Source organism: Lactococcus taiwanensis (genome assembly GCF_014905395.1).
Lineage (GTDB): Bacteria > Bacillota > Bacilli > Lactobacillales > Streptococcaceae > Lactococcus > Lactococcus taiwanensis.
In genome coordinates this window covers 115,343-230,685 of the sequence record NZ_BNDT01000004.1, presented here as the reverse complement: position 1 = coordinate 230,685, position 115,343 = coordinate 115,343, and the positions used below count along the sequence as shown (strand labels likewise).

At 39.4% G+C, this 115,343-nt stretch carries 107 protein-coding genes, 1 riboswitch and 1 other annotated feature (1 of these 109 cut by a window edge); of the genes, 91 read left to right on the top strand and 16 right to left on the bottom strand.

The window, feature by feature from the left end:
* From JKP71_RS06730 to JKP71_RS06720, 3 genes are all read left to right on the top strand, one after another.
* On the top strand, positions 1 to 376 hold the final stretch of the coding sequence (locus tag JKP71_RS06730) for a DUF4097 family beta strand repeat-containing protein (RefSeq protein WP_200407476.1). It extends 728 nt beyond the left edge of the window; 376 of the gene's 1,104 nt are visible here — the last part of the coding sequence; its start codon lies off the left edge, out of view; it ends in the stop codon at positions 374 to 376.
* Positions 377 to 439: 63 nt separating this feature from the next.
* Positions 440 to 643 carry a PspC domain-containing protein gene (locus JKP71_RS06725; RefSeq protein ID WP_200407475.1) on the top strand — a complete coding sequence of 68 codons (204 nt, stop codon included), beginning with the start codon at positions 440 to 442 and terminating at the stop codon, positions 641 to 643.
* 22 nt (positions 644 to 665) lie between these two features.
* Entirely contained in the window at positions 666 to 1,133 is a 468-nt protein-coding gene (locus JKP71_RS06720; protein ID WP_075525345.1) for a PspC domain-containing protein, read from the top strand.
* Between the two features lie 140 nt (positions 1,134 to 1,273).
* On the opposite strand, the gene JKP71_RS06715 is transcribed toward JKP71_RS06720, so the two are convergent.
* Positions 1,274 to 2,029, bottom strand: a complete 756-nt coding sequence (locus tag JKP71_RS06715) for a biotin--[acetyl-CoA-carboxylase] ligase (RefSeq protein WP_200407474.1) — start codon at positions 2,027 to 2,029, stop codon at positions 1,274 to 1,276.
* 169 nt (positions 2,030 to 2,198) lie between these two features.
* On the opposite strand from JKP71_RS06715, the gene JKP71_RS06710 reads away from it, so the two are divergent.
* From JKP71_RS06710 to JKP71_RS06655, 12 genes are all read left to right on the top strand, one after another.
* A complete protein-coding gene (locus JKP71_RS06710; RefSeq protein ID WP_075525343.1) occupies positions 2,199 to 3,392 on the top strand; it encodes an SAM-dependent methyltransferase in 1,194 nt (397 codons plus the stop codon).
* 144 nt (positions 3,393 to 3,536) lie between these two features.
* Positions 3,537 to 3,660: riboswitch (SMK box riboswitch) on the top strand.
* Positions 3,658 to 4,857 (top strand): methionine adenosyltransferase, encoded by a 1,200-nt coding sequence (gene metK, locus JKP71_RS06705; RefSeq protein ID WP_075525342.1) that lies wholly within the window; start codon positions 3,658 to 3,660, stop codon positions 4,855 to 4,857. It overlaps the preceding riboswitch by 3 nt.
* A gap of 95 nt (positions 4,858 to 4,952) precedes the next feature.
* Positions 4,953 to 5,666, top strand: a complete 714-nt coding sequence (locus JKP71_RS06700) for a glucosamine-6-phosphate deaminase (RefSeq protein WP_200407473.1) — start codon at positions 4,953 to 4,955, stop codon at positions 5,664 to 5,666.
* A 194-nt stretch (positions 5,667 to 5,860) separates the two neighbouring features.
* Positions 5,861 to 7,456 (top strand): ribonuclease Y, encoded by a 1,596-nt coding sequence (gene rny / locus JKP71_RS06695; protein WP_200407472.1) that lies wholly within the window; start codon positions 5,861 to 5,863, stop codon positions 7,454 to 7,456.
* A gap of 153 nt (positions 7,457 to 7,609) precedes the next feature.
* The gene (gmk, locus tag JKP71_RS06690) at positions 7,610 to 8,227 is read left to right on the top strand and encodes a guanylate kinase (protein ID WP_075525339.1); all 618 of its coding nucleotides are present in this window, start codon (positions 7,610 to 7,612) and stop codon (positions 8,225 to 8,227) included.
* Positions 8,228 to 8,314: 87 nt separating this feature from the next.
* Positions 8,315 to 8,674, top strand: coding sequence for a DNA-directed RNA polymerase subunit omega (gene rpoZ / locus JKP71_RS06685; protein ID WP_075525338.1), 360 nt, complete (start codon positions 8,315 to 8,317; stop codon positions 8,672 to 8,674).
* Positions 8,675 to 8,907: 233 nt separating this feature from the next.
* Positions 8,908 to 11,247 carry a primosomal protein N' gene (locus tag JKP71_RS06680; RefSeq protein ID WP_200407471.1) on the top strand — a complete coding sequence of 780 codons (2,340 nt, stop codon included), beginning with the start codon at positions 8,908 to 8,910 and terminating at the stop codon, positions 11,245 to 11,247.
* A 58-nt stretch (positions 11,248 to 11,305) separates the two neighbouring features.
* Complete coding sequence (locus JKP71_RS06675) at positions 11,306 to 11,680, top strand: nuclear transport factor 2 family protein (protein ID WP_200407470.1); 375 nt, start codon at positions 11,306 to 11,308, stop codon at positions 11,678 to 11,680.
* A gap of 282 nt (positions 11,681 to 11,962) precedes the next feature.
* Complete coding sequence (locus tag JKP71_RS06670; protein WP_200407469.1) at positions 11,963 to 12,427, top strand: VOC family protein; 465 nt, start codon at positions 11,963 to 11,965, stop codon at positions 12,425 to 12,427.
* The gene (fmt, locus tag JKP71_RS06665) at positions 12,424 to 13,395 is read left to right on the top strand and encodes a methionyl-tRNA formyltransferase (protein ID WP_200407468.1); all 972 of its coding nucleotides are present in this window, start codon (positions 12,424 to 12,426) and stop codon (positions 13,393 to 13,395) included. The genes JKP71_RS06670 and fmt overlap by 4 nt, the downstream gene beginning before the upstream one ends.
* A 139-nt stretch (positions 13,396 to 13,534) precedes the next feature.
* The gene (locus JKP71_RS06660; RefSeq protein WP_075525333.1) at positions 13,535 to 13,777 is read left to right on the top strand and encodes a GlsB/YeaQ/YmgE family stress response membrane protein; all 243 of its coding nucleotides are present in this window, start codon (positions 13,535 to 13,537) and stop codon (positions 13,775 to 13,777) included.
* Positions 13,778 to 13,844: 67 nt separating this feature from the next.
* Positions 13,845 to 14,354 carry an Asp23/Gls24 family envelope stress response protein gene (locus JKP71_RS06655; protein ID WP_200407467.1) on the top strand — a complete coding sequence of 170 codons (510 nt, stop codon included), beginning with the start codon at positions 13,845 to 13,847 and terminating at the stop codon, positions 14,352 to 14,354.
* A 28-nt stretch (positions 14,355 to 14,382) separates the two neighbouring features.
* Here the strand turns inward: JKP71_RS06655 and JKP71_RS06650 are convergent, their stop codons facing one another.
* Positions 14,383 to 14,949: a GNAT family N-acetyltransferase gene (locus JKP71_RS06650; RefSeq protein WP_200407466.1), complete on the bottom strand. Its 567-nt coding sequence runs from the start codon at positions 14,947 to 14,949 to the stop codon at positions 14,383 to 14,385.
* A gap of 209 nt (positions 14,950 to 15,158) precedes the next feature.
* Between JKP71_RS06650 and rsmB the strand changes: the two genes are divergently transcribed.
* The 4 genes from rsmB (at position 15,159) to rpsO (ending at position 19,831) form a co-directional block, all read left to right on the top strand.
* Complete coding sequence (gene rsmB / locus JKP71_RS06645; protein WP_075525355.1) at positions 15,159 to 16,430, top strand: 16S rRNA (cytosine(967)-C(5))-methyltransferase RsmB; 1,272 nt, start codon at positions 15,159 to 15,161, stop codon at positions 16,428 to 16,430.
* A gap of 91 nt (positions 16,431 to 16,521) precedes the next feature.
* Positions 16,522 to 17,292: a Stp1/IreP family PP2C-type Ser/Thr phosphatase gene (locus JKP71_RS06640; protein ID WP_075525330.1), complete on the top strand. Its 771-nt coding sequence runs from the start codon at positions 16,522 to 16,524 to the stop codon at positions 17,290 to 17,292.
* Positions 17,292 to 19,406: a Stk1 family PASTA domain-containing Ser/Thr kinase gene (pknB, locus tag JKP71_RS06635; protein WP_200407465.1), complete on the top strand. Its 2,115-nt coding sequence runs from the start codon at positions 17,292 to 17,294 to the stop codon at positions 19,404 to 19,406. The genes JKP71_RS06640 and pknB overlap by 1 nt, the downstream gene beginning before the upstream one ends.
* 155 nt (positions 19,407 to 19,561) lie before the next feature.
* Positions 19,562 to 19,831, top strand: coding sequence for a 30S ribosomal protein S15 (gene rpsO, locus JKP71_RS06630; protein WP_075525328.1), 270 nt, complete (start codon positions 19,562 to 19,564; stop codon positions 19,829 to 19,831).
* Between the two features lie 132 nt (positions 19,832 to 19,963).
* On the opposite strand, the gene proC is transcribed toward rpsO, so the two are convergent.
* Positions 19,964 to 20,752: a pyrroline-5-carboxylate reductase gene (gene proC / locus JKP71_RS06625; RefSeq protein WP_200407464.1), complete on the bottom strand. Its 789-nt coding sequence runs from the start codon at positions 20,750 to 20,752 to the stop codon at positions 19,964 to 19,966.
* Positions 20,753 to 20,957: 205 nt separating this feature from the next.
* On the opposite strand from proC, the gene glmU reads away from it, so the two are divergent.
* From glmU to ileS, 19 genes are all read left to right on the top strand, one after another.
* Positions 20,958 to 22,334, top strand: a complete 1,377-nt coding sequence (gene glmU, locus JKP71_RS06620; protein ID WP_200407463.1) for a bifunctional UDP-N-acetylglucosamine diphosphorylase/glucosamine-1-phosphate N-acetyltransferase GlmU — start codon at positions 20,958 to 20,960, stop codon at positions 22,332 to 22,334.
* Positions 22,335 to 22,436: 102 nt separating this feature from the next.
* Positions 22,437 to 23,021 carry an NUDIX hydrolase gene (locus tag JKP71_RS06615; protein WP_075525354.1) on the top strand — a complete coding sequence of 195 codons (585 nt, stop codon included), beginning with the start codon at positions 22,437 to 22,439 and terminating at the stop codon, positions 23,019 to 23,021.
* The gene (macP, locus tag JKP71_RS06610; RefSeq protein ID WP_075525325.1) at positions 23,014 to 23,292 is read left to right on the top strand and encodes a cell wall synthase accessory phosphoprotein MacP; all 279 of its coding nucleotides are present in this window, start codon (positions 23,014 to 23,016) and stop codon (positions 23,290 to 23,292) included. Before JKP71_RS06615 ends, macP begins: the two co-directional genes overlap by 8 nt.
* 74 nt (positions 23,293 to 23,366) lie before the next feature.
* Positions 23,367 to 24,047 (top strand): 5'-methylthioadenosine/adenosylhomocysteine nucleosidase, encoded by a 681-nt coding sequence (locus tag JKP71_RS06605; protein ID WP_075525324.1) that lies wholly within the window; start codon positions 23,367 to 23,369, stop codon positions 24,045 to 24,047.
* Positions 24,048 to 24,083: 36 nt separating this feature from the next.
* Positions 24,084 to 24,404, top strand: coding sequence for a YbjQ family protein (locus tag JKP71_RS06600; RefSeq protein WP_200407462.1), 321 nt, complete (start codon positions 24,084 to 24,086; stop codon positions 24,402 to 24,404).
* 52 nt (positions 24,405 to 24,456) lie between these two features.
* Positions 24,457 to 25,095 (top strand): HD domain-containing protein, encoded by a 639-nt coding sequence (locus JKP71_RS06595; protein WP_234446113.1) that lies wholly within the window; start codon positions 24,457 to 24,459, stop codon positions 25,093 to 25,095.
* A gap of 114 nt (positions 25,096 to 25,209) precedes the next feature.
* Positions 25,210 to 26,520 carry an aminopeptidase C gene (pepC, locus tag JKP71_RS06590; protein ID WP_075525321.1) on the top strand — a complete coding sequence of 437 codons (1,311 nt, stop codon included), beginning with the start codon at positions 25,210 to 25,212 and terminating at the stop codon, positions 26,518 to 26,520.
* A gap of 89 nt (positions 26,521 to 26,609) precedes the next feature.
* Positions 26,610 to 27,002: a MerR family transcriptional regulator gene (locus JKP71_RS06585; RefSeq protein ID WP_075525320.1), complete on the top strand. Its 393-nt coding sequence runs from the start codon at positions 26,610 to 26,612 to the stop codon at positions 27,000 to 27,002.
* 147 nt (positions 27,003 to 27,149) lie between these two features.
* On the top strand, positions 27,150 to 28,256 hold the full coding sequence (locus JKP71_RS06580; RefSeq protein WP_200407461.1) for an NAD(P)/FAD-dependent oxidoreductase: 1,107 nt from the start codon (positions 27,150 to 27,152) through the stop codon (positions 28,254 to 28,256).
* Between the two features lie 162 nt (positions 28,257 to 28,418).
* Positions 28,419 to 29,147, top strand: coding sequence for a 23S rRNA (guanosine(2251)-2'-O)-methyltransferase RlmB (rlmB, locus tag JKP71_RS06575; protein ID WP_200407460.1), 729 nt, complete (start codon positions 28,419 to 28,421; stop codon positions 29,145 to 29,147).
* Positions 29,148 to 29,219: 72 nt separating this feature from the next.
* Positions 29,220 to 30,089 carry a DegV family protein gene (locus tag JKP71_RS06570; RefSeq protein WP_200407459.1) on the top strand — a complete coding sequence of 290 codons (870 nt, stop codon included), beginning with the start codon at positions 29,220 to 29,222 and terminating at the stop codon, positions 30,087 to 30,089.
* Between the two features lie 159 nt (positions 30,090 to 30,248).
* The gene (gene ftsA / locus JKP71_RS06565) at positions 30,249 to 31,622 is read left to right on the top strand and encodes a cell division protein FtsA (RefSeq protein ID WP_200407458.1); all 1,374 of its coding nucleotides are present in this window, start codon (positions 30,249 to 30,251) and stop codon (positions 31,620 to 31,622) included.
* Between the two features lie 119 nt (positions 31,623 to 31,741).
* Positions 31,742 to 32,989, top strand: coding sequence for a cell division protein FtsZ (ftsZ, locus tag JKP71_RS06560; protein WP_075525315.1), 1,248 nt, complete (start codon positions 31,742 to 31,744; stop codon positions 32,987 to 32,989).
* Between the two features lie 3 nt (positions 32,990 to 32,992).
* Positions 32,993 to 33,670 carry a YggS family pyridoxal phosphate-dependent enzyme gene (locus JKP71_RS06555; RefSeq protein WP_075525314.1) on the top strand — a complete coding sequence of 226 codons (678 nt, stop codon included), beginning with the start codon at positions 32,993 to 32,995 and terminating at the stop codon, positions 33,668 to 33,670.
* Positions 33,671 to 33,700: 30 nt separating this feature from the next.
* Positions 33,701 to 34,285 (top strand): cell division protein SepF, encoded by a 585-nt coding sequence (locus JKP71_RS06550; protein ID WP_200407457.1) that lies wholly within the window; start codon positions 33,701 to 33,703, stop codon positions 34,283 to 34,285.
* On the top strand, positions 34,285 to 34,560 hold the full coding sequence (locus JKP71_RS06545) for a YggT family protein (protein ID WP_200407456.1): 276 nt from the start codon (positions 34,285 to 34,287) through the stop codon (positions 34,558 to 34,560). Before JKP71_RS06550 ends, JKP71_RS06545 begins: the two co-directional genes overlap by 1 nt.
* Entirely contained in the window at positions 34,554 to 35,345 is a 792-nt protein-coding gene (locus JKP71_RS06540) for a YlmH family RNA-binding protein (RefSeq protein WP_075525311.1), read from the top strand. Before JKP71_RS06545 ends, JKP71_RS06540 begins: the two co-directional genes overlap by 7 nt.
* A gap of 63 nt (positions 35,346 to 35,408) precedes the next feature.
* Positions 35,409 to 36,392, top strand: coding sequence for a DivIVA domain-containing protein (locus JKP71_RS06535; protein ID WP_200407455.1), 984 nt, complete (start codon positions 35,409 to 35,411; stop codon positions 36,390 to 36,392).
* 314 nt (positions 36,393 to 36,706) lie between these two features.
* On the top strand, positions 36,707 to 39,505 hold the full coding sequence (gene ileS, locus JKP71_RS06530; protein WP_200407454.1) for an isoleucine--tRNA ligase: 2,799 nt from the start codon (positions 36,707 to 36,709) through the stop codon (positions 39,503 to 39,505).
* A gap of 65 nt (positions 39,506 to 39,570) precedes the next feature.
* Here ileS and JKP71_RS06525 read toward each other — a convergent pair whose 3' ends face one another.
* On the bottom strand, positions 39,571 to 39,687 hold the full coding sequence (locus tag JKP71_RS06525) for a DUF4044 domain-containing protein (RefSeq protein ID WP_082272304.1): 117 nt from the start codon (positions 39,685 to 39,687) through the stop codon (positions 39,571 to 39,573).
* 55 nt (positions 39,688 to 39,742) lie between these two features.
* A complete protein-coding gene (locus JKP71_RS06520; RefSeq protein ID WP_075525308.1) occupies positions 39,743 to 39,931 on the bottom strand; it encodes an SPJ_0845 family protein in 189 nt (62 codons plus the stop codon).
* A 249-nt stretch (positions 39,932 to 40,180) separates the two neighbouring features.
* Here JKP71_RS06520 and tuf point away from each other — a divergent pair, with 249 nt between their 5' ends.
* Positions 40,181 to 41,368 carry an elongation factor Tu gene (gene tuf / locus JKP71_RS06515; protein WP_075525307.1) on the top strand — a complete coding sequence of 396 codons (1,188 nt, stop codon included), beginning with the start codon at positions 40,181 to 40,183 and terminating at the stop codon, positions 41,366 to 41,368.
* A gap of 84 nt (positions 41,369 to 41,452) precedes the next feature.
* Here tuf and JKP71_RS06510 read toward each other — a convergent pair whose 3' ends face one another.
* From JKP71_RS06510 to JKP71_RS06500, 3 genes are all read right to left on the bottom strand, one after another.
* Complete coding sequence (locus tag JKP71_RS06510; protein ID WP_200407453.1) at positions 41,453 to 41,797, bottom strand: DUF1831 domain-containing protein; 345 nt, start codon at positions 41,795 to 41,797, stop codon at positions 41,453 to 41,455.
* A 9-nt stretch (positions 41,798 to 41,806) separates the two neighbouring features.
* A complete protein-coding gene (locus tag JKP71_RS06505) occupies positions 41,807 to 42,940 on the bottom strand; it encodes a cysteine desulfurase family protein (protein WP_200407482.1) in 1,134 nt (377 codons plus the stop codon).
* A gap of 220 nt (positions 42,941 to 43,160) precedes the next feature.
* Positions 43,161 to 44,126 (bottom strand): ribose-phosphate diphosphokinase, encoded by a 966-nt coding sequence (locus tag JKP71_RS06500; protein ID WP_075525304.1) that lies wholly within the window; start codon positions 44,124 to 44,126, stop codon positions 43,161 to 43,163.
* Positions 44,127 to 44,500: 374 nt separating this feature from the next.
* Between JKP71_RS06500 and JKP71_RS06495 the strand changes: the two genes are divergently transcribed.
* From JKP71_RS06495 to JKP71_RS06450, 10 genes are all read left to right on the top strand, one after another.
* Positions 44,501 to 45,655, top strand: a complete 1,155-nt coding sequence (locus JKP71_RS06495; protein ID WP_200407452.1) for a hypothetical protein — start codon at positions 44,501 to 44,503, stop codon at positions 45,653 to 45,655.
* A 308-nt stretch (positions 45,656 to 45,963) separates the two neighbouring features.
* Entirely contained in the window at positions 45,964 to 48,291 is a 2,328-nt protein-coding gene (gene pnp / locus JKP71_RS06490; RefSeq protein WP_200407451.1) for a polyribonucleotide nucleotidyltransferase, read from the top strand.
* A gap of 66 nt (positions 48,292 to 48,357) precedes the next feature.
* On the top strand, positions 48,358 to 49,125 hold the full coding sequence (locus JKP71_RS06485; RefSeq protein WP_200407450.1) for a hypothetical protein: 768 nt from the start codon (positions 48,358 to 48,360) through the stop codon (positions 49,123 to 49,125).
* Between the two features lie 96 nt (positions 49,126 to 49,221).
* Positions 49,222 to 49,833, top strand: coding sequence for a serine O-acetyltransferase (gene cysE / locus JKP71_RS06480; protein ID WP_075525300.1), 612 nt, complete (start codon positions 49,222 to 49,224; stop codon positions 49,831 to 49,833).
* A 109-nt stretch (positions 49,834 to 49,942) separates the two neighbouring features.
* Positions 49,943 to 51,301 (top strand): cysteine--tRNA ligase, encoded by a 1,359-nt coding sequence (gene cysS / locus JKP71_RS06475; RefSeq protein WP_200407449.1) that lies wholly within the window; start codon positions 49,943 to 49,945, stop codon positions 51,299 to 51,301.
* The gene (locus tag JKP71_RS06470) at positions 51,294 to 51,704 is read left to right on the top strand and encodes a Mini-ribonuclease 3 (RefSeq protein WP_200407448.1); all 411 of its coding nucleotides are present in this window, start codon (positions 51,294 to 51,296) and stop codon (positions 51,702 to 51,704) included. Before cysS ends, JKP71_RS06470 begins: the two co-directional genes overlap by 8 nt.
* A 207-nt stretch (positions 51,705 to 51,911) precedes the next feature.
* Positions 51,912 to 52,280 (top strand): DUF1033 family protein, encoded by a 369-nt coding sequence (locus JKP71_RS06465; protein ID WP_075525353.1) that lies wholly within the window; start codon positions 51,912 to 51,914, stop codon positions 52,278 to 52,280.
* Positions 52,281 to 52,394: 114 nt separating this feature from the next.
* Positions 52,395 to 52,943: a DUF6287 domain-containing protein gene (locus JKP71_RS06460; protein WP_200407447.1), complete on the top strand. Its 549-nt coding sequence runs from the start codon at positions 52,395 to 52,397 to the stop codon at positions 52,941 to 52,943.
* A gap of 299 nt (positions 52,944 to 53,242) precedes the next feature.
* Positions 53,243 to 55,120: a tRNA uridine-5-carboxymethylaminomethyl(34) synthesis enzyme MnmG gene (gene mnmG, locus JKP71_RS06455; protein ID WP_200407446.1), complete on the top strand. Its 1,878-nt coding sequence runs from the start codon at positions 53,243 to 53,245 to the stop codon at positions 55,118 to 55,120.
* Between the two features lie 103 nt (positions 55,121 to 55,223).
* A complete protein-coding gene (locus tag JKP71_RS06450) occupies positions 55,224 to 55,913 on the top strand; it encodes an HAD family hydrolase (RefSeq protein ID WP_200407445.1) in 690 nt (229 codons plus the stop codon).
* Positions 55,914 to 55,945: 32 nt separating this feature from the next.
* Here the strand turns inward: JKP71_RS06450 and JKP71_RS06445 are convergent, their stop codons facing one another.
* On the bottom strand, positions 55,946 to 56,494 hold the full coding sequence (locus JKP71_RS06445; RefSeq protein ID WP_200407444.1) for a hypothetical protein: 549 nt from the start codon (positions 56,492 to 56,494) through the stop codon (positions 55,946 to 55,948).
* Positions 56,495 to 56,892: 398 nt separating this feature from the next.
* Here JKP71_RS06445 and JKP71_RS06440 point away from each other — a divergent pair, with 398 nt between their 5' ends.
* From JKP71_RS06440 to JKP71_RS06415, 6 genes are all read left to right on the top strand, one after another.
* Positions 56,893 to 58,230 (top strand): FAD-dependent oxidoreductase, encoded by a 1,338-nt coding sequence (locus JKP71_RS06440; protein WP_200407443.1) that lies wholly within the window; start codon positions 56,893 to 56,895, stop codon positions 58,228 to 58,230.
* 27 nt (positions 58,231 to 58,257) lie between these two features.
* Positions 58,258 to 58,893, top strand: coding sequence for a hypothetical protein (locus tag JKP71_RS06435; protein WP_200407442.1), 636 nt, complete (start codon positions 58,258 to 58,260; stop codon positions 58,891 to 58,893).
* A 21-nt stretch (positions 58,894 to 58,914) separates the two neighbouring features.
* Positions 58,915 to 59,040: a sequence feature (ribosomal protein L20 leader region), on the top strand.
* A 54-nt stretch (positions 59,041 to 59,094) separates the two neighbouring features.
* Positions 59,095 to 59,589 (top strand): translation initiation factor IF-3, encoded by a 495-nt coding sequence (gene infC / locus JKP71_RS06430; protein WP_075525291.1) that lies wholly within the window; start codon positions 59,095 to 59,097, stop codon positions 59,587 to 59,589.
* A 126-nt stretch (positions 59,590 to 59,715) separates the two neighbouring features.
* A complete protein-coding gene (gene rpmI, locus JKP71_RS06425) occupies positions 59,716 to 59,916 on the top strand; it encodes a 50S ribosomal protein L35 (protein ID WP_075525290.1) in 201 nt (66 codons plus the stop codon).
* A 221-nt stretch (positions 59,917 to 60,137) separates the two neighbouring features.
* The gene (gene rplT, locus JKP71_RS06420; RefSeq protein WP_075525289.1) at positions 60,138 to 60,497 is read left to right on the top strand and encodes a 50S ribosomal protein L20; all 360 of its coding nucleotides are present in this window, start codon (positions 60,138 to 60,140) and stop codon (positions 60,495 to 60,497) included.
* 201 nt (positions 60,498 to 60,698) lie between these two features.
* On the top strand, positions 60,699 to 61,445 hold the full coding sequence (locus JKP71_RS06415) for a tyrosine-protein phosphatase (RefSeq protein WP_200407441.1): 747 nt from the start codon (positions 60,699 to 60,701) through the stop codon (positions 61,443 to 61,445).
* Between the two features lie 40 nt (positions 61,446 to 61,485).
* Here JKP71_RS06415 and JKP71_RS06410 read toward each other — a convergent pair whose 3' ends face one another.
* Entirely contained in the window at positions 61,486 to 61,923 is a 438-nt protein-coding gene (locus JKP71_RS06410) for a universal stress protein (RefSeq protein ID WP_075525282.1), read from the bottom strand.
* Between the two features lie 258 nt (positions 61,924 to 62,181).
* Here JKP71_RS06410 and JKP71_RS06405 point away from each other — a divergent pair, with 258 nt between their 5' ends.
* The 10 genes from JKP71_RS06405 (at position 62,182) to JKP71_RS06360 (ending at position 73,765) form a co-directional block, all read left to right on the top strand.
* Positions 62,182 to 64,584 carry a helicase C-terminal domain-containing protein gene (locus JKP71_RS06405; RefSeq protein ID WP_200407440.1) on the top strand — a complete coding sequence of 801 codons (2,403 nt, stop codon included), beginning with the start codon at positions 62,182 to 62,184 and terminating at the stop codon, positions 64,582 to 64,584.
* An 82-nt stretch (positions 64,585 to 64,666) separates the two neighbouring features.
* Positions 64,667 to 65,110, top strand: a complete 444-nt coding sequence (locus JKP71_RS06400; RefSeq protein WP_075525280.1) for a cell wall elongation regulator TseB-like domain-containing protein — start codon at positions 64,667 to 64,669, stop codon at positions 65,108 to 65,110.
* A complete protein-coding gene (locus JKP71_RS06395) occupies positions 65,107 to 66,291 on the top strand; it encodes a pyridoxal phosphate-dependent aminotransferase (protein WP_200407439.1) in 1,185 nt (394 codons plus the stop codon). Before JKP71_RS06400 ends, JKP71_RS06395 begins: the two co-directional genes overlap by 4 nt.
* Positions 66,284 to 66,610: a GIY-YIG nuclease family protein gene (locus tag JKP71_RS06390; protein WP_075525278.1), complete on the top strand. Its 327-nt coding sequence runs from the start codon at positions 66,284 to 66,286 to the stop codon at positions 66,608 to 66,610. Before JKP71_RS06395 ends, JKP71_RS06390 begins: the two co-directional genes overlap by 8 nt.
* A 182-nt stretch (positions 66,611 to 66,792) precedes the next feature.
* Positions 66,793 to 68,136: an asparagine--tRNA ligase gene (gene asnS / locus JKP71_RS06385; protein ID WP_200407438.1), complete on the top strand. Its 1,344-nt coding sequence runs from the start codon at positions 66,793 to 66,795 to the stop codon at positions 68,134 to 68,136.
* A gap of 83 nt (positions 68,137 to 68,219) precedes the next feature.
* Positions 68,220 to 68,642: a hypothetical protein gene (locus tag JKP71_RS06380; RefSeq protein WP_200407437.1), complete on the top strand. Its 423-nt coding sequence runs from the start codon at positions 68,220 to 68,222 to the stop codon at positions 68,640 to 68,642.
* A 22-nt stretch (positions 68,643 to 68,664) separates the two neighbouring features.
* Positions 68,665 to 69,300: a thiamine diphosphokinase gene (locus JKP71_RS06375; protein WP_200407436.1), complete on the top strand. Its 636-nt coding sequence runs from the start codon at positions 68,665 to 68,667 to the stop codon at positions 69,298 to 69,300.
* Positions 69,301 to 69,399: 99 nt separating this feature from the next.
* Entirely contained in the window at positions 69,400 to 70,338 is a 939-nt protein-coding gene (locus JKP71_RS06370) for a Gfo/Idh/MocA family protein (protein ID WP_200407435.1), read from the top strand.
* Positions 70,339 to 70,776: 438 nt separating this feature from the next.
* Positions 70,777 to 72,114 (top strand): amino acid permease, encoded by a 1,338-nt coding sequence (locus JKP71_RS06365; protein WP_200407434.1) that lies wholly within the window; start codon positions 70,777 to 70,779, stop codon positions 72,112 to 72,114.
* Between the two features lie 379 nt (positions 72,115 to 72,493).
* Positions 72,494 to 73,765: an amino acid permease gene (locus JKP71_RS06360; RefSeq protein WP_200407481.1), complete on the top strand. Its 1,272-nt coding sequence runs from the start codon at positions 72,494 to 72,496 to the stop codon at positions 73,763 to 73,765.
* 73 nt (positions 73,766 to 73,838) lie between these two features.
* Here JKP71_RS06360 and JKP71_RS06355 read toward each other — a convergent pair whose 3' ends face one another.
* Positions 73,839 to 74,138, bottom strand: coding sequence for a GIY-YIG nuclease family protein (locus JKP71_RS06355; protein ID WP_200407433.1), 300 nt, complete (start codon positions 74,136 to 74,138; stop codon positions 73,839 to 73,841).
* A 285-nt stretch (positions 74,139 to 74,423) separates the two neighbouring features.
* Between JKP71_RS06355 and uvrA the strand changes: the two genes are divergently transcribed.
* Entirely contained in the window at positions 74,424 to 77,246 is a 2,823-nt protein-coding gene (uvrA, locus tag JKP71_RS06350; RefSeq protein WP_200407432.1) for an excinuclease ABC subunit UvrA, read from the top strand.
* Between the two features lie 69 nt (positions 77,247 to 77,315).
* On the top strand, positions 77,316 to 77,900 hold the full coding sequence (locus tag JKP71_RS06345; RefSeq protein WP_200407431.1) for a uracil-DNA glycosylase family protein: 585 nt from the start codon (positions 77,316 to 77,318) through the stop codon (positions 77,898 to 77,900).
* 721 nt (positions 77,901 to 78,621) lie between these two features.
* Here the strand turns inward: JKP71_RS06345 and JKP71_RS06340 are convergent.
* The gene (locus JKP71_RS06340; protein ID WP_200407430.1) at positions 78,622 to 79,161 is read right to left on the bottom strand and encodes a YagU family protein; all 540 of its coding nucleotides are present in this window, start codon (positions 79,159 to 79,161) and stop codon (positions 78,622 to 78,624) included.
* Between the two features lie 52 nt (positions 79,162 to 79,213).
* On the bottom strand, positions 79,214 to 79,663 hold the full coding sequence (locus tag JKP71_RS06335) for a GNAT family N-acetyltransferase (RefSeq protein ID WP_200407429.1): 450 nt from the start codon (positions 79,661 to 79,663) through the stop codon (positions 79,214 to 79,216).
* Positions 79,664 to 79,851: 188 nt separating this feature from the next.
* Between JKP71_RS06335 and JKP71_RS06330 the strand changes: the two genes are divergently transcribed.
* The 11 genes from JKP71_RS06330 to JKP71_RS06285 all read left to right on the top strand — a co-directional run bounded on the left by JKP71_RS06330 (position 79,852) and on the right by JKP71_RS06285 (position 92,574).
* Positions 79,852 to 80,967 (top strand): AI-2E family transporter, encoded by a 1,116-nt coding sequence (locus tag JKP71_RS06330; RefSeq protein WP_075525266.1) that lies wholly within the window; start codon positions 79,852 to 79,854, stop codon positions 80,965 to 80,967.
* A gap of 194 nt (positions 80,968 to 81,161) precedes the next feature.
* A complete protein-coding gene (locus JKP71_RS06325; RefSeq protein ID WP_075525265.1) occupies positions 81,162 to 82,511 on the top strand; it encodes a hemolysin family protein in 1,350 nt (449 codons plus the stop codon).
* Positions 82,512 to 82,684: 173 nt separating this feature from the next.
* A complete protein-coding gene (gene pflA / locus JKP71_RS06320; RefSeq protein WP_200407428.1) occupies positions 82,685 to 83,476 on the top strand; it encodes a pyruvate formate-lyase-activating protein in 792 nt (263 codons plus the stop codon).
* A gap of 142 nt (positions 83,477 to 83,618) precedes the next feature.
* Entirely contained in the window at positions 83,619 to 83,750 is a 132-nt protein-coding gene (locus tag JKP71_RS09615; RefSeq protein WP_267905517.1) for a hypothetical protein, read from the top strand.
* 199 nt (positions 83,751 to 83,949) lie between these two features.
* A complete protein-coding gene (locus JKP71_RS06315) occupies positions 83,950 to 84,894 on the top strand; it encodes a manganese-dependent inorganic pyrophosphatase (protein ID WP_200407427.1) in 945 nt (314 codons plus the stop codon).
* Positions 84,894 to 85,691 (top strand): DUF1803 domain-containing protein, encoded by a 798-nt coding sequence (locus tag JKP71_RS06310; RefSeq protein WP_200407426.1) that lies wholly within the window; start codon positions 84,894 to 84,896, stop codon positions 85,689 to 85,691. The genes JKP71_RS06315 and JKP71_RS06310 overlap by 1 nt, the downstream gene beginning before the upstream one ends.
* Positions 85,692 to 85,719: 28 nt before the next feature.
* The gene (gene pepT / locus JKP71_RS06305; RefSeq protein ID WP_075525260.1) at positions 85,720 to 86,961 is read left to right on the top strand and encodes a peptidase T; all 1,242 of its coding nucleotides are present in this window, start codon (positions 85,720 to 85,722) and stop codon (positions 86,959 to 86,961) included.
* A gap of 316 nt (positions 86,962 to 87,277) precedes the next feature.
* Complete coding sequence (gene yjeM / locus JKP71_RS06300) at positions 87,278 to 88,804, top strand: glutamate/gamma-aminobutyrate family transporter YjeM (protein ID WP_075525259.1); 1,527 nt, start codon at positions 87,278 to 87,280, stop codon at positions 88,802 to 88,804.
* A 119-nt stretch (positions 88,805 to 88,923) separates the two neighbouring features.
* Positions 88,924 to 89,706 carry a MurR/RpiR family transcriptional regulator gene (locus JKP71_RS06295; RefSeq protein ID WP_200407425.1) on the top strand — a complete coding sequence of 261 codons (783 nt, stop codon included), beginning with the start codon at positions 88,924 to 88,926 and terminating at the stop codon, positions 89,704 to 89,706.
* 102 nt (positions 89,707 to 89,808) lie between these two features.
* Positions 89,809 to 91,095 (top strand): PTS cellobiose transporter subunit IIC, encoded by a 1,287-nt coding sequence (gene celB / locus JKP71_RS06290; RefSeq protein ID WP_200407424.1) that lies wholly within the window; start codon positions 89,809 to 89,811, stop codon positions 91,093 to 91,095.
* A 63-nt stretch (positions 91,096 to 91,158) separates the two neighbouring features.
* Positions 91,159 to 92,574 carry a glycoside hydrolase family 1 protein gene (locus tag JKP71_RS06285; RefSeq protein WP_200407423.1) on the top strand — a complete coding sequence of 472 codons (1,416 nt, stop codon included), beginning with the start codon at positions 91,159 to 91,161 and terminating at the stop codon, positions 92,572 to 92,574.
* Positions 92,575 to 92,609: 35 nt separating this feature from the next.
* Here JKP71_RS06285 and recQ read toward each other — a convergent pair whose 3' ends face one another.
* Positions 92,610 to 94,391, bottom strand: coding sequence for a DNA helicase RecQ (gene recQ / locus JKP71_RS06280; RefSeq protein ID WP_200407422.1), 1,782 nt, complete (start codon positions 94,389 to 94,391; stop codon positions 92,610 to 92,612).
* A gap of 165 nt (positions 94,392 to 94,556) precedes the next feature.
* Here recQ and adhP point away from each other — a divergent pair, with 165 nt between their 5' ends.
* Both adhP and JKP71_RS06270 read left to right on the top strand, forming a co-directional pair.
* The gene (adhP, locus tag JKP71_RS06275) at positions 94,557 to 95,579 is read left to right on the top strand and encodes an alcohol dehydrogenase AdhP (protein WP_200407421.1); all 1,023 of its coding nucleotides are present in this window, start codon (positions 94,557 to 94,559) and stop codon (positions 95,577 to 95,579) included.
* Between the two features lie 25 nt (positions 95,580 to 95,604).
* A complete protein-coding gene (locus tag JKP71_RS06270; RefSeq protein ID WP_200407420.1) occupies positions 95,605 to 95,868 on the top strand; it encodes a hypothetical protein in 264 nt (87 codons plus the stop codon).
* A gap of 105 nt (positions 95,869 to 95,973) precedes the next feature.
* Here JKP71_RS06270 and JKP71_RS06265 read toward each other — a convergent pair whose 3' ends face one another.
* Complete coding sequence (locus JKP71_RS06265; RefSeq protein ID WP_200407419.1) at positions 95,974 to 97,425, bottom strand: UDP-N-acetylmuramoyl-L-alanyl-D-glutamate--L-lysine ligase; 1,452 nt, start codon at positions 97,423 to 97,425, stop codon at positions 95,974 to 95,976.
* 229 nt (positions 97,426 to 97,654) lie between these two features.
* Here JKP71_RS06265 and JKP71_RS06260 point away from each other — a divergent pair, with 229 nt between their 5' ends.
* Positions 97,655 to 99,328 (top strand): putative polysaccharide biosynthesis protein, encoded by a 1,674-nt coding sequence (locus JKP71_RS06260; protein WP_200407418.1) that lies wholly within the window; start codon positions 97,655 to 97,657, stop codon positions 99,326 to 99,328.
* A gap of 123 nt (positions 99,329 to 99,451) precedes the next feature.
* Positions 99,452 to 101,335: an endopeptidase PepO gene (gene pepO, locus JKP71_RS06255; protein ID WP_200407417.1), complete on the top strand. Its 1,884-nt coding sequence runs from the start codon at positions 99,452 to 99,454 to the stop codon at positions 101,333 to 101,335.
* A 71-nt stretch (positions 101,336 to 101,406) separates the two neighbouring features.
* Here the strand turns inward: pepO and JKP71_RS06250 are convergent, their stop codons facing one another.
* Positions 101,407 to 102,069 (bottom strand): helix-turn-helix domain-containing protein, encoded by a 663-nt coding sequence (locus tag JKP71_RS06250; protein ID WP_075525249.1) that lies wholly within the window; start codon positions 102,067 to 102,069, stop codon positions 101,407 to 101,409.
* A gap of 237 nt (positions 102,070 to 102,306) precedes the next feature.
* On the opposite strand from JKP71_RS06250, the gene JKP71_RS06245 reads away from it, so the two are divergent.
* The 9 genes from JKP71_RS06245 (at position 102,307) to JKP71_RS06205 (ending at position 115,343) form a co-directional block, all read left to right on the top strand.
* Positions 102,307 to 102,909, top strand: a complete 603-nt coding sequence (locus JKP71_RS06245) for a GAF domain-containing protein (RefSeq protein ID WP_200407416.1) — start codon at positions 102,307 to 102,309, stop codon at positions 102,907 to 102,909.
* A 293-nt stretch (positions 102,910 to 103,202) separates the two neighbouring features.
* On the top strand, positions 103,203 to 106,793 hold the full coding sequence (gene rpoB / locus JKP71_RS06240) for a DNA-directed RNA polymerase subunit beta (protein WP_075525248.1): 3,591 nt from the start codon (positions 103,203 to 103,205) through the stop codon (positions 106,791 to 106,793).
* Positions 106,783 to 106,986: a hypothetical protein gene (locus tag JKP71_RS06235; protein WP_200407415.1), complete on the top strand. Its 204-nt coding sequence runs from the start codon at positions 106,783 to 106,785 to the stop codon at positions 106,984 to 106,986. The genes rpoB and JKP71_RS06235 overlap by 11 nt, the downstream gene beginning before the upstream one ends.
* Positions 106,970 to 110,593: a DNA-directed RNA polymerase subunit beta' gene (rpoC, locus tag JKP71_RS06230; RefSeq protein WP_200407414.1), complete on the top strand. Its 3,624-nt coding sequence runs from the start codon at positions 106,970 to 106,972 to the stop codon at positions 110,591 to 110,593. Before JKP71_RS06235 ends, rpoC begins: the two co-directional genes overlap by 17 nt.
* Before the next feature lie 114 nt (positions 110,594 to 110,707).
* Positions 110,708 to 111,631, top strand: a complete 924-nt coding sequence (locus tag JKP71_RS06225) for a diacylglycerol/lipid kinase family protein (RefSeq protein WP_200407413.1) — start codon at positions 110,708 to 110,710, stop codon at positions 111,629 to 111,631.
* Between the two features lie 133 nt (positions 111,632 to 111,764).
* Positions 111,765 to 112,451: an amino acid ABC transporter permease gene (locus JKP71_RS06220; RefSeq protein WP_200407412.1), complete on the top strand. Its 687-nt coding sequence runs from the start codon at positions 111,765 to 111,767 to the stop codon at positions 112,449 to 112,451.
* Positions 112,451 to 113,185, top strand: a complete 735-nt coding sequence (locus JKP71_RS06215) for an amino acid ABC transporter ATP-binding protein (RefSeq protein WP_200407411.1) — start codon at positions 112,451 to 112,453, stop codon at positions 113,183 to 113,185. Before JKP71_RS06220 ends, JKP71_RS06215 begins: the two co-directional genes overlap by 1 nt.
* A gap of 134 nt (positions 113,186 to 113,319) precedes the next feature.
* The gene (locus tag JKP71_RS06210) at positions 113,320 to 114,021 is read left to right on the top strand and encodes an adaptor protein MecA (protein ID WP_075525243.1); all 702 of its coding nucleotides are present in this window, start codon (positions 113,320 to 113,322) and stop codon (positions 114,019 to 114,021) included.
* A gap of 2 nt (positions 114,022 to 114,023) precedes the next feature.
* Positions 114,024 to 115,343 carry an MraY family glycosyltransferase gene (locus tag JKP71_RS06205; RefSeq protein ID WP_200407410.1) on the top strand — a complete coding sequence of 440 codons (1,320 nt, stop codon included), beginning with the start codon at positions 114,024 to 114,026 and terminating at the stop codon, positions 115,341 to 115,343.

Here is a 115,343-nt window from a genome sequence, read left to right as displayed (position 1 = left end):
AGAAGGTCAAACTGATCGTCTTGACCTGAATGGGGTGAACGGTAATATCCGTATTACTACAGCCTTTAACTCAGCCGATGTCTCACTGGTTAATGGAAATATTTTACTGACAGAAAAAGCTGGTACAGCTCGTCAATTAAACATGAAAAATGTTAATGGAGACATTAAGGTTTCTGTACCAGAAAAATTAGGGCTCGTCGGTCACGTAAGAACAATCTTTGGTGGTTATAAGACACGGTTGAACTTGGATACTCCTTTTGAAGCTGGACGTAATGGAGCAGCATTGGTACGCCAAGGTGAAGATACACTGACGTTTGAATTTGAAACAAAATCAGGAACAATCTGGTTGAAAGATACCACTCAAGAAGAAAATTAAGCACTTACGGTGCGGTCAGTAAATGACCAAGCTGTCAGTTCATAAGTTAATAAATGGTGAGAAATGAAGAAGAAAAGACTGAAAAGATCAGACACAAATCGAGTTATTGCAGGAACGGTTGGGGGACTTGGTGAGTACTTTGACTTGAGTCGCAGGATGATTACCATCATTCGCGTGTTACTTGTGATTGGAACTTTCGGTAGTTGGGGATCATTGCTCATTGTTTATGTGATTGTGAGTCTGTTAATGACGCAATCGCAAAAGTAAGTTTATGAAGAAAGGATAAAAAATGTCACAAAGACAATTAACAAAATCAACAACGAACCGTAGAGTAAGTGGCGTTATCGCTGGTATTTGTGAATACTTCGGCTTGGGTCGTGATGTGGTAACTATTCTACGTATTCTGTTTGTTGTGCTTGCTTTTGGAAGCTGGGGTGGTTTGATTCCACTTTACTTTGTAGCAAGTTGGATTATGCCTAGTGCTCGAAATAACCGTTATTACGACGATCAAGGGGACACTTATCAAGCAAACTGGGATCGGAAAGCACAAAATTTTGATGAAAAAATGGACGGTTGGTCGCAACGTTATTCTGATAAGATGAATAGCTGGTCACAACGTTATGAAGATAAATTTAATCAAAACAAAGGGCAAGCGAACAATTGGGGAAATCCATGGGACGAACCTGATCCAAAACAAAAACGGAAAATGAAAGAAGCAGAGCCCGTAGAAAAAGAAGATGATTGGTCTGACTTTTAAAATAGGCTGCTTACAGGGTAAAAAATACTGTGCTCTTTACTGACAGAGCTGTCAGTAAACTTTCCATGAAACATCTGGTCCGCTATGACCTAAAACTGGTCTCCTATATAATAATTACTCCCAATAGAAAATGGACTTTATTAAGTCCATTTTTTTAATGAAATTTCTCCGCTGGATAAAATCTTTTTTTCGCCGTTTTCAAGTTGAACTATCAATTCACCTCTGGGAGTAAGATCAAGTGCTTGTCCACTATAAGTTGTGCCATTTTGAATAAATTCAACTTCTTTGCCCAGAATGAAGGAGTGGGCTTTGTAAAAGTCAAAAAAAGTACGCGTCTTATACAAACGATGAAATTCGGACCAGATTTCGGCAATCAATGCAGAGCGGCTTACCGTTGGTGTTTCCTCTTGAAAAAGCGAGGCTGCGCGATGGGCAATCTCTTCAGGAAATTCAGAGATATTAAAGTTAATCCCTACTCCGATTACTACTTGATTAGCCCTTTCAGTATTGATCACAGCCTCAGCTAAAATTCCTGCGATTTTATATTGTCCCAGATAGATATCATTAACCCATTTAATCTGTGGACTTTTATCTGTTAATCTCTCGATAGCGGAGACCACAGCGGCACCAGTTAATAAGGTGTAATCGGGCCAATTCTCAGGTGCTGATTCTGGAAAAAGAGAAAGGCTCATATAAATCCCCCCCTCTTTAGCTGAAAAATAATGACGTCCAAAGCGGCCGTAGGTAGCTGTCTGCTGCTCTGTTAGATATAAACAGTTGGCTTGGGCATCAAGCTTAGCGTCTTTTTGAGTGGATTCAGATTCGGCTACGATTTTCACATCAGAAAGCCACTTATTTTTTAATAAAATTCCTGTTTTTTCTAGTTTGTCGCTCATTTTTTTATTATATCAGAAAATGTGCTTTTAGCAGTACAACTTTATCCAAAAGTGAAAGAAAAAAACAAAAGAAAGAATTTTCAGATTTTCTAACAGTAGTAACTATTTGACTTTCAAAAAAGCTCGGAGTATAGTTTTAATATAGTAAAGTTAGGAAAGGAAAATTAACTTGGTATTTGAAAAAACAGTTTTGAACAAAGCACTTGCCTCAGCCTTTGATATTCCAATCGAGGTTACTTATTGGGATGGAAAAACAGAAAAGTATGGGGAGGGCGACACGCAAGTTCGCATCACTTTTAATAAAAAGTTCTCTTTTAGTGATTTATCATCAATGCCAACTTTGGTCCTAGCCGAAGCCTATATGCATGAAGACATTGAGATTGAAGGTAGTATCCAAGAACTTGTAGCATCAGCTTATCGAAAAGCTGATAGTTTTTTGACAGATCAATCAGGTTTTGGAAAGTCAATGATGAAACTTTTGGGGAATCATTCCCAAAAGCAATCTAAAGAAGACATCCACAGCCACTATGATATTGGGAATGATTTTTATAATAAATGGTTAGATAAAACAATGACTTATTCTTGTGCTTATTTTGAAAATGATCAAATGACACTTGAAGAAGCACAAATTGCTAAAGTTCACCATATTTTAGATAAATTAGACAGCAAAGCAGGTGGTCGCTTGCTTGATATCGGTTGCGGATGGGGGACTCTGATCTTTACTGCTGCACAAGAGTACGGTTTGCAAGCAGTCGGCGTGACATTGTCTGAAGAGCAGTATGACTATGTGGTAAATAAAGCCAAAGAGTTAGGTTTAGAAGATCAAGTTAAAGTTTATCTGATTGACTATCGTGACCTCAAAGATAAAGACTTTGATTATGTTACTTCAGTAGGTATGTTTGAGCACGTAGGAAAAGAAAACTTGGAAATGTATTTCCAAAAAGTATACGATTATTTGAAACCAAATGGACGTGCACTTATCCATGGAATTACAGGACAACACCGTGGTGCTGGAGTAGATCCCTTTATTGAAAAATATATTTTCCCAGGCGGCTATATTCCAAATATCGCAGAAAATGTTGAACATATCATGACTGCAAAATTACAATTGGATGATTTAGAACCTTTACGCCGTCATTATCAAAAAACGCTTGAAATTTGGAATGAAAATTACTTGGCTGTTTTTGATGAAGTTGAAAAAGAAATGGGTCGTCCGTTTGCTCGGATGTGGACACTCTATCTCCAAGCCTGTGCAGCAAGTTTTGAAGCAGGAAATATTGATGTTGTCCAATATCTTTTGACTAAAGGTGCTTCAGGTCAAGGCTTGCCAATGACTCGCGAATACATGTTTAAAAAACATTAAACAAAGGATGCTTGGCTAGCCGCTAATGACGGGATAAAAGTTAAGTCAGGAATGAAAAAATTTACTGACAGACGCGTCAGTAAAATGATGTGCGAATTTTTGTAAAAAGAAGAGTGCAATTTTCATAAAAAAAAGGTAAAATAGAAGAGTTACGAGTCCCGAAAGGATTTGATAGGACTGTAAGTTTACTGACCAGTTGGTCAGTAAAACGGCATGTCCTTCAAAGACGCCTTGTAACCATAATTTAGATTGGGGGACATTTTTAATGTCAGAAAAACATTTATTTACATCAGAATCCGTATCAGAAGGCCATCCAGATAAGGTTGCAGACCAAATCTCAGATGCCATTCTTGATGCCATTCTTGCACAAGACCCACATGCACACGTTGCTTGTGAAACAGTCGTATATACAGGGACAGTCAATGTCTTTGGTGAAATCTCAACATCAGCTTACGTTGATATTGCGCATGTCGTTCGTGAAACCATCAAAAAAATTGGATACACGGACTCTGAAAATGGTTTTGATTATAAATCAGTCGGCGTTCACGTCTCACTTGTTGAACAGTCTGCGGATATTGCTCAAGGTGTTAATGAAGCGGAAGAAGTACGGGATAAAGATGGAAATGCCATTGACCCACTTGACTTGATTGGTGCTGGTGACCAAGGAATGATGTTCGGTTTTGCAACTAACGAAACTGCCGAATATATGCCACTTGCCATCTCTCTTTCACATAAATTAGTTAAAAAATTAGCTGATTTACGTAAGTCAGGTGAAATTTCATACCTGCGTCCTGATGCAAAATCACAAGTCACTGTAGAATATGATGATAATGGCAAAGCAAAACGCATTGATACAGTCGTTATTTCTACTCAACATGCTGCGTCAGCAACAAACGAAGAAATTCACGATGATGTGATTAACAAAGTCATCAAGGCAGTTATTCCAGCTGAACTTTTAGATGATGAAACGAAATACTTCATCAATCCAACAGGACGTTTTGTTATTGGTGGTCCTCAAGGGGATTCAGGCTTGACTGGACGTAAAATTATTGTTGATACTTATGGTGGCTATGCTCCCCACGGTGGTGGTGCTTTCTCAGGTAAGGATGCAACAAAAGTTGACCGTTCAGCCTCTTATGCAGCGCGTTATGTTGCTAAGAACATTGTAGCTGCTGGACTTGCTGATAAAGCGCAAATCCAATTGTCTTATGCCATCGGTGTAGCGACGCCAACCTCTATCAACGTTGATACTTTTGGTACAGGTAAAGTCTCAGACGATGAACTTTTGGCAGCAGTACGTAAAGTCTTTGATCTCCGCCCAGCCGGTATTATCAAAATGCTTGATCTCTTGCGCCCAATTTATGGTCAAACTGCAGCTTACGGACATTTTGGTCGCGTCGACGTAGATTTACCTTGGGAACACACAGATAAAGCAGCAGAACTTAAAGCTTACTTTAATAAATAAAAAGCGGATTTCCGCTTTTTTATTTTCCATGAGTGAAATCGCTTTAAATCGGTTCCCTATTCCTGTAAAATGGAGTTAAGAGGAAGGAGTTGAAGATGAAAAAAATTATAGCAAAAGACTATGGGACAATGAGTGAGCTTGCTGCGGCGATTGTGCTTGAAAAAATGATGGAATCTAAGCGCGTTAATCTTTCCTTGACAGCGGGAAATACACCCCTTGGTATGTATGAAATTTTGATTGATAAATTGCAACGAATGGATTTTGATCGTTCGAGTATACATTATTACAATTTTGATGAGGTGCCTCTGGTTGGAGAGCGTTATGGATTGACAATGCGTGCCTTAAAAACAGCCTTTTATGACCGTGTACATATTGATGATGGCAATTTGCATGAGCTCACTTCGCAAAATAATCAAGCCTATGATCAAAAAATCTTGCAGGATGGAGGATTGGATTTGATAGTCATGGGGATAGGGACTGATGGTCATTTTTGTGCTAATATGCCTGGTTATACAAGCTTTGATCGTGAAACCTATGCGGTCTCTTTTGAAGAGGGAGATGAGATTTATAATAATCTTTTGACTCTAACAGATAAAGAGCCCGTCTCTCCTTACGTTACGTTTGGACCTCGTACTGTTCTTGCTGGTAAACAACTTCTAGTTTTAGCAGAAGGGAAGACTAAAGCGGAGATCATGAAAGCCGTCCTAGAAGGTCCAATCACAGAAGAGGTACCTGCCTCCATTTTGCGAACTCATCGCAATGTTACTTTTATTTTAGACGAAGCAGCAGCTTCTCAGTTAAGCGAATAAGGTGCCTCTAAAAGGTACCTTTTATTCATCTTCTTTTCTCCATTTGTTTTTTGAAAGCGTTACGCAATATTTCGTTGAATAATGAAGCTTAAAATGGTATAATAGTTAAGTATTTTATTAGATGAAATACATTAATATATAATCAAGCTGCTAGTAAGATTGAACCGCAGTAATACTAGCTTTAGAGGAGACTAATGAACATTATTTCTATCGTTCTGTTACTCTTATTGATTGTATTGGTTGTCGCATTTATTTTTTATGCTCAAAACATTAAGAAAAATAAGCAAGATGCTGAATCACTCTTTAATGAAGCGGAAAATAAAGCAAATGAGGTGATGGCGCGTGCTAAACGTGAGGCGGAGTCTGTAAAGTTGGAGGCTGAAGCCTTCAAAAAAGAAGCCCGTTACACCCTTCGTGAAGAAGAACAAAAGCAACGTCGTGAAATCGAAAATGAATTTAAGCAAGAACGTCAGGAGTTAAAGGAGACTGAAAAACGCCTAAAACAACGTGAAGAAATCTTGGATCGTAAGGATGATACCTTGACGAAAAAAGAAGAAAACTTAGATTCTAAAGAGGAAAACCTCGTTAGAAAAACTGATACACTCAGTAAGCGTGAAGAACAATTAACCCATATTGAAGAAAAGAAACGTCTTGAATTGGAGCGCATCTCTAATTTGAGCGTGGAAGACGCACGTGATATCATCTTGAACGAAACACGAGATGGTTTGACTAAAGAAATGGCTCAAATCATCCGTCAAAGTGAAGAAAAAGCTCAAGCCGAAGCGGATAAACGAGCTAAGAATATTATTTCACTTGCTATTCAACGTGTTTCATCTGATTCGGTCGCTGAGCAAACAGTCTCAGTGGTCAATTTGCCAGATGATGGGATGAAGGGGCGGATCATTGGTCGTGAAGGTCGAAATATCCGTACTTTTGAAGCATTAACTGGGATTGATGTCATCATTGATGATACGCCAGAAGCCGTGGTACTTTCAGGATTTGACCCAATACGTCGTGAAATTGCTCGTATGACGCTTGAACAATTGGTTCAAGATGGTCGCATTCATCCAGCGCGAATTGAAGAGTTGGTTGAGAAAAACCGTAAAGCACTTGATCACAAAATGCGTGAATATGGTGAACAAGCAGCCTTTGAAGTTGGGGCGCATAACTTGCATCCTGACTTGATGAAGATTATGGGACGTTTGCATTTCCGTACGTCATATGGTCAAAATGTATTGGATCACTCGGTGGAAGTCGCTCATATTGCTGGTAATTTGGCTGGCGAAATGGGAGAAAACGTGGCACTTGCTAAACGTGCTGGTTTCTTGCATGATATTGGTAAAGCACTTGACCATGAAGTTGAGGGAAGCCACGTTGAGATTGGTACAGAACTTGCCCGTAAGTACAAGGAAAATCCAGTGGTCATTAATGCGATTGCGAGTCACCATGGCGATACTGATCCGATGAGCAATATCGCAGTACTTGTGGCAGCGGCTGATGCCTTATCTGCTGCACGTCCTGGAGCACGCCGCGAATCTGTGGAAAATTACATCAAACGCTTGAAGGATTTGGAAGCAATTTCTACTAGCTTTGCTGGGGTGGATACAGCTTTCGCCTTACAAGCTGGTCGCGAAATCCGCGTGATGGTAAAACCTGATAAATTGTCCGATGATAAGATGACTGTCCTTGCACGGGACATCAAAAACCGGATTGAAAATGAAATGGATTATCCAGGAAACATCAAAATAACAGTGATACGTGAAACACGTGCCATTGATTATGCAAAATAAGAATCTGCCCTAGGGCAGATTTTTTATATAAGTTACAAAAATAAAACGATAAATTTCAATTTGAAGACAAAAACTGGTATTTTTAGCAAAGCTTTGTTAGAATAGAACTAATCGTTGATTAAGAAAATTTGAAAACATAAATCGGAGGAAAAGATGCGTGAGCGTGGATTATTAATTGTTTTTTCTGGCCCTTCTGGGGTGGGCAAAGGAACAGTTCGTGCGAAAATTTTTGAGAGTGAAAATAATTTTGAGTATTCGGTCTCAATGACAACACGAAAGCAACGTCCAGGAGAGGTGGATGGAAAGGATTACTACTTCCGGACACGTGAGGAATTTGAAGAAATGATCCGTAATGGCCAAATGTTGGAATATGCGGAATATGTGGGAAATTATTATGGTACCCCTTTGACTTATGTTAATCAGACATTGGACGAAGGAAAAGATGTTTTTCTGGAAATTGAAGTTCAAGGCGCCCTTCAAGTGAAGGAAAAAGTACCAGATGGTGTCTTCGTCTTCTTAACACCGCCAGATTTGGAAGAATTACGTGGTCGTCTGGTTGGGCGTGGCACGGATTCAGCAGAAGTCATTGCTTCACGGCTAGAGAAAGCCAAAGAAGAAATTCGCCTGATGAGCGAATACGATTATGCGGTGGTCAATGATGAAGTGGAGCTTGCTGCAGAGCGTGTGAAGAAAATCATTGAGGCGGAGCATTACCGCGTTGATCGCGTGATCGAGCGTTATATTCATATGATTGATGATGTAAAAATGTAATCCAAAGCTCTTGAATGAAATTAAAACTTACTGACAGAGCTGTCAGTAAACATAGAATGAAAAGTTTAGAAAATGAGGTAGTGAATTATGATGTTGGAACCTTCTATTGACAAGTTATTGGATCAAGTGGACTCAAAATATTCTTTAGTAGTATTAGAAGCAAAGCGCGCGCATGAATTGCGCGATGGCGAACGCCCTACGAAAGAATTTAAAGCAGTTAAACGTACATTGCAAGCTTTGGAAGAAATTGCAGATGGTACGGTCAAGATTCACCCAGCACCAGAATTAAAGCGTGAAACTTTAGTTGAAAAACGCGAATTGGAACGTTTGCAAGCGAAGATGAAAGAACAGCTCATCAAAGAACAAATTGCAAAAGAAGAAGCTGAAGAAGAAGCAAAACAAAAAACAAGTCGCGCAGCAAAAGCTGCCGCAGCTGCTGCAGAATAATATCTTAAGAGCGCCTTGGGCGCTTTTTTATGTGTAGTTAAAGGTTTAAAATTTCTAAAAAGTGCGTAGGGGTTCACAGCGTTTAAGGTGCTTTTTTGATATAATAAAATATACGATGTTATGATTTGTCGGACAAAAAGTAGAAAAGTGTCAAGCTGCTTTTACGGCGTCTATGAGTTGTGCTATGTACGACAATCTGCATTTTTAGAGAACAAGAGAAAGTTGGGGCTTATATGAAAATTGCTAAAGTTATTGTTGATGTGCCACTGATGCAGACAGATAAGCCCTTTTCTTACGTCATCCCTAGCGAAATGGAAGAGCTGATCGATCGTGGCATGCGGGTTCATGTTCCTTTTGGAAGTGGAAACCGGCTTGTTCAAGGAATCGTCATTGGATTTGAAGATGAAGCACTTGATTCGTCAGTAAACTTGAAAGGAATTTCTGAATTACTCGACGTTGAGCCAGTCCTAACGGATGAACAGCTTTGGTTGGCAGATGAAATGCGTCATTCCGTATTTTCTTATAAAATTTCATGTCTAAAAGCGATGTTACCTAATCTTTTGAATTCTAATTATGACAAGCTCCTAAAAGCTGCTGACGGAACTTCTGTCAAATGGTCACAGCTAACAGAAGCAGAAAAAATCTCATCAGCAAAGGCTGTGCGTTTGGGTCAGCTGTCAGTAGAATATTTAGCAAAATCTAAAGAAAATAGAAAAACAGAAAAATTCTTATCTATTCCAGATATTGAAAAACTAGCTGAATTTGAAATTGAAAAGAGAGCCAAAAAACGCTTAGAGTTGAAATATTTTCTATTAAGACTTCAAGAAGAAAAAATTGCTGTCAAATCATTAAATTTTTCTTCACAAATCATTAAATTTTTCGTTGAGCATGACCTAGTCAAAATTGAAGAGGTTGAAATTTCGAGGACGAAAGAAAAATTTGAAGATGTGGAAAATGACAGTGCTAAAATTCTCAACTCCGAACAAAATGCAGCTTACGAAAAAATAATTGCATCTTCTGACAAACCATTTTTGTTGGAAGGAATTACTGGTTCAGGTAAAACAGAAGTTTACTTACAGACCATTGACCATTTTCTCAAACTCGGTAAGACAGCAATTATGCTTGTGCCAGAAATTTCACTGACGCCACAGATTACTAATCGATTTATTGCTCGTTTTGGAGATAAAGTGGCGATTATGCACTCTGGCTTGTCTGATGGTGAAAAATATGATGAATGGCGAAAAATTAAATCTGGCAAAGCTCAGGTAGTTGTCGGTGCACGTTCAGCTATTTTTGCACCTGTTGAAAATTTGGGAATTATCATCATTGATGAAGAACATGAAACTTCATATAAGCAAGATTCAAGTCCCCGTTATCATGCAAGAGATATTGCGCTTTTGCGTGCAAAATGGCATGGTGCAAGACTTGTTTTAGGCTCTGCAACGCCAAGTTTAGAAACGCGAGCACGTGCCATGCGCGGAGTTTATGAACTTTTATTACTGACAAAAAGGGCAAATGAAGCAGCAATCCTGCCAGAAATAAAAATCATTGATATGCGCAGTGAAATTTCTGACCAATCTGCTAATTTCTCACACTCTTTACTGACAAAAATAAAAGAAAAAATTGACAAAGATGAACAAGTCATTTTGATGTTGAATCGAAGGGGTTATTCTTCATTTGTCATGTGTCGCGAATGTGGTTTTGTTGTTGATTGTCCCAATTGCGATATTTCCTTGACCCTTCACATGGATACCCGAACTTTGAATTGTCATTATTGTGGTCATGTCGAAGGAATTCCGCAAACTTGTCCTAATTGTCATTCACGAAAAATTCGTTATTATGGTTCAGGAACGCAAAAAGTCGAAGAAGAACTTCAAGAAATTATGCCTGAAGCACGAGTTTTGCGAATGGATGTCGATACGACTCGGACAAAAAATGCTCACGAAAAAATTCTTGAAAAGTTTGGTAATCATGAAGCTGATATCCTCTTAGGAACTCAGATGATTGCCAAAGGTTTAGATTTTCCAAACGTAACCTTAGTGGGGGTCATTAACGCAGATACTGGCCTCAATCTACCTGATTTTAGAGCGAGTGAGCGTTCCTTTGAATTGTTAATGCAGGTGGCTGGACGAGCTGGGCGAGCAGATAAAAAAGGTGAAGTCTTCATTCAAACTTTCAATCCACATCATTACGCCATTGAAATGACCAAGGCTCAAGATTACGAAAAATTTTATGAAATGGAAATGAGATTTCGTCGTGAACTTTCCTATCCACCTTATTATTTCACCGTTCAAGTGCTTGTTTCTCATCAAGATGAAGAAGTTGCCATTCAAAAATCTTATGAAATTGCTCAGTTACTCAAGCAAAATTTGACAGAAAAAGCTAAAATTTTAGGGCCAACCGCTAGACCAATTGCCAGAACACATAACCTTTATCATTATCAAATCTTAGTTAAATATCGTTTTGAAGAAGAATTAGAATCAGCTTTAAATCAAGTGCTTGAATTAACCCAACTTCGGGATAACAAAAATTTACGCGTGTTGATTGATAGCGAGCCACAAAATTTTGTATAAAAATTTCCACAGGTGGAAAAGTTAAGAATTTGAAAACAAACGAAAGTTGGTGTGGAAAATGCAGAAAATAGAACTTTTTCAACAAACAATTGACGCATGGCTGACCAAAGACGTCAAAAAGTTACTGACAGCCCTGTCAGAAGACATTAGCTACACCGAATGCTATGGGGCGCAATACCAAGGAAAAGCGGAAATTGAAAAATGGTTTCGTCAGTGGAATCATCCTGTGGAAAACAAAGTGAAGTCATGGACTGTGGATAAGTCTTATGTAGATAAGGAAACTGGGTTTTTCACATGGACTTTCCACTATGTTTATAAAGGGGAAGAAAATATTTTTGACGGTCTTTCTCTTGTTAAATTTTCTGGAAATAAAATTTGTGAAATTCAGGAATTTGAACAAAAACATGAAAAATTTCGGCCGTTTTTGAAATGAAATGAAAAGAAAAACCTGAGGCGTTTTGGATTTATGAAAATGACCGTCGAGTCGTCACACACCACGTTTTTAACCTTTTTGATGTAAAATTAAATAGTGTAGCCAAAAAATTACCACAATTTGTTGCTGACGGAAAAAATGATTCTGACAGAGCAGTTTGGAAGTTACTGACAGAATTGTCAGTAGAAAATTCATCTCCCCTTGTCCTAAAATTAATTGCTGAAATCAATAATTATCCCCATGTGGACAAAGCTGAAATTTACAGAGATTGGAAGGTCAACTATGGAAGCAAAAATTATCCCAAGCCTTTGGTTTGATAACAACGCCAAAGAAGCGATGAATTATTATGTCTCAGTCTTTCCAAATTCAAAAATCAAAAACATCGAATATTATCCGGATGAAAAGCTAGATGAGCATTTTGTAGGCATGTCTGGAAAAGTATTAAATGGTGAATTTAGTCTGAATGGCCTTGACTTTACCTGCCTTGATGGCGGGCCAATTTTCAAATTTAATGAAGCAGTGAGTTTTACTGTGACTTGTAAAAATCAAGCCGAAATTGATGATTATTGGTCAAAACTTTCTCATGTTAAAGAAGCCGAGCAGTGCGGTTGGTGCAAAGATAAATTTGGTATTTCTTGGCAAATTATTCCAGAAAATCTTGGACAGCTCATGGCAAAAGGCGATAAGGCTGTTCAAGTATTAATGAAACAAAAGAAAATTATTATCGAGGAGTTTGAAAACTTATGACAAAAACAAAAATTATCTTTATGGGGACACCACAATTTGCTGCGACCGTTTTAAAAGGTTTGATTGATTCTAATCAATATGAAATTCTAGCAGTAGTGACTCAACCAGACCGTAAGGTTGGTCGGAAACAGGAATTAAGAATGACACCAGTTAAAGAACTTGCTTTAACGGTTAACTTGCCTGTTCTTCAACCAGAAAAACTTTCTGGATCAGTAGAAATGACTCAAATCATGGCTCTGCTTGAATCAGGAGAAGTTGGAATTGTGACTGCCGCCTTTGGACAATTTTTGCCAGGTAAATTATTGGATGCTGCTCAATTTGCAGTCAATACGCATGCTTCTTTACTACCAAAATATCGCGGTGGAGCACCTATTCACTATGCCATTATGAATGGCGAAAAAGAAGCGGGTGTAACCATCATGGAGATGATTCGTAAAATGGATGCCGGTGACATGATTGCTCAAGCTTCTACTCCAATTCTTGAGGATGATAATGTTGGCACTATGTTTGAAAAGTTAGCTCTTGTTGGACGTGATTTGTTACTTGAAACATTGCCAAAATATCTGACTGGCCAATTAAAAGCTCAAGCTCAAAACGAAGATGAAGTAACTTTTAGTCCTAATATTTCACCAGAAGAAGAAAAAATCGACTGGAATCAATCTGCACGTGAAATTTTCAATAAAGTTCGCGGTATGAATCCATTCCCAGTTGCTCATACCACATGGAATGGCGAGCGTTTCAAGATTTATGAAACAAAAGTATCAGAAAATATTACTGACAGCTCTGTCAGTGACTTACAGCCGGGACAAGTGGTTGAAAAAACCAAAAAAGTACTTAAAGTTGCCACAGGTAAGGGCGTTCTTGAGCTTCGTTTGGTTCAGCCTGCTGGTAAACCAAAAATGGATGTGGTAAGTTTCCTCAATGGACTTGGACAAAAACTGCAAGTTGGGGATAAATTTGGAGAATAAGTGAAACAAAGTCATCTGTGAACAGGTGATTTTTTTATTGATTCGAAGCATTAAAAAAGCGAAACCGTTTGCTTTTTATAGAATACATTTTTTGGTATAGTTAAAATGTACAAGATAATGTACTAGAAAGAGGTGCTTTATGATTTGGTCCTTAATTGTTGGAGCCTTGATTGGTGTGATTGCAGGAGCAATTACAAATAAAGGAAAGTCAATGGGATGGATTGCCAATATTCTTGCTGGACTGATTGGTTCTGCAGTAGGGCAAGCTCTTCTAGGAACATGGGGGCCAAGCCTAGCAGGAATGGCTTTAATCCCTTCAATTGTTGGTGCTATTATTGTGGTTGCTGTCGTCTCTTTCTTTTTGAGCAAAGCAAACCGTTAGAAATCTATTTAAGCGTTGATTTCCTTTTTCTTCGAAATCAGGAGTTTATAGTAAAGGAGTTTTTAAGATGAAACAAGAATTTACAACAGAATCCCCTAATAAAGTGAGTGGAGAATTAGCCTATGATGACAAAGTTATTCAGAAAATTGTTGGTTTAGCCCTTGAATCAGTAGATGGACTTTTAGCTGTAGACGGCGGATTTTTTTCAAATCTCACAGGAAAACTTGTGAATAATGATGATGTTACAACAGGCGTTGGTGTTGAAGTGGGCAAAGAACAAGTCGCCGTTGATTTAAAGGTTGTTATAGAATATCAACGCCATGTGCCAGATATTTATGAAAAGATCAAGTCAGTGATTCGTAAAGAAGTCGCCGCAATGACAGACTTAGATGTGGTGGAAGTAAACGTGGACGTGGTAGATATCAAAACGAAATCTCAGCAAAAAGAAGCTGAGGTAAGTTTACAAGATCGAGTTGTCGATGTGGCACAAACCACAAGCCAATTTACTTCCAAACAAGTGGACAAGGTGAAAGACAAAGTGGGAGATCGTAAGTCCCAAGAACCCCGTGTTCATTAAGAAAAAGCTGGATTGATTCCAGCTTTTTTTATGTAATTTGCTTTTGTCTGAAATATTCTTCAGCGCTTAGTGCCCAATAATCTGCGGTACGTGCTTTTTCAAATTTAGGGAACCAAACAAAAACGTGACCCATGTTTCGCATTCCAATCTTTTCCATCACTCGTCCGGATTTTTGATTTTCACTCAGATGTTTTGCTTGGACAACATCTAATGCTAAATCTTCAAAGCAAAGTTGCAATAAAGGGATAGCAGCTTCAGCCATGTAGCCCTTCCCCCAATAATTTCGATGTAACATCCAGCCGAATTCTGCAAGGTGCGGATGATGAAGTGAAAGGCTAATGACTCCAATTAATGTGTGACTTTTTTTCTCCACAATCCCCCAGTGGTGCAGCTGATTGGGGAGAAAGAGATTAGCTATTATACGTTGGGTCTCCTCCAGAGATTCATGAGGGAGCCAGCTTGTATAACGCGCAACCTCAGGATCAGAAGTAAAGGCATTCATCTCTGTGGCGTCTTCTAATTTCAACTTTCGTAAGAACAGATGTTCAGTCAAAAAAGTGTTATGTTGAGCTAAAATAAGATTGGTTGTACTCATCAGTTTACCTCCTAATTTCAGACAAGAGAAAATTCTAGTCATAAAAGTTTAGAATAATCATACGCTTTCATCTCGAAGTTTGCAAGCTTTTATTGATAGTAAGAGCGTATTTGGATAAATCTTCTCTTTTTGTTTAAAAGAAGGCCAAAGTCAGACAAAAATAAAAAATGGCAGTAGCGATTATGCTAGGGGTATGCTATACTAGCTCTATGAAAAAAAATGCAAGACAAACTGCTTTAGACATTCTTAACGATATTTTTGGTAATGATGCCTATGCGAATATTTCCCTCGATCGAAATTTGAGGGATTCTGAACTCTCTCAAGTTGATAAGGGATTTGTGACCGCATTGGTTTATGGCGTCGTTTCAAAAAGAACGCTTTTGGATTGGTATATTGCACCCTTTCTCAAAAAACAACCAAAGCCTTGGGCAAGAACCCTTCTTCACTTGACGGCTTACCAGATTTTGTTTATGGATAAAGTCCCGACTTCTGCAGCAGTAGATGAAGCGGTCAAAATTGCTAAACGGCATGATGGACAAGCGACAGCCAATTTTATCAATGCAGTATTGCGTAACTTTATGCGCTCTGATCGTCGACAAGAAGAACCGAAAGATTGGGAAACTAAATACTCGATGCCGAAGCTGTTACTGGACAAAATGGTTCGGCAATTTGGGGGTAAGCGTACAGGCGAAATTCTTGAGAGTCTGGAAAAACCGAGCCATGTTAGTTTGCGTAAGATTGATCCTGATGTCGAGCTAGCGAACACTCGCCCTTCCGTTTTGGTTGAGTCAGGTTTGGTAGCAGACAGCGGAAATTTTGCAAGCAGTGAAGCTTTCTTGACAGGAAAGATTACCATACAAGATGAAAGCAGTCAGCTTGTTGCACCACAGCTTGAACTTAAAGGAGAGGAAGAAGTTCTTGATGCTTGTGCTGCTCCTGGAGGCAAGAGCACGCATATGGCTCAGTACCTGACAACAGGTCATATCACAGCTTTGGATCTGTATGACCATAAGCTGGAGTTGATTCAACAAAATGCACAGCGCCAGCACGTTTCAGACAGAATAATAACTCAAAAAGGAGATGCAACAAAGGTCTTCGAAACTTTCGGCGCCGAGCGTTTTGACCGTATCTTAGTTGATGCACCTTGTTCTGGGATTGGACTGATTCGTCGTAAACCTGACATTCGTTACCGCAAAGAAAACTCAGACTTTGAAGCTTTACAACGAATTCAGCTGGAAATCCTCGACAGTACCTCGAAAAGCTTGAAAAAAAGTGGTATAATGGTGTACAGTACTTGTACAATTTTCAATGAAGAAAACTTTGATGTTGTTCATCAGTTTCTTGAGTCACATCCAGATTTTGAACAAGTCGAGATTTCGCATGAAAAAACGGACCTTATTACAGACGGTTGTATTTTCATTACTCCCGAGATGTATCACACGGACGGTTTCTTTGTAGCGAAATTTAAGAAAAAAGGTTAAGAACGAAGTGAGTGTTAGGGAGAAGTTCGCTACCACTCTATCATTACTTTTTTAACTCACAATAAAAACTTTGTTCTTTCAAGGAGAAAAAGTGGAATATAGTATTTTATCAGATATCGGCTCAAAACGTAGTACCAATCAGGACTATGCCGATAGTTATATCAACCGCGCAGGCTATCGACTCTTTTTGTTAGCTGATGGAATGGGTGGACACAAAGCAGGTAATGTAGCCAGTAAGCTTACTGTTGAAGATCTCGGCAAACTTTGGTCAGAGACATTTTTTGATGTGGACACACCAGAAACTACGCTCGAAGTTTGGTTGAGAAATCAAATTCGTAATGAAAATGATAATATTGCAAGTCTGGGTAAGCTAGACGAATATCAAGGAATGGGGACAACGCTTGAAGCGGTCATGATCAAAGGAGATGTAGCTATCTCTGCCCATGTTGGCGATAGTCGCACTTACCTTGTGCGAGATGGTCTTTTAACCAAAATCACAACTGACCACTCTTTAGTTCAAGAATTAGTTGATGCAGGACAAATTACTGAGGAAGAAGCCGAAGTTCATCCTAATAAAAACATCATCACGCGCTCTTTAGGCCAAACAAATGAAGTTCAGGCCGATATCCAGAGTTTACTTCTTCACTCTGGTGATATTATTTTGATGAACTCAGATGGGCTGACAAATATGGTTTCAGCCGCTGAGATCCAAGAAATTTTAGATAGAGAAGATTTAACATTAGATAATAAATCAGAAGCCTTGATTCGCTTAGCGAATGAACACGGAGGGCTTGATAATGTTACTGTCATCTTAGTGGCTTTTGATGGCGTGGCCGAGTCACAAGCACAGGAGGTCGACTGATGATTCAAATCGGTAAAATCTTTGCTGATCGTTACCGGATTATCAAAGAGATTGGCCGTGGAGGAATGGCGAACGTCTATCAAGGCGAGGACACTTTCCTTGGGAATCGTCAAGTAGCCATTAAAGTTTTACGCTCTAATTTTGAAAATGACGATATTGCAATTGCTCGTTTTCAAAGAGAAGCTTTTGCTATGGCTGAACTTTCCCATCCAAACATCGTCGGTATTTCTGATGTGGGCGAATTTGAAAATCAACAATACATTGTCATGGAATATGTTGATGGAATGACGCTTAAGCAATACATCATTCAAAAAGCACCGCTTTCGAATGATGAAGCTATAGAAATCACTACCGAAATTTTATCTGCGATGGACATGGCCCACTCTCACGGTATTATTCACCGAGACTTAAAACCGCAAAATGTTTTAGTAGCTCAAAGTGGAACGGTTAAAGTAACGGATTTCGGAATTGCAAAAGCGCTCTCGGAGACGTCATTAACTCAGACAAATACGATGTTTGGCTCGGTACATTACCTCTCACCTGAACAAGCGCGTGGCTCTAATGCCACGGTTCAATCAGATATCTATGCTATTGGGATTATCTTATTTGAATTGCTGACGGGACAAATTCCCTTTGATGGCGACTCTGCAGTAGCCATTGCTTTGAAGCATTTTCAAGAAAATATCCCCAGCATTATTAATCTTAATCCGGATGTTCCACAGTCACTTGAGAATGTGGTCATACGTGCGACGGCAAAAGATATTAAAAACCGTTACGCAGATGTTGAAGAAATGATGACTGATCTGGCTACATCGACGAGTTTAGATCGTAAAGGTGAGGAAAAACTCGTCTTTACCAAAGATCAAGACGAGACGAAGATCATGCCAGCAAATTTGATCAACCCCTATGATACCAAGCCGCTTATTGATAAGTCCTCAACCTCTGAACGAACGGTATATGTCGCTGATGAGGGGAAGGCAGAAGTTTATTGGTATGATAAAAATAACATGCCATCGACCACAGTCTGGGATAAAGTAGTGACCATGACTGAGCAAGAAGCTTTAGCAGCTGGTAAACATCATGCGAATGTTGAAAAAATACCTGAGTCCACTGAAGTGGCACAAAGAGCTGCTGGGACGGCTCAAAGAAAGCCTAAAAAATCAAAGAAAAAATTGATTTTAGCTCTAGTTCTTGCCTTTATACTTATTGGGGGCGGTGTGGCCGCCTGGATGGCTTCAACGCCTAATAATGTGAAGGTTCCAAATTTAACTAATTTAACGGAAAATCAAGCAAAAACAAAGCTTGAAGCTGCTAAGTTAGGACTTGGTACGGTATATCACGAAACAAGTAAAGAAGTTGCCAAAAATAAAGTCACCCGTTCAAATCCTAAATCTGGAAGTTCAGTACGTTCAGGAAGCAAAGTCAATATCTATTTGTCTGAAGGTGGTAATTCCTTTAAGATGAAGAATTACGTAGGAAAAGATTACCAGGATGTTAAAGATGATCTGATGATTGAGCATGATGTTGCTGAAAATCAGATTGTATCTAAAACGGTGGAAAGTTCTCAACCTGCAGGGACTGTTGTTAGCCAAACACCTAAATCAGGGGATTATTTTGATTTAGATGGGGATGCTCAAATTATATTGGAAGTCTCTGAAGGCGAACAGGGTACAATGCCTGAGTTCAAAAATCGGACCTATAAGCAAGTCAAGGCAGATTTGATTTCAATGGGCGTTCCTGAGGAGAATATCATTTTGGATGAGCAACCTAATACGAATTATCCAAATGGAGAAAACTACGTTTATGACTCGAACGTTGCTGCGGGAGATACTTTCAATATCGCTACACAGCAAATTACTTTAACTTATTTGGGGGCTTACCAACCTGCTTCGACATCAACGACGACGCCAGAGTCTACGACGACACAGAGTACGCCAGAAAGTACAACAAGTACTACCTCAACAACAGAAAGTAGCACACCAGAGTCTACAACAACGCAAAGTAGTACCTCTGAAAGTGAAAGCAGTGCAAAAGCTGAGACTACACATTCCTCAAAAGAGGAAACCAAAGACTCGTCAGGAGATACAACAACTTCTACAAGTTCGAGTGAATAAAAAGGAAAATCTTACCTTTGGGTAAGCTTTTCTTTACTTGAAATAAAAAGGAAAAAAGTGTATGATGAGAGAGTAGTTTTTTACAACCCATTCTTGGTTTCATGCTCGCCAAGCTGTCACTCGGACTGGGCAATATAAAAAAAGGAGAAAAACTCATGGCAATTTCAAAAGAAAAAAAACAAGAAATCATCGCTCAATACGCTCGTAAAGAAGGCGATACTGGTTCACCTGAAGTACAAATCGCTGTATTGACTTGGGAAATCAACCATCTTAACGACCACATTAAATCTCACAAGAAAGACCACGCTACATACCGTGGTTTGATGAAAAAAATCGGTCACCGTCGTAACCTCCTTGGTTACCTCCGTGAAAAAGACGTTCAACGTTACCGCGAACTCATCTCTTCATTGGGACTTCGTCGTTAAGAAAACCTTGGCATTATCGTCGGATAAAGCAAAGTAATAAAAATGCCAGAAGGCATTTTTTATTTTGGAAAAAATCGGATAACGAGGAACTAAAATAAGAAAAAGAACTTACAGCGTTGTAAGTTCTTTTTCTTATTTTAAATTTTTTTCTTTCTCAACTGTAGCGGTGATAGCATCAATAACTGTCCCGATAAAATGATTTTGTTCAAGACTAACTACTCCAGCAACAGTGGTCCCTCCTGGACTTGAAACTTTGTCTACCAAACTCCAAGGATTTTCCCCACTTTGCAAGATCATTTCGGCGGAAGCTTGTACAGTTTCCGCAACAATTTTTGTGGCTTTGTCTTTAGGTAGCCCATGTAAAACACCCGCACGGGCTAACGCATCAATAAACATATAGATAAAGGCGGGACTTGAGCCCGCGATTGCAGCAAAAGTTGAAAAATCTTTTTCTGCAATCTCGTGGACTGACCCCACAGCTTGAAAAATTTCTTGGGTCGCCTGATACGCTTGATCAGTGACGAAATCATTTTTAACGATAGCAGAAGTAGACTGACCGATTTGAGCGTTGATATTGGGCATTACTCGGATAATAGGTTGATGGGCTGTTTGAGTAAGCTCCGTCAAATCAGCTAATGTTAAGCCAGCGGCTATGGAGACAAGGGTCTTGTCAGAAGTTAAATCTACTGACAGCTCTGTCAGAACTTTTGGGAGGACTTGGGGTTTGACCGCCAAGACGATTAAGTCTGATTTTGTCACAAGTTCACGCTGTGTAACAGCTTGTGCTGAAAGTTCTTGGGCTTGTTTTTGTGTTTTACTAAAATCCCGACCAGAGATGAGAATTTCAAATCTTGTAGGATCGAGACCAGCGATAATCGCTGTAGCCATCTTACCAATACCAATAAAACCAATCTTTTGCATAATGGAAAACCTTTCTGATCCCTCACAAGCACAGGTTCAACTGTGTTGAGATGAACTTACAAAGCTTTAAATTTGCAAGGTTCAATGAGGATTACTGGTATCTATTTTAACATAAAAATGAAGAACGATTATAAAAATCTTTTTTTAATATGATATAATTGGTTAAAGATTTATATTTTGCTTAGTGACATTAAAGGAGATTCACATGAATAAATTTGCGATTATTTTAGCTGCTGGGAAAGGGACTCGAATGAAGTCAGCTTTACCTAAAGTACTACATAAGGTAGCTGGTAAGTCCATGTTAGCGCATGTACTGACAAGTGTGTCAGAAGTTGATATGACAAAAAATGTCGTGATTGTTGGGCACGAAGCAGACCGTGTCATTGCGACCCTCCCGCGCGGTACTCAATTTGTAAAACAAGCTGAACAGTTGGGTACAGGTCATGCGGTTAAGATTGCAGCTGATTTGTTGGCAAATGAAGAGGGAGCAACGCTTGTTATTGCTGGGGATACTCCATTGATTACTGGTCAAACTATAGATGAGCTTTTTAACTATCATTTTGCGCAAAATGCGACAGCAACGATTTTAACGGCAATTGCTCCTAATCCAACAGGTTATGGACGAATCGTGCGTGGAGCAGATGAAACAGTTGAAAAAATTGTTGAGCAAAAAGATGCGAATGATTTTGAAAAAGCCATTACAGAGATTAATACAGGAACTTATGTTTTTGATAATAAAGCCCTCTTCAAAGCTTTGGGTGAGTTGACGACAGATAATGCTCAAGGCGAATACTACTTGACCGATGTGATTGAAATATTTAAAAAAGCAGGGCAAACCGTCGCAGCTCATGTGCTGGATGACTTCGAAGAAAGCTTAGGTGTCAATGATCGTGTGGCACTGGCTCAAGCTGAGGTGACCATGCGTAAACGTATTAATCATGGTCATATGGTCAATGGCGTGACGCTAATTGATCCCGCTACAATCTATATTGAGAGTGACGTAACCATTGAGGAAGAAACGATTATTGAACCAAATGTTACGATTAAAGGAAATACCTTTATTGGTAAAAATGTCCTCATCACCAATGGAAGCCGGATTGAGAACTCTGAGATTCATTCTAACTGTGAGGTACGTAATTCAACTGTAGAAGGCAGTAAAATGAGTGTCGGTAGCAACTGCGGTCCTTATGCGCATCTTCGTCCAGGAACAGTTCTTAGTGAAGAAGTTCATGTCGGAAACTTCGTTGAAATCAAAGGCTCAACACTTGGCAAAGGCACTAAAGCGGGACATTTGACTTATATTGGAAATGCTACGATTGGCGAAAAGGTAAACTTTGGTGCGGGTACTATCACAGCTAACTATGATGGACAAAATAAATTTAATACGGAGATAGATGATTTTGCTTTCATTGGTTCTAACTCTACAATTATCGCACCAGTACATATCGGAAAAAATGCTTTGACTGCAGCGGGATCGATTGTAACTGAAGATGTTCCAGAAGATGCTGTTGAAATTGGACGGGGCAAGCAAGTCAATAAGCTAGGACGTGCCAAAAAAATGCCACACTACCGTGGTCAATAATAATTTACCTAGGACAAAGAGTTTCTCATGAAGCTCTTTCGTTCGATTTTAGGTGAGAAAAGTTTGAGGCTGAAAACGCAAAACTTTTCAAGGAAGGAAAAAATGCTAACGTTTGACGATAAAAAATTTGAAGAAAAAACCTTATCTCGGGAAGAAATTTTTCATGGGAAGATTTTTCATGTCGTACGAGATATTGTAAGTTTGCCGGATGACCAGACGAGTTTTCGTGAACTTGTTTTTCATAATGGAGGAACAGCAATCGCCCCGGTTCATGAAGGGAAAATGGTTTTAGTAGGACAGTATCGTAAAGCTTTAGAGAAGTTTATTTTTGAGATTCCTGCTGGAAAGTTAGAAGAGGGTGAGGAAAAAGATCCACAAGCAGCAGCTTTACGTGAATTAGAAGAAGAAACGGGTTATCTTGCGGCTGATTTAGTCGAAATCAGCGCTTTTTATGGAACACCTGGTTTTTCATCCGAAAAAACTTATGTCTATTTCTCTTCTAATTTAACAAAAGTTGAACATCCCCGCGCAGCTGATGATGGAGAGTTTTTAGAGCAGATAGAAGTGACTCTTGCCGAAGCTAAAGCAATGATCGAAACTGAACAAATTGCGGACGCTAAGACAATTATGGCGATTTGGTATTGGGAAATGCAACAATTAAAATCGGAGGTTGAGCGTCATGCCTAGACCACTTTTAACAGATGATATTATAGAGAAGGCAAAGCAAGATAAAAAAGCTTTGGAGCGGCGTCTTCAAGAAGAACTTGAGCGCGATGAGGAAATCGCTCAAAAATATGATAACATTGAAAAGGAACTTAGCAAAAACTCGGTCTATAAAAGTCGACGAATAGAAAATGCAAAGGCTCAAAAACGTGGTAAAACCATTAATAAGTGGTTGATGATTGTGGTTGGGATCGTTTTAGTGTTAGCCTTGGCTTTCTTCTTATATTATTTTTAAATAGAAAAAAGAAAACATGATCAGCCCCATCTTTTATTAGAAAAGATGGAAAAATAGAAAGAAGTTTATTAACGATGAAAATTGGTATTATTTGTGCAATGGATGAAGAAATCCGTGTTCTTGTTGAAAATTTGGAAAATGCAGGCAAACAAACGCGGCACGGACTTGTCTTTCACACAGGTTCGATTGGCCGCCATGAAGTGGTTTTGGTGCAATCTGGTATTGGTAAGGTGATGTCTGCACTTGCTGTTGGATTTTTGGTAGATATCTTTGATGTTGATGCTATTATTAACACGGGTTCAGCAGGAGCAGTTGCGCAAGGATTAGCTATTGGGGATGTTGTAGTGGCTGATAAACTTGCTTATCATGATGTTGATGTTACTGCTTTTGGTTATGCTTATGGTCAAATGGCTCAACAACCTTTGTATTTTGAATCAAGCAAATATTTTGTTTCTGAGTTGAAAAAAGTGCTTGAAAATGTTCATGTTGGCTTGATTACAAGCTCTGACAGCTTCATCAGTAGCCCTAGCAAGATTGTAGAGATTAAAAATCATTTTCCAGAAGTTTTGGCAGTGGAAATGGAAGGGGCCTCAATCGCCCAAGCTGCAACAGCTTTAGGGAAACCTTTTGTCATTATTCGCGCCATGTCAGATACAGCTGATCACAATGCCAACGTTAACTTCGATGAATTTATCATTGAAGCGGGTCAAAAATCAGCCCAAGGACTGATTCGTCTGCTTCAAGAAATGGTATAATAAAGAAAAACGTTACAAGAAGTGAAGGAGTAGGCGATGATCGTTACGACAACAAACAGCATTGAGGGTGTTGAAATCAAGGGGTACAAAGGAATCGTCTTTGGCGAAGTAGTAGCTGGGGTTGATTTTATCAAAGATTTTAAAGCGAGTTTTACTAATATTTTGGGGGGACGCTCTAAATCTTATGAAAATGAATTGATTCAAGCGCGACAAGAAGCCTTGGAAGAATTGGAACAACGTGCAGCTGCGCTAGGTGCAAGTGCGGTTGTTGGCGTGAAGGTAGATTACGAAACCGTTGGTAACGGTGGGAGTAATATGATGATGATCATTGCTTCAGGTACTGCTGTCGATATTTAAAACTAATAAAAATCTACTTTCGGGTAGCTTTTTTCTTATCTGATAGGGGGGAGTGAAGATCAAAAAGGAAGTTTTAATAGAAGAAACACGCAGTTTTCTTAAGCGACCACTGCTCTTTGAACATAGCTTGGCTGTCGCTGAGATGGCTGAGCAGCTCGCTGACGATTGTTTAAATCAACGCTTAAATATTCGGCTTAGTTCAAAAGAGGCAAATAAGAAGTTTACTGACGGTTCTGTCAGTAAATCTCAAGCATTTGTCGGTGGACTGCTTCACGATATTGGGGGTGTTTACCCTTCATGCCAACGGATAAGTCAGGCTGAGAAATGGGGGCTTAAACTTTTGCCTCAAGAAAAAGAATTTCCTTTAATTATTCATCAAAAACTTTCTAAATATTTAGCACGGGAGTATTTTGAAGTAAATGATGAACAAGTGCTTGCAGCGATTGAATGTCATACAACGCTACGTAAAAATTTTTCAGATTTAGATTTGATTATTTTTTTGGCAGACAAGATTCGTTGGGATGGTGGAGATGATGCTCCTTTTAAAGAAGGTTTACTGACAGAGCTGTCAGTAAGTTTAGAAAGTGCGGCACTTTATTATATCGATTTCATCCTTGCAGAGGGATTGAAAGTTGCTCATCCGTGGTTACTTGAAGCACGGAAAGATTTACGCCGTCATCTTCAAAGCTGATTTTTTTGACAATTTAGATTATAATAAAAGAATATAAAAAATAATAAAAGCTCTTTACCGAAAACGGGAGGGCAAGTGCGCGTACTTATAGCCGTCGCACGACTGGGAGGGATTATGACAGTAACATCAGATTTTACACAAAAACTCTATGAAAATTTTGCTGAAAATACAAAATTAAGAGCCTTGGAAAACGCCGTAACAAGCAACGGTTTACTTGCTTCTCTTGAAGTACGTGGCTCGCACGCTGCTAATTTGCCTGAGTTTTCCATTGATTTGACAAAAGATCCTGTGACAAACCAAAAACAATCAGGTCGTTGCTGGATGTTTGCAGCTTTAAATACATTTCGTCATAAATTCATCAATGATTTTAAAACAGAAGATTTTGAGTTTTCACAAGCTTACACTTTCTTTTGGGATAAATATGAAAAATCAAACTGGTTTATGGAACAAATCATCGGGGATGTTAATATGGATGATCGTCGCCTGAAATTCTTGCTCCAAACACCACAACAAGATGGTGGACAGTGGGATATGATGGTTGCGATTTTTGATAAATATGGGATTGTGCCCAAGGCTGTCTATCCAGAATCAAAAGCATCTAGCAACTCACGTGAACTTAACCAATACTTGAATAAATTGCTTCGACAAGATGCTGAAATTTTACGTTATACCCTCGAGCAAGGAGGCGATGTTCAAGCAGTTAAAGAAGAATTGCTCCAAGAAATTTTCAATTTCCTTGCTGTAACTTTAGGTTTACCACCACAAAATTTCGAATTTGCTTTCCGAAATAAAGACAATGAATACAAAAAATTTGTAGGTACACCGCAAGACTTCTATAAAGAATATGTGGATATTGATTTGAATAATTATGTTTCTGTTATCAATGCGCCTACGCAAGACAAACCCTATAATAAGAGCTACACGGTAGAATTTTTAGGAAATGTTGTCGGAGGTAAGGAAGTCAAACATCTGAATGTTGATATGGATCGCTTTAAAAAATTGGCTATTGCACAAATGCAAGCTGGAGAAACGGTCTGGTTTGGATGTGACGTAGGTCAAGAATCAAATCGTACAGCAGGTTTATTAACAATGGATGCCTATGATTTCAAATCTTCATTAGATATTGAATTCACACAGACTAAAGCGGGTCGGCTCGATTACGGCGAATCACTCATGACACATGCCATGGTTTTAGCGGGTGTTGATTTGGATGCAGATGGAAACTCAGTGAAATGGAAAGTTGAAAATTCTTGGGGGAAAGATGCGGGTAATCAGGGCTACTTTGTCGCTTCTGATGCATGGATGGACGAGTATACCTACCAAATTGTCGTGCGTAAAGACTTGCTGAGTCAAGAAGAACGCGCAGCTTATGAAGCTAAACCACAAGTTTTACTTCCTTGGGATCCAATGGGAGCTTTAGCTTAAACATTGAAAACATCTTGCTGATAGCGAGGTGTTTTTTTTAAAAGAACTTTTCTTGACTTGAAGCTAGGGTTAAATGTTAAAATAAAAGAATGAATATCAAAAAAGCAGCAGAACGTTCCGGGATAAAAGCGGATAATATCAGATATTATGAAAAAATTGGGCTCATTCCTCATATCAAACGTACGGAGTCGGGACTTCGTAATTTTAGTGAGCAAGACATTAAGACGTTAAAATTTGTTAAACATATGCGTGATGCAGGTGTTCAGGTAGAGCCGCTTACGCGGTATATGGCACTTGTTGCTCAAGGAAATCCAGAAACAAAAGGGGAACGGATCGCCATTTTAGAAGCACAAGTTGAGCAGCTGCGTTGCGAAATTGAAGAAAAGCAGTCGGCCTTAGACTATTTGACCTACAAGATTGAACATTATGATGAGGTGATGACACCTAGTGAAACGGCCCTTCTAACGGAGGATAAAAGGTAACTTAGCAGCATAGCGTTATATAAATCAGCACTTTTCTATGTGAGGCTAAAGCATTCTAAGAAACAAAAGCAACAAGTCTAAAGCAGCAAGAAAATAAAAATCAGGTTTTATACCATGATTTTTTCTTTGTAAAAGAGAGGAAAAGAAATGAAAAAAATAGCGGTTATTGGTGGGGGGATTATTGGACTGACCTTAGTAAATTATTTAGACCCGAAACAATTTGAAATTTATCTTTTTGATGATCCGAGACAGCAAGCTACAAGAGCCAGTGCGGGGATTATTTCGCCTTGGCTATCAAAAAGAAGAAATAAAAAATGGTATCAATTAGCAAAAGATGGGGCAGCATTTTTTGAAAAAGTGGTTCAGGATTTTGAGCTTGGTCCAGAAATCTATGAAAAATGTGGTACGCTCTTTGTGAGAGAACCCCAATCACTGAATGAATTAGCAGAGCTCGCTAAAGAACGACGACGGGAGGCCCCCGAACTTGGTGAAATTAATCGCCTTACCCCAGAAGAAACTAACCGCTTACTGCCCCTACTTAAACCAATGGAAAGTTTATATATCACAGGAGGTGCTCGTTTAGATGGAAAAGCTTATCTTACCCATCTTAAAAAACGAGCCCTCTCAAGAGGAGTGAAGTGGATAGAAGCACATGCAAGTGTGGAAAAGCTAGCAGTAGGATGGAAGGTACAAACGGATGAATATGCCATGACTGTGGACGAACTGGTGCTTTGCCCTGGGCCCGCTTTAAAACATATCTTGGCACCATTGGGTTATGATGCAGAAGTGTCACCACAAAAGGGGCAACTTATAGCCTTTCAAACGCCTTATGCGTCACAAAACTGGCCCGTGGCCTTCTTGGAAGGTGCGGCAGATTTGATCCCCTTTCAAAATGGTCAGATTCTTTTAGGAGCTACGCATGAAAATGAGGCTAAATGGGACCTGACACCAACTCAAAGCGCTTTTGATGAGCTTACGCAAACGTCTGAGAAATATTTCGAGGCAGAGCAATTAACAACCTACCCGTATGAATATCGTGTAGGCACACGCGCTTACACCCCTGATTTTGCACCATTTTTTGGCCCGCTTCCTCTTGAACCAACTCTGGCGGTCGCCAGTGGCTTGGGTTCTTCCGGTCTTACCACCGGCCCACTCGTCGCTTATTTGCTTGCATCGTATTTTAATTCACCTTTAAGAAAATGGGAAACCTCTAAGTATCAAAAAGAACTAAGTGACTATATTAGGGTTAAATAAGCATTTAGAAGAAAGTTCAAATTATAATTTTCTTAACTTAATTATGTAAAACCGATAAAAAAGTCAATTGTGCTTTTTACATAATTTTTTGATACTCTTACATAACAAAAAGCCCGACGAATGGAGTCAGGTTTTTTTGCGTAAAAATGATATAATGATTTCATGGAAAATACAGATTTAATCTACGGATTACATGCGGTAGTAGAGGCTTTGAATGGTGGGCTCGTCAATAAGCTTTACATTCAAGAGGACCTGCGTGGAAAAAATGTTGAAAAAGTAAAAGAGCTTGCGCGCACAAAAAAAGTCAATATTTCATGGACGCCTAAAACTGAATTAAACAAACTTACGGAAAATGGAGTTCATCAAGGTTTCATGGCCCGAGTGTCAGAGTTTGCTTACGCTGAGTTGACAACCATTTTGGATGGGCTGACAGACCGGTCAGAAGCTACGATATTGCTTTTAGATGAATTAACTGATCCTCATAATCTGGGTTCAATTGCACGGACTGCGGATGCTACAGGTGTTGATGCCATTATCATCCCTAAACATCGTGCTGTTGGGATTACGCCAACAGCCGTAAAAGCTTCTACAGGTGCACTCCAACACGTTCCTGTAGTACGTGTAACCAACCTGTCACAAGCGTTAGATAAGCTCAAAGCAGCTGGATTTTGGATTTTTGGGACGGATATGGACGGCACGCCCTATAACCAATGGAATACTTCTGGCAAGGTAGCTCTCATCATTGGTAATGAAGGACATGGGATTGGTCAAAATCTCAAAAAGCAAGTAGATGAGATGGTCACAATACCAATGACTGGGCATGTGCAAAGTCTGAATGCTTCTGTAGCAGCCGGTATTTTGATGTATGAGATATTTAAAAATCGAAAATAAAAAATAAGGAATTGGAAAAGTTACTGACAGCTTTGTCAGTAAACGGATTAAACTGAAAAAGGAAAAAATTTTATGACTTTTCAAATTATGACAGACTCTACCGCCGATTTAAGTCAGTCTTATCTTGACGAACACGATATCACAACCCTTGGTATGACGGTAACCATCGGCGATAAGACTTATGAAACTGTGGGAGAGCATCCGCTGGATAATAGCACCTTGCTAGCCGCTTTAAAAAAAGGAGAGGCTGTTCATACCTCACAAATTAATTCGGGCCAGTTTTTAGAGGTTTTCAAAACCTTTGCTGCCACTAAAGAAGAACTTTTATACCTCGCATTTTCATCGGGGCTTTCAGGTACCTATCAGTCGGCTGTCATTGCTCGAGAAATGCTTTTAGAAGAAGACCCAGAAGCAAAGATAACGATTGTTGACACATTGGCTGCAGCTTCTGGAGAAGGTTTTTTGGTTGAAGAAGCCGTTAAGTTACGAGATGCTGGCAAGAGCTTAGATGAAACAGTTGCTGCTTTAGCGGTGATGATTAAACGGTTGCAAAGCCGATTCATGGTGGACGACCTAAATCACTTGGCGCGTGGGGGAAGGATACCTAAAGCGCTTGCCCTTGTGGGAACAATGGCTAGTATCAAGCCGCTCTTGGATGTAGATCCAGAAGGGAAACTCCGTCAAGTCACAAAGGTCAGAGGGAAGAAAAAAGCGCTTCATCAAATGGTTGAAAAGACTTTAGAAGGGATGGACATGAACTATCCCCGACTCATTATTTCTTATTCTGGCACTGATGAAGTCGCTCAAGAAATCAAATCAGAAATTATGAAAAACAGTGACATTCAAGACATAAAAATTCGCCCCCTTAGTTCAACGATTGTAACCCATACGGGAGAGGGAACCATCTCGATTTTCTCAATGTCAAGAGAAGATCGTCTCTAATTTAATAAAAAACTCAAAAAATCACAGCTAAACTCTTGTTTTACTGTGATTTTATGTTAAAATAATTAGTGAGTGTAATTGCATACAAAATTGTCTATACACTCTCCAATTTATTAAAAAAATATGAATCGTGATGTGTGAGGGAAAGGAGTCGCTTTTATGGCCAAAAGTGGACTTTATACAGGCGTAGATATCGGCACAAACACAATTAAAGTGCTTGTTGCAGAGTACGTCTCAGGTGAAATGAATATAATAGGCGTCGGAAATGCAAAATCTGACGGATTGAAAAATGGGATCATTGTAGATATTGAGAAGGTGGCACAAGCTTTACGTAAAGCCGTAAATGCTGCTGAAGAACGTGCAGGAATCACGATTGATCGAATCAATGTGAGTATCCCAGCAAACTCCCTCGAAATGGAACCTTGCCAAGGAATGGTTCCAATTGTTAGTGAAACAAAAGAAATTACAGATAATGATGTGATTCAGGTCGTTCAAAACGCCTTAATGCGTGGCATCGTCCCTGAACGTGAAATAATAGCACTGGAAACAAAAGAGTTTACAGTTGACGGGTTTACAGGAATATCTGATCCCCGCGGCATGTTTGGTGTTCGCTTAGAAATTCGTGGTGTTGTTTACACAGGCCCTAAAACTTTAGTACATAACGTGCGAAAAGTTGTGGAACGTGCAGGACTGATCGTGGATAATATTGTGATTGCCCCACTTGCCATGGCTCAGTATGTTCTGACTGAAGGTGAACGTGAATTTGGTACCATTATGGTTGACCTTGGAGCTGGACAAACAACGGTAAGTGCTGTTAAAGAACAAGCTTTAAGATTTACCCATACTAGCCCTGAGGGTGGTGATTATGTTACCAAAGATATTTCAACTGTCTTGAACACTTCACTCTCAGCTGCAGAAGATTTAAAAGTCAATTATGGTGAAGCAAGTACAGAGCGTGCGAGTCAAGATGAGTATTTCTTGGTTGATGTTGTAGGTAAAGATGAACCTGAACAAGTGACAGAGTATTATTTATCACAAATCATCGAAGCGAGAATGACACAAATTTTTGACCGTGTTCGCCAAGATTTAGACCATGGGCATACTTTTGAAACTCCTGGTGGTTTGATTCTTGTTGGTGGAACGGCTGCAATGCCTGGAGTAGTCGATTTAGCAACAAAAGCTCTGGGTATGAATGCGCGATTGTTTGTTCCGGGGGAAATGGGATTACGTAATCCTGCTTTTGCGCAAGTAATCAGTGTTGTAAGTTATGTAGGTAATCGTAGTGATATTGATGTTTTAGTATCCCAAGCATTTTCAGGTGATTATGCTTATACTGCGGCAGAGGAAGCTTATGTTGCTCCTGTAACAACAGTTCCAACTCAAACGACAACAGTGCCAGCGAATGTAGAAAATGACTTCTACGTTGAACCTCAAGCTCGCCCAGTTGCTACTCAAAAGGCAACTGAACCTGAAGAAGATAAGGAAGGTCTTATGGATCGTGCCAAAAACTTCTTTGGCAATCTTTTTGACTAATTATTAAGAAAACAATCCGTCTTTGAAAAGGATGATGTAAGGGTTATGGACTCAGAGCATCCGGTGTTTTCTAAGCGGATTATTTCAATTCTGAAAGTAAAAACGGAGAAATATAAATCATGGAATTTTCATTTGATACAGACTTGACTACTGGTGCTGTGATTAAAGTCATCGGTGTTGGAGGCGGTGGTGGTAATGCCATCAACCGCATGATTGAAGAAGGTGTTTCTGGTGTAGAATTTATCGCAGCAAACACTGATGTACAAGCTTTACGTAGCTCTAAGGCAGACACAGTCATTCAACTTGGGCCTAAATTAACACGTGGTTTAGGTGCTGGAGCACAACCTGAAGTTGGGAAACGTGCGGCTGAAGAATCAGCTGAAACAGTTTCACAAGCGCTTGAAGGCTCAGATATGATCTTCATCACTGCTGGTATGGGTGGTGGAACTGGTACAGGTGCTGCACCAGTTATTGCACAAATTGCAAAAGAACTTGGCGCTTTGACTGTGGGTGTTGTTACTCGTCCCTTTGGTTTTGAAGGTTCAAAACGTTCATACTTTGCTACTGAAGGTATTGAAGCCCTTCGTGCCAATGTTGATACCCTTCTCATTATTTCAAATAATAACTTGCTTGAAATTGTTGATAAGAAAACACCATTGACCGAAGCATTGCGTGAAGCGGATAATGTTTTACGTCAAGGTGTTCAAGGGGTTACAGATTTGATTACCAACCCAGGAATGATTAACCTTGACTTTGCCGATGTTAAGACCGTCATGGAAAACAAAGGTGATGCCCTTATGGGAATCGGTGTGGCTTCTGGAGAAGATCGCGTTATCGAAGCAACTCGTAAAGCTATCTATTCACCTTTACTCGAAACAACTATTGAGGGAGCTGAAAATGTGCTCTTGAACGTTACCGGTGGTATGGACATGAGCTTGATTGAAGCACAAGACGCTTCTGAGATTGTTATTCAAGCAGCAGGTAATGATGTCAATATCATGTTGGGTACTGCTATAGATCCTAATTTGAAAGACGAAATTCGTGTTACTGTTGTCGCAACAGGCGTTGCTAAAGAAGATGCTGATGAGGCATTGGGCTTGCAACCAGAATCACGACGTCAACCTAATTTGACACATAACTCCAACATGCAAGTTAATCATCGCCCAGTTCAACAACAACAGCAACAATCAACTGCACAAACCCAAAACCAACCTTCTGCCTTTGGAGATTGGGATATCCGTCGCGAAAGCTCACCACGCCAAAATGTAAATAACAATCGTGATACAGCTTCTGTAACAAGTTTTGGTGGCATTCCAACTTCAACTGATGAAGATCTTGATACTCCACCATTTTTCCGTAATAAATAATCAATGACAATTGAAGAAAATGTTAAAAAAATAATGAGTAATGTGGATGCGGCGAAAGCTGCGTCTTCTTATTCTAATCAGTCAGTTTCAGTAATTGCCGTGACAAAGTATGTAGGTGTCAAGGAAGCGAAAGAAGTGGTCGATCAGGGTATTTCTCATCTTGCCGAAAATCGAGTAGAGCTTTTTCTCGAAAAGTACGAAGCACTTAAAGAGAGAGAACTCACTTGGCATCTTATTGGTAATCTGCAACGACGTAAGGTCAAGAACGTTATCAATTTTGTTGATTATTTCCATGCACTAGATTCTGTTAAGTTGGCGCAAGAAATTAGTAAACGCGCTGAACATCCTATCAAATGTTTTGCTGAGGTAAACATCTCGGGTGAGGCAAGCAAGCATGGGTTTTCGAAAGCAGAACTCCTGTCAGCTCTGACAGAATTGTCAGAACTTGCACATCTTGAAATCGTTGGTTTGATGACTATGGCTCCGTTTGAAGCGACTGAAGAAGAATGTCATAACATTTTCGGGCAACTGAAAAAATTACAAGTTGAAATATCTGAAATGAATCTTCCAAAAATTCCTTGTACTGAATTGAGCATGGGGATGAGCCGGGACTACGAGATTGCAATCCAAGAAGGAGCAACCTTTGTACGAATTGGCACAGAAATTTTTAAAGACTTGTGAACCTAGATAAAGTAAACAACGGAGGAAAATATGGCATTTAAAGATTGGATGAATAATCTGCGCGATTATTTTGTAGAGGATGAGGAAGAGTTCGATGAACCTGTTCGTCCTGTGCAAGAATCTAAGCCAACTGTAGCACCTGCAGCGCAACAAAAGGTCGAAGAGCGTAAGGTACACAATGACTATCAACGTCGTACTGTACCTCCTCAAAAATCTCAAACTCAAACAGCAGCACCTAAACGTCCTGCTTCAACTTTCACAAAACCTATGTCTGAAAAAATCGTACAACAATCTACTGCGTCGCAATCACAATCACTTGCAGCGACGGTTTCAACTATTGCAATTAAAGAGCCACGTGCCTACGCGGACATCATGGAATCTGCACGTATCGTCAAAAATGGCGAATGTGTGTTGGTTAATTTCAAATTTATGGGTGACGCCCAAGCACGTCGCTCGATTGATTTCATGACGGGCGTGGTCTTTACACTTGATGGTGATATTCAAAATGTTGGGGGACAAATCTTCTTGATGACTCCTGCGAATATCACAGTCGATGCAGCTAAAGAAATGTCTATCTTAGCTGGTCAAAATTTTGAAAGTTATGATTTATACTAATGTTTATTACGCTTACTCTTGTTAAATGGCTCTTTTGGTTATTAGATGCTTATTCACTTGTCTTAGTGATTTATGCTTTGATGAGCTGGATTCCAAATTTATACAATACATGGTTTGGACGAGTGATTGTAAAAATCTCCCGCCCCTACCTGAGTCTCTTTGAAAATTTACCTTTGCGTATTGCTGGGTTAGATTTTACAATTCTTGTGGCACTTATCGTGCTTCAATTTATTCAACGATTCATTGTTATTGTACTGCGTGGGATTCTATTTTGACAGAACAAATTTTTCAGCATTATAAAGCAGAAGAACGTCGCTTTATTGAGCGATGTTTGGATTGGATAAGTCGAGTTGAAGAAACCTACAGTGTGATTACCACACCTTTTCTAAATCCACGGGAAGCTGAAATCTTATCAGCCCTTTCAAATCGGCGTGCCCTTTGTCTTTACTCAAGTCGAAGCCTTGCCGAAACAGAGACGGTCAAGATAATTATGGCTCCTGAATTTTATGTTTTAGATCCTGATGATTTTGATCTTGCACTTCTGGAAGTCACTTATGCCTCTAAGTTTATCCAACTTACACACGCCCAAGTCTTAGGTACGTTTTTGGGACAAACTGGCATCAAAAGACAAGAGTTAGGTGATATCATTGTCACTGAAGAAAAAATACAAGTTTTTGTCAGTAAACATTTGGTTGAACTATTTAAAGCTATCGAAAAAATTGGAAGAGCAGCGGTAAAAATCAAGGAAATTTCGCTCGCAGCGCTTGCAAAACCTACTGACAGAGCGGTCAGTGAAGTTGTTCTTGTGGATAACTTACGGCTTGATAAATTAATTGCAGTCGCTTTCAAAATTTCTCGCAATCTCGCTTCAAATATGTTAGAATCAAATAAGGTTAAGATAAATTACCTAGAAATAGATAAGAAAGATTTCTCTGTAAGTACTGATGACCTGATCAGTGTCCGAGGTTATGGACGTTTTAAGGTTGGCCCAGTTTTAGGGCAAACTAAAAAAGGCAAACAGAGAGTTGAATTAGAAATTACTAAAAATAATAAGAAGTAAATTCGAAGCACTTGAAAATCTCATTTAAATAAAAGATTTTCTCAAGATAAAAAGGAGTGATCGATGACATTAAACAGTCTGGACGTTCAAAACAAAACCTTTAACCCACAATTTCGTGGCTTCAGTAAACATGAAGTTGATGAATTTTTGGATATCGTAGTTCGAGATTATGACGAATTTGCACAAAAAATAAAAGATCAAGAACGGGAATTAAAAGCTTTGCGCGAACGCGTGAAATATTTCGATGATATGAAAGATTCATTGAATAAGTCTATCGTTGTCGCTCAAGATGCAGCGGATAACCTCCGTGAACAAGCTAAGAGCGAAGCAGATACGATGAAAATTAATTCTGAGAAAGAAGCAACCGAAGTGGTGGCTAAAGCCGGTCAAAAGAGTGCACTAATTATTGAAGCCGCTAAAAAAGAAGCTGGTTTCATCTTAAATGCTGCCTCAGATGATGCACGTAAACTTGTCCGCGATACGGATGATTTGAAACGCAAGATGCGTCTTTATCATCAACGCATGACTTCAATTATTGAAAATCAATTGGCCTCAATTCAATCAGATGATTGGTCAGAAATATTCAAACCTACCCAAGATTATGTCATTAATCCTGAGGAAAAACTTCAAGAAATTATTGAAGAACATTTGGAAAATGCGGAAACTACTTTAGCTAAAACCCAAGCCATTACTCCTCTTACTGAAGAACAAATGGCTGGGAATTCAACGGATGAAAACTCATCTGATGATACTTCTGCAGAAGATGAAAGCAAAATAGAAGCGACTGAGCAAGAAAATGTTCCTGTTGAATCAGAAAAAGAAGTGACAGATGTTACTGACGAAGCGGTCAGCACTGATAAACAAGCTGACACAGCCGAACAGGCTGAACTTCCAACAGAAACACCATCAGAATCTTCTCCAAAGGCTGATGATGAAACTTCAGCCAGTGAAGATGCAGAACTTTTTCCAGAATTAGAAGCTTCACCAGAAAAGACAGATCCGCTCGATAATCAAGAAACAATTGATTTAAGCGAATTAAAAAATTAAAAATCAGACCAAGATAAGAAAAAATATAATTCAAGCAAGCGAGTGACGATGGAAGACTCGTATTCCCTATTTTTCTTATTATCAGCTGATTGGACTTCTAAAGTGACTGCCAGAATTTATTTTCTCAAAGAAGCTTTAGAAAAATCTTGGACTGAACTAAAAGTAAGCTCAAGCGTCTTGCACGTTACGCAAAAGAGTTTCTGTCAGTAAATTTTACTGACAGAAAAAATGAAGGTGGTACCACGGTTTTTCGTCCTTTGCGAAAAATCGTTTTTTTTATTCAATAAAAACAAAATCGAAAGAAAGAAGAAAATATGAAAATCAAAGATACTTTGAATTTGGGGAAAACAGCTTTCCCAATGCGTGCAGGCTTGCCAAATAAAGAACCAAACTGGCAAAAAGACTGGGCAGATGCGACACTCTATGAGAAACGTCAAGAATTAAATGAAGGAAAACCCTCATTTATGCTTCATGATGGGCCTCCTTATGCGAACGGAAATATTCACCTCGGACACTCTTTGAACAAAATTTCAAAAGATATTATTGTTCGTTATAAATCAATGGCAGGTTTCCGTGCTCCTTATGTTCCAGGTTGGGATACTCATGGTTTGCCAATTGAGCAACAACTTGCTAAAGCAGGCATGAAGCGTAAAGAAATGGATTTGCTTGATTATCTTGAGGAATGTCGTAAATACGCGATGAAACAAGTAGATATGCAACGTTCAGATTTCAAATCCCTTGGTGTTCTTGCTGATTGGGACCGTCCATATTTGACACTATTGCCAGAATATGAGGCAGCTCAAATTCGCGTTTTTGGTAAAATGGCTGAAAAAGGATATATCTATAAAGGACAAAAACCAATTTATTGGTCACCTTCATCAGAAAGTTCACTGGCTGAAGCTGAAATCGAATATCAAGATGTTCGTTCAGCATCAATTTTTGTGGCATTTAAAGCTAAAGATACTAAAGGTAAATTACCAGAAGATGTAGAATTTGTAATCTGGACAACAACACCATGGACAATTCCATCAAATTTGGGAATCTTTGCTCATCCTGACTATGATTATTCAGTTGTAGCAGTTAATGGTCGTAAATTTGTGATTGCCTCAGAAATGCTTGAAGCTGTTGCTGAAAAATTAGAATGGGAAAATCCAGAAGTCCTTCAAACGATTAAAGGTTCTGAATTAGAATATATGGTTGCAAAACATCCATTCTATGACCGTGAAACTCTCATCATGAATGCGGATTATGTTACGCTTGATTCTGGTACTGGCCTTGTACACGTTGCCCCAGGACATGGTGAAGATGACTACTTCGCAAGTCGTAAGTATAAATTGCCTGTTTTATCACCAATTGATAATCGTGGTTATTATACTGATGAAGCCCCTGGACTTGAAGGACTTTTCTACGATGAAGGAAATAAAGTTGTCAGTAAATGGCTTGAAGAAAAAGATGCTTTATTGAAACTCGAATTCTTCACTCACTCGTACCCACATGACTGGCGTACTAAAAAACCGGTCATTTTCCGTGCGACACCACAATGGTTTGCTTCAATCGATGACTTCCGTCAAAATATTTTAGATGAAGTTGAGAAAGTAGATTGGGTAATTCCATGGGGGAAAACTCGTTTATTCAATATGGTTCGTGACCGCGGAGATTGGGTCATCTCACGTCAACGTGCTTGGGGAGTTCCTTTGCCAATTTTCTATGGTGAAAATGGTGAGCCAATCATCACACCTGAAACTATTGACCATGTTGCGAATCTTTTTGCTGAATTTGGTTCAAAAGTTTGGTTTGAACGTGAAGCAAAAGACCTTTTACCAGAAGGATTCACTCATCCAGCTTCACCAAATGGTGAATTCACAAAAGAAAAAGATATCATGGACGTTTGGTTTGACTCAGGTTCTTCTTGGAATGGTGTTCTTAACGAACGTGACTACCTGAGCTTTCCTGCAGATCTTTACCTTGAAGGTTCAGACCAATACCGTGGTTGGTTTAATTCATCAATTACAACCTCAGTTGCGGTTAATGGCGTTGCACCATATAAAGCAGTTCTTTCACAAGGCTTTGTTTTAGACGGTAAAGGACGCAAGATGTCTAAATCAATTGGAAATACAATCGTGCCAAAAGATGTCACTAAGAAATTTGGTGCTGACATTCTCCGTCTTTGGGTGGCCTCAATTGATACTGAATCAGATGTTCGTGTGTCAATGGATATTCTCAGTCAAGTTTCTGAAGTTTACCGTAAAATCCGGAATACATTGCGCTTCTTAATCGCCAATACATCGGACTTTAATCCAAAAGAAGATGCAATTGATTTTGCAGAACTTCGTCCAGTAGACAAATATATGCTTGTGAAATTTAATGAACTTGTAAAACAAATTCGTACAGCTTATGATAACTATAGCTTTATGACTGTTTACAAATCAATCATTAATTTCATCACGAATGATTTATCAGCATTCTATCTTGATTTTGCTAAAGATGTTGTTTATATCGAAGAAGCTAATTCGAAAGCACGCCGTTCTATGCAGACTGTGATGTATGTTGTTCTGAAAGATTTGGTAAAACTTTTAGTTCCGATTTTGCCACATACTGCTGAAGAAACGTGGTCTTACCTCACACACGAAGCAGAAGAATTTGCTTATCTTTCAGAAATGCCTGAAGCTGCCGATATCGCTGGCAGTCAAGAATTGTTGGCCAATTGGCAAGAATTCTTGGACTTCCGTGATAAAGTCTTAAAAGCTTTGGAAAATGCCAGAGAAGCCAAAGAGATTGGTAAGTCTTTAGAAGCTACTGTTACTGTTTATCCAAATGAAGTTGTTCGTACTTTACTTACTGTTATTGATGATAACATCGCCCAACTTTTAATTGTGTCAAACTTTAATATCGCTGACGGATCTGTCAGTGCTGCACCAGAAAATGCAATGGTCTTTGAAGATGTTGCGATTGTGGTTGAGCACGCTGCAGGAGAAGTATGTGAACGTTGCCGTCGAACAGACGAAACCGTCGGAAAAAATGAACATGAACAATTGCATATGCTTTGTGAAAATTGTGCGCAAATTGTGACTACAGAATTTCCCGAAGTTTTAGAAGAAGGGTTCGAAATTTAAACTAAAAAAGTTACTGACCGCTCGGTCAGTAACTTTTTTAATATTTAAGTACTAGTAATTTTTGTTTAAAGTACAGTCAACACGGAAGCGAGCACGCTAAAAAGTGTTAAAATTACCATAATTATCACAACGACCATGGTAACTTTTTGAAAAGTACTTTTTTCTGGTTTTTTATATGCCATAGACCCCTCAGTAAAATTTATTTTAAATTAATTGTAACAAGAAATAGCTGACTTTTCAATGCTTATCTTTAAGTTCATCTGTATCTTTTTGTACTTGAGGGGTTAAAAATTTGGCGAAAGGATCAACTTTCTTCTCTTCATCAGCTGACGTTTTTTCATTGTCATCTACCAAGTCTACAGTTGATACACCTAAATCATCCATCATTTTATCAAAATCATCACGTTTTCTAAATGTAAGTCCCATCGTTTTATCCCCTTAAAAGTAGTAGTTATTTGAAGCACGCTCAAAAAGAGGAGTGATTCTTAACCTTATTTTACTACTTAACAAGAAAAAAATCTAGGTATATAAAAAACTTAGGGAAAAAACGAGAAGAATGGGACTGATGAGGCTTGCATTTCTAGCTTATTTTGAGTATAATGTTAAGGAACGGTAGATTGTGATTATGCAGCCTGCCTATTATAAAACAATTTTCTCAAAGGAGACATTTTTAAAATGGCTAAAGAAGTTTACGACCGTAGCAAACCACACGTAAATATCGGTACTATCGGACACGTTGACCATGGTAAAACTACCCTCTCAGCTGCAATCTCTAAAGTATTGTCAGACAAAGGTTACTCAAAAGCAACTGACTTCGCATCTATCGATGCTGCACCTGAAGAACGCGAACGTGGTATCACTATCAACACTGCTCACATCGAGTACGAAACTGAAAAACGTCACTACGCTCACATCGACGCTCCAGGTCACGCGGACTACGTTAAAAACATGATCACTGGTGCTGCCCAAATGGACGGTGCGATCCTCGTTGTTGCTGCAACTGATGGACCAATGCCACAAACTCGTGAACACATCTTGCTTTCACGTCAAGTTGGTGTTAAATACCTTATCGTTTTCCTTAACAAAGCAGACCTTGTTGATGATGACGAATTGATGGAACTCGTTGAAATGGAAGTCCGTGACCTCCTTTCAGAATACGACTTCCCAGGTGATGATATCCCTGTAATCGCTGGTTCAGCACTTGGTGCTTTGAACGGTGAACCACAATGGGTTGCTAAAGTTGAAGAATTGATGGATATCGTTGACGAATACATCCCAACTCCAGAACGCGACACTGACAAACCACTCCTTCTTCCAGTCGAAGACGTATTCTCTATCACTGGTCGTGGTACAGTTGCTTCAGGACGTATCGAACGTGGTACTGTTAAAGTTGGTGACGAAATCGAAATCGTTGGTATCAAAGAAGAAACTAAAAAAGCTGTTGTTACTGGTATCGAAATGTTCCGTAAAACACTTACTGAAGGACTTGCTGGTGATAACGTCGGTGCCCTTCTCCGTGGTATCCAACGTGACGAAATCGAACGTGGTCAAGTTATCGCTAAACCAGGTTCAATCACACCTCACACAACATTCGAAGGTGAAGTTTATGTATTGAGCAAAGAAGAAGGCGGACGTCACACTCCATTCTTCGACAACTACCGTCCTCAATTCTACTTCCACACAACTGACGTTACTGGTTCAGTTAAACTTCCTGAAGGAACTGAAATGGTAATGCCTGGTGACAACGTGCATATCGACGTTGAATTGATCCACCCAGTTGCGATCGAACAAGGTACTACTTTCTCTATCCGTGAAGGTGGACGTACTGTTGGTTCAGGTATCGTTGCTGAAATCAAAGCTTAATCATACTTTTACGTATATTAAAAACTGTCATTCATGACAGTTTTTTTAGTTCTTATTAGAAAAACTTCCTGGCTTAGGAAGTTTTTAGATTTCTTGCTTGTTGAATATTCCACGATCCACGAAGGTATCCATCTGGAAGTAAAACTTATCTTGAATAATTTTATTGGCATGTTGAAAGATATTAACATTTCTTAAACCAGATTTATCAGTGAGAGAGAGTTTAAAACCATTTAATTCTTTATTAACAATGATTTTGAGTAAAAAACCTTCGTTTGAATTTGGTACTTCCTCAAGCATCCGTTTAAATTCGTAATTTCCAAGTTTTGTTTCCGAAAAAGTCATATCTTTGAGTGTAAATTTCTTGAGTGTAGGTGCAAGACTGTAGATGTATTTGCAGCCTTCTGGTTGTTTTTCAGTGACAAAAGCCATATTTTCTCCTTACTTCTTTAAAATTAATTTAAGATGTTCAGCAAACTTTTTAATTTCATCAATTGTATTCAGCTCCGAAAAAGATATTCGTATATTTTCTTTTAGTTTTTCAGATCCGCTACCATAGATAGCTTCTAAAACATGCGAAGGTTCAATGGTTCCTGCTGTACATGCAGAGCCTGTAGAAATAGCAAAACCAGCCAAATCCAATTTTGTTAAGAGGAGGTCGTGATTTTCATGAGGAAAAGCAATGTTGAGGACATGGGGCATGCTCTTACCAAACTGATTCTTATAAAAAGTGAGGGGTGCTGCGTCAGAATCGAGTTCTTCTAAAAGTGTTTTATGGAGGAGTTCTACTTTTTTATAGTTTTCATCCATATGTTCAATGGCAAATTCTAATGCCGTTGCCATCCCAACGAGTGAATGGATATTTTCTGTACCAGCTCGTCGTTTTTCCTCTTGTTCTCCCCCATGGATTAAGGCGTCAAAACGTAATTTTTCATTAAAGTAAAGTAAACCTACCCCTTTGGGTCCATGAAATTTGTGAGCAGAGGCTGAAAGAAAATCTGCTCCAACTTCCTCGGGATGGACAGGTATTTTCCCAAGCACCTGTGTGGCATCTACGTGGTAGGCAGCCTGATGATTGACTAAAAGCTTCCCTACCTCAGTAACGGGGAGGAGTTGACCTGTTTCGTTATTAGCCCACATCATGCTGACTAAAATTGTGTCAGCACGTAAATTTTCTTCGATAAGTGAAGCTGGGAAACTCCCATCTGCTTTTGGTTTTACAAAGGTAACATCAAAACCGTAACGGTCATGAAGGTATTGTACAGTATTTAAGACAGAAGGATGCTCAATAGCTGTGGTAATAATATGGTTCCCTTTAGCTTTATTGGCTAGAGCGTAGCCAATCAACGCTTGGTTGTTGGCCTCACTGGCACCAGAAGTAAAAAGAATATTGCGGCTATTGACAGCCAAAGCCCGTGCGACTGTTTCCCGAACTTGACGTACAACGTGGCTTGCTTGACGTCCCAGTCCGTGGATGCTTGATGGATTTCCAAAAGTTAAAGTTAAGCTGTCACTCATTGAGGTCACAACTTCCGGAAGAAGTGGTGTGGTTGCAGCATTATCAAGATATATTATAGTATTATTCTCTCTTTCTAAGTTAGGTTGAAAGCGGAAAAATGCAGGCTTTCAAAATACTATTTTTTATTAAATTAAGTGGACATTATCTTACTAGTATAGCCTTTGGGCTGTCATCCGTCAAGAAAGTAAGATAAGTTTTTAGGAGGAATTAAGTTGTGAGATGAGAAAAGATATTGCTGTAACAACAATATCTTTTTTGAAGATTAGAAATCGTTAATTAGTCCTGAGGTTTCTCATGCTCAAAAAGAGGAGAGACAGGGCGTCCTTCATGAATACGTAAGATTGCACTAGCAAGATACTCAGCAGCACTCAGGTATTTAACATTCAGAGGTTTCCGATGTTCAGTAACTACAGAATCAGTCACCAGGATTTCTTTAATATCAGCTTTTTCCAGTGCTTCCGCAGCATTCGTGGTAAAGAGGCCGTGGCTTGCTACAGCATAGATTTCACTCGCTCCTGCTTCACGCACGACTTGTGCAGCATTAGCAAAAGTATTACCTGTATTGAGAATATCATCAATAAGAATAACTTTTTTACCCTCAACATTCCCAATAACATAGCCATTTTCTCGATTAGTATCATCATCTTCATAATCGACAATGGCGATAGCAGATTCAAGATATTCAGCTAGAGATCGAGCACGTTTAATCCCAGAATTTTTTGGAGCAACGACGATTACATCATCGCCATAAAGCCCGCTCTTGCGATAGTAGTCCGCAAAAAGCGGAACAGTGAAGAGATTATCGACAGGTATATCAAAGAAGCCTTGGACTTGAACGGCATGTATGTCAAGTGTAAGGAGTCGATCAGCTCCTGCTTTAACAATCATATCAGCTACAAGCTTAGCCGTGATTGGCTCACGTGAAGTTGCTGTACGATCTTGACGGGCATAGCCAAAATAAGGAATTACGACGTTGATGGTATTAGCAGAAGCGCGTTTGCAGGCATCAATCATAATCAAAAGTTCCCAAAGATGATCATTAACAGGGCAACTCGTAGATTGAACAATAAAAACGTCTTGGCTACGTACGCTTTCTTCCATGTTAATCATGATTTCACCATCGGAAAATTGTTTTGAAGATAATTTTCCTAGAGGGACACCTGTGAATTGGCTAATTTTCTCAGCAAGACCAGGATTTGAGTTTAAGGCGAACAGCTTTAAGTGTGAGTCAGAGTAAACCACGATTTCTCTCCATTTTCTATCTATTGAAATACTTATAGGACTATTTTATCAAAAATATGAGAATTTTCATAGTCTGTTTTGCAAGAAACTTAGTCAAAATATTCAATGCTGAGTTTAAAAAAGTATAAAAAGAAGATGAAGATTCAAATGTTAGAAAATTCAGATTTCACAAACTTAGTATTCTAAAAAATAAATAAAAGAACTTTAAATATTGATAATAAAGGCATTGAAAACATTTTCATGAAAAACGATGTGAAGTTTGTGAAATTTACGGCAAAGTCTTGCATTTGAATTTTCTAAATGATATAATAATCCTGTAAGGTTCGTTAAAGGAAACGGTTACGAACAAAATATCCATTTTAGGGGAAAATAAAATGAAAAAAACTAAAGTCATTTCATTGCTTGCAGTATCAGTACTTTCTGTATCTTTGCTTGCTGCTTGTGGGAATAACAACTCAAGCTCAAGTTCTGATAATAAAACAGAACAATCTTCAAAAGCTGAAGTCTTTGCTGGAGCAACTCAAGGGACAGATAGCTTTGCCGATCTTCAAAAAGGTTTTGCTAAAAATGGAGCTTGGTTGAACGCAACTAAAGGCGATATGGATGCTTCTGGAAAAACTTTGACTGTTGAAGGTCTTTTCTTAGGAGATGGACAAGTCGCTCGTAAATTGGCCATCTATAATCAAGATGATAACCATAAAATCACTGATCGTTATACCTTGACTGTCGATAAAATTGAAGTGAAATCACCAGGCTTCTATATTTCAAATGGTACTGTCAAAGGTAACGTTGATGTCTTCGCTCCTGGATTCCACGCTCAAAATGGTACGGTTGCGGGTTCTGTAGCAGGTGAAGCAACAATTGATGGTAACTTGACCTTTGCTAGTCAAGACCTCTTGGATGCTTATAACAAACTTCCAGATGCTCAAAAAGTTAAAGTAACTGGAACAACCTCAGTAGTTAAAGGAGATGTTGTTTCATTTGAAGCTGGTGGAATTACTGCTGGTTCACATGGTAATGTAACTTATTCATTCAAAGGAAATGGTACGGATACTGAAACAGGCGCAACAACTGGTACAAAAGATGTTTCAGTATTAACAAAAGCGCTTGGTAAAGATGGTGCTTGGCTTGTTTCCGCTAATGGTGATGTGGATGCTTCTGGTAAAGATATTACTGTAGACGGTACATTCCTCAATGAAGATGCAACGGTTCAACGTACACTTGCGATGATTGATCAAAATGATTCACACCAAGTTACTAAATCACATACTTTGACGGTTGACCGTTTGATTATTAAATCACCAGGATTTGATCTCGAAGGTGGTAATATCAAAGGTGATGTTTACGTCGCTGAAAATGCATCAATCAAAGCACGTGACATGAAAGATACTGACGGAAAATCTATCCAATCAGAAATCGATGGTAACCTCTATTTCGCAACTCAAGATCAACTTGATACTTATAAAGCACTTGATGCTGCAAATCAATTTAAAGTAAGTGGCACCGTTGGTGTAAAAACAGCTAAATAAAAGATGTCATAGATAATAGGAAAAGGCTCTGAATGAGCCTTTTTTTCTTTGACAAATTATTGTATAATGAGACATGCGTGTAGTTCTATACAAAGATGAGTAGGTCAACGTTAAGCTTATCAAAATAAGCTATAGTAAGGCGCAATAATGAAAGATATTTTTGAATGCATTTACTGACAGTGCTGTCAGTGTTGATGGACTGATTTTTGTTTAGTAACACATGGAGTTAAAGCTTAAATAATAAAATATGCAGTAAACTGAATCTACAAAACACCTTTTGGTAGATTCAGATTGAGGAGAAATAAAATTTGGCAAAAGAAACATTTTCAATCGAATTTGCAGGGCGAACGCTAACTGTTGAAACAGGGCAAGTCGCTAAGCAAGCAAATGGAGCCGTTGTTGTACGTTATGGGGATACAACTGTCTTAACAGCCGCTACAATGGGTAAGATGTCCTCTGGCGATTTCTTTCCACTTCAAGTGAACTATGAAGAAAAAATGTATGCGGCGGGTAAATTCCCAGGGGGGTTCAACAAACGTGAAGCACGTCCGTCGACTGATGCGACATTGACTGCGCGTTTAATTGACCGCCCTATTCGTCCTATGTTTGCTGAAGGTTTTCGTAATGAAGTTCAAGTCATTAATACTGTTCTTTCTTACGATGAAAATGCTTCTGGTCGCGTGGCAGCTATGTTTGGTTCTTCTTTAGCGCTTGCAATTTCTGATATTCCATTTGATGGACCAATTGCAGGTGTTGAAGTTGCTTATATTGATGGAGAATATATCATCAATCCAACTGTTGCGGAAAAAGAGGCATCAAGTTTGGAGCTCTCTGTTGCGGGAAATATCAACGCAATCAATATGGTTGAATCTGGAGCCAAGGAACTTTCAGAAGAAGTAATGCTTGGTGCACTTTTGGCAGGACATAATGCTGTTAAAGAATTAATTGAATTTCAAAATGAAATTGTTGCAAAAGTTGGAAAAGAAAAAGCTGAAGTTGAACTTTTGCATGTTGATGAAGATTTAAAAGCCGAAGTGATTGCAGCTTACAATTCAGATTTGCAAAAAGCAGTTCAAATTGAAGAAAAATTGGCGCGTGAATCTGCGACAAAAGCAGTTAAAGAGGCGATAATTTCTGTTTACAGTGCAAAATATGAAAATGATGAAAATCTTGCTATCATTTTACGCGATGTTGCTGAAATACTTGAAGAGATGGAACATGCAGAAGTTCGTCGCTTGATTACTGAAGATAAAATCCGTCCTGATGGTCGTAAGATTGATGAAATTCGTCCGCTTGATGCTGAAATTGACTTTACCCCACGTAATATTACACATGGGACAGGTTTATTTACTCGTGGTCAAACCCAAGCATTATCCACATTGACTTTGGCACCAATGAGTGAGGCACAAATCATTGATGGCTTGAATGATGAATATAAAAAACGTTTTATGCATCATTATAATTTCCCGCAGTATTCTGTTGGGGAAACAGGACGTTACGGGGCTCCTGGTCGTCGTGAAATTGGTCACGGAGCGCTCGGTGAACGTGCTTTGGAACAAGTATTGCCTTCTCTAGAGGAATTCCCTTATGCCATTCGTTTGGTCGCTGAAGTTTTAGAATCAAATGGTTCGTCATCACAAGCTTCAATCTGTGCAGGAACACTTGCGCTGATGGCTGGTGGTGTGCCAATCAAAGCACCAGTTGCTGGGATTGCGATGGGCTTGATTTCTGATGGAACAAATTATACTGTTTTGACAGATATTCAAGGGCTTGAAGACCATTTTGGTGATATGGACTTTAAGGTTGCAGGAACGCGTGCTGGGATTACTGCGCTGCAAATGGATATTAAAATTTCAGGAATTACACCAGAAATTCTTGCCGAAGCTCTTGCACAAGCAAAAACTGCACGTTTCCAAATTCTTGATGTAATTGAAGCAACAATTGCACAACCTCGGAAAGAGTTGGCACCGTCAGCACCTAAAATTGATACAATTACAATTCCTGTCGATAAAATTAAAGTTGTTATCGGTAAAGGTGGCGAGCAAATCGATAAAATTATTGCTGAAACGGGCGTAAAAATTGATATTGATGAGGAAGGACTTTGTTCAATCTTTTCATCTGATCAAGCAGCAATTGATCAAGCAAAAGCGTTGATTACTGAACTTGTTCGTGAAGCAAAAGTTGGTGAAATTTATGATGCAAAAGTAGTTCGTATCGAAAGTTTTGGTGCTTTTGTAAATCTATTTGGTAAGCAAGATGCAATGGTGCATATTTCTGAAATGGCTTGGGCGCATACGGATAAAGTGGAAGATTTGTTAAAAGTAGGCGATAGTGTCAAAGTCAAGATCTTAAAGATTGATGACAAGGGACGGGTAGATGCCTCTATGCGTGCTTTAGTTGAAAAACCAGAGGACTATGTTGAGCCAGAGCGTAAGCCGCGGGAGAAACGGGAAAATTCTTCCTACCGCAAGGGAAATAACCGTCATCATAATTTTGAACGCCGTGAGCGTACTCAATATGCTGATAAGGAAGAAGTCAAGACTGATAAGACCTATCCACACCAATTTGAGCGTCGCGAACGTCATCATCAACTAGATCAGGACTTCCCAGAACTTTCAAATCAAAAACCTGAATAAACGGAAAAGCTGTAAAATGGGGTGATCAGAGTACAAAAGTTACTGACAGCCCTGTCAGCAAAAAATATGGCTAAATATACTATTAATCCAGAACTTGATGAGCGCTTGCGTTTATCTCTTGACAACCCAGGGTCATTCATGGAAGACTTATCATTGGTCTATGCATTTCATCAATTCCCCGTTTTAGTTCCTAAAGAAGTATTCTTCGTACCTTTAGAAGACCATAAAGCAATCCCTGTTTTTACGACAGAAAAAGAACTGGAGGTTTTCTTATCGGAATTAGAGGATTTCGAGACAGAGTGGGAATTACACTCTTTAGTCGATCTCTTGGATCAACTCATGCCTACAGATATAGATGTGGTGGCGATTAACCCCAAATTGCCTCAAGATGAGGATCGGGGGAATACTGTCTACTTTGGGAAGTCTGAATTCATACAATTTTTGGTTCATTATACAGAGATTTTGAATAAAGCGTTCAGTCCAGAAAACCTTCAGGCTCCGCAAGCAGATAAGTACTATTTTGTCCCTGCTTTTGTGACGCTGAACAATAAACGGCATTTTCCAAATCTAATGAGTGAAACGAACCAAGAATATCTTCCTCTTTTTGATAACTTGGATAGTCTCTCAAAGTGGTATGGTGAAGCTTATTTTAGTAAAGAATTTAAGGAAAATAATGGTCAGGTTTTGTTCATGAAGTTGCCAGAGTTGCTTCATCCAACAGATGATGCGGACAATGATTTTGGCAAAACGGTTGGGATCACAGTTAATCCTTTAGATTATTCACAAGAAGATGTCAAAAATTCAATGATTACATGGGAAGAACTAGGCTTGTAATTGTATTGGACGGGTCTAGGTCATCCTTGGTCTGAGAAATGAGATGAATACTTATGGTATAATCACTATAAGTATTTTTTAACGAAGTAGGAAATAATGAGCGAAAAAAAGAAAGGTTTCTGGCGAGAAGCCATTCGGGTAACCAAAGAAAATGATCCCGCAGCGCGGACAGCCTTGGAAGTCTTATTGACTTATCCAGGAGTTAAAGCTTTAGCGGCACATCGGCTTTCTCATTTTCTGTGGCGACACCATTTTAAACTTTTGGCGAGGATGCATTCTCAATTTTGGCGTTTTTGGACACAGATAGAGATTCATCCTGGGGCACAGATTGATTATGGCGTCTTTATTGATCATGGCTCTGGTTTAGTTATAGGAGAAACGGCTGTTGTTGAACATGATGTGAAACTTTATCACGGCGTCACCCTTGGTGGGACTGGAAAAGATAAAGGAAAAAGGCATCCTACTGTAAGACATGGTGCTTTGATTTCAGCACATGCTCAACTGCTCGGACCTATTGAGGTGGGGGCAAATGCTAAAGTTGGCGCAAGTGCAGTGGTTGTAAGTGATGTTCCTGAGCGGGTAACGGTTGTAGGTATCCCTGCACGTGTGGTCAGGGTAGATGGCAAGAAAGATATAAAGAAAATCACGACCCTAGAAGAGCGCCGTGAAGCAAGTTACCATTCCTCTCATCACCCCTCAGACCAATAAAGAGCTAGAATAAGAAAAACAGATAGAATTTTTTGAGGAAGGCCTTAACGCTTCTTTTTTGAAAGAGAACAGGAGCTGACAGCTCCATCAGTTAGGGAAATGGAAAAATATGCTGAAAATTTATAATACGATGAGTCGACATCTAGAGGAATTTCAACCACTTGAACCGGGAAAAGTGAAAATGTATGTTTGTGGTCCAACGGTCTACAATTATATCCACGTGGGTAATGCAAGAAGTGTCGTTGCGTTTGATGTGATCAGAAAATATCTGGAGTATCGTGGTTTCACTGTGGACTATGTCTCTAATTTTACAGATGTGGATGATAAGATTATCAAGGTAGCGCACAATGAGTCTACAACGCCTCAGGAAGTCTCAGAGCGCTATATTAGAGCTTTCTATGAGGATACTGCAGCATTAAGCGTGAAAAAGGCAACGCACAATCCCAAAGCGACTGAATATATTTCAGATATGGTCGTCTTTATTCAAGATTTGATTGATAAAAAATTTGCTTATGTCGTCGATGGCGATGTATACTTCCGAGTAGCAAAAGCTAAAGATTATGCCAAATTAGCAAACAAGAATCTTGCAGAGCTTTTAGAGGGAGCTTCAGGACGCTTGGATGAGGAAGCTGCGCGTAAAGAATCGGCTGCTGATTTTGCCTTATGGAAGGCAGAAAAAACAGGAGAAATCTCTTGGGATGCTCCTTGGGGTGCGGGTAGACCAGGTTGGCATATTGAATGTTCAGTGATGAGTACGTCACTTTTAGGAGATACAATTGATATCCATGGTGGGGGCGCCGATTTGGAATTCCCACATCATACGAATGAAATTGCCCAATCAGAAGCAAAGACAGGACAAAAGTTTGCGAATTACTGGATGCACAATGGATTTGTAAATGTGGATGGTGAAAAAATGTCCAAATCACTGGGAAATTTTACCACTGTACATGAGCTTTTACAGGCTATTGAGCCACGTGTTCTTCGATTTTTCCTAGCAACGACGCATTATCGTCGCCCAGTTAATTTTACTGAAGAAGGGCTACAAGATGCGGAAAATAACGTTAAAAAGCTTGAAAATGCTTATCGTAACCTTGACGCCTCTGCTGTATTATCTGAAACGGAGCTGATAGAGCTGTCAGTATTTCAAACTAGTTTTAAAGAGGCGATGGACGATGATTTCAACATTGCAAATGGACTTACAGTCTTTTACGACTTTATCAGCTGGGTTAACAAAGGTCATGGCGGAATGCTAACACTGGAGTTCTTTGATCAAGTGCTTGAAATCTTAGGCATTCATTTCGAAAAAGCAGAACGACTCGCAAGTGAGATTGAAGCAATGATAGAGGCGCGCCAAGTAGCGCGTGAAGTGCGTGATTTTGCTAAAGCTGACGAAATCCGTGATCAACTTAAAGCTGAGGGAATCGTTTTGGAGGATACGAAAGAAGGGGTGCGTTGGCATCGTGAATAAACAACAAGCAGCATTACTAAATGGAATCGCATTGGCCTACATAGGAGATGGAGTCTATGAGGTCTTTGTCAGAGACTATCTCTTGAGCAAAGGCTTGACCAAACCAGCTCAACTCCAAAAACATGCGACACAGTTTGTTTCTGCCAAAGCACAGGCAAAAATATTTGCAGCTATGGAAGCGGTGGGTTTTCTCACTGAAGAAGAGTTGAATTATTTTAAGCGCGGGCGCAATGCTCATTCGAAAACTACAGCTAAAAATACGGATGTAGTCACTTATCGAATCTCTACAGGATTCGAAGCGGTCATTGGGATTTTACATTTGACCCACCAAGAAGAACGTCTCCAAGAATTATGGAAATTTTGTGTTAAAGTTATTGAAAATCCAACACCTGAAGAAAAATAAAGTTATTTTTAGAATACGTTTTATTCAACTAGTGGAATCATAAAATTACTAGAGCATCAAAGGTATGAAAAGCTTGCAAAGCCACAAGCCATCAGCCTTTTGACCACCTTTATTTAGGAAAAATGAAAGTATTAAGCAAATTATTTTCAAAAAGAAAAATAATCCGCTAGAATAGGTATGCGTATAAAACAGCGGAAAGAAGAAGAAATGTATAGAGTAGTAACGATGTACGGCACCGACGAGCCATGGTGGTTCTTCGATGGCTGGAAAGAAGATATTGTTTCAGTTGATGAATTTGATGATTTTTATAAAGCTTTAAAATGCTATAAAAAAGAATGGTTAAAAATGGCCAGCAAGTTTAAAGAATACACAAGCAAGGAAGGTTTACAAACCGCCTTTTGGCAATCTGGTGATGAGGAGTGGTGTGAAGAATGTGTTGGATATCTCCAACGCTATCATAGCATTGCGCTCCTTGAGGATTGGCATGCGATACCGCTTGAGAAGAAACGATCTGGCTACAGTAAAAAGTCAGCCGAACTTCCAGGTCGATTTTGTGCCCTGCGTGGTGAAGCCTAAGAAAAAAGTTGCTCTTCTGGAGGGACTTTTTTCTATCTAAGCATTTTACTAGCCATTTACTAAGAAAAGTATTATAATAATTTTATAATAAATTTCTTAGTAAAGGAGGGCGAGATGAAAAGAACATTAATTATATTAGACGGTTTATTGCTCTCTTTAATTGTGATTCTTGGCATTGCCCTTTTTTTCAGCGTACAAAATCAGCGCGATGAGCGTTCCATCACGACGACCCAACGTACTTCTAGTCAAAGTTCTGAACGTGCTTTGAGAATTGTTGCCGATGAGCTAGTGGAAGGGAAATTTGATTCTTTAGCTGGCTTGTGGAAAAATGAGCATCTGGAAGCAAATTCTGCACAAGAAGTGGTAATCACAGGTCCATTACTGACGCGTGATGGTGCTTCTGATGAGCTCGTTTTTCGGGAAAAAAATAGTGATACTGGATTGATCCGGCTAGGGCTTAAAGAAAAGGAAGAAGTAATTATCGCCATTTATCCACGTGGCAGTGCTATCCCCGTAAGGACAGCCCAAGGTGAAGTGGATTATACAGGCGAAAGTGATCCTACGGATATGGAGCAAGATCGGCTGATTGTCGGGCAAGGTTACTTGAATGCTCAACAAACTGAACAAAAGGTTTTCTATCGTCAGATGGAAGAAACAATCTAAAATAAAAATAGTATGGGAAAGAAAGTTCTTTTTTGAGAAAATCCTCTTGAAATATAATCTGAAATAGGGTAAAATATCAATATCTTAGTAAGAACTCGATGGTCAAAGCTCGGGAAAATATGCGAAAGTCACTGGAAGTCACTGACCGCTCGGTCAGTAATTTTCGGAGTGAGTTTTTGTCGTATTTTTCACAGCTTTGGCTTTTTTGTTTGAAAAAAATAAAGCACAAAGAATTGTTTAGTTATGATTAGAAAAATCTAAAAGAAAAGGACGAATTTTGTAAAATTCGAAGCAAAAAAATGGACGTTCAAGAAAATTATGATGTCATTGTTGTAGGAGCCGGGCATGCGGGTGTAGAAGCTAGTCTTGCTGCAGCGCGAATGGGCTGTAAAACCTTACTTTTGACCATCAACTTAGATATGGTTGCTTTTATGCCTTGCAACCCTTCTATTGGTGGTTCAGCCAAGGGAATCGTCGTACGAGAAATTGATGCCTTAGGTGGTGAAATGGGTCGCAATATTGACAAGACCTATATCCAAATGAAAATGCTCAACACAGGTAAGGGACCAGCGGTTCGAGCCTTAAGAGCTCAAGCGGATAAAAATGAATATGCGTTATCAATGAAAAATACCGTTTCTGACCAAGAAAATTTAACCCTTCGTCAGGGAATGGTAGAAGAACTGTTGGTAAATGAAGCGCAAAACGAAGTGGTAGGTGTAAAGACTGCGACTGGGACACGTTATGGGGCTAAAACAGTCGTGATCACGACCGGGACGGCGCTACGTGGAGAAATCATCATTGGAGAGTTGAAATATGCCTCAGGTCCCAATAATTCGCTCTCTTCAATCGGCTTGGCAGATCATTTGCGCCAACTTGGTTTTGAAATTGGGCGTTTTAAAACGGGTACACCTCCACGTGTGTTGGCCAGCTCGATTGATTACGATAAAACGGAGATTCAACCTGGCGACACTGCACCCAATCATTTCAGCTTTATGAGCCGTGATGAAGATTACCTCAAAGATCAAATTCCTTGTTGGTTGACTTATACAACAGAAAATAGTCACACCATCTTGCGAGAAAACCTCCATCGTGCACCGCTCTTTTCAGGAATGGTCAAAGGTGTTGGCCCTCGTTATTGTCCATCTATTGAAGATAAAATTACCCGCTTTGCTGATAAACCACGGCACCAATTGTTCCTTGAACCAGAAGGACGCAACACCGAAGAAGTTTATATTGGTGGACTTTCAACATCAATGCCAGAAGATGTCCAATTTGATCTGGTACGCTCTATCCCAGGGCTTGAAAATGCACAAATGATGCGGACCGGTTATGCGATAGAATATGATGTCGTCATGCCTCATCAACTTCGCCCAACTTTAGAAACTAAACTCATCGCTGGCCTCTTTACTGCGGGACAAACCAATGGGACGTCAGGTTATGAAGAAGCTGCTGGTCAAGGCTTGGTAGCGGGAATCAATGCTGCGCTTAAAGTTCAAGGAAAACCTGAGTTTATTTTAAAACGGAGTGAAGCATATATTGGCGTAATGATCGATGACTTGGTCACTAAAGGGACGCTTGAGCCTTACCGCTTGCTGACATCGCGTGCAGAATACCGCCTGATTCTCCGTCACGACAATGCGGATCGCCGTTTGACAAAAATGGGGCGAGAAGTTGGTTTGGTATCCGATCAACAATGGGAAATTTATGAACAAAAGATGGCTCAATTTGATCGAGAAATGAAACGGTTATCAGCTGAAAAATTAAAACCATTACCTGAAACGCAAGAAAAGTTAGGTGCGATGGGATTTGGTCCAATTAAGGATGCTCTAACAGGAGCAGAATTTTTGAAACGTCCTGAGGTTCATTATGATGATGTCATTAATTTCATTGGCGCAGCCCCAGAAAAAATTGACCGCACGGTCATTGAGCTGATTGAAACTGAAATTACTTATGAAGGTTATATCAAGAAAGCCATGGATCAGGTTGAAAAGATGCACCGTTTAGAAGCAAAACGTATTCCTAAGAATATGGACTGGGATAAACTTGATTCTATTGCGACAGAGGCGCGTCAAAAATTTAAAAAAATTAACCCTGAAACTTTGGGACAAGCAAGTCGGATTTCGGGAGTTAATCCTGCCGATATTAGTATTCTGATGGTTTATCTCGAAGGCAGATAAAAACAGAGTAAAAGCGTTACTGACAGAGCTGTCAGTAACGCTTTTTTCTTGTGCATTGATGAGAAAGTTGTTAAAATGAGCTTAAATAAGGAGTTGCTAAGGTATGACGGACATAAAAAACATCATCTTCGATTGGGACAATACCCTTTTTCCCTTCAAAGAAAAGTATTGGGAGAGTGCTCACCGCAAACTCTTTAAAGCGACCTATGATTTTGAAGAAGAAGCGCTAGATCAGTTCATGGTAAAATATCATGAATTTGATGAGCAACTTTGGCCGAAAGTTCATGCGCATCAACTGACTATTGCTGAGTTACGCGAAGAGCGCTTGCGCCTGACTTTAAAACACTTTGGAAAACCCATCGATGAATCAGAAGTGAAAGGCTTCTTTGCGAAGTTCCTCTTAACTTTATTTGATGAGATTTGTCCTGATCCAGTATTACTTGAGACAATGCAACAGCTCTCAAAAAACTACAATATTGCGCTATTAAGTAATGGTGGATATGTGGAACAACGAGAAAAATTACGACGCGCAGGTTTTGATGGACTTTTTCCTACTTATATTTCGGGAGAGACGGGTTTCTTGAAACCTGACCCCCGTGCTTTTACACACCTTCTTGAAAAAGAAGGCTTCGAGGCATCAGAAACTTTAATGGTTGGTGATTTAGTAGAACATGATATCTTACCTGCTCAATCTTTAGGTTTAAAAACAGCTTATCTTGGTCCAAAAAAAGGTACAGGAGCAGACTTTGAATACAGGACATTGGCACAATTTTTTAAAGCTTTCCTCAAATAAAAAAGGGGCCTAAGGACCCTTATAAAAATTTTTTAGTGAAGTGTTAGGGGCTGATCCGTGAGATGAAGGACATCTACTGACAGCTTGGTCAGCAGATAAATACCATTCTTATCAAAATTAACCACCATCTTTTCAAATTGACCAGATACCTGCTCAATATAAAAAGTAAAGGCGCCGCTAAGATTGCCCGTTACAACAAGAGCGAGGGTGCGTTCTGGGTCATCCATGACCTTTAACCAAAGGTGAGTATTAAGAATGTACTGAATGCCAGGTTCGTTGTTTAAAATTAAGAGATGCGGAAAGTCTAACTCCGTACCACTGACAGGTTCTCCTTCTAAAGGATAGACCATAGGATCAATCTCATCATAAGCAATCAAGTCATCTAAGACGTCGCTGACAAGTTGAGTGGTCATTGCCCGGTCACTGGCAGGAATAATTACTGGCGAAGTTTTACTGACCGATCCGTCAGTAATATAGAGTTCATTCATCAAACCCATACCAAACATTTGTTTTCGATGATTGGACCAGTTTTGCGTTTTTTTGATTTCTTCTGAGAGGTGGCTTAAGTCAATCGGGGTCATGTATAATCTCCTTTCAATCAAGTTTTTTAAGTATTTAAAATTAATCATTTTTCTGCGCTTTCCTCAATAGGACGTGGGAGTAGGGAGAGGCTGCAGGGTGAGATCGTCCATCACTTGATAGGGGCGTTCGATTTTATCCGAATTCGGATGCTGATGCTTTATCGTGATGATCGTTACGTAGCTATTGTTGTTCATAAGTCTCTCCTTTTTAGTTATTTATAATAATTTTATCATTTTTTTATCATTTGACGAAACGATATGTTCCATGATTTACGGTAGGAGTGATTCAAACGGTTATAAAAAGAAGACAACATTTATAGAAAAGCCAGTGGGCTTAGTGTAAAATAAAGTTAAGTCAAGTCCGGTTTATTAATAAAACGAATGATAAGGAGAAACGCATGAAAGTAGTCATCGTTGGGGGATCTCATGCCGGTATTGCCTGTGCACGCCACGCCCGTAAGAACTATCCCGATGCAGAAATTGTCCTCTATGAAAAACAAAAGCAGTTAGGATTTATTGCTCAGAGTATTCCTTGGTATTTGATGGGAAGAGAAGATTTACTTGAGCATGCCACCTATACCACTGTCGAAGAACTTCAAGCCCAAGGGATTACGACTTTTACCGAAACCACAGTACGGACGATTGACACGAAGCAAAAACAACTTTTTATCACAAAGGAAAACAGTCAAAATATTGAGGCTATCTCCTATGATAAATTAGTGCTGGCAACAGGCTCTTATCCCTTGTTACCAATGTTTAGCGCAGAGAATCAAGAGCGTGTGATTGTCATCAAAAATATGGAAGATGCGCAGCGTGTGAAAGCTTTATTTGAGACCGCCAAAAAAGTGATTGTTGTTGGTGGCGGGTTTATCGGCGTTGAAATTGCCCGAATTTTTGCAGCACGTCAGATAGGAGTGGCGCTCATCCAAGCCCATCATTATCTTCTGGATCGTTACTTAGATGAACCAGCAGCACGCTGCATTGAAGATAACTTGCAACGCGAAGGCGTTCAACTTCACCTTTCTACTTTTCCGATTGATATTCGGCAGGAGAATGGTCAACTTCATCTTTATACAGATCAATATGATAAAATTGAAGCAGACGCGATTATTTATTCAGTGGGCTTTCGTCCCAATTCTTTTCTGCTAGCTAATCAGGTTATTCTTGGAGATATGGGGGCTATTGAAGTAGATGAGTACATGCGCAGTAGTCAGCCAGATGTTTTTGCAATTGGTGATTGTGCCACTTCAAAAGTGGCCCATCTGAAGGAGAATAAATATCTCCCCCATGCGAGTGAAGCAATCCGGCAAGGCCAAATCGCTGCACTTAACTTGGTAGCACCACGACAAAAAATCCGTCCAACACAAGGAACTTATAGTATGAACCTTGAGGAACACACCGTATGTGCGACAGGTCTTACACGGAAAAAAGCTCAAGAAGCAGGCTTTGACTGTGACCAAGTGCATTATAAAAACGCCTCTCTTACAGGAAAAAGTTATACGAATATCTGGTTAACCTATGAAAAAAGTAGCCATAAAATTTTTGGTGCTCAGGTTGAAGGAACCACAGTCGGGATTGCAAGTTATGCTGATTTATTCTCTTTAGCTATCCAAAATGACCTGCGAACCGAAGACCTGGAGTTTAGTGATTTTTATTTTAAACACGGTTATAAAAATCCTGAAGGAATGATCAATACCTTAGCGGAACTTGTCCGCGATAAAGATCCACTCATTTAAAAAAATAAAGGAGTAAAGGAGGAGCATATGATTCAAGTTGAAGATACCAAGTATGATGACTTAGCCTATTGTCACCAACTACTCTCGGCTTTGGAACAACTTGAGCAAAATAAAAACACGCGGGCAAAATTGAAAGAAAAATTTCAAAAGCAAATGCAAGTTAAAAGCCGACTTTTTGCTTGTGGAAGTGTGTGCTTCGTCCCTCTTTTTACACTCTTATTGCTTAGCTTGAGCTTACTAAAGTCAAGCTTTGGGAAGACACAATTTTTGATTTTAAGTGGCGGTGCTTTGCTTTATCTGCTGGACCTCTTATGGTGGAAATACAGAGGTAAAAAAAGGCTCGCATTACACAAAGAGATAATGTTTCGCACCGAGCGCTCGAAAATTGATCAGTTTTCGCAACGTTTAACCACGAGCGAACCTCTCGCCAATCCTCGCCTGCCCCAGCAGTATCTTACACCAGAAATGGTGCGGCAAATTATCGCTTATCTTAACAAAAGACACGCTGGCTTTTTGGAAGAAGCCATTTATATGATGGAACTTGATTTGCGCCACACAAAATATAACAAAGATGCCCTACCAATAGAGCAAGTGCTCCAATCAGAGAATGAAGGCTTACAGAAAAAACAAGGAAATCAAGAAAAAAAGCTTGACAAGATTTAAAATAACTGATAGAATAATAGAGTTGAAAAGCAGAAGCACCCGCTTCTCGCCTTAGTGGTTATAGCCCTGGGCAAACGAATGGAATTATTCAAAAACGAATGTTTTCATGAGCGGGGCGAGATTGTCGTTCCGCTTTTGTTTTTCTTAAATATCATATTTAGAAGGAGAACGAATATAGCTAAACAAGACAATAGAAAACCTATGATGAACGGTGCAATCCGTGCTCGTGAGGTTCGTCTCATCGGCGCTGAGGGTGAACAATTAGGTGTCACACCAACGTCTGAGGCGCTGATGCAAGCTGAAAATCTTAACATGGATTTGGTTTTGATTTCAAATCAAGAACCACCTGTTGCAAAAATCATGGATTATACAAAATTCATGTTTGAGCAAAAGAAAAAGCAAAAAGAAGCGAAGAAGAAACAAGCTGTTGTTTCTGTCAAAGAAGTACGTTTATCACCAGTGATTGACCAAAATGACTTTGACACAAAACTTCGTCAAGCTATCAAGTTCCTTGAAAAAGGGGACAAAGTTAAGGTTTCAATTCGATTCAAAGGTCGGATGATTACTCACCAAGATGTGGGTCGTCAAGTGATGGACAAGTTCGCGCAAGCAACAAAAGATGTTGCTGTTGTTGAACAAAGAGCCAAAATGGATGGACGCCAAATGTTCTTGCAACTTGCTCCTATCAAAAAATAGGAAGCTTTGCCATTGGAGCCATCAAGAAGGGAAAATCGCCCTTCGCCCTTTCTTTCTTGCTAGGTCTTGATAGAAAGGACATGGAAGTGAGCTTTCATGTATTGATATAAATTAAGGAGAATTATAATGCCAAAACAAAAAACTCACCGCGCATCTGCTAAACGTTTCAAACGTACTGGTTCAGGCGGTCTTAAACGCTTCCGCGCTTACACTTCTCACCGTTTCCACGGTAAAACTGTGAAACAACGTCGTCAACTTCGTAAAGCTTCTATGGTTTCTAAAGGTGACTTCAAACGTATCCGTCGCATGGTTGCGACTATGAAATAATTTCCAAAGGAATTATTTCAAGTAACAGTCTGGGAGACTGTTACGGTAGGAGCAAGCCCTGCAGGAGCGTAGCGACTAAAGGGACTATGAAATAACTCATCTGATTTTAGAAATCCATCTAGACAGTTGAACTTTAAATTTTCTTGCTTCAATTAAAATTAAAAATAAATTTGTCTTTGAAGACAAAATTGAAATCTACTAAGAATTAAAGGAGAACACACATGGCACGTGTTAAAAATAGTGTTGCTACACGTAAACGTCGCAAACGCGTATTGAAACTTGCAAAAGGTTACTACGGAGCTAAACATAAACTCTTCAAGACTGCTAAAGAGCAAGTCATGAACTCATACTACTACGCTTTCCGCGACCGTCGTCAAAAGAAACGCGACTTCCGTAAATTGTGGATTGCACGTATCAATGCAGCTGCACGTATGAATGGACTTTCATACAGCAAAATGATGCACGGTTTGAAATTAGCTGAAATCGAAGTGAACCGTAAAATGCTTGCTGACTTGGCTGTTGCTGATGCAGCTGCATTCACTTCACTTGCAGAAGAAGCTAAGAAAGCTTTGGCTAAATAATTACATTAAAATCTATCCTTCGATAGATTTTTTATTTTGAAGCTATTTTTTTAAATTATGATACCGCACAAAAGAAGCTCAAATCTAGGATTTGAGCTTCTTTTGTGCACTGATGTTTAAAATTTAGCATGATGAATAAAAAATTAACGCTTTTAAAAATGATATAATAAAGGGAACTGATGGTGGATAGAAGGGGAAGATATGTTAGTAAATTTTAGAGATATTCAGACACAAAATTCAAAAGAATCTCGACTAAAAAAGAATCTATTTTTTAGAGGAGGCCAGTTGACTGATTTAACAGCTGAGGATAAAAAAATTCTTACTGATAAGTTTCGAATTGGGAAGATTTATGATTTTAGGGGGCAAGAAGAAGTCACTACTCAACCAGATGTCTCCCTCGATGGTGTGAATTATGAAAATATAGATATTCTGGCTTCTGCGACTTCAGGAAATAGCGGCTCCTTGCAGGACATGATTATTAATGCCACAGATATTCGTGAAGCGATGATGAAAACTTATGAAAGTATTGTTATCAGCGAGTCTGCCTTAGAAGGTTATCGCACCTTTTTACTTGATCTTTTAGACCAAAAACAAGCTGTTTATTTTCATTGTTTTGCTGGAAAAGATAGAACAGGATTTGCTGCCGCCTTGCTTTTAAGATTATCAGGAGCTTCTGATGAGGAAATAATGAAAGATTATCTCAAAACAAACAGTGCTCGCAAAGAGGTCAATCAAGAAATCATTAATGCAGTGAAAGCAACGCTCACTGAAGATCAAATTGCGGGCTTACAGATTGCACTTACTGTTGATAAGAATTATTTGCTTCATGCGAGAGAAATTATGAACAAACATTTTGGGTCTTTTGAGGGTTACTTAAGAGAAGGGCTTGCGCTTGAGAAGGATTACGTGGAGTATTTTCAAGCGCTTTATTTAAATCAAAAATCATAACAAATAAAAAAGGAGCAGTTTAAGGCTCCTTTTTTTCGTTTTAGTCGCGAACTACGAGGACGTCGCACGGTGCATTCTTAATGATGTAATCGGCAACGGATCCAATGAAAATTCTTTCAATGTAAGAAAGACCAGTTGCTCCAAGAACAATAAGGTTAATGTTTTCTTCTTTTGGTAGGGTTTGACCAAGCATGATTTTTGGTGAACCAAATTCCACACGTGTTTTAACGTTTTTCACACCCGCTTTTTTTGCTTCTTCTGCAAAGTCGCGGATGAGATTTTCAGCACCTTTATGCGTGTCATCAGCTACAACAGAGTCATAAGCTGAGATCGATTGGAAGGCACGGAGGTCAATAATATTGGCAATGACCAGTTCAGCATCGTTACGAATAGCAGTAGCAACAGCTTTATCAAAGGCTTTAGTAGCTTCTACGGAACCATCAAGACCAACAAGGATTTTTTTATAGTTGTCTAACATAGGCGACTCCTCCATCAATTCATTTGTTTATATTTTAATTTTACTCTTATTTTGTTCATTTGTAAAAAGAAAACTGCTGCTTTGGTGGAATATGGTATAATTGTTAGAGTGAATTTCTGAAGGTTACGAATAAAATTTTACTGACGAATCTGTCAGTAAAAAAATGACAAGGTGTGCCAGCTTAAAGCTTTAGCTTACAGCACTTTGACATGCGAATCATGAGGACTTTAGAAAACTGTAAGAAATAGGTGAGAAAATATGACTCGATATGCTGTGGTGGATCTGGAAGCGACCGATGCTCATAGTAGTGAAAATAAAATTATTCAGATAGGGATTGCCTTGGTGGAAGAAGGCCGGATTGTGGGGACTTTTTCGACTGATGTGAACCCTCATGAAACTTTACTACCAAGAATCAGTGAGCTGACGGGGCTGTCAGATAAGCGCCTAAGTGTTGCTCCTGATTTTTCTGAGATTGCGGGCGAAGTCCGGGAGATTTTAACGGACTGTGTTTTTGTTGCGCACAATGCCCGTTTTGACTATGGGCTTTTAGAAAAAAGTTTTTTTATGGCAGGCTTGGAGTTTAACGAGATGCCTCGGGTGGATACAGTCGATTTAGCGCGGGTCTTTTTTCCAACTTTTGATAAATATGGCTTAGAAGCGCTGAGTGAGCATTTACATCTCTCTCATGAACATCCTCACGCGGCCCTATCTGATGCTTACGCAACAGCTGAGCTTTTATTAAAGATTCAAGAAAAAATTCGTGCGCTTCCACGTGTTGTACTTGAAGAATTATTGCGGCATGCGGATAACTTACTTTTTGAAACCAAATTATTTTTACAAGAGCAGTTGGAAAAAACGGAGCTGGCTCCAGCGGGTTTAAAGATTGTCCACAATATTGCTACAAAATGTGTTCCTAAAGGGGAGCTGGTCAGAAAAAAAGGCACTCTCGCTAGCCAAAGCCCGCTACTGACAGAGCTGTCAGCAGATTTTTCTGAAAATATCCACAAGCTAGGACTTAGTCCACGGACCAAACAAGAAAAATTAGCCCACTTGATCCAAAAAGAACTCGCTTTTCCACAGCCATCTTTTTTGGAAGCACCAACGGGGCTGGGGAAAACTTATGGTTATCTGCTGCCTCTCTTGGCGCAGGGTAAAAAAATTGTAATTTCCACAGCGACAAAGGTTTTGCAGAAACAACTTCTGCACGATGTTGCCCCGCGGTTAGAAGAAGTTTTTGGTGTGAAGATGGCCAAAATCGTTGGGACGCAGAATTATATTTCGCTCACAAAATTTTCCAAGCTTTTACTCAATGACACGGATGGGAAAAATTTTGAGATTTTCAAAATGAAGGTACTGATTTGGTTGACCCAGACAAGTACGGGAGAACTTGATGAACTCTCTAAAGTCATGACGAATGCTGATTATTTTGCAAGCATTTGTCATGATGGCTATGTTAACCCTAAACAATTTCATTATGAGCAAGATTTTTGGCTGAAAGCCCAGAAAGAAGCGGAGGTTGCTCCAATAAAAGTGGTCAACCACGCTTATCTAATTGAGCGTCTGGCGGATTATCCCGAGACATTCCTTGAGGAGCGGGTGCTTGTGGTCGATGAGGCGCAGCAATTGTTTCCAATCATGGAAAGCGCGGGCCAGCGTAGTCTAAAAATCGCTGACGAACTGGTCAAAATTGATGCAGCCGTCAGTGAAAACCCTCAACTGATCAAACGTTTGCAAGAAAGTTTAGTTTACCAGCTCAATAAGAAAGAGCTTGATTTGCCTAAAATTAAAATGGATGCTCAAGAATTAGGACTGACAGAGCTGTCAGCATTTTTAGAGGATGAGCAACAGATTGTCTGGCGAGAAAACGGACAGCTTTTTGCCAGTACGAGAGATTTTTATAATTTTGCTCAGCTGATTCCACAAGCAATCAAGTTGATGATGATTGGGGCTACACTATCTCTTTCAAAAGATAAGCCTTCTTTTCCTGAGTTGCTTGGTTTCGCGGATTATCGCTTTTTCAAAATTGATGGACATCCCGTACCCAATCAAGAATTAATCGCCTTGACGGATGCACCAAATATCAAAAATTTAAGTGTAGTGGATTATGCAGACTACACTGCATCGACCTTAGCTGAGCTTGCGCGCCTTGAGTTACCAATGGTTGTACTTTTTACCTCAAAGATTGCTCTAACTTTTGTAGCGGAAAAAATGTCTGCCGATGGGTTCGAAATTTTAGCGCAAGATATCAATGGCACACCAGCTCAGCTCAAGAAAAAATTTGATAAGGGAGAAAGTAAAATTCTTCTTGGCTTAGGCTCCTTCTGGGAAGGAGTAGATTTTGATAAGCAGAATCAGCTTTTGCTCGTTATTCCACGTCTCCCTTTTGCCACACCAGATGACATTTTAACGAAGAAATATGCTCAAAAATTTGAGAATCCTTTCTATGATTTCAATGTTCCCATGGCTACTTTAAAGTTGAGACAAGCTATTGGTCGTGTCAATCGTAGACGCAATCAATATTCTAGTGTGATTGTTTTAGATAATCGTTTGGCAGGAAAATCTTACGCTAAACGCATGCGCAGAAATCTCGCTGAAGCGCTCCCTGTAAAAATGCTAAACTTGCTTGATACAGTCAGCGAAATCAAGAAATTTTTGATATAATGATACGTAATACCACAGCCTATAAAAAGTGGAAAAAAGCGCAGCTTTTATATGCTGTGCAAAGCTTGAAAGAAGAAAAAATATGAGAAAGCGAAAAATGACACGTCATTCGCAGATCATTATCGGGATTCTAACAGTTATAGTGGCGCTTTATTTGGCGATTGCCTTTTTCTTTTGGAGAAGTTTGACGCCCTACCAATCAGGCCGTAAGCAAGCCATTGCCATTGCTCAACAAAAAACAGACTTAAAAACGGCAACGGCTTTTGATATTGCGACTACTGACACGACAACCTACTCGGTCGTAGGGTTAGATAGCTCAAAGCAAGAGATTGGGGTGCTGATTCCTAAAAAATCGGGAAAAATCACGGTAGTAAGATTAGCAGATGGCGTTTCACCAACGACTTTGACTAGTCAAAAGACGCAGTCGGTAGTTCTCGCCCTCTATCAAGGTCAACCAGCTTGGGAAGTGAATAATAGCGATGGTTTTAAAGTGTATGACTTTAAGTCAGGAAAAGAGTTACTATGAAAAAGAGTTCTGATTTTGTATTAAAGATGGATGAGTCGGTCACCTTGGCGGCGGCCAACCGGGCCAAAAAATTGAAAGCCCAAGGGCGAGATATTATCGATTTAACCCTTGGACAGCCTGATTTCCCAACGCCTAAAAAAATTGGTGAGGCAGCAATAGAAGCAATCAAGAATGGTTCGGCAAGCTTTTATACACAGGTGGGAGGGCTTCCTGCTCTCAAAACAGCAGTACAAAAGTATTGGGAAAATTTTTATGGTTATTCGATTGACACACCGCAAATTTTGGTAACAGCAGGGGCGAAATTTGCGCTCTATGCCTACTTTATGGCAACGATAGATCCCGGAGATGAAGTGATTATCCCAGCACCTTATTGGGTCTCCTATGTCGATCAAGTCAAGATGGCTCAAGGGACACCAGTAATCGTAGAAGCAAAGCAAGAGAACCATTTTAAAGTCACGGTGGCGCAACTTGAACAAGCGCGTACAGCTAAAACTAAGATTTTACTGCTGAATTCACCTTCTAATCCTACAGGAATGATCTATACTAAAAAAGAACTGGAAGAAATAGGGGAGTGGGCGGTAGAAAATGATCTTCTGATTTTAGCAGATGATATCTATCATCGACTCGTTTACAATGGAGCTGAATTTACAGCTATTTCAAGCTTGTCCAAAGCTATTCGTCAGCGCACGACCATCATCAATGGGGTGTCAAAAACATTTGCAATGACAGGGTGGCGTATCGGTGTAGCTGTGGGGGATCCTGAAATCATTGCTGCGATGACTAAAACTGCTAGTCAAACCACTTCTAATCCGACAGCAGTTGCTCAATATGCGGCTATCGAAGCTTTCCGAGGTAGTGATACGGCTTTTGATCAAATGCACAGGGCTTTTGAAGAACGGCTCAATAAAATTTATAATCAGCTCTTAGAAGTCCCAGGTTTTGAAGTGGTTAAACCGAATGGCGCTTTCTACCTCTTTCCTAAAGTCACCAAAGCAATGGAACTTAAAGGGTTCAGTGATGTCACTGCTTTTACCACAGCGATTTTAGAAGAAGCGGGTGTGGCTTTAGTAACGGGGGAAGGCTTTGGTTCACCCGAGAATGTACGCTTGAGCTATGCTACTAGTTTAGAAAATCTGGAAAAGGCAGTGCAACGCTTGAAAGATTGGATGAATAATGGTTGATAAAAAAGAAGCTAAAGCTAACTATAAACACTCAGAAAAAATTGGAGCAGTGGTTGCTTATAAAAATTTAAGGACCAACGAGCGCTATCTTGACATTGCCCCAGATTTGGCAGGAATCAAAAATCGCTTTCAATTTGCTAAAAAAACGGGACTTGGTTTGCCTTATGCGATTGAAAAAGCAGCCAAGACCGCTGATTTCGAGTTAGAAGTACTCGAAGAACTCAAAAAAGATGAGTTACAAAGTCCCCAAGCATTCAAGGAAGATTTGAAAACCTTAAAAGAAATCTGGGAAGAAAAGTTGACGACTGATAAACGTTAGACATGGGCATATCCCAAGAAAAAATACTTTCGCTACTCATGCAATAGAAGATGAGCAAGGTAAAAAGGAGTGATAGGTCTGTCAAAAATGGCGTTCCAACCTCTTATGGACAGTACCTTGGTATTTTTTCATTTTTTATTATAGCTATTATGAAATCAAAAAAATTATAGAAGGACTTATTTATGAAAGACTTAATCTCTATCATCGATGTGAAAAAACATGTTGGTGAAACGGTAAAAATCGGTGCATGGCTTGCCGATAAATCAGGTAAAGGTAAACTCCAATTTCTTCAGCTCCGTGATGGAACTGCTTTTTTCCAAGCAGTGGTTTTCAAACCAAATATGATTGAAAAGTTTGGTGAAGAAGCAGGAACAGCTAAGTTTGATGAAATTAAACACCTTTCTCAAGAAACATCTGTTTATGTGACTGGTGTGGTCAAAGAAGACGCTCGCTCTAAGTTTGGTTATGAACTTGATGTGACTGACTTAGAAGTGATTGGTCATTCTCATGATTATCCAATCACTCCGAAGGAACACGGCGTAGAGTTTTTGCTAGATAACCGTCATCTTTGGTTGCGCTCAAAACGCCAAATGGCTATCATGCAAATCCGTAATGCGATTATTTATGCTAGCTATGACTTCTTTGATAAGAATGGTTTCATCAAATTTGACAGCCCAATCCTTTCTGGAAATGCTGCGGAAAATACTACAGAACTTTTTGAAACGGATTATTTTGGCAACCCTGCTTTCTTGTCACAATCAGGTCAGCTCTATCTTGAAGCTGGTGCAATGGCACTTGGTCGTGTCTTTGACTTTGGACCTGTCTTCCGTGCTGAAAAATCAAAAACACGTCGTCATTTGACAGAGTTTTGGATGATGGATGCTGAGTATCCTTTTGTAACGCATGATGAATCTTTGGATATTCAAGAAGCCTATGTAAAACATATGATTCAAGGAGTTTTGGATAATGCTGCTTATGCCCTTGAAACTTTGGAACGTGATATCAGCAAGTTACAAAAATATGTTGATACTCCATTTATGCGCGTGTCTTATGATGATGCGATTGATTTATTACAGGCGCATGAAAATGATGAAGATACGGATTATGAGCACGTAGAACATGGGGATGATTTTGGTAGCCCTCATGAAACATGGCTCTCTAACTTCTATGGCGTACCAACTTTTGTTGTTAACTATCCTGCAAGCTTTAAAGCCTTCTACATGCGCCCAGTACCAGGTAATCCAGAGCGTGTACTCTGTGCAGACCTTTTGGCGCCAGAAGGTTATGGTGAAATTATCGGTGGTTCTGAGCGGGAAACAGACTATGAAGTGCTCTTGCAAAAAATTGTTGATTTTGGTTTAGATCCAAAGGATTATGAGTGGTATTTGGAGCTACGAAAATTCGGTTCAGTTCCTCATGCAGGCTTTGGTCTTGGATTAGAACGTATGGTTACTTTCGTGGCAGGGACAGAACATATCCGTGAAGCTATTCCATTCCCACGTATGATTAATCGTATTCATCCTTAAGCTTATAACTTCTCTTTTAAGTAAGAGGAGTTTTTCTTTTTAAGATGTTCTTTTTGGTATAATTAAGAAAAGGGAGAAATAGCATGATTGGATTGAAAGAAGCAGGCAATGAAAATCAAGAACTGGCCCACTTTGCAGAAGAATTGATCGATAAATTTCGTGAACGTTATAATTCCAGCGATTATCGGACTTTTGAGTGTACCTTTATTGAAGGTTTTGTTAGTGAGTTTGTCATGGAAAGCCATGATAAAATACAAACGGCAGAGGCTACTATCGATGATGAGCTGATGATTGTTTCATTTGTAGATCATGCGCACGCCTATATGACAGGGGCTATGCATGAAGTCAAACAGTATCATCAGATCTTTACCCAACTTTGTGAACACTACTATGAGAAGGGATATTTGCAAGAAGCGCTGTATCAGGACCGAGAATATCTTAAAATGGTTCAAAATATTCTTAAAGAAGTTCACTTAGAGGTGAAGTTGAGTCTTAAGACGAAATAGAGTAGAGGAAATAAGGGCAGTAATGAAAGTACTAATCGTAGCAGGCTTACCCGATTGTGTTATCGAAGAAACTTATGACAAATATATCGGTGTCGATCGCGGCAGCCTTTTTTTGATAAAACAAGGTATTCAAGTTGATCTTGCTGTGGGAGATTTTGATTCGGTTGATCAAAAGGAATATGAGCGCATTGTGCAAGATACAAAAGCACTTATTAAATTACCCGCTGAAAAAGATGAAACAGATTTAGAAGTAGCGTTAGATTATGTTTTAGAGCATTTTAGTAAGGCCGAGTTGACGATTATGGGAGCGCTAGGGGGGCGGTTGGATCATTTATTAACGAATGTTTTTTTGGTGCAACGTCCTAAATATCAAAGTCTTGCTCCCCATATTACATTATTTGATCAACAGAACTTGGTCCGTTATCTTTTGCCGGGGAAACATCAACTTCCTAAAATCGAGCGTTATAAGTATATTGGCTTTGTACAGATGGGGAGTGAGGACACATTAGCCATTGAAGGGGCTAAATATCCCTTAAAGCCGGAGGAAAATTTTAGCCCGATCTATGCTAGTAATGAATTTACCAGCTCACAAATGACGGTTTCGTTGGAGCGTGGGATGGTCATGGTCATCTATTCGGGTGATGGAAGAAAATTCTAATTAGAGAAAAGCTTTTTTGATAACGCTTGCTTATTTGTCTTTTTTGCCTAAGAAAATGATAAAATAGAATGAGTTATATTAGAATGAAGAGGCCCTAAAATGATAATCGGAGTAATTGGTGCAACATCTAACATTGCCAGTAAAGCTTACCTTCCTGTCTACGCAAGCATGCAAGCTCAGCATCGTTTTGTGCTTTATTCAAGAGAATGGGCGCGTGCAGAAAAAATAAGAGCTCAATATAAATTTGAATATGCGACAGAGGATTTGGCGGCTTTGGAGACTGTTGATTTAGTCATTATCCATGCAGCTACAGCTCAGCACTTTGAATTAGCAAAACGTTACCTTAGTGCTGGTGTACCTGTTTTAATGGATAAACCGGTCTCTGAGAATTTAGAAGAGGTAAGGGCTCTTCAGAAATTAGCAGCCGAAAAAAATGTACTTTTCGTGGTGGCTTTTAATCGCCGCTTTGCACCGCAAACTGCGCCACTTAAAGCACTCGCTCACAAAAATATGATTAAAGTGAGTAAAAATTTGGCAAATAATGCGAGTGATGATGTGAGTTTTACAATGTATGATATTTTTATCCATCCGTTAGATACAATGATTTACCTTTTAGATGACGAGATTGAAGACATTCATCACTCACTCAAATTAGATGATGAAGGTAAACTAACCCGAGCAACAGTCATGGTTGAAACCGCGACAACGACTGCACTAGCGACAATGAATCTTGTAGCAGGCGCTTATAGTGAAGAGTTTGTAGTGGAAGCGCCGACAGCAACACTGCGTCTATCAGAGTTGACCGAACTTGAAAAGCGGAGTGGTACAGCTTGTCAAACTTATGGCATCAATGGCTGGCAGTCGGCGACTTATAATCGAGGCTTTGATCATTTAATCTCAGGTATGGTAGAGGCAGTCGCAGCTTTTGATGGTAGCAACCGTGATGTGCTTTTGGATAAGATGAAACAACATAACATTTTGAAGTCGCATGAAATTATTGCCCAAATGTTAGAAGAAAATAATGTGAAAAGTTACTGACCAAGCTGTCAGTAACTTTTTTTGTTGAAAATTTGGTAAATTCTTGCAATTATGATAGGAAAGAAGTATAATTATAAAAAATTCGAAAAGGAGTCCTCATGAACACTAAACCATTCACAGTCTTTTATTTTTGGCGCAGATAGTTTGTGTTTATGCATTTGGCGTAGATACAACTTTTGAGTAACCTCAAAATTCTACGCCGGCGACTTAAACAAGACCGGATAGGCTAACTATTCGGTCTTTCTTTTTTTAATTTTTGACCTTTAGTTCAATTCAAAAGTAAAATTAATCGCGTTTCAATCTCTTACTGAGATTGTTTCGTGTCTCTTATACAATAAAAGCGACAGCGACCGACTCCAAGCAGGGTTTTACGTGATGAATTAAAGGAGTAACTACTTGAAAGCTTTGCTTTCAAATTTAAAAGAAAAGGGGAATTTCATGGAAAATTCTGGAACAGGGCTGAAGTCTTCACTTAAGACTCGCCACGTCGTAATGCTCTCACTTGGGGGAGCGATTGGAGCAGGGCTTTTTGCCGGCTCAGGACAGGCCATCGCATCGGCAGGTCCTTCAGTAATCTTTACGTATTTGATTGCTGGTTTGATCTTATTTGTTATTATGCATGGGGTGGGACAAATTGTTCTGCACCAAAAAACAAAATCTGTGGGAATGGCCGAGCTGATTGAGCCATATGTGGGCAAACGTTTTGCTCATTTTACGGACTGGGTGTATTGGTCCACTTGGATGTGTGTGATGGTGGCCGAAGCTTCTGCGATAGCACAATTTTTAGGGGTATGGTGGCCGATGATACCAGACTGGATTTTTGTCTTGATTGTCGCTCTCATTACATTGGGAATCAATCTCTATTCCGTTCGCGCTTTTGCAGAGACTGAATATTGGCTAGCTATTGCTAAAATTGCCGTCATCATAGCACTGATTGTTTTAGGGATATGGTTCTTACTGGTTCAAGTTCTTCATCTCGGTGTAGCTCAAGGCTTAGGAAAAATGAACAGTTATGGTGGCTTTGCTCCGCATGGAATGAAAGGTTTCTTTAACGCCATGTTAATGGTCATCTATTCTTACGGTGGCTCAGAGCTTGTGGCCATCACAGTATCTGAGGTTGAAGATCCTAAGAAGGCGATACCTAAAGCAATTCGTGGGGTAATGATGCGGATCGTGGCCTTTTACTTTATCCCGATGTTTCTTTTTATTGAACTTTATTCATGGAAATTTTTGAGCACGACACAAGAAAGTCCTTTTGCCTTGATCTTCAAAAAGTTTGGGATCCCAGGAGCCGCGAATATTATTAACTTTATCATTATCTTGGCCTTGTTTTCTGTCATTAATTCTGCTATTTATGCGACATCACGTTCGCTCTATTCACGGACTAAAGACTCTAAGAGTGGTGCAGCAAAATGGTTGAGTACTCTCTCTCACAAAAATGTTCCATTACGTGCGATTGGTTTTTGCTCGGGCCTTTTGTTTGTGGGCGTTATCTTATCTTATATTTTTGGAGCTAAATTATTTAATTATTTGGCAGGCTCCATCTCTTACACGCTCTTGGTAGTATGGATTATGCTTTTGATATCAAGTTTAATCTTTTACTTTAAGGAGGGGCATGCTTCAATGTTTATCAAAATAATTTCGATTTTAACATTGATTGCCTTATTTGTGGTAGGTTACTTCACAGTAATTTCTAATCCACTCGGTTTAACTGGCTTTGCCATCATTATCTGTTTAGTGAGTTTCTTTTCTTACCGAAAGAAGCAGGGCTCATGATAAAATAATTGCAATTTTTTAGAGAAATGCTATAATAGATAAAAATAATTGCAGAAATGTTGTTTCGATGTTTCTGACCAGAAAGGAGAACACAATGAATACACCAACAATTACAGTCTATTATTATTATCGACATGGATAGTTGTGTGTATGCAAAGGGCATAGATACAGCTTTTGGGTATACTCAAAAAGTATCTGTGCCGGTGATTCTCTAAAATGACCGACGCGTGACGTTTGGTCATTTTTTCTTTTTTGAACCCAAAAACTGTATCTTAAAAATAATAGTTTTGTTTGTTAGAACAAACATAAGGGGGAAAAATTGGAAGAAGAAAAAGAAACAAAGCACTTAAAATCAGCAATGAAGACGCGGCATGTGGTCATGCTCTCACTCGGTGGAGCAATTGGGGCTGGCTTATTTGCAGGATCAGGGACAGCAATTGCTGCGGCAGGGCCATCGGTTATGTTGGCCTATATTTTAGCGGGCTTAATTTTATTTGTTGTGATTTATGGGATCGGTCAAATTGTCTTGCAACAACAAGAAAAATTGGTAGGGATGTCAGGTTTAATCGCACCATTTGTTGGAGAACGTCTCGGACATTTTACTGATTGGGTCTACTGGGCGGACTCCATGGCGGTTATGGTCGCAGAGGCAGCAGCTATTGCGCAATTTCTACATGCGTGGTGGCCTATGGTTCCCAACTGGATTTTTGTGCTGGTCGTGGCTATTTTGGCATTGGGAATTAATCTCTATTCCGTGCGCGCTTTTGCGGAAACTGAGTATTGGCTAGCTATCGCAAAAATTGCGGTGATTATTTTATTAATTATTCTTGGTTTTTGGTTTTTGATGACTCAAATTTTACAACTCGGAATTGCAAATGGGTTGAATCAGATGAATACCTACGGAGGCTTTATGCCTCATGGGATGAGTGGTGTATTTGCAGCAATGCTCATGGTCATCTACTCTTATGGAGGATCAGAAATGATTGCATTGACCATTTCAGAAGTTGAAAATCCCAAAAAGGCGATTCCTAAAGCGATACGTGGGCTGATGTTACGTATCGTCAGCTTCTACGTTATTCCAATTTTTATTTTTTTGGAGCTTTTTTCTTGGAAATTTTTAAGCACCACCAAAGCAAGTCCTTTTGTTTTGATTTTTGATAAATTTGGAATTCCTTATGCAGCAGTCCTTGTGAATTTTGTAATTGTTCTCGCTTTATTTTCGGTGATTAATTCTATGATTTATGCAACGTCGCGCTCTTTGTATGCGCGAGTACAAAATACTCAACATGGTTTGGGGGGCTACCTTGGAAAGTTATCAAAACATCAGGCACCTATTCGAGCAATTGCTTTTTGTGCCGGCGTCTTGTTTATTGGCGTGATTCTCTCGTATATTTTCGGTAACCGTTTGTTTAGTTATATGGCGGGATCGATTTCTTATACTGTTTTGATGACATGGTTGATGCTCTTAATTGCTTCGCTTGTATTTTATTATAGGACGAAAGCTTCGCTTTTGAAAAAAGGGATGGCGTGGCTTACCTTGATTGTTTTACTGATTGTGGGTTATAACTTGGTTATATCAAATCCATGGGGCATCACGATATTTGCTATCGTAGTCGGGCTCATCAGCTTTTTGAGTTTTCGAGAAAAGTAAGCAGCTGGTAAAGGGAAAACAGGAACTTTTATCGCATAAAAAGTGCTGACAGCTCCGTCAGTAAAAAAGTCCGTCATTTTTGACGGGCTTTTTGATAATTTTGGAAATGGTGCTTGACACTATGAGTGGCGATGAGCTCAAGTTTTTGCGTACGCCGAAGTTTATGTTTAAACCACCATTCGCACTGCATGGCTTCACTTTTGGTATCAAAGTGAATGGCGGTAACGAGCTGGACTGGCCCTCTTGTTTTAGTGTACTTTGCTCCTTTTCCGTTATTATGGGCAGCAATTCGTTTTTCTAAATCTGTAGTGTAGCCACAATAAAGGGTTTGATCAGCACATTGTAAAACATAGGTAAAGTAATCTTTCGTCATAAGTTTTATTTTTAAGTCGTTTCTAGATTTGAAATTACTGACAGAGCTGTCAGTAAGAGGTTGCGTTTTCAATTTTTAGCTGTTTGAGCGTAGAAGGAAAAGAAAAAATTTTATAGTAAGATTATACCATTTCGGGTGCTCAATGTTAAGAATTGCCTTCCTGTTCGTGATATAATAGAGGTAATATGATGTGAAGAAGAGCTAGTCTTCAAAGGCTCAAATTGGATTGAGCCCTTTTAAAATAAAAGCTTCTACTCTTGTGTAGAAGGATAATAAGGAAAAAAGATGCCACAAGAAAAAATAGTTATTCATGGTGCGCGTGAGCACAATTTAAAAAATATCGATGTCGAGATTCCTCGCGACAAATTGGTCGTGGTTACTGGAGTATCAGGCTCAGGTAAGTCATCACTTGCTTTTGAAACGTTGTATGCCGAAGGGCAACGTCGTTACGTAGAATCCCTCTCTGCCTATGCCAGACAGTTTTTGGGAAATATGGACAAGCCTGATGTTGACTCGATTGATGGGCTTTCACCCGCAATTTCCATTGACCAAAAAACCACTTCAAAAAATCCACGTTCAACGGTGGGAACGGTCACAGAAATCAATGATTATCTGCGCCTTTTGTATGCTCGGGTGGGAACGCCTTATTGTATCAATGGACATGGTAAAATTTCGGCACAATCTGTTGAAGAAATTGTGGAGCAAATTCTCGAATTACCAGAAAAAACACGCCTGCAAATTTTGGCACCTGTCGTGCGCAGAAAAAAAGGAACGCACGTCAAAATGTTTGAACGCATCCAAAAAGATGGCTATGTTCGTGTTCGTGTTGATGGAGAAGTCTATGATATTTCCGAAGCACCAGAATTAGATAAAAATAAAAATCACACGATTGAAATTGTGATTGACCGGATTGTTGTTAAAGAGGGAATTCGTTCGCGCTTGTTTGATTCGGTTGAGGCAGCACTTCATCAAGCAGAAGGTTATGTGATTGTGGACAAAATGGACGGTTCTGAGCTCCTCTTTAGTGAGTTTTATGCTTGCCCCGTCTGTGGGTTCACTGTCCCTGAACTCGAACCCCGCCTTTTCTCCTTTAATGCACCATTTGGTTCATGTCCAGATTGTGATGGTTTAGGGGTCAAGTTAGAACCAGATGTCGATTTATTGATTCCAGACCCAAGTAAGACATTACGTGAAGGAGCAATTGTCTATTGGTATGGCAAAGCTTCAAATTATTATCCTGCCTTGTTAGAACAAGCGATGAAACAGTTTGGAATTGACATGGACACACCTTGGGAAAAATTATCTCAAAAGGCGCAAAACATTGTGCTTTATGGAAATGGCAATAAACTTTTCCACTTTTATCATCAAGGCGATTTTGGTCTACAGGATAAAGATATGGCCTTTGTAGGAGTCATTCCCAACTTGTGGCGCCGTTATCGTTCAGGAATGAGTGAATCTTCCCGGGAAATGGCGCGTAGCTATATGACTGAACTTCCTTGTACAACTTGTCATGGCTATCGTTTGAATGATCAAGCACTCTCGGTCAAAGTAGGCGATAAAAATATTGCTGAGTTTTCAATTTTGTCCATCGGAGATACGCTTGATTATGTCGCGTCTTTAACCCTATCCGAAAATAATGAGATCATTGCAAAGCCCATTTTGAAAGAAATCAAAGATCGCTTAACCTTCCTCAAAAATGTTGGGCTAGACTACCTGACTTTGTCGCGTTCAAGTGGGACTTTGTCAGGTGGCGAATCTCAACGGATTCGTTTGGCGACACAGATTGGTTCAAACTTATCAGGAGTGCTTTACATTTTGGATGAACCTTCGATTGGCTTGCATCAAAGGGATAATGACCGCTTGATTGCTTCCTTACAGAAAATGCGCGATTTGGGCAATACATTGATTGTAGTGGAACATGACGAAGATACGATGATGGCAGCAGACTGGCTAATTGACGTGGGTCCTGGGGCGGGTGACTTGGGAGGCGAGATTATCGCTAGTGGTACGCCAAAACAGGTCATGAAAAATAAAAAATCACTGACTGGCCAATATTTATCAGGTAAACGTGCGATTCCTGTACCTGAAAAACGACGCTCCATTGATAAGAAAAAAATGGTCAAGATTACGGGTGCAAGTGAGAACAACTTGCAAAATCTTGACGTTGAGTTTCCAATGGGAGTTATGACGGCTGTAACTGGGGTTTCCGGTTCTGGAAAATCAACCTTAGTGAATACCATCTTGAAGAAGGCTTTAGCGCAAAAACTCAACCACAACTCAGAAAAACCAGGTAAATATAAGAAAATTGCAGGTTATGAAGGTATTGAGCGGTTGATTGACATTGACCAAAGTCCAATTGGGCGAACTCCACGCTCCAACCCCGCCACTTATACCAGTGTATTTGATGATATTCGTGATTTATTTGCCAATACCAACGAAGCCAAAATTCGTGGTTATAAAAAGGGACGTTTCTCATTTAACGTTAAAGGTGGACGTTGTGAAGCTTGTTCTGGCGATGGGATTATCAAGATTGAAATGCATTTCTTGCCAGATGTCTATGTGCCTTGTGAAGTGTGTCACGGTAGACGTTATAATTCGGAAACTTTGGAGGTTCACTACAAAGGTAAGAATATTTCAGAAGTATTGGATATGCGCGTTGCCGAAGCATTAGAATTCTTCCGTCATATCCCAAAAATTGAGCGAAAATTACAGACTATTGTTGACGTAGGTTTGGGCTATGTGACGCTTGGTCAACCTGCCACGACCCTGTCTGGTGGGGAAGCTCAACGGATGAAATTAGCCAGTGAATTACAAAAACGTTCAAATGGGAAAGCTTTTTACATTTTGGATGAGCCAACGACTGGCTTACATAGTGAGGATATTGCAACGCTTATCCAAGTACTCGACCGTCTCGTTGATCAAGGAAACACCATTGTGGTTATCGAGCATAATTTGGATGTTATCAAAACAGCTGATTACATCATTGACCTTGGACCAGAAGGTGGCGCTGGTGGTGGGACCATCCTTGCCAAAGGTACCCCTGAAGAAGTCGCTAAGGTAGCTGAAAGTTATACGGGGCAATATTTGAAAGACAAACTGAATCGGTAAGTACTGACAGACTGGTCAGTACTTTAGGAAAGTATGATTTGGCTTATTACTCCTAGCTGAGGACAGAAAATGGACAGATTAGAAGAAATTTTTGAAGAAATCAAAGCCGATCCTCAAAATGAAGCTTATACTAAAAGAGGAATCGAGCCACTTTACTCTGCACACAGGGCAGCAAAGATTTGTATTGTGGGGCAAGCCCCTGGGATACGTGCTGAGGTTTCACGCTTATTTTGGAATGATCCCTCTGGTGACCGGTTGCGTGATTGGTTAGGGATTGATCGGACAATTTTTTATCAATCTGATAAGCTCTCTATTTTACCTCTAGATTTTTATTTTCCTGGTAAGGGAAAATCGGGAGACCTCCCCCCTCGTAAGGGGTTTGCGCAGAAATGGCACGAGCCACTTCTTAAAGAAATGCCGCATATTGAATTATTTGTTTTGGTCGGTTCTTATGCCATGAAATATTATCTAAACTTAAAATCTTCTACCAAAACTACTGAGATAATTCGGGATTATGAAGCTTATCTTCCCCACTATTTTCCTTTGGTGCATCCGAGCCCAAGAAATAATATTTGGTTGGCAAAGAATCCATGGTTCGAACCAGAAGTTTTACCTGCTTTGAAAAAAAGAGTGGCAGAGCTAATGAAAGATTAAAAAAAGTTACTGACAGAGCTGTCAGTAACTTTTTTAGGTTAGAGTTGCAAAAAAAACATTTTTATAACTTGGAGCAATGGAGCAGCGGGAAAGCTATCGGGTTGGTTTCACGCTCAAGCCCGATGAAAAGGAAAAAATCCAATGAAACTCTTAAACTTTGGACGCTTTGCATTGCTCATGAGAGGTTGCACTAAAAAAACTCGAACTGGCAAGGTTCGAGTTTAAAAGGTGTAAGTCATATCCATTAATAATTTAGCCAGAGTTATTTTATCATTTTCAGCCTATAGAGAGGATAACCGATGATGACAAAAGCCCTTGTCTTTGACAAGGACCCTGAGGGATCATTAGATATTAGCGAGCAGACATATCCATGCAAGCAGTACATGGTCGGAGCTTAAAGGTCGGATAGGTCATTTGCGTATGGTTGACTGCGCTAAGGTCACTATCGAATGCATCATTAATTACAAAAGCGTCTGCGAAGTGAGGGCGGTGGGGACATGTCTCTTTGTGGACCTCGTGTGCACTATCGAAGTCTCCATTTTTATTGATTACATAGTTCATGGTGCGGTCCTCCTTTTAATCGTGTACATTATTATGTACAATTTAATTTTACAATCTTCTTGAGAAAAGTCAAGTATTTTGTTTTACAACAAAGGAACTAATTTAGAACTTACCTTAAGTCCTCGTTCGCATAAAAAAAGAAGCTAACTTAACTTCTTTCCTAAAGTGTGCATAAAATACCACTCGTGTCCTTACTAATCAGGTAATAGGCACATGCAGCTATTGTCCAGGCCCAAACAATGTGACCGAAACATTCGGAAAAATGTTCAGCAAAAGGTTGTTGCCAGGCAGGTGGTACCGTTCCTAAAAGGGGGAGTAAGAGAAGGTGCCAGATGATCCAGATTAAAAGTCCGTAAGCCATCCCTTGCCAAAGTCCTATTAGTGGCCAGAACTGGCCAACTAAAATAAAAAGAAAGGCAAAAAAAATAGAGAAACTAAAATGTAAAATCAGCGAAAACCAGTAAACTTTTTGATTCCGTGAATAGAAAATAAAGGCATGGGTTAGAGATTTTGGGACCCCCATTTGTTCCATGAGCCGCTGTGGGGGATTGGTCGAATTCCTCTCAAGAGTACGTGGAGGTAAGAGAGCTTCCCATCCAATTTTAACCATACCAGAAACCATTCCGGAAAGAATACCAAACCATAAGCTTTTGAAAACTATCTGGCTGACTGGTCCATCAAGCATGGTAACTAACAACATATAATCCCTCCTTAAGTTTCAGTAGATTTGATCAAAAAGTGGCTTCTAACATTTATTCAGCTAAGCCTGTTCGTTCCATTTGAATATGAGCAATTCCAGCTTCTTCAAAGATTGCTCCCACCTCCGTAAACAGATACTTATGATAGAAAGCTTTGGCAGAAACTTGGGCATGGAGTTCTAACTTATCAATATGAGAGGCTTTGGAAAACTCAAGCAAGCGTTCCATTAAAAGCGTGCCATACCCCTTATTACGTCCCTCTTTAAGAATGGCCATACGTTGAATAAGTGCGGAATGCTCATCTAAATGAGGCAGGAGACGGACAGTCCCTTGTGCAACACCCCCATCGTAGAGAACGAAATGTACAGCCGAAGCTTCTTCCAAAGCATTTCCTACTTCAAGCTCATAAGGAACACCTTGTTCTTTTACAAAAACTTGATTGCGAATGCGTAAAGCATCAAAATAAATATCGGACATTGTATCGCGTGTGACTCTAATTTCCATTTTATCCTCCTATGGCTTAGTTTGCTTAAAAGCTCTGGATTTATTATAATATAAATAGTCTTAAAACGATACTGAAAAACTCTAGATGTGAATTGATACGCAAATCACCAGTAACTAAAAATAAGACCAGATTAATTGATGATGACCTTCTCCTAATGGAGGCTATCTTCTATAGACAAAGGAAATTTATGTTCAAAAAAAGCAAATTATTTTTCTGGACGATAGAGATTCTAGCGGTTGCTTTGCTAATTTATCTATTGACTCAAATCCAGTTTGTATTCCAACCCATTAAAACTTTACTGGCCTTACTCTTTATCCCATTTATCATCGCAGGGTTTTTGTACTATATTTTTAATCCTGTGGTCATCTTTATGGAGAAGAAACTAAAGATTAAAAAAACACTGGGAATTTTTATTGTATTACTTGTGATACTGGGACTGATTATTTTTGCGATGGCATCAGTTATTCCAAGCCTCATTTCGCAATTAACAGACCTGATTAATGCGACTGCTAAGGCCTATCCGGAGGTGCGTCACTGGATAGAGAGCCTTCAGCATGACCCCCGTTTTGCAGAACTTTATAAACAGATTGATGTGAACAGTCTCGTTGAGAAATTGAATATTTCTTACACGGATATTCTCCATAACCTCCTCAACAGTATCACTGTCAGTTTGGGGAGTATCGTTAGTATTGTCACCAGTATTGTAATGGTCATGATTTTAGTTCCTATTTTACTTTATTATATGCTCAAAGATGGAGAAAAAATTATTCCTTTTCTTAAAGAAAATGTCTTAACGGAAGATAAACTCAATATTTTTGAACTCCTAGAGAACATGAATCATACAATCTCACGTTATATTTCTGGTGTGGCGCTCGATGCTTTATTAGTTTTTGTTGTTGTATTTATTGGCTATCTTATTTTAGGAATTCCGTATGCGTTCTTGTTTGCCCTTTTTGCGGGAGTGACCAACTTGATTCCTTATGCTGGACCATATATCGGCGTACTACCGATGGTGGTTACTGTGGCTTTCAACCATCCCATCACAGCCTTGATTGCAGTGATTTATGTGTTGGTTTTACAACAATTGGATGGAAATCTTGTTTATCCCAAAATTGTCGGTTCTGCAGTGAAAGTCCATCCTGTTACGGTTATGATCCTTATGCTGATTTCAGGAAGTTTATATGGTATCTTGGGGATGATTATCGCTGTACCAGCTTACTGTCTAGTCAAAGAAATTGTAAAATTCTTGAATGGTTTATATCGTAACCATAAGGCTCAACAGAAGAAAATTATTTCAAAATAATAGTAAAAATATGTTATAATAGATGCTATCTAAGCCCCTTTTGATACAAGCCTGATTTTTTATCTTGCGCTGTTTCTAAATAGGGCTAATAACAAGAGCACAATGGGTGAAACTGGTGATAAGGTGGAGAAATTTTTCTCTGTCTTTTATCCTTTTTACGCGTTGTACTCATATCTTAAATTCAAGGAGCAATAATGTCAAACCCTGATCCCGAGAGTGTATCGATACTCTTGCAGATTCTCTTACTTATTTTCTTGACGGCTTTAAATGCCTTTTTCTCAGCGAGTGAGATGGCAATGGTCAGTCTCAGTCGAACAAAAGTTGAACAAAAGGCGAGCGAGGGAGATAAAAAATACATCAATCTTGTTCGTATTCTTAATCAACCTAGTAATTTCCTCTCAACGATTCAAATTGGGATTACCTTAATTAATATCTTAGCCGGGGCAAGTTTAGCAGATGCCTTAGCTTCACGTTTGGCGCCTCTTTTAGGTGGGACGACTTTTGCTAAAACTTTGGCACAAATCATCGTTTTAGCAATCTTGACTTATGTATCTTTAGTTTTCGGAGAGCTTTATCCAAAACGTATTGCACAAAATCTCAAAGAAAAGATGGCCTTGCGTGTGGCACCTCCTATTCAGTTTTTAGGGGTCATTATGAAGCCTTTCGTCTGGTTTTTGGCAAGTTCAACCAACCTCCTGAGTCGCATCACACCAATGAAATTTGATGATGCTGATGAAGGAATGACCCGTGATGAGATTGAGTATCTTCTTAATACGAATGACGAAGCGCTTGACGATAGTGAGCGGGAAATGATTACTGGGGTGTTCAGCTTAGATGAGCTTGTCGCACGCGAAATCATGGTGCCAAGAACAGATGCGTTCATGATTGATATTAATGATGATGCTCATGAAAATATTACTGCGATGCTGAGTGAATCGTATTCGCGTATTCCTGTCTATGATGATGATAAGGATAATATTTTGGGAATTCTCCATGTAAAAAAACTCTTGAGATATGGATTTGAACATGGATTTGAAGAAATTGATTTACGTGAAATTTTGCAAGAGCCTTTATTTGTTCCAGAGACAATTTTTGTAGATGATTTAATGCGTCAAATGCGGAAAACGCAAAATCAAATGGCCGTGCTACTGAATGAGTATGGCGGTGTTGAAGGTTTAGTCACACTTGAAGATTTACTTGAAGAAATTGTCGGGGAAATCGACGATGAAACAGATATTGCTGAAAAAGAAGTTTTCAAAATCGGTGAAAATCTTTATGTTGTCCAAGGAAAAATGACACTGAATGATTTCAACGAAGAGTTTGAAACACATCTGGAAAGCAATGATGTTGATACCATCGCTGGATATTTTCTTTCAGAAACAGGACAGATTCCTGAAAAAGGTCAACAAATTGTTTGCAAAGTGGATAATGAGGAAGACCATTTTTCACTGACTAGTTTGGAAGTTTCAGGCAAACGCGTGGTGAAACTGCGTGTTGAGTTTGAGATTACACCTGAAGAGATCGAAGAAGAAATTAAAAAGTAAATAGAAGTTACTGACAGATCTGTCAGTAACTTTTTTATTAGCGCAGAAATTTGAAAAATGATAGGGTTACCATTGCTGCTCTAATCAGGATAGGTTTTCTTAATTTAAGTTGCCAAATCAAGTGAATTGCGGTATGATAGAGGGGAAAAAAGTGCTTGAAATTGGAGAATAAAATGGGTGAAAATATAGAAGAATTAAAGAAAGTAACGGGCTTGATTCATTCAACAGAGTCCTTTGGTTCTGTTGATGGTCCGGGTGTGCGTTTTATTATCTTTATGCAAGGATGTCGGATGAGGTGCAAATACTGTCACAATCCTGATACATGGGCTTTAAAATCTGATAAGGCAACAGAACGCACGGTTGAAGAGGTCATGGAAGAGGCGCTTCGTTTTAGAGGTTTTTGGGGTGAAAAAGGGGGAATCACTGTTTCTGGTGGTGAAGCCCTCTTGCAAATTGATTTTGTGACAGCCCTCTTTAAGTATGCTAAATTATTGGGGATTCATACAACGCTAGATACTGCCGCCCAACCCTACCTTACGGATAAGCACGTTACCGAACGGATTTCAGAATTACTGGACTATACGGATTTAGTATTGCTAGATATTAAAGAAATCAATCCGGAGCGTCATAAAGAGTTGACTGCTCATAAAAATGATAACATCTTGGCTTTTGCACAATATTTATCTGACCGCGGAACTGCAGTATGGATTCGACATGTCCTTGTTCCTGGTGAATCTGACCACGACGAAGACTTAATAAAACTGGGTGCCTTTGTAAAAACCTTGAAGAATGTTTTGAAATTTGAAATTCTACCTTATCATACGATGGGCGAATTTAAATGGCGAGAACTTGGTTGGAAGTACCCGCTTGAAGGGGTTAAACCACCAACTAAAGATCGCGTTAAGAATGCCAAAACATTAATGGATACCGAATCCTATCAAGCTTATCTTGAGCGGATCCGTTAAAGAGAGCAGCTTTTTGAGCTTGCTCTTTTTCTATTTTCTTGACCCATATTATTTGAAGCGCTCTCATAAAAATGAGATAATGATAATAATACAAAAAGAAAGGGCTCCTGTAAATAAAATTTGCAGAAGAAAAGGAAAGAAAATGTTAGAAAAACGGCGTGAAGAACTTTTTGAACTCCATGAAGTCTTAAGCAATCATGATGAGCTGATATGTGATGAAAAGCATCCTGTCCGAGATAACGAGAAGGAAGCAGTCAACGCGGTAGAGGCTTAAAAACAGGATTCTAGATTTACTGACGGCTCTGTCAGCAAAACAAGGGGCATCAGTTTGTCCATAAATATAAAGAAAGCGTGCGTGTTGGCGCTTTTTTTGGTATAATTTAAAAGAATATCGTCCGCTTTATGCGAACAATGTCGAACATTAAGTAATGACTTGGTGTTTTATAAAAATTTTTAACAAATGAGGTAAAAAAATGTCTGATAAAATTCTCGTCTTCGGTCACCAAAAACCCGATACTGATGCAATTGGCTCATCTTATGGTTTCTCATACTTGAGTAATCACCGTCCAAATGGTGCGCTCAATACCGAAGTTGTAGCTTTAGGTACGCCTAATGAAGAAACGCAATTTGTCTTAGACTATTTTGGAGTTGAAGCACCACGTGTTGTCAAATCTGCTAAAGAAGAAGGCGTGGACACAGTGATTTTGACTGACCATAATGAGTTTCAACAATCAATTTCTGATATTGAAGAAGTTACGATTTTTGGTGTGGTTGATCATCACCGTGTAGCTAACTTTAATACAGCAGCACCTTTGTTTATGACTGTTGAGCCTGTTGGTTCGGCATCATCTATTGTTTACCGTAAATTCCTTGAGGCTGGTGTTGAAATTCCAAAAGATGTTGCTGGACTTTTACTTTCAGGTTTGATTTCTGATACTTTACTTTTGAAATCACCAACGACTCACGTGACAGACCACAAAGTGGCTGAAGAATTGGCTAAAATTGCTGGTGTAAACCTTGAAGAATACGGCCTTGCGATGCTTAAAGCTGGTACAAACTTGTCTAATAAATCAGCTGAAGAATTGATTGACATTGATGCTAAAACTTTCGAGTTAAATGGTTCAAAAGTACGGATTGCTCAAGTTAATACAGTGGATATTCCTGAAGTTTTAGAACGCCTTTCAGATATTAAAGCTGCTATTAAAGATTCAATGGTTGCAAATGGATATGATGACTTTGTCTTTATGATTACTGACATCGTTAACTCAAATTCTGAAATCATTGCCTTGGGTGCACATCCTGAAAAATCAGAAGCAGCCTTTAACTTCACTTTGGTTGATGACCATGCCTTTCTCGCTGGTGCTGTTTCACGTAAAAAACAAGTAGTACCACAATTGACAGAAAGCTTCAACGCTTAATGACGATTAAAGTCTACAATGAAAATCGCCTGACCCGCCAGCCTTTTTTCAAAGCTTTGATAGAATATTTAGCAAAACATGATGAAGTCATGCTCAGACAGATCCATAAAGATTTTGCTGATGTAAAAAATATTGATCGGCAGATTGACTCATTTATTGCTGCTGGATTAATCTTACGTTCTGATAAACGTTATTCACTAGGCTTTCATATTTTTAATGATAGTGAGTTTGATTGGGAAACTTTAAAAGACAAAATTGCTGAACCGCAGAAAAACAGCTACGAAGCTCCAATTTTTATTGAAAAAGCGTCACGGATTGAAAAGTTATTAGCTCAAAGCATGCTTTATCAAGCTTTACCTAATCAAACGAATCAAGTTATCTTGAATTTCGTGACCTCTTTTTCTTACAAAGAAGATCCACAAAATACTGAAATTCCACAGACACTTGCCAATTATTTTGATAAAGTAGCTAAGAATTTACCTTTGACTCCCTTGGAAAAAGAGGTTTATCAAATGATTGGCGATGTTGACCCAGAATATGCGCTTAAGTATATGACGACTTTTCTCTTGAAATTTATGCGTAAAGAGGTTGTCAAATCTAAACCAGATATTTTTGTCAATGTGCTGGAGAAATATAAGGTTATTGAAAAAATTTCAGAAAAAGAATACAAATGTCTTTTGAAATTTTCAGAACAAGTGATTCCAGAGCAGAAATTTACTGATGCTAAATCTTTTATAATTGCTCAAATTCAACAAAATAAAGCTATTGAGCCATTTATCTCACTTGGAGAAAAATAGGCTATTAGAATAAATTTAAGGAGAATCAATGAAGTACGAAAAACTGTTACCACGTTTTCTTGAATATGTTAAAGTAAATACACGTTCAGATGAAAACAGCACAACAACACCTTCAACTCAAGCGCTCGTTGAATTTGCTCACAAAATGGGCGAAGACATGAAAGCACTTGGACTTAAAGATGTTCATTATCTGGAGTCCAATGGTTATATTATTGGGACTATTCCTTCAAATACTGATAAAAATGTCCGTAAAATTGGACTTCTGGCTCACTTAGATACCGCTGATTTCAACGCAGAGGGTGTTAACCCACAAATTTTGGAAAATTATGATGGTGAATCTGTGATTAAACTCGGCGATACTGAGTTTACACTTGATCCAAAAGATTTCCCAAATCTGAAAAACTACAAAGGTCAAACTTTGATTCATACTGATGGCACAACTTTGCTTGGTTCAGATGATAAATCGGGTGTGGCTGAAATCATGACTTTGGCCGACTATCTTTTGAATATCAATCCTGATTTTGAACATGGGGAAATTCGTGTGGGATTTGGTCCTGATGAAGAAATTGGTGTAGGTGCTGATAAATTTGACGTCGCTGACTTTGATGTTGACTTTGCTTATACTGTAGACGGTGGACCTCTTGGAGAACTTCAATACGAAACTTTCTCAGCAGCTGGTGCAGTGATTGAATTTCAAGGTAAAAATGTTCACCCAGGTACAGCTAAGAATATGATGGTCAATGCTTTGCAATTGGCTATTGATTACCACAATGCACTTCCAGAATTTGACCGTCCTGAAAAAACAGAAGGGCGTGAAGGCTTCTTCCATCTTTTGAAACTTGAAGGAACACCAGAAGAAGCACGCGCTCAATATATCATTCGTGACCATGAAGAAGGTAAATTCAACGAACGTAAAGCGTTGATGCAAGAGATTGCAGATAAAATGAATGCTGAACTTGGACAAATTCGTGTCAAACCTGTGATTAAAGACCAATATTACAATATGGCACAAGTCATCGAAAAAGACATGTCCATTATTGATATTGCCAAGACAGCTATGGAAAATCTGGACATCACGCCTGTGATTGAACCAATTCGGGGCGGTACGGATGGCTCAAAAATTTCATTTATGGGTCTTCCAACACCTAACCTTTTTGCCGGTGGTGAAAATATGCACGGACGTTTTGAGTTTGTGTCACTTCAAACCATGGAAAAAGCAGTGGATACACTTCTTGAAATCATTCGCTTGAACAACGAAGTTTCAAAATAATAAACGAAAAAAATTTGAGCATTGAAGCTCATACAGAGATTAAAACAAGTCGCTCGGTCGGATTTTGTACACCAAATTCCTACCTAGCGGCTTGCTTTGTTGTTAATCTGAAAAATTCAGACTAATCCCTACTTTTCGCTATAGTTCTGTTACTGTCATAATTATTTTTCTAAATCGTAAAATCAAAAGATGATTTTTTAGAACGCACTATCAGCATATTTATTACTGACAGAGTCGTCAGTAATAAATATATTGCTTATAACATTTAAAAATTAAGAAGAACGTTTGGGCGTTCTCAAATAAGAAAGGAAACCTTATGTCAAAAGATACAAAAGGTAAACTCTCGCTCGTAGGTCTGTCGCTCATGATCTTTACGACTGTCTTTGGCTTTGGAAATATTCCAGTAGCCTTCTATCAAATGGGATATGGTGCCATACCGTGGTATATTATCGGTGCTCTGCTCTTTTTCCTTCCCTTTGCCTTTATGGCAACCGAGATGGGCTCTGCTTTTAAGGACGAAAAAGGCGGTATCTACTCTTGGATGAGTAAAGCAGTCAATCCAACTTTTGCTTTTGTTGGTACTTTCATGTGGTATGCCTCTTACGTAATCTGGATGGTTACCGTTGCAAATAAAATATTAATTCCTTTGGTAAATCTTATTTTTGGTAACTCTGATCATACTCCTTCCCTACTGTGGATTTCAGTAGCTGCTGTAATCTGGATGGCTTTAGTAACCTTTATGGTTTCTAAAGGGGTAGATACGATTAAAAAATTCACTTCTGTCGCTGGGATTGCCGTCCTTTCTTTGAATATTATTTTGATTCTTGGCGCTATTATTGTTCTTATTGCCAATGGTCATCCCGCAACTCCAATTACGCTTTCGGCCTTTGCTTCCTCGCCTAATCCAACATTTGATGGTAGCGCAGTAGCCTTTATTGCCTTTCTTGTCTTTGCCATCTTTGCTTATGGTGGTGTAGAATCTATTGCAGGTTTGGTCGATCAAACACATGAACCAGAAAAAAACTTTCCTCGTGGGATTATTACCTCAGCTCTCGTTATCGCTGTCGGGTACTCCGTTGCCATTTTGAGTGTTGGATTCTTTGTGGACTACAACCAATGGATTCCAGCAATTAAAGCTGGAACGATGAATCTTGGAACTGTCCCTTATATGCTCTTACAAAATCTCGGACAAGCTGTGGGTCAAGCCTTTGGTATGTCCAGCTCAGGAGCAGATCTTCTTGGAGGCATTTTTGCGCGTTACATTGGCTTATCAATGTTACTCGCTTATATGGGTGCATTCTTCACTCTTACTTACAGCCCAATCAAACAAATTATTGCAGGAACACCAGAAAAACTTTGGCCAGGTAAACTTGGAAAACTTGACAAAGACGGTATGCCAAAATTTGCAATGTGGATCCAATTTGCTATCGTAACGCTAATTATCATTTTGAACTTTTTGACCTCTCAAGGTGGTGCAAGTGAATTCTTCTTGATTTTGACTTACATGGCGAATGTATCAATGACACTGCCTTATATCTTTATTGTCATTGCTTATTGGTTCTTCAAGCGAAATAAGAGCATCAATAAACCTATTGAATTTTTCAAATCTCATCTTGTGGCGACTTGTTTAACTATTCTTGTGTTGATTGTCGTTATTGGGGCCAATTTCTTTACCATTATCCAACCGATTGTTAATTACGTGCAGTTGCCAGCTGCAGCTCAGACCGCTCAAGCTGTAAGAGAGACCGTTACATCAGTCGTTTCAATGATTGGTGGACCAGTTATTTTCGGTATCATTGCTTACTTCATGATGCATCATTACCAAAAAAACAATAAAGAATAAAAAGTTGGACTTTAGGTCCAGCTTTTTATTCTTCTCTTAAATAAGAGTTCATAAGCACCAGAGTTTTGTTTTTGTTATAATGAGAGGAAGATACCATTCAAAAAAACAAAGGATGAAAGATGCGATTACAAGAAAAAATTTCGATTCATTTTACTGAACTGACCAAAACAGACCGAAAAATTACCGGACAGCTAATTGAAAAACCTGAAATTCTTATTCAACATTCTGTGCAAGAAGCAGCCAACCTTTTGGAAGTGTCCCCTGCTGCCATCATGCGTGTCGCTAAGAAATTAAAATATAGAGGCTTAGCTGAGTTTAAACAATCTCTAGAAATCTATCAGTCGGAAATGCAAAATAAAGAAGAGAAAAATGAAACTCATAACTTTTCAAAATCAGTAATCTCCGGCTTTAAGAGTCAACTTGATGCCATCGAAAAAAGTGTATCTGAAAAAGACTTAGAAAAAATCGTCGATTTGGTAAAAAAAGCAAAAGTGACGCGCGCCTTGGGGATAGGCTCATCTGGACTTTCTGCCGAACAATTTGTTTATTCATTACTTTATCAAGATCATTATATGGAAGCTGTGACCAGTCGTACCAAGATCTTTTACTTATCAAGGATTCTTACCGCCGATGATGTTCTTATCATTTTTTCGGTTTCTGGTAATAGTGAAGCTTATTCAGAGATTATTGAACGCTCTCAAAAAACGGGAGCAAAACTTGTGTTTATTACCATGAATCATGATAAAAAATTAAAAGAAGCCGCAGAAGTAGTGGTAGTTCTACCATCAAATATCACGGATTTTTCAGTTTCTCATCACCTCCAACAATTAGATAATCGTTTCGCATTTTATATTTTTTCCTCCATGTTAGCTGCCTATATTGACAATGGAGAACTCGATTGATGAAATATATTTCAAATTTAAAATAGACATTGAAATATATTTCTGTTTATGATATACTTCTTTTGTAGAGTAATTTATATATTTTATAAAAGGAGGATTTCCATGAATAAGTTTATGGAGGTTTTATCGGAAAAAGTTTTGCCTGTCGCTACAAAGATTGGGGCAAATAAGTATCTCATCACGTTGCGTGACGCCTTTATGGTTTCTTTTCCGTTAACGATGTTTGGTTCCTTGATTGTGGTTTTCAATAATCTCCCCTTCTGGCCAGACACGCTAAAGAATAATTTTGCTAACTTATTTGGTAATGGGCAAAGTGCAACGATGTCCATCATGACCGTTTTTGTCACTTTAGCTATTGGATATTACTGGGCGAAAACCGAAGAAGTTGAAAGAATATTTGGCGGAGTAGTTGCCCTGGCTTCTTTCCTTATTCTAACCCCATTTACGGTATTAGTGACCGGTGCCAATGGGAAATCAATCGAAGGCACGGGTTTACTGAGTCTAGATCGTCTCGGAGCAAAAGGAATGTTTCTGGGAATTCTTTCAGCCTTCCTTGCTGCAAAGATTTTTGTGTGGTTGACAAAAAAGGGCTACGTCATCAAAATGCCCGATGGAGTGCCACCTGCTGTATCTAAATCTTTTGCCTCTTTGATTCCTGCCCTCGGAACCCTCTTTGTGTTTCTAATCATTAATGCAATTATGGTGGGCGTGTTCACCACAAATCTTCATGATGTCATTTATAATCTGATTCAAAAACCTTTAACAGGGCTAGGCACAGGATTACCAGCGACAATTATTGCTATTTTCCTCGTTCAATTTCTGTGGTTTTTCGGCCTGCATGGTCAGGTTATTGTTAACTCAGTCTTTGAACCTTTTTGGCAAACGAACATGCTTGATAACGCAAGTCTTACTCAACAGGGGACTAATGCCTTGGCAGAACATGGCCATATTGTTACAAAATCCTTTATGGATACCTTCACAGTGGGATTAGGTGGATCTGGATCGACGCTCGTTGTGGTCCTGCTCATGGCTTTTGTGATGAAGCGAAAACAATATAAAGAAGTGGCTAGATTAGCTTTAGCTCCAGGACTTTTCAACGTGAATGAACCAGTAATTTTTGGTCTACCAATGGTAATGAACGTATCACTCTTTATTCCTTGGCTTTTAGCACCAATTGTTTCGGTAGTCATTGCTTATCTTGGTTTTGCTTCTGGACTTGTACCACTAACCACTGGTGCGCAAGTTCCATGGACCATGCCTATCTTTATCTCTGGCTTTTTAGCCACAAACTCTGTGATGGGAGCAGTATTACAACTGGTTCAATTCTTAATTATTGGTTTAATTTGGTTCCCATTCTTAAAGGCGATTGATAACCAAGAAATAGCTTAAAAATAAAAAAAGTTAGTTTTTCCAGTAGGACTTGGAAAAACTATTTTATTAAAGGAGAGTGAAATGAGAGTACAATTTCCAAAAAATTTTTGGTGGGGCGCAGCGACAAGTGGCCCACAAACTGAAGGACGTTTTCAAAAAAAACATGCCAATATGTTTGATTATTTCTATGAAATACAGCCAGAAAGATTTTATAAACATCAAGGGCCAGATACCGCTAGTAACTTTTATAATGACTACAAAAAAGATATACGCTTGATGAAAGAAGCAGGATTAAAAACGGTCCGAACTTCGATTCAGTGGTCTCGCTTAATTGATGATTTAGAGCTTAATACCCTTAACGAAGAAGCGGTGGCTTTTTACAATGCGGTTATCGATGAGTTTATTGCTCAAGGTATCACCCCCATGATGAATCTTCATCACTTTGATTTACCCGTTGAACTTTATCATCGTTATGGTGGTTGGGCATCAAAAACCGTTGTAGATTTGTATGCAGGTTTTGCTGAGCAGGCTTTTAGACTTTTTGGTGATCGTGTCAAAACATGGTTTACTCACAATGAACCACTCGTAGTAGTGGAAGGAGGCTACTACAAACAATTTCATTATCCGATGAAAATTGAGGGGAAAACGGCGGTACAAGTCGCTTATAACTTGCAATTAGCATCAAGCAAGGCAATTGAAAAGTACAGAGCTTTGAAACTTGATGGTCAAATTGGGATGATTTTGAACCTTACCCCTCCTTACCCAGCCACGCAAGAAGCCGAAGATGTCCAGGCCAGTGAGATTGCAGATTTATGGCTTAATCGCATGTATTTGGATGCCTCCGTCAAGGGAAGTTTCCCTGTAAAATTAATAAAACTTCTAGAAAAAGAAGGTGTCCTTTGGGAAACTAGTGAGGAAGAACTTGAAATTATAAAAGCTAATAGAGTGGACTTGTTAGGAGTTAATTTTTATCATCCTAATCGGGTACAGCGTCCGCGCTATTCTGCTAATTCTTTAGCCGTTGACTTTGTACCGGATAAATTTTGGCAACCCTATGAAATGCCAGCTTGCCGTATGAATGTGGATAAAGGCTGGGAAATTTATCCGAAAGCCCTCTATGATATTGCAAAGGATATTCAAGAAAATTATGGGAATATTGATTGGTTTGTCTCTGAAAATGGTATGGGTGTATCCAACGAAGAACGCTATGTAAATGAGCAAGGGGTCATTGAAGATGACTATCGGATTCAATTTATTAAAGAGCATCTCTATTGGCTCAATCGTGCTATGGAGGAGGGAAGCAACTGTCTAGGCTATCATTTGTGGACTCCAATTGATTGTTGGAGCTGGTTAAATGCCTATCGCAATCGATATGGACTTATTTCTACAAATATTCATACGCAAGAAAAAAAATTAAAAAAATCTGCATATTGGTTTAAAGAAGTTTCTCAAACATGTAGCTTTGAGGTAGATGAAACGATCTTGTCAGGCGATTGATAAGCTTTGAAAAGAAAAAATGAGATAGAAATATCTCATTTTTTGTTATTAAAATTTTGAATTACTTGGATAAATTCTTGCCCATATTTTTTGAGCTTGATAGGGCCCACTCCACTGATAGATAAAAAACTTGTTTCGTCTTGAGGCGATTTTTCTGCCATATCTTTCAGACTACTGTCAGAGAAAATCATAAAAGGAGGTACTCCCTCGTCCTTTGCAACTTCTAGACGAAGGGTACGCAAGTGATCAAAAAGTTTGGAATTAAAGTTGTCCCCAGTTTCATTCTGAGCAACTGTGACAAAGGGAGCACGTCTAAAAACAGTCAAATGGCCTCGTAAAACCTGATGACCCTCAGTTGACACAAATAATAGAGGAAATTTTCCAGGTGTGACTTGGAGATAACCTTCGGCTACCAAGAAGTCGATCAACTCTCCTACATTTTTTTGTGAGTGTTGTTTCATAATCCCAAAGGTAGAAAGTTGTTCAAACTTCCATTTGGTTAAATTTTTATTTTTAGAACCAACGAGAACTTGTGCAACCATTGTTTTTCCAAAGCGCTCACCCATCCTTATAACACAGGAAAGTACTTTTTGGGCGTCTACCGTAATATCTAATTGTTCACGGTCGTCTAAGCAATTCGTACATTTTCCACAATTTTTACCTTCATCACCAAAATATTGGAGAATATAACGTTGAAGACAAGTTTCAGAATGAGTATAAGCTTGCATTTGACGTAGTTTTTCATAGGCCTGTTCCTTGTGTTGCTCATCCCCATCACCCTGCTCGATCAAGAAGTTACGAATCCTTAAATCATTAGGAGAGTAGAGGAGGATAGCGTCGGCTTCCAAACCATCACGCCCTGCCCGCCCAGCTTCTTGATAGTAACTTTCAATCGTAGCAGGCATACCATAATGGATAACAAATCGAACATTTGGTTTATTTATTCCCATTCCAAAAGCATTGGTCGCAACCATCAGTGGAATTTCATCAAACAGAAATTGCTCTTGGTTATGTTGACGTTCGCTTTCACTAAGGCCTGCATGATAACGTACAGCAGGAAAATTTTGGTTGTTGAGCCAAGTGTAAACTTCATCTACTTCTTTACGTGTGCTGGCATAGATAATACCAGCACTCAAAGCTTCCTGCGCGTGAAGATATTTTTTTAAAAAAGAGCGTTTTTCTATTCCCTTGACTACTTCAAAATGCAGATTTTCTCTGAGAAATCCTGTTTTGACGGTGTGGTTAGCAGAAATTGATAATAGCGTTTGGATATCGCTTGTTACTTGAGGTGTAGCCGTTGCTGTTAAAGCTAGCACAGTGGGCTGAGTGGGCAGACTCCTTAGATGGTGAGCAAAATTGAGATAACTGGGACGAAAATCATGCCCCCACTGCGAGATACAATGAGCCTCATCGATGGCAATCAGGTCAAGGGGAAGACTTTTTACAAAGTGATTAAAGGTTTCAAGTTCAAAACGTTCCGGGGCAACAAAGAGAATCTTGATGTGACCTTGGAGAACTTGTTGCATGCGTTCTTTGCTTTCTTGTTCGTTGAGTGTAGAGTTAATAAACGTCGCTGGAATACCCGTGATATTGAGTTGGTCCACCTGATCTTTCATTAGACTAATCAACGGAGAGATCACAAGCGTTATTCCAGATTGAATTACAGCTGGAAGTTGATAACAGATAGACTTGCCAGCTCCAGTGGGGAGAATGCCTAAAGTGTCGCGGTTCGATAGGACTTGTTCAATAATTTGTTTTTGACCAGCACGAAATTTTTCATAGCCAAAGACTTCTTTTAATTTTACTTCTAAATTCATCTTGTTTCTATTATACGTGAAAAGTTGTAGAAATAAAAAATTAAGCTAATTTAATTTATGTGAAAAAATACACAAAAATACTTGTATTACATTTATTAAGATGATATAATAAATGAGTGAAAATGAATGCGCTTGCATTATACAAAGACAAAAGGAGACTTTCAGATGAAAGCAGCAGTAGTACGTCAAAATCCAGATGGATATGCAGATGTTATCGAAAAAGAACTTCGCCCAATTCGTGCGAATGAGGCACTTCTTGATATGGAATATTGTGGGGTTTGCCATACTGATCTCCATGTTGCCGCAGGGGATTATGGAAATAAAGCAGGTACCGTCCTTGGGCATGAAGGAATTGGTATTGTGAAAGCAATTGGAAGTGATGTCACTTCTCTCAAAGTTGGGGATCGCGTGTCTGTTGCTTGGTTCTTTGAAGGTTGCGGACACTGTGAATACTGCGTATCTGGTAATGAAACATTCTGTCGTGAAGTTAAAAATGCTGGCTACTCAGTCGATGGTGGTATGGCTGAGCAAGCTATTGTCGTGGCTGATTATGCGGTGAAAGTTCCTCAAAATTTAAGTCCGATTGAAGCCAGCTCGATTACTTGCGCTGGTGTAACCACTTATAAAGCCATCAAAGTTTCAGGCGTGAAACCAGGAGAATGGCAAGTTATCTTTGGTGCTGGTGGTCTTGGAAATTTAGCCATTCAATACGCTAAAAATGTTTTTGGTGCAAAAGTGATTGCCGTAGATATCAATCAAGATAAATTGAACTTGGCTAAAGCGATTGGAGCAGATGTCATAATCAATTCAGGAGAGAAAGATCCTATAGCTGCGATTAAAGAAGTCACTGGAGGATTGGGTGCTCGATCTTCTATCGTATGTGCTGTTGCACGCGTGGCTTTTGAACAAGCTGTTGCTTGTTTGAAACCCATGGGTAAAATGGTGGCGGTTGCCTTGCCTAATACAGACATGACGTTGTCTGTCCCAACCACTGTTTTTGATGGTGTTGAAGTTGCGGGTTCTTTGGTGGGAACTCGGTTGGATTTAGCTGAAGCTTTCCAATTTGCAGCTGAAGGGAAAGTGAAACCTATCGTTGCGACACGTCGACTTGAAGAAGTGAATGCTATTATTGATGAGATGAAAGCAGGAAAAATTGAAGGCCGCATGGTCATTGATTTTACAAAATAAAATAATTTAAAAAAGAGGCGATCCTATGGATGCAGAACATTTAGTGAATTATTCTAGCGAAGAATTTGACACCCTTTCCCAATTTCAACAAGAAGAAATTACGAATAATTTTAAACAAGCGATCTTGTATAAAATGAAAGAAAAAAAGCTCAATATTGATGAAATTAGTGAAGAAGCAGGTTATACTGCACATGATTTGTCGGCACTTTTGAACTCTGACACAGTCAATTATGAGACCCATGCGGAACTTCAGCGGCTTCTCGTAGTGGTGAATCATTTTGTCAAATAACTTTTAAGTTAAAAAAAGGCTCCTTAAGGAGTCCTTTTTTTATAAAGAAGTGTTTGAAAGTTGCTCTTTTTTGCTTTGTGCTTACTGACCACACCGTCAGTGACTTTATAGAGCTTGCTCAGCAGCTTTTCGATCACCAATATAAGGTTCACGCTTACCATTAAGGAGTTGAAACTGATCAGCTCCCTTGCCGGGAATAATGACTGCATCATCACTGTTTTTTGTTGCTTTTATCGCTTTGGCGATGGCAAGGGCCCGATCACGCTCAAATTCTAGTTTGCGACTGACCTGGCTTGCGATTTCGTCAGCAATATTTTGGGGATCTTCATAATTGGCATCGTCGGTCGTCAATATCACTTCAAGCCGAGGGTGATGCTCAATAACTTGACCAAAATCCTGACGACGACTTTCGCCTTTATTTCCTGTCGAACCAAGGACCATAAGGAGGCGCCCTGTATGATGACGCTCTACGACTTGGACAAGATTTTCAAGCGAAACACCATTATGAGCATAATCAATATAAATATGTGCGCCATTTGAGGCAGTCAGCAATTCCATCCGACCAGGAACGATAGCGTTTTGTAAACCACGTCGGATTTGTGCTGGGCTAGCGCCAAGGGCTTGAGTAGCTAAGGCAGTTGCCAAAGCATTTTCCTGATTGAATCGTCCAAGTAAACGAATATCAAATTCACCACTGACAGCTCCGTCAGTAACAAAATGTAAGCCTGATGAGGCGGTAATAACATTTTCTGAGCCTTCACCGTAAAAAACGTGAGGTATAGCCCGTGCGAGCAATTCCTCTTGAATGATGCCAAAGTGTTTCATCTCATGATTGGCTACAAAATAGCGGGAGTTGCGTAAAAGTTGTCGTTTACAATAGAAGTAATCCTCTAAAGTTGGATGCTCAACTGGTCCGATATGATCGGGGAAAATGTTTAAAAAGACACCTACATCAAAGGTTAAACCGTAGACACGCTCTGTTTTATAAGCTTGACTGGAAACTTCCATCACGAGATGGGACATGCCATTTTCGACTGCCTTGGCCATCATCTCTAGCAAATCAAGACTTTCAGGAGTGGTTAATTCAGATTTGAAATAATTATGACCGTCTAGCGTTGTTTGAGCAGTAGAGAGAAGGGCTGTTTTGCCACCATTCATTTCATCAAGGATGGCCTTGCCAAAATATGCCGAGGTAGTTTTACCTTTTGTCCCAGTCAGTGCGAGGATTTTGAGCTTTTCTTGCGGATAGTCAAAGAAAGCTGCAGCAATAAGTGCCATTGCTCTTTTGACGTCGGTCACAATAATTGCTGGAATAGACATTTCGTAGTCGAACTCTGAAACATAAAAAGGGGCGGATAGGTTGGTCAAATATTCTTTTTTAAAGTTGAGGCCTTTTGCAAAGAAGAGTGTATCTGCTGTGGTTTGACGTGAATCGTAGGAGAGCTGTTCAAACACGACCTCTTTGTCCCAGTTAAAATAATATTCACCAGCTGCGGAAATTTCACGAAAATTGTTATCTTTTTTAAGGATTTCTAAAATCTGTTCAAGTTTAATCATGATCAAAATTGCCCTCTATCGTGGCGCACACGATGCCTTTCTAATGGAGAAGGAGTTAAAGGGCTGTTGCCCTATCTCTCTTATTATAGCATAAGCCAGCAATAGCCGCATCTTTGTTTTAGGCTCGCTTAGGTATTTTACTTTAGAATAATTCAATAAAGTGCTAAAGTTAAAGGACAAATATCGTTATATTATTGTCAAAAAAGCCAAGTTAGGGTAAAATGGAACAATGGAAGATTCAGAAAAAATAATGAACCCGGGCTTACAGCCTGGTAAGACGGCTGCAAAGTCGAAAGATCAGATGCTCTCAGGTACTGCATGGCGTACAGGTGCAGATATGATTGGTAAGATTTTGGGTGTTATCTATATTATCCCATGGTATGCTTGGATGGGGAAGTTTGGTAACGAAGCCAACTCTCTCTTTAGCATGGGGTATAACATCTATGCGCTCTTTTTACTTATCTCAACTGTCGGGATTCCTGCAGCAGTTGCTCGCGAGGTAGCGCGTTATAATACTTTGGAAGATCCTAATATGGCTTATCGTCTCGTGCGACAAATGCTAGGAGTGATGGCAATATTGGGAGTGGTTGCTGCTGGTTTAATGTTTTTCCTATCTGGTCCCCTCTCCACTTTGGTTGGCGGAAAGGACAGCGCAGATTTAATTCCAGTGATGAAGAGCCTTGCGCTTGCTGTTTTAATATTCCCTTCGATGTCGGTCATTCGAGGTTATTTCCAAGGTCTCAATCAGGTCAAAGCTTATGCCATGAGTCAATTGCTTGAGCAAGTGGTCCGTGTAATCTGGATGCTTGGGGCAACTTTTGCTATCATGAAACTTGGCTCCCATAACTGGCAACACGCCGTTACTCAGTCGACAACTGCGGCTTTTGTTGGGATGCTTGGTTCTTATGCTGTTTTATTCTTTTACCTTTACAAATCTGGTAATATGAAGGAACTCCTGCACCCAGGCCCTGCCAAATCGAAAATTAATGCCTTAGAGATATTGAAAACGACGATGCATACAGCGATTCCTTTCATCGTCATAGGATCAGCCATTCAAATATTTAAGATTATTGATAACTCAACCTTCATGAACATGATGCCTTGGGTCACAGACTATAGCCATAACGAATTACTGGCGCTAATGAGTTATTTTTCTGCCAACACCGATAAGTTGACGATGGTTTTGTTGGGTGTGGCTTTAACCTTAGGGTCTGTATCTGATCCCCTTATCACTGAGCACTATGTAAAGGGGAACCGGCGTGAGCTGGCGACGTTGATTGGCTATAATTTTCAACTTTATGTGGGCTTTATGTTGCCAGCTGTTATTGGGATGGCCTTACTGACAAAGCCTATCTATACACTTTTTTATCAGGTCCCTTCTAGTTTGCAATCACATCTATTTGTCTTTGCTATCTTGCAAAGCTTCTTGTTAGGGCTGTATATGCTTGTCTATCCACCACTAACAGTGATGGATCATAAACGTCTAGCGATGCGCTTCTTTACAATTACTTTGATTGTGAAAGTTGTCTTGCAGACCCCAATGATTTTGCTCTTCCATAGTTACGGTCCGCTTCTTGCGACAACAATTTCATTCTTGGTAGGAGTTATCCTCTTCATTAGAAAACTCCATGAAATCACTCATTTTTCAATTAAAAACACAGTACGAGGTATACAAGGTGCGGCTTTATTAACACTTTTCATGAGTGTAGTGGTCATCCTTGTAGAAGTTATTTTGGGCTTGATTTTTGGAAAGACCCCAGGTCGCACCGGCTCAGCAATTATTACCTTGATTGCTGGGGGAGCAGGATTCTACACTTATCTTTGGTTTGCTGCACAGCTCGGCCTTTTAGAAAAATGGTTTGGTCCCAGAGGCCTGACACTCCGAAAGAAATTACACATCTAAAATATCTGAAAAGTACTGACCAGCTGATCAGTACTTTTTTTCTGAATTTTCTATTAAATTTGTATAACCAAAATTACCAGACTGTGTTATAATGTAGAAAATAAAAAATTCTGGAGGAATGATATGGTAAGAATTCAAGATGATCTCTTTGCTGCAGTAAATGCTGAATGGCTAGAAAACGCTAAAATCCCATCGGATAAACCGCGGATTTCTGCTTTTGATGAACTCGTTTTAAAAAATGAAAAAAATCTTGCAGCAGATTTGACGGAGCTGTCAGCAAACTTACCGACAGATAATGCTGAATTACGTGAAGCAATCAAGTTTTATAATAAAGCAGGAGATTGGGCAGCACGTGAGCAGGCGGACTTTACAGCAGTCAAAGCCGAGTTGGCTAAGATACAAAATTTATCAAACTTTGAGGATTTCCAAGAACAACTGATCAACCTCGTCTTTCATTCACAAGCTCCCTTGCCCTTTGCTTTTGGTGTTGAGCCTGATATGAAAGACGCCGTCCATTATGCCTTAGGTTTTTCAAGCCCTGGGTTGATTTTGCCAGATACGACCTATTATGCAAAAGAGCATCCACGCCGCAGTGAACTCTTGGATTTCTGGGCTAAAAACTCAGCAGAAATCTTAAAGGTCTTCGGAGTAGAGGAAGCAGAGCAAATTGCTGCTGACGCAGTGAAATTTGATGCACTTTTGGTCCCATCAGCAAATACATCTGAAGAATGGGCCAAATATGCAGAATTATACCACCCTGTGGCTACTGACGCGTTCGTCAGCCACATCAACACGATCGAATTTAAAGGTTTTATTAAAGAACTTGTTCAAGCCGAGCCACAAAAGATTATCGTTTACGAAGACCGTTTTTATGAAACTTTTAATCAGTTAGTGAACGAAGAGAATTGGGCTTTAATTAAAGCTTGGATGCTTACCAAAGCTGCACGTCGTGCAACCTCCTTTCTTACCGAAGAGCTACGTGTACTTGGAGGTGCCTATAGTCGCCTTCTATCAAATGTTCAAGAAGCTCGCAGTCAAGAAAAACATCAGTTAGATCTCACAGAAACATACTTTAGTCAAGTTATTGGTCGTTTTTATGGGGAAAAATATTTTGGTGCAGCAGCAAAAGCAGATGTAGAGCATATGGTTTTTGCGATGATCAAAGTCTATCAGGAACGTTTGCGTAACAATGACTGGCTCAGTCAGGAAACAGCAGCAAAAGCCATTGAAAAACTCGATGCCATTACCCCCTTTATCGGTTATCCTGATCATCTACCAGAAGTTTACCGAAAACTCAAAGTGGGTGAAGGGACATTATATGAAGACGCCGTATACTTTGATGAAGTCTTAACTGCTCGTTTGTATGAAAAATTCAATGAGGATGTAGATAAAACGACATGGCACATGCCTGCGCATATGGTCAATGCTTACTATAGCCCAGATAGCAATACAATTGTTTTTCCAGCAGCGATTCTTCAGGCTCCTTTCTATGATTTGAATCAATCTGCTTCTCAAAACTATGGAGGAATTGGTGCTGTGATTGCCCATGAGATTTCTCATGCCTTTGATAATAATGGTGCGCAATTTGACCAATATGGAAATCTTAATAAATGGTGGCGTGATGAAGATTACAAAGCCTTTGAAGAAAAACAACAAGAAATGATTGCCCTATTTGATGGCGTAGAAACCGATGCTGGTCCCGCTAACGGTAAACTCATTGTCTCTGAAAATATTGCCGATCAAGGGGGCATCACAGCGGCTCTAACTGCTGCTAAACGAGAAAAAGATGTTGATTTGCAAGCTTTCTTTAGCCAATGGGCAAAAATTTGGCGCATGAAAGCCAGCACCGAGTTTCAGCAAATGCTTCTTTCAATGGACGTACACGCCCCTGCGAAACTCCGTGCAAATATCCCTCCTACTAATCTAGAAGAGTTTTATGAGGCTTTTGATATTCAGCCTAATGATAAAATGTATCGTAAACCAAGCCAACGATTAAAGATTTGGTAAGTAATAGGGAACGGTAAAAATAAAAAGAGTGGTTTATTATGAACCGCTCTTTTTATTTAGAAGTAGAGGTACTAATGGTCAGTAATCTTAACCACTTTTCCATAAAATTCTTCTTCAGTGAGATCGTACTCTTTTAGCGTATAGCCTCCCTCATCCTTAGTTAGTACTTTTGCGACTTGATGATTCTCGACCACAAAAGAATAGATGGTTTCTTTAGGGATGGAAGTAGTGTACTTGATAAAAACAAGCTTACCTTGTGCAAAAGAATTTGAGTGCTCGTGTTCTTCTTTAAGCAGCTCAAATACTATATCATAGTCTTCTGGAAGCTGTTCAGATAAAACATCTAAAGCAGCATCGCTTGTGCGTAAAGTCCAGGTTTGATTACCGCAATAAACATATTGTTGAACCTTTAAAGGCGTGTAATTCTTTTCTTGCCTTTTCAAGTCATCAATACGTTGTTGGACATAATCAAGCAAAACTTGCTTTTTCTCAGTACTTAAGTAATCAAATAAAAGTTCAGCTTTCTTTAAGTTGTAATCTTCCCCTTTGCCCATCAAATACTCGGTGGTGACACCGAAGTAATCTGCAATCTCTGCTAAACGCTTTGCACTAGGTTCCTTGCCTAAACGATAGTTGGCAAGTGCATTTCTTGGATAGCCCAACTCTCTTTCGACCTGGTTGAAAGATTTTTGAGCATCAATAACTAGATTTTTTAAACGATCATAAAATAACAAGGCTCACCTCTCGGCGTATAAATACGTCATCTTTAATATATTTGTAATCTTTATATTATATCACATGTGTTTATGATATAAAAGGAAAAACTAACGTCATCTAGAAATATTTTGGATAAAAACTTAATTTTTCCCAATAGTATATGACATTTGACACGTGAAAGGTCATGTGATAGGATAAAGGTAATTGAAAAATTACGATAGTGTTTTAAACAATACAATAAAAAAGGAGAAAATGTGGAAAAAATCATCAAAAAGACAAAACAATTGAATGCCATCTTAAGAAAGACATCAGTTGATTTCTCCGAACAACTTCCGTATCAAAAAATGTTTGAGCAGGTAGCGCGCATCATTTCTGGTGAACTATTTATGGTTGATACCAAGAGAAGCTGTCTAGGCTATGGCTATTTCAGTGAAGATTTGACAAGCAATCTTACCCTTAAAAATTTTTTTACACATCAGAAACTTTCAGAAGAGGTTTCTGAGCAGATTCTTTCACAATACCAGAGCCAAGCAAATGTTGCGCTCCAAGATTCATCATTAGCTTTAGTAAAAGAACTCCTTTCTAACTTCTCAGAGCATTTGCTAACTTCTATACCTATCGAAGGAAGTGATTTACGTTTAGGGACATTATTTGTCTTAAGCTCTAAACCCTTAAATGAAGAACAAATGATTCTTTTGGATATTTTTGCGACATTTATCGGAAATCAATTGTCCTATATGATGCTCGATGCCCTTGAAGAAAAGCGGCGAAATAGCACATTTCAAGCATTGATCCAAACACTTTCACGTCCAGAACTGGAATCCTTCAAAACTATTATCGAGAAAATAGATTTATAAATTTTTAGAGAGCTGACTCCTTTTTCTCCCCTAAATTTCTCTTGCCAAAACTCGAAGAATAAGGTATAATAGAAATAATGGTTTGTCAGCAAAATCTGTGGGATCTCTTGTCCCCATAGGCTTTGTAAGCAACGGAACACATGATGTTTTCGTTGCTTTTTTGGCGTCTTTTACAGTGAAAAATACGAAAGTTATGAAAAAGACAAACTACAGACTTTTCAGTGTTTTTCATCATAAATTCACCAAAAACACAGACTTTTTTAATCTAATCTAAAAAATAGAGGAGAAAACACTTGGCAGGACATGACGTAAAATACGGTAAACACCGTACAAGACGCAGCTTTTCACGTATTAAAGAAGTAATCGGTTTGCCAAACCTTATCGAAGTTCAAACATTAAGTTATAAGAACTTTCTCGATGAAGGTCTAGCAAATGTCTTTAAAGAAATGTTCCCAATCGACAACTTCGCAGGCACTATGGAGCTTGAATTTGTCGGTTATGAAATGAAGACACCTAAATACACTGTTGAAGAAGCTCGCGCTCATGATGCAAACTATTCAGCACCTATCTATGTAACCTTCCGTCTGGTGAATAAAGAAACGGGCGAGCTGAAAACACAAGAAGTCTTCTTTGGGGACTTCCCACTCATGACTGAAATGGGTACATTTATCAACAATGGTTCAGAACGTTTGATCGTCAGCCAATTGGTACGTAGCCCAGGTTCTTATTTCCACCTCAAAACGGATAAAAATGGTCTGGAAAGCTTCGGTCATACCACTATTCCTAACCGTGGGGCATGGTTTGAGTTAGACACTGATGCCAAAGGCATTGGTTATGTTCGTATTGACCGCACACGTAAATTAACCTTTACAACAATGTTGCGTGCGCTTGGTTTTGGCTCAGATGAAGAAATTCTTGAATTGTTGGGTGAAACTCAACTCTTGACGGATACTTTGGGCAAAGATGTGCATAAAAATCCAGCGGATACTCGTGTAGAAGAAGCACTCAAAGACATTTATGACCGCTTGCGCCCAGGGGAACCAAAAACAGCGGATAGTTCACGTGGTTTGCTTGTTGCGCGTTTCTTTGATCCAAAACGTTATGATTTTGCCCCTGTTGGACGTTATAAATTTAACAAGAAATTAGCACTTAAAAATCGTTTGCTTGGCTTGACTTTGGCTGAACCAATTGTTGATCCAGAGACTGGTGAAATTCTTGTAAATACTGATACGCTTGTTACTCGTGATGTGCTTGATTTGATTGAACCATTGCTTGATAACGGTCTTGGAAACTTTGTAGTTGAACCTTCTGATGATGCTGTTATTCCAGAACCTATCACTTTGCAAAGCATCAAAGTTTACTCACCTAAAGATCCAGAACGTGTGGTTACATTATTGTCAAATGGTACACCAGACGCTGAGTGCCGTGTTTTGACACCAGCAGATGTAATTGCGAATATTAGTTATTGGCTGGGTCTTGCTGAAGGTATTGGTAAAGTGGACGATATTGACCACTTAGGTAACCGTCGTATCCGTTCAGTAGGTGAATTACTCCAAAACCAAGTACGTATCGGACTTTCACGTATGGAGCGTGTCATTCGCGAACGGATGTCATCTTCAGAAAATGAAAATATCACACCACAAGGTTTGATTAACATTCGTCCTGTAACAGCTTCAATCAAAGAATTCTTTGGTTCTTCACAACTTTCACAGTTCATGGACCAACACAATCCTTTGTCTGAGCTTTCACACAAACGTCGTTTTTCTGCCTTAGGACCTGGGGGTATCTCACGTGACCGTGCTTCATATGAAGTACGTGACGTTCACTATACTCACTATGGCCGTATGTGTCCTATTGAAACACCTGAAGGACCAAACATCGGTTTGATTAACAACTTGTCATCATACGCCAAAGTAAACGAATATGGTTTCATTATGTCACCATATCGTCGTGTTGACCGTGTAAATGGTATTGTTACTGACGAAGTTGAATATTTGACTGCCGATGAAGAAGACAACTATACTGTTGCCCAAGCCAACTCACCATTGACGGAAGATAGCCGCTTTGCTAATGAAACAGTTATGGCTCGTCATACGGGTAACAATATTGAAGTTGAAGCTTCAACAGCAGACTATATGGACGTTTCACCTAAACAGGTTATCGCCGTTGCTGCTGCATGTATTCCATTCTTGGAAAACGATGACTCCAACCGTGCCCTCATGGGAGCCAACATGCAACGTCAAGCAGTGCCACTGATTGACCCACATGCTCCTTGGATTGGTACTGGGATGGAACATCAAACTGCCCGTGACTCTGGTGCAGCTTTGCTTGCTAAACATGACGGAGTAGTCGAATATGTAGACGGAAATGAAATTCGCGTTCGTCGTACTTCTGGTGAGCTGGATATTTACCACATCACTAAATATCGTCGTTCAAACTCAGGAACTTCTTATAATCAACGTCCATTGGCTCAACTTGGAGAAAAAGTTGAAAAAGGAGACATCATTGCTGATGGTCCTTCAATGGAAAATGGGGAAATGGCCCTTGGTCAAAATCCACTTGTTGCTTATATGACTTGGGAAGGTTACAACTTCGAGGATGCGGTAATCATGTCAGAACGTTTGATTAAAGACGACGTTTATACCTCTATTGCTATCGAAGAATATGAATCAGAAACACGCGATACAAAACTTGGCCCTGAAGAAATTACGCGTGAAATTCCAAACGTTGGGGATGAAGCACTCAAAAACCTTGACGAAGCGGGTATTATCCGTATTGGTGCCGAAGTGAAAGACGGTGACTTGCTTGTTGGTAAAGTAACTCCTAAAGGTGAAACTGATCCAACACCAGAAGAACGTTTGCTTCGTGCAATCTTCGGTGAAAAAGCTCGTGAAGTGCGTGATACATCCCTTCGGGTACCTCACGGAGGTGGCGGTATTGTTCATGACGTTCGTGTGTTTACACGCGAAAATGGTGATGAATTACCTTCAGGTGTGAATAAATTGGTTCGTGTCTTTATCGCTCAAAAACGTAAGATTCACGTTGGGGATAAAATGGCCGGACGCCATGGTAACAAAGGGGTTGTTTCAAACATTGTGCCTGTGGAAGATATGCCTTACTTACCAGATGGAACACCTATTGATATCATGTTGAACCCACTTGGGGTGCCATCACGGATGAATATCGGACAAGTTATGGAGCTTCATTTAGGGATGGCGGCTCGTACTTTAGGTATCCACATCGCGACACCAGTCTTTGATGGAGCATCTGATGAAGATATCTGGGATACCGTTAAAGAAGCTGGTATGGCTGCTGATGCTAAGACTGTCCTTTATGATGGTCGTACTGGTGAACCATTTGATAACCGAATTTCAGTCGGTGTCATGTACATGATTAAACTTCACCACATGGTTGATGATAAACTCCATGCTCGTTCAGTAGGTCCTTACTCACTCGTTACACAACAACCGCTCGGTGGTAAAGCACAGTTCGGTGGACAACGTTTCGGGGAAATGGAAGTTTGGGCACTGGAAGCTTATGGTGCGGCCAATGTCCTTCAAGAAATCTTGACATACAAGTCAGATGACGTGATTGGACGTACACGTGCTTATGAAGCAATCGTTAAAGGTGAACGTATTCCTAAACCAGGTCTTCCTGAATCATTCCGTGTATTAGTTAAAGAATTGCAATCATTGGGTCTTGATATGAAAGTGCTCGATGCAGATAGCAATGTTCTTGACTTACGTGAGTTGGACGAAGATGAAGTCATGACGCGTCCAGACAATACAGAAATTACTCCTGAAATGCTTGAAGCACAGGAAGCAATTGTTGCCCAAGCAGAAGCTGAAGAAGAAGCTCTGATTAACGCTGGAAATGAAGAATAATATTACTGACAGAGCTGTCAGTAATAGAAAAATAAAACTTTTGAAAAATATTTTTGCTGAAACAACTGACGAAGATTTAATGCTGCTGACAGAGCAGTCAGTGAGTCAATATCGGTTATCAGTGAAAAAATGTGCAAAAGTATCCTGTGTTAAATTGATTAGAAGTGGAGAAAGAATTGGTCGATGTAAATAAATTTGAGAGCATGCGAATTGGTATCGCATCTCCACAAAAAATTCGTTACTGGTCATTTGGCGAAGTTAAAAAACCAGAAACAATCAACTATCGTACACAAAAGCCTGAACGTGAAGGACTCTTTGATGAACGTATCTTCGGTCCTCAAAAAGACTGGGAATGTGCCTGTGGAAAACTCAAAGGTGTTTTCTACAAGAATCAAGTCTGTGAACTTTGTGGAGTTCAAGTAACAACTGCAAAAGCGCGTCGCGAACGGATGGGGCACATTGAATTGGCTGCGCCAACTTCACATATCTGGTATTTCAAAGGTATTCCGTCACGGATGGGACTTGCGCTTGATATGAGCCCACGTGCGCTTGAAGAAGTGATTTACTTTGCAAGTTATGTGGTCATTGATCCTAAAGAAACAGATCTTGAGAAAAAACAACTCTTAACAGAACGTGAATATCGTGAACAACTTTTGAAAAATGGTTTTGGTTCATTCGTTGCGAAAATGGGTGCAGAAGCGATTCAAGATTTGTTGAACGATGTTGATATTGATAAAGAAGTATCAGAACTTAAGGAAGAGTTAAAAGCAGTCACTGGACAACGTCGTGTTAAAATCATTCGTCGTTTAGATGTTTTGACAGCCTTCAAAAAGTCAGGGAATTCCCTTTCTTGGATGGTCTTGAACGTATTGCCAGTCATTCCACCAGATTTACGTCCAATGGTACAGTTGGATGGTGGACGTTTTGCCACATCTGACTTGAATGACTTGTATCGTCGTGTTATTAACCGTAACAACCGTTTGAAACGATTGATGGAGCTTAACGCACCAAATATTATCGTTCAAAATGAAAAACGGATGCTGCAAGAAGCCGTGGATACTTTGATTGACAATGGTCGTCGTGGTCGTCCAATCACTGGTGCCGGTAACCGTCCATTGAAGTCTCTTTCACATATGTTGAAAGGGAAACAAGGACGTTTCCGTCAAAACTTGCTTGGTAAACGGGTTGACTATTCTGGACGTTCGGTTATCGCTGTTGGTCCTACTTTGAAGATGTACCAATGCGGTGTACCACGTGAAATGGCGATTGAATTGTTCAAGCCATTCGTCATGTCTGAACTCGTGAAACGTGAGTTGGCTGCGAACATTCGTGCGGCTAAACGTAAAGTGGAACGTCAAGATTCAGATGTTTGGGATGTACTTGAAGAAGTTGTTAAAGAACACCCTGTTCTCCTTAACCGCGCACCTACGCTTCACCGTTTGGGTATTCAAGCGTTTGAGCCAGTCTTGATTGATGGTAAAGCGATGCGTCTTCACCCACTTGCTTGTGAAGCCTACAACGCCGACTTTGACGGTGACCAAATGGCGATTCACTTGCCATTGTCTGAAGAAGCTCAAGCTGAAGCACGTCTTTTGATGCTTGCTGCTGAACATATCTTGAACCCTAAAGATGGTAAACCAGTCGTTACACCATCTCAAGATATGGTCCTTGGTAACTACTACCTTACGATGGAAGAAAAAGGTCGTGAGGGTGAAGGAATGATTTTCTCAACTCCTGAAGAAGTTGAGATTGCAATGCGCAATGGTTATGTACATTTACATACACGTATTGGTATTGCTACTAAATCTATCAACAAACCTTGGACGCCTGAACATCAAGATAAAATCTTGATTACAACAGTTGGTAAAGTGATCTTTAATTCAATCATTCCAGAAGGAATGCCTTACCTTAATGAACCTACTGACATCAACTTGACAGGTAAAACAGATGACCGGTTCTTTATGGAACCAGGACAAGATATCCAAGAAGTCTTGGCTAATCTTGATACTGTTCGTCCATTCAAAAAAGGATATCTTGGAAATATCATCGCTGAAGTCTTCAAACGTTACCGTACGACAGCAACGTCTGAGTACCTTGACCGCTTGAAAGACCTTGGCTACCACCAATCTACTTTGGCTGGTTTGACTGTGGGTATCGCCGATATCCCTGTTGTTGAAGATAAACATGAAATCATCGATGCTGCACACAAACGTGTGGAACAAATCACGAAACAATTCCGTCGTGGTTTGATTACTGATGATGAACGTTATAACGCAGTGACCGGTGTTTGGCGTGATGCTAAAGAGTCACTTGAAAAACGTCTGATTGAAGAACAAGATTTGACTAACCCAATCGTTATGATGATGGACTCTGGAGCCCGTGGTAACATCTCTAACTTCTCTCAACTTGCTGGTATGCGTGGTTTGATGGCTGCTCCTAATGGTAAAATTATGGAATTGCCTATCATCTCCAACTTCCGTGAAGGGCTTTCTGTCTTGGAAATGTTCTTCTCAACTCACGGTGCTCGTAAGGGGATGACCGATACGGCCCTTAAGACAGCCGACTCTGGTTATCTTACTCGTCGTTTGGTTGACGTTGCCCAAGATGTTATCATTCGTGAAGACGACTGTGGAACTGACCGTGGACTTGTGATTTCAGACATCGCTACTGGTAAAGAAATGGTTGAACCTTTGTTTGAACGCTTGGTTGGTCGTTATACCCGTAAATCAGTCTTCCATCCAGAAACTGGTGAAATGATTATCGCTGATGATACCTTGATTTCCGAAGATGTAGCACGTCAAATCGTTGATGCTGGTGTTAAAGAAGTAACCATCCGCTCAGTATTTACATGTAAAACGCCACATGGTGTATGTAAACACTGTTACGGTATCAACTTGGCTACTGGGGATGCGGTTGAAGTTGGTGAAGCTGTTGGTACCATCGCTGCTCAATCAATCGGTGAACCTGGTACTCAGTTGACAATGCGTACATTCCACACGGGTGGTGTTGCGTCAAGTTCAGATATCACTCAAGGTTTGCCTCGTGTTCAAGAAATCTTTGAAGCACGTAACCCTAAAGGGGAAGCAATCATCACTGAAGTAACTGGTACAGTTGAATCAATCATTGAAGATCCTGCTACACGTACTCGTGAAATTACTGTTAAAGGTAAAACAGACACTCGTAGCTACACTGTAGGTATGGCTGATGTCTTGATGGTTGAAGAAGGTGAATTCATTCACCGTGGTGCACCTTTGATTCAAGGTTCTATCGAACCTAAACACTTGCTTCAAGTTCGTGATGCTTTATCAGTTGAAACTTACTTACTCGGTGAAGTTCAAAAAACTTACCGTTCACAAGGGGTTGAAATCGGAGATAAGCACATCGAAGTGATGGTTCGTCAAATGCTTCGTAAAGTTCGTATCATGGATAATGGTTCAGTTGATATCTTGCCAGGTACTTTGATGGATATTTCAGATTTCGAAAAAGCAAATGAAGAAGCACTCTTGAAAGGTGAAATGCCTGCAACAGGACGTCCAGTCTTGATGGGGATTACTAAAGCCTCTCTTGAAACCAATTCATTCTTGTCAGCTGCATCATTCCAAGAAACAACTCGTGTCCTTACTGATGCTGCAATTCGTGGTAAAGAAGATCACTTGCTTGGTTTGAAGGAAAATGTTATCATCGGTAAGATTATTCCTGCTGGTACCGGTATGTTCCGTTACCGTAACATTGAACCTTTGGCTGATTTATCAAATGCACCTGAAGTTAAAGAGGTTGAAACAGAAACTGTGGAAAGCTAATATTTCCATTTACAAATAAAAAAGTTACTGACAGAGCTGTCAGTAACTTTTTTTTATGAATTAGGTGAGTCAGTAATGATTTTAAAAAACTGTAATTTTTGGTAAAATAATAACATGAAATATTATCTCCTGGCAAATCCAAATTCTGGTTCAGGTAAAGGAGCACGGACATTAGAGATCCTTCTTCCTTATTTGGAAGAACATGAATTTGATTATCAACTTTATACCACTAAAAAATTTCAAAATCATACTTCCAATGAAGCTGCATTAGTGGATAAAATATTGACGCAAAAGACAAAAGAAGACCGGCTGGTTATTATTGGAGGCGATGGGACGCTTTCGCTAGTTATCAATGAACTTCCAGCATCAGAGTCTTTTTCTTATATCCCTTCTGGTTCTGGCAATGATTTTGCACGTAGTTTAAATTTGAGTCTTGACCCGATTGAAGCCTTTGAAGCAGCGCGTCAGCGCACTCAACCGCACGAAATTTATGTCATGCGCTATCAATCGAAAGATTTAAGTGGTTATTCATTAAACAATATTGGCATTGGACTCGATGCGACAATTGTCCAAGCGGCAAATGGTGGAAAGTTAAAGAATGTTCTTAACCGCTTGAAGTTAGGTAGTTTATCTTATGTTGCAACTGCGCTGCAAGTTTTAATCACTAAAAAATCTTTTGGAACAGTAATCACGAGTGGTGAGGAAGTGCTTGAAAAAAATAAAGCTTTTCTGATGACGTTTACTAAACACCCCTATTTTGGTGGAGGTGTAAAAATTTCACCTACGGCCTCTAATAAAAATAGTGAAATTCACCTTGTAGAGTATGATAAGCACAGACTATTGCGCACTTTTTCTTTAATTCCAAGTGTTTTAAAAGGCACGCATTTACAACATCCACTTTTCTTGCATAAGGTAAGAAAATATTTTACGGTAAAACTTTCTGAGGAACAACCTGTCCAGATAGATGGTGAAATTTATCATCTTCAGGCAGGAGAAATTCTTTTCATTCAGCCAGAAAAAAGAAAAATTTTTTATTAGGACTTATAAAATATAAAGTAAATGACCACCACTTGGTGGTTTTTTATTATTATTCATTTATTATTGTATTAAAATACTTTTTATATTATAATTATGCTATTATTATTAATAAATATAAAAGAAAAGAGAAAAAATGAATTTTAATTTTTTACCCAAGTACTTTTCCTATTTTAATGATGGCATGTTAGTAACGCTTATTATATCCGCATTTGTGGTACTGATAGGAACGTGTTTAGGAATTATTGTAGCTCTCGGAAAACTTTCGAGTTTCCCCCCATTGCGTTGGCTTGCAAAAGCATATATTGAAATATTTAGGGGGACGCCCATGCTTGTTCAAATCATGCTTGGCTTTGCTCTTGCTGGTAATTTGAATTTTCCTACTTTTCATATAGGAATTTTACAACAAGATTTAGGGCGTTTAGTCCCAGGGATTATTGTACTTGCACTCAATTCTGGTGCTTATATGGCTGAGATTGTTCGAGCAGGAATTGAAGCTGTCCCCATCGGTCAGCAAGAAGCAGCTTATTCTTTAGGGATACGCCCTAGAAAGACGATGGTTCATGTAATTTTACCGCAGGCGATACGAAACATATTACCTGCAGTAGGGAATGAATTTGTAACGATTATCAAAGATAGTTCACTCCTTTACACGATCGGTGTCATGGAAGTATTTAGTGGTGCTCAAACAGTAGTGAGCTTAACTTACCAGACCATTTCTCCTCTCTTGGTTGTAGCCCTCTATTATTTCGTAGTAACTTTTGTGGTGAGTCGCTTGTTGGCAAGATTAGAAAAACGCCTTAGGAAAGGATATGCAAAATAATGAGTAATTATTTAATAGAAGTAAAAAAATTGTATAAAAATTTTGGAAGTAATGAAGTTTTAAAAGGGCTGGACATACAAATAAAAAAAGGTGAAGTGGTTGTCATGATTGGTCCTTCTGGATCTGGCAAATCAACATTTTTACGAACGATGAATCTACTTGAAAAACCGACTCGAGGACAGGTTTATTTTGAAGGAACAAATCTTGCTGATAAATCTGTAGATGTTTTTAAACATCGTGAAAAAATGGGGATGGTTTTTCAGCAGTTTAATCTCTTCCCTCATATGACTGTCAAAGATAACTTGATGTTAGCGCCCATAAAAACTGAAAAATTATCTAAAATACAAGCAAGTAAGGTAGCTGACCAACTTTTAAGCCGAGTGGGTCTCTCTGAAAAATCAGAAGCTTATCCACAAGCTTTATCAGGCGGACAACAACAAAGGGTGGCCATTGCGCGAGCATTGGCTATGAATCCTGATGTGATGCTTTTTGATGAGCCAACCTCTGCTTTGGATCCAGAAATGGTGGGAGAAGTACTTGCAGTAATGCAAGAATTAGCACAGGAAGGAATGACAATGGTGGTGGTGACACATGAGATGGGTTTTGCAAAAAATGTTGCAGATCGTGTCTTATTTATGGCAGATGGAAATATCGTAGAGGAAGGAACTCCCGAAGAACTCTTTGACCATCCAAAAGAAAAAAGAACGCAAGAGTTTCTCGCTAAAGTACTTTAAGCTTGAATGCTTAAGTCTGGGTCGGTATGGTGAGCTTAAAAAAAGCAGTAGTCATGCTGCTTTTTTTTATTGGTGTGGTATAATATTAAATAAGAAAATGAAATGTGCTAGAATAATATAGAAAAGAGAAGAAGATGAAATTTGAAGATATCAATGAAAACACGATAAAAATTACCCTCTCTTTCGATGACTTAACAGATTATGATATTAAATTATCAGACTTTTTTGGTAACCAAGAAGTCATTGAACAGTTCTTCTATGAATTAGTAGATGAACTGGGGTTGGAAAACCGTTTTGGTAATGTAGGGATGTTGACTTTCCAAATTCAACCTTTCCCACAAGGGGTACATATGATTGTACACGAAGAAGCGTTGTTGAATGAGGGAGGTGAAATCCCTGATGACCCAGAAGAATTTGAAGAACTCATGACAGGTTTTTATAATAAACTTAATGAAATAGGTGCAGATATGGCGCGTGAGCGTGGAATTACAGATTTTAAACCAGGCTTGGAACTTCCAGGTTCGCAAAAGGAAGAAACAGACCAAGAACCTGATTTTATCTATTATTCTGTTCGGTATGACGACATGATGTCAGCGCTCGCGGGTGTTAAGAACGTTAAGTTTGCTGATGAAGAATCTGAGTTTTATCGCTATGAGGGTGATTTTTATTTAGTAGTTTTAGATAATCAAAAAGCCAAAGGGAAGATGCATGTAGAAAGTACGCGTGCTCGAATGATGGAATACGGTGAAGCTTCAAAAATAAGCCGAGAATTTTTGCAGGAGTATGGGGAGTGTTTGATTGCAACGCGCGCTTTAGACGTTCTTAGAAAAATTTGAATATGGTTGATACATTAAAAGAAATTCCGTTTGCACTCAAATTTTTAGTTGTAGCCATTATGACTTTTGGGATCTCGGTTATTTTGACGCCAGTCATGACATTTGTGTCAAAAATTATCGGAGCGGTGGATAATCCTAATGAACGGCGGGTCAATAAGAAGCCAATGCCTTCCGCAGGTGGAGTAGTGATTTTTATAGCATTTGCCATTGCTACATTATTGATTTTGCCCCATATTGTGCATAACCAACCATTATTACATGCGGGTCAACCTCCTGCTGGGGGCGGTCCGGGCACAGGACCTCATCCTCCACAAGTTCAAAGCTATTTAGATTATATTTGGCCTTTTGTGGCAGGAGGCGCTATTGTCGTATGTACAGGTCTAATTGATGATATAAAAGAGATTTCTCCAAAAATGAAACTCTTGGGTCTGATTGTTGCGGCAAGCTTTATTTGGTTCTTTACCAATGCACGTTTTGATAATTTGAAGATTCCATTTGGGGGACCTCTTCTTATTTTCCCAGCCTGGTTATCTTTTATATTTACTGTTTTTTGGATTTTGGCAATAACCAATGCGATTAATTTAATTGATGGCTTAGATGGTTTAGCTAGTGGAGTCTCTATCATATCCTTAACAACAATGGGTGTGGTTTCTTACTTCTTTTTGCCTAGTCCGAACGTCTTTTTACCGATTACGATTTTTATCGTAGTGGCAGCTATCATGGGGTTTTTCCCTTATAACTACCATCCAGCTATTATTTACTTAGGAGATACGGGAGCTCTGTTTCTCGGATTTATAATAGCTGTGACTTCTTTGCAAGGACTAAAAAATGCAACTGCTGTTGCTGTATTAACACCTCTTCTTATTTTAGGAGTTCCCATAACAGACACAGTGGTTGCTATGATTAGGCGAAAATTGAATCGTCAATCTATTGCTACTGCTGATAAGCGGCATCTTCACCACCGCTTGATGGCTCTAGGATTTACGCATCGCGGGGCAGTTTTAGTCATTTACGGGATTGCCTTTATCTTTGCTTTTATTTCTCTTCTTTTACAATTTTCAAGCCGTATCGGGGGGATTCTTCTCATTGTTGCTTGTATCTTTGGTTTAGAGATTTTTATTGAATTAGTAGGGATACTTGGTGAAAATCGACAACCTGTCTTAAAAGCTTTGAAGTTTGTAGGAAATTCTAGTTATCGAGAAACAGTAATCCATGGACAAAAAGCAAAAGATGACGCTGATAGCCAAGAAAGTAGAGAAGAGATAGATGAGCCCACGCAGGAGTTCCCTGTAACAAGGTTAAGACGGCGAGATAAAAAATAA

What these genes read in the sequence shown, in the direction of transcription:
- JKP71_RS06725 (WP_200407475.1), top strand. Translation starts at nt 440, where the DNA reads ATGAAGAAGAAAAGACTGAAAAGATCAGACACAAATCGAGTTATTGCA.
- JKP71_RS06720 (WP_075525345.1), top strand. Translation starts at nt 666, where the DNA reads ATGTCACAAAGACAATTAACAAAATCAACAACGAACCGTAGAGTAAGT.
- JKP71_RS06715 (WP_200407474.1), bottom strand. Translation starts at nt 2,029, where the DNA reads ATGAGCGACAAACTAGAAAAAACAGGAATTTTATTAAAAAATAAGTGG.
- metK (WP_075525342.1), top strand. Translation starts at nt 3,658, where the DNA reads ATGTCAGAAAAACATTTATTTACATCAGAATCCGTATCAGAAGGCCAT.
- JKP71_RS06700 (WP_200407473.1), top strand. Translation starts at nt 4,953, where the DNA reads ATGAAAAAAATTATAGCAAAAGACTATGGGACAATGAGTGAGCTTGCT.
- rny (WP_200407472.1), top strand. Translation starts at nt 5,861, where the DNA reads ATGAACATTATTTCTATCGTTCTGTTACTCTTATTGATTGTATTGGTT.
- gmk (WP_075525339.1), top strand. Translation starts at nt 7,610, where the DNA reads ATGCGTGAGCGTGGATTATTAATTGTTTTTTCTGGCCCTTCTGGGGTG.
- rpoZ (WP_075525338.1), top strand. Translation starts at nt 8,315, where the DNA reads ATGATGTTGGAACCTTCTATTGACAAGTTATTGGATCAAGTGGACTCA.
- JKP71_RS06680 (WP_200407471.1), top strand. Translation starts at nt 8,908, where the DNA reads ATGAAAATTGCTAAAGTTATTGTTGATGTGCCACTGATGCAGACAGAT.
- JKP71_RS06675 (WP_200407470.1), top strand. Translation starts at nt 11,306, where the DNA reads ATGCAGAAAATAGAACTTTTTCAACAAACAATTGACGCATGGCTGACC.
- JKP71_RS06670 (WP_200407469.1), top strand. Translation starts at nt 11,963, where the DNA reads ATGGAAGCAAAAATTATCCCAAGCCTTTGGTTTGATAACAACGCCAAA.
- fmt (WP_200407468.1), top strand. Translation starts at nt 12,424, where the DNA reads ATGACAAAAACAAAAATTATCTTTATGGGGACACCACAATTTGCTGCG.
- JKP71_RS06660 (WP_075525333.1), top strand. Translation starts at nt 13,535, where the DNA reads ATGATTTGGTCCTTAATTGTTGGAGCCTTGATTGGTGTGATTGCAGGA.
- JKP71_RS06655 (WP_200407467.1), top strand. Translation starts at nt 13,845, where the DNA reads ATGAAACAAGAATTTACAACAGAATCCCCTAATAAAGTGAGTGGAGAA.
- JKP71_RS06650 (WP_200407466.1), bottom strand. Translation starts at nt 14,949, where the DNA reads ATGAGTACAACCAATCTTATTTTAGCTCAACATAACACTTTTTTGACT.
- rsmB (WP_075525355.1), top strand. Translation starts at nt 15,159, where the DNA reads ATGAAAAAAAATGCAAGACAAACTGCTTTAGACATTCTTAACGATATT.
- pknB (WP_200407465.1), top strand. Translation starts at nt 17,292, where the DNA reads ATGATTCAAATCGGTAAAATCTTTGCTGATCGTTACCGGATTATCAAA.
- rpsO (WP_075525328.1), top strand. Translation starts at nt 19,562, where the DNA reads ATGGCAATTTCAAAAGAAAAAAAACAAGAAATCATCGCTCAATACGCT.
- proC (WP_200407464.1), bottom strand. Translation starts at nt 20,752, where the DNA reads ATGCAAAAGATTGGTTTTATTGGTATTGGTAAGATGGCTACAGCGATT.
- glmU (WP_200407463.1), top strand. Translation starts at nt 20,958, where the DNA reads ATGAATAAATTTGCGATTATTTTAGCTGCTGGGAAAGGGACTCGAATG.
- JKP71_RS06615 (WP_075525354.1), top strand. Translation starts at nt 22,437, where the DNA reads ATGCTAACGTTTGACGATAAAAAATTTGAAGAAAAAACCTTATCTCGG.
- macP (WP_075525325.1), top strand. Translation starts at nt 23,014, where the DNA reads ATGCCTAGACCACTTTTAACAGATGATATTATAGAGAAGGCAAAGCAA.
- JKP71_RS06605 (WP_075525324.1), top strand. Translation starts at nt 23,367, where the DNA reads ATGAAAATTGGTATTATTTGTGCAATGGATGAAGAAATCCGTGTTCTT.
- JKP71_RS06600 (WP_200407462.1), top strand. Translation starts at nt 24,084, where the DNA reads ATGATCGTTACGACAACAAACAGCATTGAGGGTGTTGAAATCAAGGGG.
- pepC (WP_075525321.1), top strand. Translation starts at nt 25,210, where the DNA reads ATGACAGTAACATCAGATTTTACACAAAAACTCTATGAAAATTTTGCT.
- JKP71_RS06585 (WP_075525320.1), top strand. Translation starts at nt 26,610, where the DNA reads ATGAATATCAAAAAAGCAGCAGAACGTTCCGGGATAAAAGCGGATAAT.
- JKP71_RS06580 (WP_200407461.1), top strand. Translation starts at nt 27,150, where the DNA reads ATGAAAAAAATAGCGGTTATTGGTGGGGGGATTATTGGACTGACCTTA.
- rlmB (WP_200407460.1), top strand. Translation starts at nt 28,419, where the DNA reads ATGGAAAATACAGATTTAATCTACGGATTACATGCGGTAGTAGAGGCT.
- JKP71_RS06570 (WP_200407459.1), top strand. Translation starts at nt 29,220, where the DNA reads ATGACTTTTCAAATTATGACAGACTCTACCGCCGATTTAAGTCAGTCT.
- ftsA (WP_200407458.1), top strand. Translation starts at nt 30,249, where the DNA reads ATGGCCAAAAGTGGACTTTATACAGGCGTAGATATCGGCACAAACACA.
- ftsZ (WP_075525315.1), top strand. Translation starts at nt 31,742, where the DNA reads ATGGAATTTTCATTTGATACAGACTTGACTACTGGTGCTGTGATTAAA.
- JKP71_RS06555 (WP_075525314.1), top strand. Translation starts at nt 32,993, where the DNA reads ATGACAATTGAAGAAAATGTTAAAAAAATAATGAGTAATGTGGATGCG.
- JKP71_RS06550 (WP_200407457.1), top strand. Translation starts at nt 33,701, where the DNA reads ATGGCATTTAAAGATTGGATGAATAATCTGCGCGATTATTTTGTAGAG.
- JKP71_RS06545 (WP_200407456.1), top strand. Translation starts at nt 34,285, where the DNA reads ATGTTTATTACGCTTACTCTTGTTAAATGGCTCTTTTGGTTATTAGAT.
- JKP71_RS06535 (WP_200407455.1), top strand. Translation starts at nt 35,409, where the DNA reads ATGACATTAAACAGTCTGGACGTTCAAAACAAAACCTTTAACCCACAA.
- ileS (WP_200407454.1), top strand. Translation starts at nt 36,707, where the DNA reads ATGAAAATCAAAGATACTTTGAATTTGGGGAAAACAGCTTTCCCAATG.
- JKP71_RS06525 (WP_082272304.1), bottom strand. Translation starts at nt 39,687, where the DNA reads ATGGCATATAAAAAACCAGAAAAAAGTACTTTTCAAAAAGTTACCATG.
- JKP71_RS06520 (WP_075525308.1), bottom strand. Translation starts at nt 39,931, where the DNA reads ATGGGACTTACATTTAGAAAACGTGATGATTTTGATAAAATGATGGAT.
- tuf (WP_075525307.1), top strand. Translation starts at nt 40,181, where the DNA reads ATGGCTAAAGAAGTTTACGACCGTAGCAAACCACACGTAAATATCGGT.
- JKP71_RS06510 (WP_200407453.1), bottom strand. Translation starts at nt 41,797, where the DNA reads ATGGCTTTTGTCACTGAAAAACAACCAGAAGGCTGCAAATACATCTAC.
- JKP71_RS06495 (WP_200407452.1), top strand. Translation starts at nt 44,501, where the DNA reads ATGAAAAAAACTAAAGTCATTTCATTGCTTGCAGTATCAGTACTTTCT.
- JKP71_RS06485 (WP_200407450.1), top strand. Translation starts at nt 48,358, where the DNA reads ATGGCTAAATATACTATTAATCCAGAACTTGATGAGCGCTTGCGTTTA.
- cysE (WP_075525300.1), top strand. Translation starts at nt 49,222, where the DNA reads ATGAGCGAAAAAAAGAAAGGTTTCTGGCGAGAAGCCATTCGGGTAACC.
- cysS (WP_200407449.1), top strand. Translation starts at nt 49,943, where the DNA reads ATGCTGAAAATTTATAATACGATGAGTCGACATCTAGAGGAATTTCAA.
- JKP71_RS06465 (WP_075525353.1), top strand. Translation starts at nt 51,912, where the DNA reads ATGTATAGAGTAGTAACGATGTACGGCACCGACGAGCCATGGTGGTTC.
- JKP71_RS06460 (WP_200407447.1), top strand. Translation starts at nt 52,395, where the DNA reads ATGAAAAGAACATTAATTATATTAGACGGTTTATTGCTCTCTTTAATT.
- mnmG (WP_200407446.1), top strand. Translation starts at nt 53,243, where the DNA reads ATGGACGTTCAAGAAAATTATGATGTCATTGTTGTAGGAGCCGGGCAT.
- JKP71_RS06450 (WP_200407445.1), top strand. Translation starts at nt 55,224, where the DNA reads ATGACGGACATAAAAAACATCATCTTCGATTGGGACAATACCCTTTTT.
- JKP71_RS06445 (WP_200407444.1), bottom strand. Translation starts at nt 56,494, where the DNA reads ATGACCCCGATTGACTTAAGCCACCTCTCAGAAGAAATCAAAAAAACG.
- JKP71_RS06440 (WP_200407443.1), top strand. Translation starts at nt 56,893, where the DNA reads ATGAAAGTAGTCATCGTTGGGGGATCTCATGCCGGTATTGCCTGTGCA.
- JKP71_RS06435 (WP_200407442.1), top strand. Translation starts at nt 58,258, where the DNA reads ATGATTCAAGTTGAAGATACCAAGTATGATGACTTAGCCTATTGTCAC.
- infC (WP_075525291.1), top strand. Translation starts at nt 59,095, where the DNA reads ATGATGAACGGTGCAATCCGTGCTCGTGAGGTTCGTCTCATCGGCGCT.
- rpmI (WP_075525290.1), top strand. Translation starts at nt 59,716, where the DNA reads ATGCCAAAACAAAAAACTCACCGCGCATCTGCTAAACGTTTCAAACGT.
- rplT (WP_075525289.1), top strand. Translation starts at nt 60,138, where the DNA reads ATGGCACGTGTTAAAAATAGTGTTGCTACACGTAAACGTCGCAAACGC.
- JKP71_RS06415 (WP_200407441.1), top strand. Translation starts at nt 60,699, where the DNA reads ATGTTAGTAAATTTTAGAGATATTCAGACACAAAATTCAAAAGAATCT.
- JKP71_RS06410 (WP_075525282.1), bottom strand. Translation starts at nt 61,923, where the DNA reads ATGTTAGACAACTATAAAAAAATCCTTGTTGGTCTTGATGGTTCCGTA.
- JKP71_RS06405 (WP_200407440.1), top strand. Translation starts at nt 62,182, where the DNA reads ATGACTCGATATGCTGTGGTGGATCTGGAAGCGACCGATGCTCATAGT.
- JKP71_RS06400 (WP_075525280.1), top strand. Translation starts at nt 64,667, where the DNA reads ATGAGAAAGCGAAAAATGACACGTCATTCGCAGATCATTATCGGGATT.
- JKP71_RS06395 (WP_200407439.1), top strand. Translation starts at nt 65,107, where the DNA reads ATGAAAAAGAGTTCTGATTTTGTATTAAAGATGGATGAGTCGGTCACC.
- JKP71_RS06390 (WP_075525278.1), top strand. Translation starts at nt 66,284, where the DNA reads ATGGTTGATAAAAAAGAAGCTAAAGCTAACTATAAACACTCAGAAAAA.
- asnS (WP_200407438.1), top strand. Translation starts at nt 66,793, where the DNA reads ATGAAAGACTTAATCTCTATCATCGATGTGAAAAAACATGTTGGTGAA.
- JKP71_RS06380 (WP_200407437.1), top strand. Translation starts at nt 68,220, where the DNA reads ATGATTGGATTGAAAGAAGCAGGCAATGAAAATCAAGAACTGGCCCAC.
- JKP71_RS06375 (WP_200407436.1), top strand. Translation starts at nt 68,665, where the DNA reads ATGAAAGTACTAATCGTAGCAGGCTTACCCGATTGTGTTATCGAAGAA.
- JKP71_RS06370 (WP_200407435.1), top strand. Translation starts at nt 69,400, where the DNA reads ATGATAATCGGAGTAATTGGTGCAACATCTAACATTGCCAGTAAAGCT.
- JKP71_RS06365 (WP_200407434.1), top strand. Translation starts at nt 70,777, where the DNA reads ATGGAAAATTCTGGAACAGGGCTGAAGTCTTCACTTAAGACTCGCCAC.
- JKP71_RS06360 (WP_200407481.1), top strand. Translation starts at nt 72,494, where the DNA reads ATGCTCTCACTCGGTGGAGCAATTGGGGCTGGCTTATTTGCAGGATCA.
- JKP71_RS06355 (WP_200407433.1), bottom strand. Translation starts at nt 74,138, where the DNA reads ATGACGAAAGATTACTTTACCTATGTTTTACAATGTGCTGATCAAACC.
- uvrA (WP_200407432.1), top strand. Translation starts at nt 74,424, where the DNA reads ATGCCACAAGAAAAAATAGTTATTCATGGTGCGCGTGAGCACAATTTA.
- JKP71_RS06345 (WP_200407431.1), top strand. Translation starts at nt 77,316, where the DNA reads ATGGACAGATTAGAAGAAATTTTTGAAGAAATCAAAGCCGATCCTCAA.
- JKP71_RS06340 (WP_200407430.1), bottom strand. Translation starts at nt 79,161, where the DNA reads ATGTTGTTAGTTACCATGCTTGATGGACCAGTCAGCCAGATAGTTTTC.
- JKP71_RS06335 (WP_200407429.1), bottom strand. Translation starts at nt 79,663, where the DNA reads ATGGAAATTAGAGTCACACGCGATACAATGTCCGATATTTATTTTGAT.
- JKP71_RS06330 (WP_075525266.1), top strand. Translation starts at nt 79,852, where the DNA reads ATGTTCAAAAAAAGCAAATTATTTTTCTGGACGATAGAGATTCTAGCG.
- JKP71_RS06325 (WP_075525265.1), top strand. Translation starts at nt 81,162, where the DNA reads ATGTCAAACCCTGATCCCGAGAGTGTATCGATACTCTTGCAGATTCTC.
- pflA (WP_200407428.1), top strand. Translation starts at nt 82,685, where the DNA reads ATGGGTGAAAATATAGAAGAATTAAAGAAAGTAACGGGCTTGATTCAT.
- JKP71_RS09615 (WP_267905517.1), top strand. Translation starts at nt 83,619, where the DNA reads ATGTTAGAAAAACGGCGTGAAGAACTTTTTGAACTCCATGAAGTCTTA.
- JKP71_RS06315 (WP_200407427.1), top strand. Translation starts at nt 83,950, where the DNA reads ATGTCTGATAAAATTCTCGTCTTCGGTCACCAAAAACCCGATACTGAT.
- JKP71_RS06310 (WP_200407426.1), top strand. Translation starts at nt 84,894, where the DNA reads ATGACGATTAAAGTCTACAATGAAAATCGCCTGACCCGCCAGCCTTTT.
- pepT (WP_075525260.1), top strand. Translation starts at nt 85,720, where the DNA reads ATGAAGTACGAAAAACTGTTACCACGTTTTCTTGAATATGTTAAAGTA.
- yjeM (WP_075525259.1), top strand. Translation starts at nt 87,278, where the DNA reads ATGTCAAAAGATACAAAAGGTAAACTCTCGCTCGTAGGTCTGTCGCTC.
- JKP71_RS06295 (WP_200407425.1), top strand. Translation starts at nt 88,924, where the DNA reads ATGCGATTACAAGAAAAAATTTCGATTCATTTTACTGAACTGACCAAA.
- celB (WP_200407424.1), top strand. Translation starts at nt 89,809, where the DNA reads ATGAATAAGTTTATGGAGGTTTTATCGGAAAAAGTTTTGCCTGTCGCT.
- JKP71_RS06285 (WP_200407423.1), top strand. Translation starts at nt 91,159, where the DNA reads ATGAGAGTACAATTTCCAAAAAATTTTTGGTGGGGCGCAGCGACAAGT.
- recQ (WP_200407422.1), bottom strand. Translation starts at nt 94,391, where the DNA reads ATGAATTTAGAAGTAAAATTAAAAGAAGTCTTTGGCTATGAAAAATTT.
- adhP (WP_200407421.1), top strand. Translation starts at nt 94,557, where the DNA reads ATGAAAGCAGCAGTAGTACGTCAAAATCCAGATGGATATGCAGATGTT.
- JKP71_RS06270 (WP_200407420.1), top strand. Translation starts at nt 95,605, where the DNA reads ATGGATGCAGAACATTTAGTGAATTATTCTAGCGAAGAATTTGACACC.
- JKP71_RS06265 (WP_200407419.1), bottom strand. Translation starts at nt 97,425, where the DNA reads ATGATTAAACTTGAACAGATTTTAGAAATCCTTAAAAAAGATAACAAT.
- JKP71_RS06260 (WP_200407418.1), top strand. Translation starts at nt 97,655, where the DNA reads ATGGAAGATTCAGAAAAAATAATGAACCCGGGCTTACAGCCTGGTAAG.
- pepO (WP_200407417.1), top strand. Translation starts at nt 99,452, where the DNA reads ATGGTAAGAATTCAAGATGATCTCTTTGCTGCAGTAAATGCTGAATGG.
- JKP71_RS06235 (WP_200407415.1), top strand. Translation starts at nt 106,783, where the DNA reads ATGAAGAATAATATTACTGACAGAGCTGTCAGTAATAGAAAAATAAAA.
- JKP71_RS06225 (WP_200407413.1), top strand. Translation starts at nt 110,708, where the DNA reads ATGAAATATTATCTCCTGGCAAATCCAAATTCTGGTTCAGGTAAAGGA.
- JKP71_RS06220 (WP_200407412.1), top strand. Translation starts at nt 111,765, where the DNA reads ATGAATTTTAATTTTTTACCCAAGTACTTTTCCTATTTTAATGATGGC.
- JKP71_RS06215 (WP_200407411.1), top strand. Translation starts at nt 112,451, where the DNA reads ATGAGTAATTATTTAATAGAAGTAAAAAAATTGTATAAAAATTTTGGA.
- JKP71_RS06210 (WP_075525243.1), top strand. Translation starts at nt 113,320, where the DNA reads ATGAAATTTGAAGATATCAATGAAAACACGATAAAAATTACCCTCTCT.
- JKP71_RS06205 (WP_200407410.1), top strand. Translation starts at nt 114,024, where the DNA reads ATGGTTGATACATTAAAAGAAATTCCGTTTGCACTCAAATTTTTAGTT.